Genomic DNA, 110,992 nt, shown 5'->3' with positions numbered 1-110,992 from the left:
TCGGCGAAGTGTCGCAGCGCCCCGGCACCACGCGCCATGTCGAGTCGGCCGACCTCGACGTGAACGGTGAGGCCGCCGTGCGCTTCTTCGACACGCCGGGCCTCGAAGACGCGGTGGCCCTGCGCGAGCACCTCGCGGCCTTCGATGCAGGGGCCACGCCGCCCGAGCGCATCCGCCAGTTCCTGCAGGGGCCCGAAGCCCACGGCGTGTTCGAGCAGGAGGCCAAGGTGCTGCGCACCATGCTCGACATCGATGCGGCCTTTCTGGTCATCGACGTGCGCGAGCCGGTGCTGCCGAAATTCCGCGACGAGATCGAGCTGCTCAACTCCTGCGCCCGCCCCGTGCTGCCGGTGCTGAACTTCGTGCGCGATGCGGCCAGCCGCGAACCGGCGTGGAAGGAGCTGCTCTCGGCCTACGGCCTGCACGTGCAGGTGCGCTTCGATGCGGCCGCACCTTTCGTCGGCGCCGAGCGCGACCTCTACGACGACCTCGCCACGCTGCTGCGCGAGCGCCGCGACCAGTTGCGCGGCGTGGCCGATTTTCTCGACACCGAAGCCGCCGAGCGCCGCCAGTCCGCCTGCACACGCATCGCCGGATTGCTGGTCGACGCGGCCGCGATCCGCCGTACCGTGTCGGCCACCGAATTCGCCGACACGGCGCGGCGCGAAGCCCTCGTCGCAGCCCTTCGCAAGACCGTGTTCGACAAAGCCCAGCGCTGCACCGACGACCTGCTCGCGCTCTACGGCTTTCGCCAGGGCGACGCCGACGAGGCGCCGCTGCAGGCGATCGAAGGCCGCTGGACGCTCGACTTCTTCAGCCCCGAAGCGATGAAGGACGCGGGCCTGCGCCTGGGCAAAGGCGCCGTCATCGGCGCCGCCGTGGGCGTGGTCGCCGACCTCGCCGTGGCGGGCATCTCGCTCGGCGCAGGCGCGGCATTGGGCGGCGCCATCGGCGGCGCCGTGTCGCAAGGCTGGGGCCCACTCGGCCGCAAGCTCGCCAACAAGCTGCGCGACGTGCACGAAGTCACCGTGGAAGACGGCGTGCTCTTCACGCTGGTCGCCTGGCAGCTCAAGCTCACGCAGGCGCTGGAGCAGCGCGGTCATGCCGCGACACAGCGCATCAGTGCCGAGACGCCCGAGAACGGCGATGCGCCCACGCGCGCTGCAGCCGCCGCGGTGCGCGGCGCGCAGCCCGCGCGCAACCACCCCGAGTGGGAATCGGCCGGCATCGCGACGCGCAGCTTCTGGCGCCCTTCCCCGCAGCGCGAAGCGCTGGTGGCCGGTCTGTCGCGCACTCTGCAACCCGCCTTCGAAGCCTGACGCCGGGCTTCGCTTGCAACCGGCGTTGGCCGGCTCCTACGCACGGACCGCTGCAAACGGCCGAGCTTTCCAACGATGTTCACCGGCACATCGAAAGGAACACCCCATGACCGTCGAATGCAAGCTCCTGGCCGCCCCGCTGATCGGGCGCATCTGGGAAGGCCGCACCCCCATCGCGCGGGCGGACGAATACCTGCGCTACAGCGTCGAGCACGGCATCGCGGAGATCGCGAAGAAGCCTGACTGCCTCGGCGTGCAGTACTTCCGCAAGCTGAACGGCAACGTGGCGGAATTCCGCACCGTGTCGTTCTGGCGCTCGATCGACGAGATGCAGGCGATGCACGCCACGCGCGGCGATCCGCTGCGCGTGGCACCGCTGGCGCGCGACCCGGAGTTCCTGCTGGAACTGCCCGAATTCGTGGACCTCGTCGAGGTGCATGTCAACGCGTTCGGCAACAACCGCTGAGGTTCAACCCTCCAGCAGGTCTTCGAGCATCAGCGGCAGCCTACGCAGCCGCTTGCCGGTCGCGTGGAACACCGCGTTCACGATGGCCGGCGCCACGCCCACCATCGCGACTTCGCCCAGGCCCTTCACGCCCAGCGCGTTGAGCCGCGTGTCGGGCTTGCCGACGAAATCGACCTCGATGCGGCCGATGTCCGCCGCCACTGGCATCACGTATTCGGCGAGGTCGGCGTTGAGAAAACCGCCGTAGCGCGGATCGACCTCGCTCACCTCGCGCAGCGCGGCGCCGATGCCCCAGACCACGCCGCCTTCGACCTGGCTGCGCGCGGTGCGCGGGCTTGCGACCGCGCCGCAGTCCGCCACGCTCACCACGCGCGGCACGCGGATGCGGCGCGTGGTTGGCTCGATGCGCACCTCGACGAAATGCGCGATGAAGCTGAAGCCGACGAAGTCCGGGTACACCGGCCCAGCGGCAGCCGGCAGCCCGCCGGTCAGGCGCCCGAACACCTGCTCGGGCTGGCCCGGCGCACGGCGTCGGCTTTCGGCTTCGGCAAAGGGCCGGCCCGAGGCGCGCAGCAAGGCGAGTGCGGTGACGCCGCTTTCGCCGGCCGCGCTGCCCGCGTTCTTGCGCAGGTCTTCCATCAGCCGCTGTGCTGCTTCCAGCACCGGCGGCAGCGCCGTGGCCGTGCCCCATGAGCCCGCGGTCAGGTGTTGCGGTGCGGCCGTCGTATCGCCGAGCGCGATCTCGATCGCCGCCACCGGCGCGCCGAGAGCGCGCGCCACCGTCACGGCAATCGCGGTGCGCATGCCCTGCCCCATCTCGTGCCCGCCGACCGCCACGCGCACTGTGCCATTGGTGTGGAGCCGCACGGTCGCGATGGCCGGCGCGACGGCCGCCTTGTAGGTGCCGATCGCCACGCCCCAGCCGATGAGGTTGCCGTCGGGCGCGCGCATCGAGCCCGGCGCCATCGTGCGACGCGCCCAGCCGAAGGTCTCGCTGCCCTTGACCAGGCACTCGGCCACATGACGCGACGAAAACGGCTTGCCGGTGAGCGGGTCGGCCGTGGCGTCGTTGGCGAGCCGGAAGGCCACCGGGTCGCGGCCGAGCGCATAGGCCATCTCGTCGATGGCGCTTTCGAAGGCGAAGGCGGCCGGATGCTCGAAAGGCGCGCGCATGTAGCCCGGCGTCTGCACGTCGGTGCGCACCAGCCGCTCGCGGCCCTGGTAGTTGCCGATGCCGTAGAGGCGCGAGGTGATCTCGGTGCCGAACGAGGGAAACAGGTCGTGCCTCGAGGTCTGCTGGTCGATTTCGTGGACCGCCGCGACGAGCCGGCCGTCGCGGTCCGCGCCGAGCCGCACGTGGTGCCGGCTCGCGGGGCGAAAGCTCGCGTTGTGAAAGAGCTGCGCGCGCGTCATCACCAGCTTCACCGGCCGCTGTAGCGCGCGTGCCGCGATGGCGACCAGCACGGTGTGCGACTGCAGCGAGTTCTTCTGCCCGAAGCCGCCGCCCAGCGTGGGCGACAACACGCGCACCTTCGCGGGCTCGATGCCCAACTGCTTGGCGAGGCCGTGGCGCACGCCCTCGGCGTTCTGCGTCGGTTCGCGGATGGTGAGCACGCCGTCGTTCCATTCGGCCACGGTCGCAATGATCTCCATCGGATTCTGGTGCTGGGCGGGCAGCGTGTAGTGCAGGTCCACCGTCACGGCCGCACCCGCGAGCGCGCCCTCCGCATCGCCCACGCGCCGGTCGGCGAACATGGGCTGCGGCAGCACCGCGGTCTGTGCGAGCGGTTCGGCATCGGGTGCGTCGAGGGTCGCGACGAACGGCGTTGCCTCGTAGGTCACCACCACCAGCCCGGCGGCCTCGCGCGCGGCTTCCAGCGTGTCGGCCACCACCATCGCGACGCTCTGGCCGCGGTAGGCGATCTGCGCCGAGCGCAGCGGATAGAAGCTCTGGAAGCCGAAGCCGCCGCCCATCAGGAAGCCGCCCGTGTCGAAGCTGCCGACGTTCTCGTGCGTGAGCACCGAGCGCACGCCGCGCACCCGCTCGGCCGCCGAGGTGTCGATGCGCGTGATGCTGCCGCGCGCGATGCGCGATGGCACCAGCGCGGCATGCAGCAGGCCGGGGCGTGCGTCGTCGGCCGCGTAGCGCGTGGCGCCGCGCACCTTGTCGTGCGCATCGACGCGCTCCGCGCCGGCGCGGGGGGTGTTCTGCGGGGTGTTCTTCTTCGTCGTGATCGTGGGGTTCGCCATCTTCAGCTCCTGTCCTTGGCCAGCATGAGCGCGTCGGTCACCGTCTCGATGCCCAGCGCCACCTTGAACGCGTTGTGTTCGAGCGGCTTCGCGCCCGTGAAGGCCAGCTCGGCCGCGCGCCGTGCGGCGGCGCGCGTGAGCGGCATGCCGACCAGGCTGCGCTCGGCCTCCGCCGCCCGCCACGGCCGGGTCGCGACGCCGCCGAGCGCGATGCGTGCATCGGCCACGCGGTTGCCACGGATGTGCACCGCCACCGCCGCCGAGGCGAGCGCGAAGGCATACGACTCGCGGTCGCGGATCTTGTGGTACGTCGATGCGCGGCCGACGGGTCCGCGCGGAATGCGGATGCGCACGATCAGTTCGTCGGCCGCGAGCACCGTCTCCAGGTGCGGCGTGGCGCCGGGTTCGCGGTGCAGCTCGCGCACCGCCACCGTGCGCTCGCCGCGCGGGCTCACGGTGTCGACCAGCGCATCGAACGCCGTGAGCGCGATCGCCATGTCACCGGGGTAGATCGCCACGCAGGCCTCGCTGCCGCCGAGCACCGCGTGCCCGCGGTTCGCGCCGCCGATGGCCGCGCAGCCGCTGCCGGGCACGCGCTTGTTGCAGGCGAACTCGGGGCTGCCGCGAAAGTACGCGCAGCGCGTGCGCTGCAGCAGGTTGCCGCCCACGGTCGCCATGTTGCGCAGTTGCTGCGAGGCGGCTTTCCAGAGCGATTCGGAGAGCGCCGGAAATTCGCGCAGCACCACCGCGTGCTCGGCCACGTCGCTCATCGCCGCGAGTGCGCCGATGCGCAGCTCAGTGCGGTCGCTCGCGTCGATGCGCCCGAGCCCTTCGATGCGCGTGACGTCGATCACCGTGCTTGGCGCTTCCACGCCGAGCTTCATCAAATCGAACAGCGTGGTGCCGCCCGCGAAGTAGCGCGCGCCGGGCTGGTGCTGCACGAGCAGTTGCACCGCCTCGCCGGTGCTGCGGGGGCGCAGGTAGGCGAAGTCATGCATGGCGGGCTCCTTGGCTGCGAAGCATTTGCGGCGCGGCTTCGCGGATCGCTTCGAGGATGCCGGCGTAGGCGCCGCATCGGCAGATGTTGCCGCTCATGTATTCGCGGATCTGCGCATCGCTGGTGGCGTGCCCTTCGCGCACGCAGGCGATCGCCGCCATCACCTGGCCGGGCGTGCAGTAGCCGCATTGCAGCGCGTCGTGGTCGATGAAGGACTGCTGCATCGGGTGCAGCGTGCCGTCGGGCGATTCGATGCCTTCGATGGTGGTGACGGCGCAGCCATCGGTCTTCACCGCGAGCGTGAGGCACGAGGCCACGCGGCGGCCATCGACATGCACCGTGCACGCGCCGCACTGGCCGTGGTCGCAGCCCTTCTTGGCGCCGGTGAGGCCCAGTTGTTCGCGCAGCACGTCGAGCAGAGAAGCGCGCGGCTCCAGTGCCAACTCGTACGGCTTGCCGTTGACGGTGACGCGCGTGGCCTGCGAGCCGGCGTGCGGGTTCGCGGGTGCGTCGAGCGTTGCCGCTGCGGAGCCGCCGGCAGCGGCAACACCGGCACTGGCCGCGGTGGTCATCATGAAAGTGCGCCGGCTGAGCGCGGGTTGGCCGCCCGCCGCACGCAATGTCGGTGTGTCGTTCATCGTGGACTTTCTTTTTTGGGGGAGAGAAGAAATCGGCTCGCGCGTCAGAGCTCGCGGCCGCGCCATGCATCGACCGAACCGGACCCGCTGCCGCGCGCGGTGATGAAGAGCGCCACGAACACCAGCATCAGCGGGTACTCGAAGCCGCGGTCGATCCAGGGGAAGGTCGGCGCCAGCAGCCAGCTGATGACCAGCATCTGCACCGTCACCATCGGCGCAACCAGGCGCGTGAGAAAACCCACCGCCAGCATCAGCCCGCCCACGCCTTCGAGCAGCGCGATGAACCAGCCGATGAGCGGCGCGGCCGGCAGGTGCAGCACGTTGGCGATCAGATTGACCGATCCCGCCATCGGGTCGGCCATGGAACCGTGGCTTCGGCCCAGCAGCTTGGGCACGCCGTGCGTCATGAGCATCAGCCCGAAGGCGATGCGCAGCAGCAGGTAGCTCAGCGGTTCGAGACGGTCGTAGACGCCTTTCAGGCGCGGAAAGATCAGTGGCATGAAGTCGCTCCTCTTGTGTTCGAGGGCGAGTCTCTCTATTCCCATCCATTGAATAAAGACTCGAATCCTGTCAATACAATCCAACAGAACTCAACAATCAAGACCGAGGACAGACGCCAGATGGACCGCTTCGATGCCATGCGGCTGTTCACCCGCATCGTCGAGCTGGGCAGCTTCACGCAGGCCGCCACCACGCTCGACATTCCGCGCGCCACCGCGACCCACGCCATCAAGGAGCTGGAGACGCGGCTGCAGGTGCGGCTGCTCGAGCGCACCACGCGGCAGGTGCGCACCACGGCCGACGGCCAGGCCTTCTACGAGCGTTGCAGGCTCCTGCTGCGCGACCTGGAAGACGCGGAGTCTTCTCTCGCGCAACTGGCCGTGAACCCGCGCGGGCGCTTGCGCATCGACATCCACGGCGCGCCCGCCAACGACCTGCTGCTGCCGCGCATCGGCGAGTTCCATGCGCGCTATCCGCACATCGAGCTTGCAATGGGCAGCGGCGACCGGCTGGTGGACCTCGTGCGGGAAGGCGTGGACTGCGTGGTGCGTGCGGGCGAGCCGCGCGATTCGTCGCTGGTCACTCGGCGGCTCGCGCTGGTGCCGCAGGTCACCTGTGCGAGCCCGGCCTACCTTGCGGCGCACGGCACGCCGCTCGCGCCGGCCGACCTCGCGCAGCACATCGGCGTCAATTTCTTCTCGGCGTCACGGCCCGATGTGTTCCCGTACCGCTTCGAGGTCAAGGGCAAGGTCGAGGAGCACACGCTCAAAGGCTGGATCAGCGTCAACAGCGCCGACAGCTACAAGATCTGCGCCGAGCAGGGCTGCGGAATCATCCAGGTGCCGCGCTACGGCATCGAGCGGCAGCTGCGCGAGGGCACGCTGGTGGAGATCCTTGCGCACACGCCCTGCCCACCGATGCCGCATTCGGTGCTGTACCCGCACCACCGGCAGCTTTCGCCGCGGGTGCGGGTGTTCATCGACTGGGTGACCGAGGTGTACGTGGACCGCTTCGGCGCGCTGCGGTAGCGGCTCGCTCAGTTCGCGCCGCTGCTCAATGCCTGCAGCTTCGCGTAGTCGCCCGGCCGCGCGCCGAACTGCTCGGGCGTCGAGCGCTTGGCGATGCGCTCCAGGAAGGGCAGCCGGTTGACCGGCGAGACCGTCATGCCCTTGCTGCGCAGGAACTGCTCGTCTTCCAGCTCGCCGGCGATCACGCCGACGTTGGTCCACTTGGCGGTTTCCACGAGCGTCTTCTCGACCATCGCCTGCTGCGCCGGCGTCAGCTTCCCCCATGCAGCCTTGCCAATGACGATGCCCAGCGTGTCGTAGATGTGCCCGGTCAGCTGCACGTATTTCTGCACCTCGTAGAGGCGCTTGTCCTTCACCGTGCCCAGCGGGTTTTCCTGCGCTTCCACTTCGCCCTTCTTGAGCGAGCCGTAGAGGCTCATGAAGGGCAGCGTGATGGGCTTGGCGTCCAGCGCGGTGGCGAAGAGCTGGTAGGCCGAGGCATCGGGCACGTACAGGCGCAGGTCGCGAAAGTCCTCGGGCTTCAGCAACGGCTTGTTCGACGTGACCTGCCGCGCGCCGTAGTACACCGGGGCGACCATGTGGTTGCCGCTCTTCTCGTCGTAGCCCTTCATCAGCTCCGCGAGCAGCGGGCTCGCGAGGTACTTGCGCATGTGGGCGAGGTCCTTGAAGGCGAAGGGGTAGCTGCCCAGCCGCAATGGCGGATAGCCCTCTGCCAGCGTGGCCTGCCCGACATAGGCGATCTGCATGGAATCGTTCGCAAGCATCAGGGCGAAGTCGCCCTCCTGCCCCAGCTTGGACGAGGGCACCACCTCGATCTTGATCTTGCCCTCGGACTGCTCGCCGATCTTGCGTGCCGCCAGCTCCGCCTGCTGGTGAAAGATGCTGCCGGGCTCGAAGACGTGGCCCCATTTCAATTGCAGCACCTGCGCCTGGGCGGCCGCGCTCGCGACAACGCCACCCAGTGCCATCAGCAGGACGCCCGCCCGGCGCCACGGCAAGAAGCATTTCATGAACTCTCCCTCGGGTTGAGAAGGTCAACACAGTGCAAATTGCGCGCCAGAGCACGGGTCGGCCACCGGAAGAAGCCCGGCGAACGGATCGTAAGGATTTGAAACAAAGGTGGTAATCGGGTTTGCCCGACTGCGGGCATCGAAGCGGCGTCCGTGCGCGAAATCATTTCCAGCGGCAGGCCCACACTGCGCCTCGCCGCACACACAAGAATCTTTATCTTGTGTCCTTGCTCCAGCCGCTCCAACGCGCACGCCCCACAGGCAACACTGCGCACCGAGAGCGAACTGGAGACAACACAAGATGAAAGCCCCTCGATTCCCGCGCCGCCGGGCGCTGCAGGCCTGCCTGGCCGCAGCCCTTGCGGCATGTGCCCCGCCCGCGCTGGCCGCCTACCCCGACAAGCCCGTCAAGCTAGTGATCCCCTACCCGCCCGGCGGCGCCACCGACGTGATCGGGCGCATCGTCGCGCTCAAGCTCGGCGAGCAACTGGGCCAGCAGGTGGTGGTGGACAACCGCGGCGGTGCGGGCGGCAACATCGGCGCCGAGGCCGTGGCACGTGCGCCGGCCGACGGCTACACGCTGCTGATGGGTGCGCTGACCTCGCACGCGACCATGGCGACGCTGGAGAAAGGGCGCCTGCGCTACGACCTCACGAAGGACTTCGCGCCGGTGATGGTCGTCGGCTCGGTGCCGCTGGTGATCGTGGTGAATCCGCAGGTGCCCGCGACGACGCTGAAGGAATTCATCGCCTACGCCAAGGCCAACCCCGACAAGCTCAACTACGCTTCGTCGGGCGCGGGCTCGCCGCAGCGCATGGCGGCCGAGCTCTTCCAGCGCGAGGCCGGCATCCGCATGACGCACATCGCCTACAAGGGCAGCGGCCCCGCGATGACCGACATGGTTGCCGGGCAGGTCAACACGATGGTCGAGACCGCGCCGGCCTCGCTGCCCTTCATCACTTCGAACAAGCTGCGCGCGCTGGCTGTTGCCACGCCGCAGCGCATCTCGATGCTGCCCGACGTGCCCTCGGCGGCCGAGGCCGGCGTGCCGAACCTGGAGGTGAGCTCGACCTTCGGCGTGCTCGCGCCGGCGGGCACGCCGGCAGCCATCGTCGCGCGGCTCAACGAAGCGCTGGCCAAGGTCGTGCAGTCGCCCGAGGCGAAGGAAATGCTGCTCAAGCAAGGCGTGTACGCAGCGCCGCCCACCACGCCCGCGCAATCGGCCGAACAGATCCAGGCCGAGGTGGCGCGCTGGAAAAAAGTGATCACCGAGTCCAATATCAAGTCCGACGAATAACAGACAACCCACGACAACACCCATGCCAGATTCACCCTTCGAGCCCGACGACAGCGCCCCCGACAACAACGCAGGCATGCGCAAGGGCCTGACCAGCTACGGCGACCGCGGCTTCTCGCTGTTCCTGCGCAAGGCCTTCATCAAGGGCGCCGGCTACACCGACGCGGCACTCGACCGCCCCGTGGTCGGCATCGCCAACACCGGGAGCGCCTACAACCCGTGCCACGGCAATGCGCCGCAACTCATCGAAGCGGTCAAGCGCGGTGTGATGCTCGCAGGCGGTTTGCCGATGGACTTTCCGACGATCTCGGTGCACGAAAGCTTCGCCGCGCCGACCAGCATGTACCTGCGCAACCTGATGTCGATGGACACCGAGGAAATGGTCCGCGCGCAGCCCATGGACGCGGTGGTGCTCATCGGCGGCTGCGACAAGACCGTGCCCGCGCAGCTGATGGGTGCAGCCTCGGCGGGGCTGCCGTCGATCCAGCTCATCACCGGCTCGATGCTCACCGGCAGCCACCGCGGCGAGCGCGTGGGCGCCTGCACCGACTGCCGCCGCTACTGGGGCAAGTACCGCGCGGGCGAGATCGACATCGAGGAAACCGCCGACGTCAACAACCAGCTCGTGGCCAGCGTGGGCACCTGCTCGGTGATGGGCACGGCCAGCACCATGGCCTGCATCGCCGAGGCGCTGGGCATGACGATGCCCGGCGGCGCATCGCCGCCGGCCGTGACCGCCGACCGCATCCGCATCGCCGAGCAGACCGGCGCTCAGGCGGTGCAGATCGCGCGCGACCGGCTCACCATCGACAAGGTGCTGACGCCCGCCGCATTCGAGAACGCGATGCGCGTGCTGCTGGCCATCGGCGGCTCGACCAACGGCATCGTGCATCTCGCGGCCATCGCGGGGCGCATGGGCCTGGACATCGACCTGCTCGCGCTCGACCGCATGGGCCGCGAGACGCCGGTGCTGCTCGACCTGAAGCCCTCGGGCCAGCACTACATGGAAGACTTCCACGCCGCGGGCGGCACGGCAACGCTGCTGCGCGAACTGAAGCCGCTGCTGCATCTGGACGCGCTCACGGTCACCGGCCGCACGCTCGGCGAGGAGATCGAACGCGCCGGTCCGGGCTTCAAACAGGACGTGGTGCGGCCCGCGAGCCAGCCGATCTATCCGCAGGGCGGCATCGCGGTGCTGTGGGGCAACCTCGCGCCGGGCGGCGCGATCATCAAGCAGTCGGCCGCCGATGCGAAGCTCATGGAACACGAAGGCCGCGCGGTGGTGTTCGAGAACGCCGAAGACCTGGTGACGCGCATCGACAGCGACGCGCTCGACGTGACGGCCGACGACATCCTGGTGCTCAAGAACATCGGCCCCAAGGGCGCGCCGGGCATGCCCGAAGCCGGCTACATCCCCATTCCGCGCAAGCTCGCGCGGGCCGGCGTAAAGGACATCGTGCGCATCTCCGACGGCCGCATGAGCGGCACGGCCTTCGGCACCATCGTGCTGCATGTCACGCCGGAATCGGCCATCGGCGGGCCGCTGGCTTATGTGCAGAGCGGCGACCGCATCCGGCTCAGCGTGGCGAAGCGCGAGATTTCGCTGCTGGTGTCCGACGACGAACTCGCGCGCCGCGCGAAGGAAACGGTGGTGATCGAGCCGACGGCCGACCGCGGCTACAAGAAGCTCTTCCTGCAGACGGTGACGCAGGCGGACAAGGGCGTGGACTTCGACTTCCTGCGCGCGCCGAATACGGTCGGCAAGGTGCCGCGCTAATTAACTGAAGACGGCTTTCGCCTCAGCCAGCAGCGCCTGCGCGAGCGCCGCGCGCGGCCCCTGCGCCGCCCAGATGAGCCCCACGCGCCGCACCGGCGCCCGCTCGGGCAACGGCACGCGCGCGATGCTCATGCCGGCGCGCCACATCGGCGCCCAGTCGGGCAGCAGCGCGACACCCAGGCCTCGCCCCACGAGCGCGGCGACGGCCATGAGGCTGTCGATCTCCAGCCGCTGCCGCACGCGGATGCCGTGGTCGCGCAGGTACCGGTCGGCGAGTTGTCCGCCCAGCACCGAGCGGTCGTAGCGGATGAAGGGTTCGGTGGCCAGCAGTTCGTGCGCCGCGCGGTGCGCCATGGCCTCGGGCGCCACTACCACCAGCGGCTCCTCGAGCAGCGTCTCGAAGCTGCAGCCCTTGCCGACGGCGAACTGCGGCTCGACCACGATGGCCGCATCGAGCGCGCCGCTCGCCACCTGCCGGCACAGCTCCACCGAACTGCCGGGCGCCACGAACACCGAGAGGTCGGGAAAGCGCGCGTAGAGGCGCTCGAGCACCGGCGGCAGCACGCCGGTGAGCGCCGAGATGAACACGCCCAGCCGCAGCTCGCCGAGCGAGACGCCGCCGCTGGTGGCGGCGCGCAGGTCGCGCACTTCGCGCAGCACGTTGCGCGCGCGGTCGAGCATCTGGAGGCCCGCCTCGGTGGGGCGCACCGAGCGGCCGGCGCGCTGCACCAGCGGCACGCCGATGTCGTCTTCGAGCGCCTTCACGCGCGCGGCAATCGCGGCGGGCGTCAGGTCGAGCCGGCGCGCGGCCTCGGCCATCGAACCCAGTTCGACCACGGCGACGAAGCTCTGCAGGTATCGCGTATCCATGCGCGCGAATGTACGCGCCGCGCTGCCCGCCTCCGGTCTCAGGCGGCGATGGGCGCTGGCGCCAGGAACGGCGTGATGTTTCGCATCGCGCGCTCGACGTAGTCTTCCTTCTCTCCCACGGGCGCCACGTAGTGCATCGCGCCACGCGCCGCCTCGACGCCTGCCAGTCGGGCGATGACCCACGCCGCCAGGTACTGCGATGCCAGGCAACCGCCCGCCGTCGCCACGTTGCCGTTCGCAACGAAGGGCTGGTTCAGCACATCGACGCCGGCGGCCTCGACCCACGGCTTGGTCGTCAGGTCCGTGCAGGCCGGAACACCATCGAGCAAACCGAGCTTGGCCAGCACCAGCGCACCGGAACACTGCGCGCCCAGAAGCTGCCGCGATGGGTCGAGCTGCAACTGCGCCATCAAGCCCGCATCGGCGACCACCTCGCGCGTCTGCACGCCGCTGCCGACGATGACCGCATCGGCCTCGCTGGCTTCGCGCAGGGATGCCTGTGCTTCGAGCACCACGCCGTTCATCGAACGCACGCGCGCGGTCGGGCTCGCGATCGACACGCGCCAGCCCGGCGTCTTGATGCGGTTGAGGATGCCGAGCGCGATGAGCGAGTCGAGCTCGTTGAAGCCTTCGAAAGTGAGGATGGCGATGTGCATGGGCCGCATCGTAGGCATGTCGATCAATACAATCAAAAAATTGTCATGGATACATTGCCGCATGCCTCAAGCCCGCTACAAGCAGTTGGTCGATGCGCTCGCCGCGCAGATTCGCGAAGGCAGTCTGCCTCCGGGCACGCGCCTGCCGACCGTTCGCAAACTCGCGGCCCAGAAAGGTCTGGCCCTCGTCACCGCAGGCCGCGTCTATGCGGAGCTGCAGGCGATGGGCCTTGTCAGCGGCGAGACCGGCCGCGGCACCTTCGTGCGGGAGAGCCTGCTGCCCCGGGGCCTGGGCATCGACCAGCATGCAGCGGCCTCGGGCATGGTCGACCTGAACTTCAACTACCCGTCGCTGCCGGGTCAGGCCGAAATGCTGCGCGCAGGATTGCGCCAGCTCGCCGCCTCGGGTGACCTGGAAGCGCTGCTGCGCTACCAGCCGCACGGCGGTCGCCCGCACGAACGCGCGATCGTGGCTGGGCACCTCGCATCGCGCGGCCTCGTCGTGAATGCGGACCAGGTGATGCTCGTGAGCGGCGCCCAGCACGGGCTTGCCACGACCGTCATGGCGCTGCTGCAACCGGGCGACGTGGTCGCGACCGACGCGCTGACCTATCCGGGTTTCAAAGTGCTGGCCGAAGCGCATCGCCTGGAGCTGGCGCCGATTCCCGCAGCCGGTTACGGCCCCGACCTCGACGCGCTGGAGCGGCTGTGCAAGAGCCGCCGGGTGCGCGCCATCTATGCGATGCCGACATTGCACAACCCGCTCGGCTGGGTGATGAGCGCGAGCCGACGGCGGCAACTGGTGGCGATTGCCCGCCGGCACGGGCTGCTCATCATCGAGGACGCGGCCTACGCCTTCCTCGCCGAGGACGCGCCCGCGCCGCTGGCCACGCTGGCCCCGGAATCGACGGTCTATGTCTCGGGAATTTCCAAGAGCATCGCGACCGGGCTGCGCGTCGGCTTCGTCGCCGCGCCCAGCGAATGGGTGCCCGCGATCGAGCGCGCGATCCGGGCTACCACCTGGAACACACCCAGCCTGATGACGGCCATCGCCTGCGGCTGGCTCGAGGACGGCACCGTCACCCGTCTCGAGGCGGAAAAACGCAGCGATGCGATGGCCCGGCAGGCGATTGCCGCCGATGTCTTCGCCGGCATGCGGTGCGTGCGCCACCCGTCGTCCTACTTCGTGTGGCTGCCGCTCGCCGAAGAGGTGCGCGCCGACCAGGTGGCTCAGGCGCTCATGCGCGACCGGATCTCGGTGTCGACGGCCGAGCCTTTCGCGACGTCCGCGCAGGTGCCGCATGCGATCCGCCTGGCGCTGGGGTCGGTCGGGCTGGACGTGCTGCGCGATGCGCTCGTTCAAGTCCGGCGCACGATCGACGCACAAGCCTTTTGAAGTTCGGGTGGCCGCAGGTGCGGCGCGCCTGCCACAGCGCTGCGCCGGTCACCATGCCGTCACGGGCCAAACCTAGCATCCGCCCGCCTTCATCCCATCAAAACACTCGAAAAACCAGATATGACAAAGAACGTTCCTGCGCCCGCTCCCCGTCCGCTGCGCGCGGCCCTCGTCGCCCTCGGCGGCAGCCTCGTCATTGCAGCCTGCGGCGGTGGCAACGACGGCCCGGTGTTCCCGATCATTCCGTCGGCACCCGCGCCGGCGCCGGCACCCCAACCTGCGCCGCTGGGCACGCTCGACGGCTCCGTGCCGCTGGTCATCGGCCACCGGGGCCTCCCGGGCCTGTTCCCCGAGGAAACGCAGAAGGCCTATGAAGCAGCTGCCGACGCCGGTGCCGACTCGCTCGAGACCGACCTGCACCTCACCAAGGACTGCGTGCTCGTCGCGCGCCACAACCCCTGGCTCAGCGACAACACCAACATCGCCGACGTCGCCAAGACCAACAGCACCGTGGCGGGACGCAAGCGCACCGTGCCCGGCGTGCTGGTCGACGTGAAGTACCCGCCCGTGGCCGATAACGGCCCGCCGCAGTACCTGAGCGACCTGACCGACCCGGCCGATCCGAAGTCGGTGCTCAAGTCGCTGATCGTCGACGGCGAGGATCACACCAACGACTGGTCGATCACCGACTTCACGATGGCCGAGCTCAAGCAGTGGATCGCCGGCACCACCTACGACGCGCGCGACCAGCGCCCGACCGACCTGAACGGCAAGCTGCCGATCCTGAGCTTCCAGGAAGTGATCGACATTGCCAAGGCGAAGGCCAAGTCCACTGGCCGCACGATCACCGTGTACCCGGAAACCAAGAACCCGATCTGGAACAACGCGCAGGCCATCGCCAACGGCTGCGGTGTCGCCGGCAGCCATCCGCTGGAAGACGCGCTCCTGAAGATCATGGCCGCCAACGACCTGAACAGGAAGGACGCGCCGATCTTCGTGCAGAGCTTCGAGCCCGAGAGCCTGAAGTACCTGCGCTCGGCCGGCATGAAGGCCCGCGCGGTGCAACTGGTTGACGGCAACACGATCGACTTCCAGACCGGCGCGATGGGCTACGTCACCAACGACGTCTACACCTTCGTGGACGGCCGCCCCTACAGCTGGACGCTGGCCGGCAATCCGAAGTGGTTCGGCGAAATGCTCACCCCCGCAGGCCTCGCCGAGGTCAAGACCTATGCCGACGGCATCGGCCCCTGGAAGCCGCAGGTGATGGCGCACACCATCGTTCCATTCAAGGCGGGCGGCAAACTGGCCGACGTGAACACCATCAAGCCAACCTCCCTGATCGCCGACGCGCACAAGGCCGGCCTGTTCGTGCACAGCTACACCTTCCGCAACGAGGCCGCGGCTTACCTTGCGGGCGTCTACAAGGGCGACCCGGTGGCCGAGTACCTCGCGTACTTCCGCGCGGGCATCGACGGCGTGTTTTCGGACTTCGCGAACACGGCGTTCGCGGCGCGCGCCACGTATCTGAAGGAAACCGGCCGCTGAGGCTGGACAGCAGGCGGCACGCATGTATCCGGGCGAACGACTCAACGGATACAGCCACCTGCTGGGCCTGGTGCTTGCACTGCCGGCGGCCGCGCTGCTGCTGGCCAAGACCGTGCCGACCGGCGACCCCGCGCGCATCGCGGGGGCGCTGGTTTTTTCGCTGTCGGCCGTGGCGCTGTATGCGGCCTCGACGCTGTTCCACAGCACGCGCGGGCGCCTGAAGCGCGTGTGGGAGCGGGCCGATCACTGCGCGATCTACCTGCTGATCGCGGGCACGTACACGCCGTTCGCGCTCGTCACGCTGCAAGGCTTCTGGGGATGGTTGCTGCTTGCGACGATCTGGGGGGCTGCGTTTTACGGCATCTGGCGTGAACTGCGGCCGCCTCGACACAGCAATGGCGATGCGCCGCAGAAGCCCCCGCTCGCGCTGTACATCGGCATGGGCTGGCTCGGCGTGCTGGCCGCCGTGCCGCTGGCGGCGCGGCTCGAAAGCGGCGGGCTCGCGTGGCTCCTGATCGGCGGCGTGCTCTACACCGCGGGCACGGTGTTCTACCGGAACCGCCAGGGCTTCCGGCATGCGCACGGGGCGTGGCACCTGTTCGTGCTGGCGGGGACGGCGAGCCACTATGTGGCTGTGGGCTGGTTCGTGCTGTAGCGGCTTGCGGTCAAGCCGCTTCTTCGAGAAACGCTTTCATTTCATTGCCCACGAGGTCGGTCGCTTCCAGCGGAAGCCAATGGCCGAAACCCTTGTAGTGCCTGACCTCCCGCGCGCCGAACGCGTCCGCGAATTCGGGTGCGATGTAGGGGTCGTCATCGCTCCATAGCACCAGCGACGGCATCGAAGACAGCAGGCGCCGGACCTCGTCTTCCCACCCCAGAAAGTCCCGCAGTTGCGTGGTCCTGAAGATGCGCAGCGCCATGCGCTTCGCCGAGGGCGTGATCCGGTCGAAGATCGCGTCGATCTGGGCGGTGGTGAGCTTGCTCTCGCCGCGCTTCATTTCGCGTGCGAACGCGCGACGGCTCGTCATTCGTTGGGTCAGTTCGCCGAGCACAGGCGTGCGCCAAATCCGATGCAGCGGCGTCCACCGGTAGCGCGACGAGAAAGCGGTGTTGAAGACAACGATCCGCGCGACCTTCTGCGGGTGCCTCGCGGCCCAGGCCAGGCCGTATTGGCCGCCGATGTCGTGAACGACGAGGCTCAATGGCGTCGGTAGGTTCATCGCGACGACAAGGCTGTCGATGAACGCTGCCATGTGATCGAGCGAGCAGTCGAAACCGGCCGGTGCCGTGGAACGGCCGAAGCCCGGCAGGTCGGGCGCGATGCACCGGTGGCCCGCACCGAGCTTTTTTATGAGCGGGCTCCATATCTCCGATGTGTCCGGATTGCCGTGCAGGAAGAGCACGGGCGAACCTTGGCCCCGATCGATCAAGTGCAGCTGGGTGTTTTCGATGGTGAGCATGGCGGGGCTTCTTCAGGCGACGTGGCCAGCCGCAGCACCGGCCAGGATCAGGCGCAGGGTGCTTTCGAGGACGGTCTCGAATGTCGGCTTGGCGTCGAGCTTGCCGGCCAGCTGCAGCGACACCGCACCATGGATCGCGCTCCAGAACACCCGCCCCAGGAGCCGCGGATCGCCCTTGACCACACCCTCTTCCGCCAGGCGTGCGAGCGGTTCGGCCATGATCCGGTCGGCTCGGCTGGAGGCTTCGGACAGTTCGGCGTAGTCCGCAAGGCTCGGATGCGGTGCGTCGAACATCAAGCGATAGGCCTTCGGATGCTTGAAGGCGAACTTGATGTAGGCCTTGCGCACGGCCACGGCCTTCTCGGCACTGCTGCCCTTGGCGGCAAAGGCTTTCTCGAGCGTGGCTGAAAAGCGGTTCAGCGCAGCGGCCGTGACGGCCGCGAGGATCTCGTCCTTGTTCCGAAAATAGCGGTACGGCGTCGTCGCGCTGCAGCCCAGTTGCTGCGCGAGCTGGCGCATCGAGACGCCATCGACGCCGTGGGTCGCGAATGCGGCTTCCGCGGTTTTCAGGAGCCGTTGGCGGAATTCAGCGACCTCATCTTCCGAAAGGATCTTGGGCATCGGGGTTCTTTCGATTTAAATTTACGGTGTAAATATACACCGTGAATTTAAAAAGAAGACATCGAGCACCGATGCCTTTGCCGCCCAACGCCTTCAGGTCGCCAACGCCCCCACCGCGATGCGCGTCGCTGACGCCACGACATCGTTGCGCCCCTTCGCCTCTTTCTCCGGAAACGTCAGGTACACCGCCAGCACCAGCGGCGCGCCGGCTGGCGGCCACAGCACGCCAACGTCGTTCGTCGTGCCGTAGGAGCCCGAGCCCGTCTTGTCGCCCACCTTCCAGCCCGCGGGCACGCCGGCCAGGAAGCGTTCGGTGCTGGTGGTGTTGCCCAGCAGCCAGGTCTTGAGTTGCTCGCGCTGCGCCGCACCGAGCGCGTTGCCCAGCACCAGCCGCTCGACGCTGGCCGCCATGGCTGCGGGCGTGGTGGTGTCGCGCAGGTCGCCGGGGATGGCGGTGTTGAGTTCGGTCTCCCAGCGCTCGAGCCTGAAGGCTTCGTCACCCAGGGAACGTGCAAAGGCCGTCACCGCGGGCGGACCGCCGAGGCCCTTCATGAGCAGGTTGGCCGCGGTGTTGTCGCTGTACTGGACGGCGGCGGCACACAACTCGGCGACCGTCATGCCGGTCGCGATGTTCTTCTCGGTGATCGGCGAGTAGGTGACCAGGTCGCCCTTGCTGTAGTTGACGCGCCGCGCGAGCAAGCCGCCCTCCTTCGCGCTGCGCTCGAGGACGGCCGCGGCCAGCATGAGCTTGAAGGTGCTGCAGAAGGGAAAGCGCTCATCCGCGCGGTGCTGCACGCGCGCCCCGGTGGCGGTGTTGAAGCCGACGACGCCGAGCCGCCCGCCCGATGCGTTTTCGAGCGCGGCGAATTGCGCCGACGCATCCTGCTGCGCCCCCTTGGCGGACCACGCGGTGCAGGCACTCGCGAGCGGGAGGACGGAAGCGGCGAGCAACAGGGTGCGGCGATGTACGAGAGGATTCATGGGTGGTGTGGCGGGTGAATGGAACGAGCCCTCATCGTAGGAGCGCCATCGCGCAGGCCCAAGGGCGCCGCGGCTCATTGGCGTCTCGCGTGTATCGGGTGTAACGGATCCGATCCATCATTCAACTCAGTGGTTGAATGATTTTCGAAATCCGTCTATATTCAACTTCATGGTTGAACTAGATGACGAACGGCTCGACGCCGTGTTCCACGCCCTCGCCGACGGCACGCGCCGCACCATGCTGCAACTGCTGGCCCAGGGCGACTGCAGCGTGGGCGAACTCGGTGCGCCGTTCCACATGTCCTTCGCGGGCGCCTCCAAGCACGTCAAGACACTGGAGCGTGCGGGCCTGGTCTCGCGCACCGTGCTCGGCCGGGCGCATGTCTGCCGGCTTGAACCGGCGGCGCTGGCCACGGCCGACGCCTGGCTGCGCCACTACGAAGGCTTCTGGAACACCCACCTCGACGCGCTGGCAGAGGAGCTGCGGCGCGACACATCCGGCAAGTAAGAAGTGAACGAACCCCTCAAGGAGCGCAGCCCCATGACCCTCAAGCACAGCCTCGGTACTCAGATAGCACCCGCCACCCTGCGCGTGGAGCGCACCCTGCCCGCGCCCGTCGAGCGCGTGTGGGCCTACCTCGTCGACCCTGAAAAGCGCAAGACCTGGCTGGCCGGCGGTTCCATGGCTCAAGCGGTAGGCGACGTGTTCGAGCTGCGCTTCCAGCACACCGAACTCTCCGGCGAAGAAGCGCCCGAGCACTACGCGGCCTATCGCAAGACGCACATCCAGAAGTCGCGCGTGCTGCGCATCGAGCCGCCGAAGCTCCTGACGATCAGTTGGGGCAGCGAAAGCGACACTGCCTCCGAAGTGACCTTCGAACTCACACCGAAGGGCGACGGCACGCAGCTCGTGCTCACGCACCGGCGCCTGCCGGACCGCAAGGAAACGGTGAGCGTTTCGAGCGGCTGGCATGCGCACCTGGACGTGCTCGACGATGTGCTGCACGGCCGCAAGCCGGACGGGTTCTGGACGAACCTGCAGGAAGCGGAGAAAGCCTACGAGGCGCACGTCGACTGAACCAGCCCGCCCCCGCGCTGAAGTTGTGCTTTCGGGCTGCGGCATGATCGCGGACATGGACCACAACGCATCGCCGCAATCCCCTCTCCCCCTGGTCATCGTCAAGGTCGGAGGCACCTTCGAAGCCCTTCGCGAACAGCATGGCGACTTCGAGCACTGGATTGCCGATGGCCTCGGCACCGAGGTGCTGCCGCTCTTGGTGATCGACCCGCGCCGGGGCGACACGCTGCCCGATCCGGCCGAGGTTTCCGGCGTGGTGGTGACGGGCTCGCATGCGATGGTGTCGCACCGCGAGCCGTGGAGCGAAACCACGGCCGCGTGGCTCGCGCGGCTGGTGGCGCGCGATACGCCGGTGCTCGGCATCTGCTACGGCCACCAGTTGCTGGCGCATGCGCTGGGCGGCGAGGCCGGCAACCATCCGCGGGGTGCGGAAGTAGGCACCGTCACCGTCACGCTCGACGCGGCGGCCGCCACCGACGCGCTGCTGGGCGGCCTGCCCGCGCAGTTTCCGGCGAACGCGGTGCACTGGCAGAGCGCGCTGCGCCTGCCCGAAGGCGCGGTGCGGCTGGCCGCCAGCGCGCACGAGCCGGTGCACGCCTTCCGCGTGGGCGACAACGCCTGGGGGCTGCAGTTTCATCCCGAATTCGATGCCGACGCCATGCGCGGCTACATCGACATGCTGGCCGACACCCTGCGCGCCGAAGGCGCCGACCCCGCCGCGCTGCGCGAGCGCGTGGCGCCGACCGAGGCGGCGGGCGGGCTGCTCGGGCGCTTCGCGCGCATCGTCGAGGCGCGCCAGGGCGTCTGAGCCCCGGGGCCGGGCGCCCCCCCTTTCGTCGGAGCGCGACTACAAGAAGCCTCGCGCGCTTCGGTTAAGGTGCGATCCATCCGTCGATTCCGAAGTCTCTTCTTCATGACCACCCCCTCCCCCGCTCCGGCCCGCAAGCATTTCTCGATGATCCGCGGCTTCCACCTGGCCGACGCGTTCACGCTCGGCAATGCGGCCTGCGGCGTCGGTGCGGTGTTCCTGGCGATGGCTTACATGGCGAGCCAGTCGCTCACACAGTTCTACTGGGCGGCCGCGCTCGCGCCGGCCGCCTTCATCTTCGACGTGTTCGACGGCCGCATCGCGCGCTGGCGCCAGACGCACTCCGCGCTCGGCCGCGAACTCGACTCGCTGGCCGACGTGATCTCGTTCGGCGTCGCGCCCGCCGCACTGGCCTTCGCCGCGGGCCTGGACGGCGGCTGGGACTGCATCCTCCTCATCTATTTCGTGTGCTGCGGCGTCAGCCGGCTCGCGCGCTACAACGTCACGGCCGAGGCGCTGTCCGAAGGCGCGGACAAGGTGAAGTATTTCGAAGGCACGCCGATTCCGACCAGCGTGGTGCTGGTGGGCGTGCTGGCCTATGCGGCATCGCAGGGCCACATCGGCAGTGCCGTCTGGGGTGGTTCCTGGGCCATCGGGCCATGGCTGCTGCATCCGCTCGCGATGCTGTTCGCGCTCTCGGGCACGCTGATGATCAGCAAGACCCTGCGCATTCCCAAGTTCTGATTCCGTCAATCAGAAGGAGACACGTCCATGACCATGAAGCGCCACATCGATCGCCTGCAGGCGCGCCCCAAGGGATGAAGTTCGGCTGAGCGGGCGCGGCGTGCCGCGCTCGTGACAGCGCGCGGCGGAGGCCCGTCCTCTAATCGGTCCCGTTTTCCGGCCTTTTCAAATCACACGCCCGCACCATGACTTCGAACACTCCGATCTCCCGGTTCTCGTTGACGGCCCTCTCGCTGGGCCTCATTGCGCTGCTCTCGGCCTGTGCGAGCGCACCGCCGCCCAGCGGACGCAGCGTGAGCATCGAGCGCACCACCTTCGGCATCGCGCACATCACGGCACCCGACTACGAAGGCCTGGCCTACGGCAGCGCCTACGCGCATGCACAGGACAACGTCTGCCAGACCGCCGAGCACCTGCTCACGCTGCGCGGCGAGCGCTCGCAGTTCCTCGGCGCGCAGAACACCGGCGAGGTCGGGCTGGGCCGCGCACCCAATGCGCAGATCGACCTGTTCATCCGCTATCACATGGACGACGTGGCCCTCGCGCGCGCCGCGGCCACCACCAGCCTGGACGTGAAGGCAGCGCTGCGCGGCTATGTCGCGGGCTACAACCGCTACCTGCAAGACGTGGGCCCCAATGGCCTGCCCGCGGCCTGCCGCGGCAAGCCCTGGGTGCGGCCGATGACCATGGCCGACCTGTCGCGCGCCACCGAGATGTCGATGATCCAGGGCGGCCTGGGCGCGCTGGCCGGTGCGGTGCTGGCGGCCGTCCCTCCACCGCCAGGGGTGAAGACCGGCGCGGCGCCCGTCGACCTGCAAGAAGCCGTCGCCGAGATCGGCCGCCACAGCTTCAACGCGAACCCCGAAGGCGGCGAGCTCGGCTCCAACGGCTGGGCCTTCGGCCGCAACGCCACGCCCGATGGCCGCGGCCTGCTGCTGGGCAATCCGCACTTTCCGTGGAACGGCACCAACCGCTTCTGGCAGATGCACCTGACCATCCCCGGCCAGCTCGACGTGATGGGCGCCACTGGCGGCCTGAGCCCGGTGGTGTCGATCGGCTTCAACAAGGACGTGGCCTGGACCCACACCGTGTCGACCGGCAAGCGCTTCACGCTGTACGAACTGAAGCTCGACCCGAACGATCCGACGGTGTACCTGGTCGACGGCCAGCCGAAGAAGATGGTCGCGCGCACCGTGGTGCTGCCGGCCGCGGCCACGGGTAGCGGCGCGCCGGTGCAGCACACCTTCTATGCGACCGACTGGGGCCCGGTCATCTCGCTGCCGCGCGCCGGCCTCGGCTGGACCGCGCAGAAGGCCTATGCGATCCGCGATGCCAACACGCTCAACGTGCGCTCGGCCGAAAGCTGGATGCGCATGGCGCTCGCGCGCAACGTGACCGAGCTGCGCGCCGCCATGGGCAACCAGGGCATGCCGTGGATCAACACGATCGCGGCCGACCGCGAAGGCAACGCGATGTATGCCGACCTCTCGGTGGTGCCCGATGTGTCGGCCGACATGCTCCAGGCCTGCGCGCCCTCGCCCGCCGCCGCGGCACTGCTCGTCGCGGCTGGCCTGCCGGTGCTCGACGGCTCGCGCAGCGCCTGCGCCTGGAACCGCGACATCACAGCGGCCGCGCCCGGCGTCATCGCACCGGCGCGCATGCCGGTCGTCGTCACGCCGGACTATGTGCAGAACAGCAACGACAGCTTCTGGCTCAGCAACCCGCGCATCGCACCGATGGCGGGTGTGTCTCCGCTGGTCGGCCCCATCGGCGTGCCGCAGCGGCTGCGCACGCGCAGCGGTCTCCTCGAGATCGAAGGACGCCTCGCGGGCACCGACGGCCTGCCCGGCAACCGCATGGGTGCGGCCGAACTGCGCAGCGTGATCTTCCGCGACAGGAACCTCGCCGGCATGCTGGTGATGGACGACCTGCAGGCCGCATGCGCCGCCGGTGGCGCCGCGCTGAATGCCGACCAGGTGCTCGGCTGCCGGGTGCTCTCCGCCTGGGACCGCACCAGCAATGCCGATTCGAAAGGCGCCGTGCTGTTCCGCGAGTTCTGGCGCAAGGCCAAGGACCTGCCGAAGGTCTGGCGCGTGCCCTTCGATCCGGCGCAGCCGGTGGCGACGCCGGCCGGCCTCGACATGGCCACGCCCGCCACGCGCGAGGCGGTGTTCAAGGCGCTGGGCGAGGCGGTCGGCATCGTGCGTACCGCGGGCTTTGCGGCCGACGTGCCGCTGGGCGTTCCGCAGTCGCGCGAGGTGCGCGGCCAGAAGATCGCGCTGCACGGCGGCGACGAGTTCGAGGGCGTGCTCAACAAGCTCGAATCGCAGGGGCAGTCGCTCATCGATCCGAAGGGCTACAACGTCAACTACGGCAGCAGCTACATACAGGTCGTGACCTTCGACGAGCGCGGGCCGGTCGCGCAAGGCCTGCTCACCTACGGCCAGAGCAGCGACCTCGCCTCGCCGCGCGCCTACGACCAGCTGCCGCTGTTCGCGGCGAAGCAGTGGCATGCGCTGCCGTTCCATCCGGCCGATGTGCAGGCGCAGCGCGAAGGCCAGCCGCTTCGGCTGGCCTACTGACCGATCGAGCGATCGACAGATACCGAACCCATCCATGTCACAGCACACGCCCACCCACACCGCCGCCGGCGGCCTCGACCAGCTGGTCCGGATCGCCGCCACGCAGCCGCTCTCGCCGGCCTGCGACCACTTCTACTTCCTGCGCCACGGCCAGACCGGGCGCAATGCGCTGCGCATCTTCCAGGCGGTCGATGAGCCCCTGAGCGAACTCGGCCTGCAGCAGGCGGCGCATGCGGCCGAGCTGCTGGCGGGCGAGCCCATTCGCACCATCGTCTGCAGCGACGCGCGACGCGCCTTCGACACCGCCCATACGGTGGCGGCGGCGCTGCGGCTCACGCCCACCGCGCAGGCCGAATTGCGCGAGCGCAACTTCGGCGCGCTGATCGGCACCTCGTCCGCGAACATCGACTGGGCCTGCGAGCCCGAAGGCGGCGAGACGCTGACGCAGTTCGTCGCCCGCAAGCGCGCCGCGCTCGACGCGGCGCTGAAGCAGCCCGCGCCCGTGCTGGTGGTGGCGCACGGCGGCACGCTGTACGCGCTGGCCGCGCTGCTGGGCGTGCCCATCGACACCACCGTGCTCGGCAACGCGCAGCCATTGCGTTTCTCGCGCAATGGCCCTGCTTGGGCCATAACGCCGCTGCTGCGGCATGTCGACGGCGACGCGGCACTGGCATAGCCAGACCCGCCCTGTACGCCGTCCATCGAAACGACCACCACCACCATGGAATTCAAGGACTACTACAGCGCACTGGGCATCGAGCGCACCGCGTCGGACGACGAGGTGCGCAAGGCCTACCGCAAGCTCGCCCGCAAGTACCACCCCGACGTCAGCAAGGAGCCCGACGCCGAGAAGCGCATGCGCGAGATCAACGAGGCCAAGGACGTGCTGGGCGACAAGGAAAAGCGTGCGTCCTACGACGCGCTGGCCGACCGCGTCGCGCGAGGCGGCAGCCCCGGGGGCGACTTCCAGCCGCCGCCGGGCTGGGACTCGGGCTTCGAGTTCCACCGCGGCCCGCGCCAGGGGCCGGCCGACCATGCGGACTTCAGCGAGTTCTTCTCGTCGATGTTCGGCGAGGCCGAGCGGCGTGGCGCCGCGCGCCAGAACTACCGCGCACGCGGCGAAGACCACCACGCGGCCATCGAGATCGCGGTGGAAGATGCGCTCAACGGCGCCGAGCGCGAGATCACGCTGCGCGCGCAGACCGTCGACGCGCAAGGCCACCCCCAGTGGGAGAACCGCACGCTCAGCGTGAAGATCCCGCCGGGCGTGCACCCGAGCCAGTTCATCCGCCTCGCGGGGCAAGGCATGCCCGGCCATGGCGGCGAGGCGGCCGGCGACCTGTACCTCGAGGTGCGCATCGCGCCGCACAAGCTCTACCGCGTGGAAGAGCGCGACATCTACATGACGCTGCCCGTCACGCCCACCGAGGCCGCGCTCGGCGCGCAGGTGCAGGTGCCGACACCGGGCGGCGGCGTGGTCGAGGTCACGGTGCCGCGCAATGCGCGCGGCGGCATGAAGCTGCGACTCAAGGGCCGCGGCCTGAAGGGCAAGACGCCCGGCGACCTGTACCTGCTGATCGAGATCGCGCTGCCGCCCGCCGACAGCGACGCCGCGCGCGCGGCCTACGAGCAGCTCGCAGAGGCGACCTCTTCGTTCAACCCGCGCCAGCATCTGGGAGTCTGAGCATGGCGACTGTTTCCATCACAACCGCAACCGCCATCAGCGCCTCGCAACCGCTCGCGCTGAACGAACTGGCCCATGCCGTGGGCGCCGACACCGCCTGGGTGGTGCAACTGGTCGAGGTCGGCATCGTGCAGGTCACCACGGCCGAGGACGCGCCGCCCGAGCGCTGGCAGTTCTCGAGCACCGACCTGCAGTGCGCGCTCGAGGCGCGCCGGCTCGAACGCGACTTCGGCGTGGGGCTCGATGCGGCCGCGCTGATCCTCGATCTGCAGCACGAGGTACGGCGGCTCAAAGCGGTGCTGCAGGCGCGTGGCATCGGCCAGGGCTGACGCACTGCCTTCAGGGGAATGTCCAATGGCTGAGATCGTCCATCCCTTCTACGCATCGCATCGCGCTGCCATGGAGGCCTCCATGCGCCATCGCCTCGACCTGGCCGAAGCGATGTTGGGCGAGCGCGCGCAACTGTCCAACATCAATGGGATCAGGCAGGAGGTGATGGACGAATTCGACATCGTGCTCACGCAGATGCCCTATGTCGGCGGTGCCGCAAGTCGCATGAGCGATTTCTTCATGCGTCTCATGGGCTTCATGGCCATCAGCCGTGTGCTGCGGCGACACGGCGTGCCGCTGTCCGTGATCGGCGACATCGAGCGGGAAACCTACAAGGCGCAATTGCTCACGGTGCCCGAATCGGAACGGCTCGCCGCGGGGCGTGAATTCCTGTCGCCAGAGAACCAGGCGTTGGTGCGCGAGCAGGCCGCAAAAAGCACCACGGACAGCCATCGGGAAGAGTTCCCGGGCGATTTCGCCTACGACTTCGTCGAGCCGGGTCCGGGCGACGACTTTGAATTTGGCATCGACTACAAAGCCTGCGGCTTCTGCAAATTCGCGGCTTGCCATGGCGACAAGGAAATCCTGCCGAACATTTGCGGGCTTGATTTCGATGCCTATGCAACGCGAGGCATCCACCTGGAAAGGACGCAAACCTTGGCTGGCGGCGCGAGCCACTGCAATTTCCGATTCTCGCGGCTCCCGGCGGACCAGGCCGGAGGTGCGGGACCTTCAACGACGGATTGATCAGAAGATGTTGACCTATTTCCATCCCGAGCAACTGAAACACCGCCCGCTCAGCTATCTGTCGCGCGGCAAGATGCGCACGCCGCAGGAGGTACCGGAGCGTGCGTTGCACCTGGTGCAGGCGGCCAGATCGTTGGCATTCGATGTGCGGGCACCCGACGACTTCGGTGCCGCACCGCTGGTGGCGGTACATGGCATGGACTACTTGCGCTTTCTCGAGGAAGCGCATGCCGAGTGGGTGCGCGTGGGGCCCGACTGGGGCGACGAGGTCATGTCGAACGTCTTCGTGCGCGAAGGCAACGCCCTGCGCGGCGTGCTGGCGAAAGCGGCGCGCTACCTCGCCGACGGCAGTTGCCCCGTCGGCGAGCACACGTACCGCTCCGCCTACTGGTCGGCGCAATCGGCGCTGGCGGCTGCCGATGCGATCGGCAATGGCGGCGCGCGCGAAGCCTATGCGCTGTGCCGCCCACCCGGCCACCATGCGCGCGCGGAGGGCGCGGGAGGCTTCTGCTATCTGAACAATGCCGCCATTGCAGCGCAGGCGCTTCGCGCGAAGTACGGGCGCGTTGCCGTGCTGGACACCGACATGCATCACGGGCAAGGCATTCAGGAAATCTTCTACGACCGTGCGGATGTGCTCTACGTCTCCATCCATGGCGACCCGACGAACTTCTATCCCGTCGTCGCGGGCCATGACGACGAGCAAGGTGTCGGTGCGGGCGTGGGCTTCAACGTCAATCTGCCGATGCCGCACGGGTCGAGCGAAGACGTGTTCTTCGATCGACTCGCTGCAGCCGTGCAAGTCCTGCAGCGCTATCAGCCCGATGCCCTGGTGCTGGCACTGGGGTTCGACATCTATCACGAAGATCCGCAGGCGCGCGTCGCGGTCACGACGCAGGGCTTCGGTCGGCTGGGAACGGCCATCGGCGGGCTCGGCCTGCCGACATTGATCGTGCAGGAGGGCGGCTATCACCTGGAGAGCCTGGAAGACAACGCACGCTCGTTCTTCACGGGCTTCGAGCGCGCGCGATAGCGGCGGGGCATTCACGCCCCGCCCTGCCCGTTACTGCATCTGCTGCAGGTTGCCGATGCGCACCAGCATCTCGGTGAACATCTGCAGGTCGGCGTCCAGGTCGGGCACTTCCTTGTATTCCTTGGCGTTGTGCCCCGTGTACTTCTTGCCGGGCATGCCGGGGCCGAAGCTGATCGCGTTGGGCATCTGCTTGGCCGTGGTCGCACCGGCCGCGGACACGGGCTTGGCTTCGAGCCCGGTGGTGTCGCCGTAGATGTCGAGCAGGGTCGCGAGCCAGCGGCCCGATGGATCGCGCGCCATCCAGTTGCCTTGGTCGTACTTGATCTCGACCTTGGCCTTGTTCGCCACAGCCCATTCGTTGATCTTGGCTTCCACCTGCGCCTTCAGCTCCTCAGGCGTGCGGCCGCGCGGCATGCGCGTGTTGACCGCCATGACCACGCGGCCATCGGCGCCGGTGCGGATCAGGTTGGGCGAAAAAGTCAGCGGACCCATGAAGTCGTCCTTGTAGCCCACGCCCATCTTCTCGCCCAGGTAGCCGGTGCCGTAGAGCGCGTCGATGTACTTGATCGCCTTCAGGAACTGGTTGTCGGCCAGCGTGACACCCGACTCCTGCAGGAACAGGCCCAGGCGCGGCAGCGGGTTCACGCCGTTCTGGGGTTCCGACCCGTGGGCCGAGGTGCCGGTGACCTTGATGTCGACGCTGTCGCCGTTGTCGCTCTTGCGCGTGACGGCGATCGCGAACTTGCCCTGCGGTTCGTACTTCTGCAGGAAGGCCGGCTTCGCGGCTTCGAGCTTGGCCTGAGCAGCGGCAAGATCGCCGCCCTTGAGCGTGGCGGTAGCAGTCTGCGAGATCGCATTGACCGCGGCGGCCGCGCCCATGTCGGTGATCGCGGTGACGGCGCCATCGGTTTTTTCGGCGGGGAAGAACACGCTCAGCGAGCCCGCGCCCTTCTCGGCCACGACCGCCGGGTAGCCGCTGTCGAGCACGATGTTGTATTCGGGCAGCTTGGTCTTGCCACGGTAGTACTCCATCGCATCGCCGCCGGTTTCCTCGGTGGTCTCGATCATCAGGCGCATGGTGCGCTGGATCGGGATGCCGCTTTCCTTCACCGTCTTCATGGCGTAGAGCACGGCTGCGATCGAGCCCTTGTCGTCGATGGTGCCGCGGCCATAGAGGCGGTCGCCCACGCGCTGCATCGTGAAGGGGTCGAGCTTCGTGCCGTCGTCGAGCACCCATTCAGAGAGCACCGCGGGCACCACGTCCGAATGCGTGAGGATGCCGAACTCTTCGGTGCCCTTGCCCTTCAGGCTGACTTCGAAAATGCGGTTGTCGACGTTGCGGTACGCGAGCCCGAAGCTCTTCGCCGTCTTCTCGACCAGCTTGCCGAAATCGATGATCGCCGGGTTCTCGTGCGGCGGGATCTGCACGTTGCGCGCGGTCGGCAGCGCCACCATGGCGCCGAGGCTCGCGATCACTGCCTTCTGGTTGTGCAGGCGGTTGTAGAGGCCGAGCAGGCGCCCGATGTTGGTGAGGTCGTCGCCGGCCAGCGGTGCCTTCTTGCGGTAGGCGGCCACGGCGGACTTCAGCGCGGGGTTGGCCTTCTCGGCCTGGGTGAGGAAAGCATTGAAACTGGATGCGGGCTTGCCGCCTTGCCAGGCCGCGGCCAACTGGTCGAGCGCGGGTTTCTTGAGCGTTTCTGCAAAGGCCGGTGCGGTGAGGCCTGCTGCCATCAAGCCCATGGTAAGGACCGACAACGAGACGCGAAATTGCTGCATGAGGGTGACTCCCTGTTCACAAAAAATGGAGCCTTCGACGATACCCGAGCCATGCAGGGCGACATGCCGCATCGCGCTACGAAGAAACGTAGCGGATGAGGTGGAAGTTGAAGCTTTAGGTTTGCAGACTGCGTGCCATCACTGCATCTGCCGCAGGTTGCCGATGCGCACCAGCATCTCGGTGAACATCTGCATGTCGGCATCGAGGTCCGGCACTTCCTTGTATTCCTTGGCGTTGTGCGCGGTGTATTTCTTGCCCGGCATCGCGGGGCCGAAGTTGATCGCGTTGGGCATCAGCTTGGCGGTCGTGCTGCCTGCGGTGGGCACGGGCTTGGCCTCGAGGCCGGTGGTGCTGCCGTAGATATCGAGCAGCGTCGAGAGCCATGCGCCCTTGGGGTCGCGCGCCATCCAGTTGCCCTGGTCGTAGTTGACGTCGAGCTTCACCTGGTTCGCTGCGGCCCATGCGTTGACCTTGGCCGCCACCTGCGACTTCAACTCGTCGGGCGTGCGGCCGCGCGGCATGCGCACGTTGGTCGTCATCTCGACCTTGCCGTCCGCGCCCAAGCGGACGAGATTGGGCGAGAAGGTCAGCGGGCCCATGAAATCGTCCTTGTAGCCAAGGCCCATCTTCTCGCCGAGGTAGCCGGTGCCGTAGAGCGCGTCGATGTACTTCACGGCCTTCAGGTAGTGGTTGGCGGCGAGCGGCGCACCCGATTCCTGCAGGAAGAGCGCGAGGCGCGGCAGCGGGTTCACGCCCTCTTCCGGTCGCGAGCCATGGGCCGAAGTACCGGTGACCTTGATGTCGATGCTGTCGGCACTGCGCGCGATGTCGATCGCGAACTTGCCGCCCTGCGGTTCGTACTTCTGCAGGAAGGCGGGCCTGGCGGCTTCGAGCTTCGCGGCCACCGCGGCGAGATCGCCGCCCTTCAACGTGGCGGTCGCGGTCTGCGAGATCGCGTTGGCGGAGGCCGCACCGCTCATCGCGGTGATCGCGGTCGATGCGGCGTCCGTGAGCTCTGCAGGGAAGAACACCTTGAGCGCGCCCGAGCCCTTCTCCGCGACGACCGCGGGGTACTTGCTGTCGAGCACGATGTTGTAGGCCGGCAGTTGGGTCTTGCTGCGGTAGTACACCATCGCATCGCCGCCCGTCTCCTCGGTCGTCTCGATCATCAGGCGGATGCTGCGATCGATGAGCAGGCCGCTGTCCTTCACCGCCTTCATCGCGTAGAGCACCGCCGCGATGGAGCCCTTGTCGTCGATGGTGCCGCGGCCGTAGAGGAAGTCGCCCACGCGGGTCATGGTGAAGGGGTCGAGCTTCGTGCCGTCGTCGAGCACCCACTCGGAGAGCACCGCGGGCACCACGTCGGCATGCGTGAGGATGCCGAACTCCTCGCTGCCCTGGCCCTTCAGGCTGACCTCGAAGATGCGGTTGTCGACGTTGCGAAAGGCCAGGCCGAAGTCCTTCGCCATCTTCTCCACCAGCTTGCCGAACTCGATGATCTGCGGGCTCTCGTGCGGCGGCACCTGCACGTTGCGCACCGTGGGAATCGCCACCATCGTGCCGATGCTTGCGATCACGGCCTCCTGGTTCTGCAGGCGGTTGTAGAGGCCGAGCAGGCGGGCGGTGTTGGTGAGGTCGTCGCCGGCCAGCGGTGCCTTGCTGCGGTATGCAGCAACAGCCGACTGCAGTGCCGGATTCGATTCGGACGCTTGCGACAGGAAGGCATTGAAATCGGCAGGCGCCTTGCCGCCGCTTTTCCATGCCGCGGCCAGCTGGTCGAGCGCCGGTTTCTGGAGCGTGTCGGCGAAGGCCGGTGCACCGAGACCGAGCACGATGCCCAGCGAAAGGGCCGACAATGAAAATCGAAACTGCTGCATCAGGGTGACTCCCTCATTCTGAAAACATCTCCCGACGATAGCCGAGCGACACATCGAACAATGAACAGCACCACGACCATCAAGCCCCGCTGCGCCTGGGCCCAGACCGACCCGCTGCTGGCCGACTACCACGACGCCGAATGGGGCGTGCCCGAATACGACAGCCGTACGCTGTGGGAAAAGCTGATGCTCGACGGCTTCCAGGCCGGCCTCGCGTGGATAACCATCCTGCGCAAGCGCGATGCGTTCCGCAAGGCCTTCAAGGACTTCGTGCCCGAGAAGGTCGCCACATTCACCGCCGAGGATGTCGACCGGCTGATGCAGGACGCCGGCATCGTGCGCGCGCGGGCCAAGATCGAAGCCACCATCGGCAACGCGCGCGCCTACCTCGCGATGCAGGCAGCGGGCGAGGATTTCTCGGCGTTCATCTGGGGCATGGCGGGCGGCAAGCCGATCGTCAACAAGACCGGCAAGGTGCCGACGCAGACGCCGCTGTCGGAAGAGATTTCAAAGGCGCTCAAGAAACGCGGCTTCAAGTTCGTCGGGCCGGTGATCGTCTATGCGTGGATGCAGGCCACGGGCATCGTGGACGACCACGCGCCGGATTGCCACCGGCACGGATCATCCAAGAAGCTCAAATGAAAAAACCGGACCGCGCTTTCGCACGGTCCGGTTTTCTTTTTGGCTAGTGATCTGGAGCGGCTTGCGCCGCAACGAATTACAGGCCGGCTTGACGCGTGAAGGTCAGGCTCTTCGCTTGCGCGGGGATCACGCTGCCAGCGAAGGTTTCGGGGCGCAGGTTCTGGCCCGGTGCGTGCGCTGCGGCAACAGCCTGGGCGCGAACGGTGGCGCGGTCGGTGGTCGAAGCGGTCAGCGTGGGAGCGACGGTGGACGAAGCAGCATCGCTGTATTCGTTGCCGGCGCGGGCGGCGGCGGCAGCCTGGGGCGCCACTTCGGCGCGGCTGTAGCCGGAGGTCAGGGGTTGCACGCCCTCGTAGGTTTCTGCATGGGCGCCAGCGGCGGCGAGCAGGGAGAGAGCGGCGGCGGCGAGGATGTTCGAGGTCTTCATTTCAATTTCCTTCTTGATTGGGCTTTGGGTGCCCTGAAGTTTGCACCACGATTCCAAGGGAAAACCCTACTCAATCGAATCGCAGTGTTCATGAAACTGAAACAATGACCGGGAACTTTGTGACGAGGCTAAGTCATCCGCTCATTCCGTCGCCAAAAACCCGGCTAGTTTGCGTACTTTTCCTCTAGTTCGTCAAGCAAAGGCTTGCCAGCAAGGCCTTGTGCCGTACAAGTCGACGCACGTTGCATGCCAGCCACCGCCCAGTGTGCCTAGTCTTCCTTCATGCCCGTGGCCTTCACCACGCCGCCGAGCCGGGCGCGCTCTTCGTCGACGAACTTGGTGAACGACGCGCGCGTGCCGCCGATGGGCTCGATGCCCATGCCCTTGAGATGTTCGGCCGTGGCCGGCGTCTTCATCGCAGCGTCGATGGCCGCGGCCATCTTGTCGAGGATGGCATCGGGCGTGCCGCGCGGCGCGTGCACGCCGGCCCAATGCGCAATGCGGATCTCGGGGAAGCCTTCTTCCGCTGCCGTCGGCAGTTGCGGATAGGCCGAGATGCACTGCGTCCACGTGCCGGCGAGCGCCTTCAACTTGCCGCTCTTGATGTACGGCAGCACCACGATGCTGGCCTCCGACGTTGCTTCCACCTGGTTGCCGAGCACCGCAGTGATCGATTCCGAGCCGCTCTTGTAGGGCACCACGTCGAGCTTGCCGCCGTACTTCGTCTCCAGGATGCCTTCGACGAAATGCGGCGTGCTGCCGGTGCCTGCCGTCGCCCAGTGGAAGCCGTTGGCCGACTTCTTCGATGCGGCGACGAACTCCTTCAGGTCCTTGTAGGGCGCGTTGGCCGGCACCACCACCACCGAGGGCGCGAGCGCGATCATGGCCACCGGCACCAGCGCGTCGTCCTTGTACGGCATGTTCTTCTTGATCATGCTGTTCGACACCACGCCGGCCGCGCTCACGAGGAAGGTGTAGCCATCGGGCGCGCTCTTGGCGACCACGTCGGCGCCGAGGATGGCGCTCGCACCGGGCTTGTTGTCGATGACGACGGGTTGGCCAAGTTGTTTCGATGCCCCCTCGGCCGCGGCACGCGCCATCAGGTCATTGGCGCCGCCGGCCGAGAACGGAACGACGAGGCGGATCGGCTTGGTCGGCCAGGCCTGTGCAGAAGCGCCCGAGGCAAGCATCGACGCTGCAAGCCCGATGACAAGCGAGGCAAGGCGGAATGGAATCATGTTGTTCTTCTGTGTTGTAGTGAGTGTGAAGAGGCCCGGCGGACGGGCTTTTTCATGATGCCACGCCCCTCTTTCCGGGACCTCCCGCAGGGCAATCGCGTTCGTTTCGCAGGATTCGCAATTCACGTGGGATCGTGCCCATAATGAAGGCCTTGATTGGCGAATGATTGCGAACACGACGCTCTTGATTTGCAAATCTTGCGAACATCGAAGAACGGATCGAACGATGAAGAAGACCTTCATGGGCGTGCGACTGCGGAGCCTGCGCGAAGAGCGCGGCCTGAGCCAGCTCGCGCTCGCGCAGCAGCTGGGCCTGTCGCCCAGCTACCTCAACCAGATCGAGCAGAACCAGCGGCCGCTCACCGTGCCGGTGCTGCTGCGCCTGCACGCCACGCTGGGCGTCGACATCCAGGCCTTCTCGGAAGACGAAGAAGCGCGTCTCGTTGCGAGCCTGCGCGAGGCGCTGGCCGACAACCCGGGCGGCGATGCGGTCGCGCTCGCCGAGCTGCGCGAGGTCGCCACGCAGATGCCCGCGGTGGGCCATGCACTGGTCGCGCTGCACCAGCGGCACCGCGATGCGATGGAGCGCCTCGAAGCACTGGCCGGCGAACTCGGCGATGGCCGCGGCGACCTCGCACGCATGCCGCAGGCGCGGCCGATGCCCTTCGAGGAAGTGCGCGATTTCTTCTTCGCGCACCAGAACCACATCGCCCCGCTCGACAACGCCGCCGAAGCCTTCTCCACCGAGTGGCGCCTGCGCGAGGGCAACCCCGGCGACCGGCTCGCGCACCGTCTGCTCGAATCGCACGGCGTGCAGGTGATCCCGGCCGAAGACGACGAAGGTGGCGCGCAACGCTGCTTCGATCAGGCCACACGCGTGCTCAGGCTCTCGCGCTACCTGGAGCCGGGCCAGCACGCCTTCCAGCTCGCGACACAACTCGCTTTTCTCGAGGTGGGCGACATGATCGACAAGCTGGTCGCCGAGGCACCGCTGTCGAGCGACACCGCGCGTTCGCTCGCGCGCATCGGCCTCGCAAATTACTTCGCCGCCGCATTGCTGCTGCCCTATGGCGTGTTCCTCGAAGCAGCCGAGCAGTTGCGCTACGACATCGACCAGCTTGCGCGCCGCTTCGGCGTCGGCTTCGAGACGATCTGCCACCGGCTGAGTTCGCTGCAGCGGCCCGAGGCGCGCGGTGTGCCCTTCTTCCTCATTCGCGTCGACCGCGCCGGCAACATCTCCAAGCGTCAGTCGGCCACGCACTTCCACTTCTCGAAAACCGGCGGCACCTGCCCGCTGTGGAACGTGTACGAGGCCTTCGCGCAACCGGGCCGCGTGCTGACGCAACTCGCGCGCATGCCCGACGGCCGCGCCTACCTCTGGATCGCGCGCACCGTGTCGCACGGCTTTCGCGGCTACGGCTCGCCCAACAAGACCTTTTCGATTGGCCTCGGCTGCGACATCAGCCACGCCACGCGGCTCGTCTACTCCAAGGGCATGGACCTGCGCGACCCCGAGGTGCCGACACCCATCGGCGCGGGCTGCAAGGTGTGCGAGCGCGAGGCCTGCCCGCAGCGCGCCTTTCCGTTCGTGGGGCGGCCGCTCGATGTGGACGAGAACCAGAGCCGCTTCATGCCCTATGCGGCGGCGCCCGACAAATACGGCGCCGCGCGGGCTGCCCTCAAGAGCGGGGCCAGCCGCGCACCAGCGTCCGGATCGCCACGGCGCCGCTCCCCTTGACCTCGGCGCGGTAGGCGCCCACCAGCGCCTCGCGCTCGGCCGCGGCCTGCGCATCGTTGCGCCAGGCGAGCAAGGCCGCCACGTCCGCATCGGGCAATGCCGCGAGCAGCGCCTGCGTGACCTGTTTCTCGAACTCGCGCGCCACCGTCAGCAGGTTGCGCGGACGCGGCGAAGTGATGCCACGCGACCACAGCGTGTCGACGGCCATGTCGAGCGTGCGATCGGGCAGCGAGGTGAACTGGCCGGCATTGCCGCGGGCCAATTGCTTGACGACGGAACTCAGCAGCAGCTGGCTGGAGAAATCGACTTCGCGCGTGTCAGCCACGGCCATGCGCTCGAGCAGCTCGGTGCGCACCGGGTCGGCCGGCTTCGCGCGCTCGCGGTTGAAGAACTCGACCTTGGCCGCGTCGTCCATCGCGGCGTAGTCGGCGCGCAGCTTCACGAGCCGGGCCACCGCCTCCAGCACCTGAGGGCTCGGCGCGGCGCCGCCCTTGCCGGCAGTGGCGACCTCCTGCTGGATCGCGGCCACGGAAGCCTTGACGTCGAACGACCGCGATGCGGCCGTGTCCAGCGCTGCGAGCGCCTTGTCGGCGATGGCCTGGTCCGGCGGGTCCAGCAACTGCCGCGCATCGCGCGACACGGCACCGGGCGCATACGCGGCCTGGTAGCGCGCCTGCACACCTTCGAACTGCATCAGGGCCTGGGCGCGGTCCTGCGCCCAGGCCATGGCCGGCACGAGCAGCAGCGAAAGGGCGAAGGTAAAACGTTTGGCTACGAGGGAAGAGACAGTCATGACGCCATTATTGGCGCGCGTCACGACCTCCCCTGCTTCAGGCCGCCGCCAGTTCCTTGCGCAACAGCTTCGCAGCCGTGACCATGTTCGACAACGCCGCCTCGGTCTCCGGCCAGCCGCGGGTCTTCAGGCCGCAATCGGGGTTGATCCAGAGGTTCTCGTGCGGCACCACGACGGCCGCCTTGCGCATCAGGCGCACGATCTCGTCCACCGAGGGCACGCGCGGCGAGTGGATGTCGTACACGCCCGGGCCGATCTCATTCGGATAGCGGAAGCCGCCGGAATTGTTCTCGCCGCCGAAGCCGCGCAGCAGTTCCATGTCGGAGCGGCTGGTCTCGATGGTGATCACGTCGGCATCCATCGCCGCGATCTCCGGCAGGATGTCGTTGAATTCCGAGTAGCACATGTGGGTGTGGATCTGCGTCTCGTCGCGTACGCCCGAGGCGCTGATGCGGAAGGCGCGCGTGGCCGACTTCAGGTACGCGGGCCAGCCCGCGCGGCGCAGCGGCAGGCCTTCGCGGATCGCGGGCTCGTCGATCTGGATGATGCCGATGCCGGCGCCTTCGAGATCGACCACCTCGTCGCGGATCGCCCAGGCGATCTGCTCGCAGGTGGTCGCGCGCGGCTGGTCGTCGCGCACGAAGGACCACTGCAGGATCGTGACCGGGCCGGTCAGCATGCCCTTCATCGGCAGCTTGGTGAGGCTCTGCGCGTAGGCAGTCCATTCGACCGTCATCGGGGCAGGGCGCGCCACGTCGCCGAAGATCACCGGCGGCTTCACGCAACGCGAACCGTACGACTGCACCCAGCCGTTGGCGGTGAAGGCGAAGCCGTCAAGCTGTTCGCCGAAGTACTCGACCATGTCGTTGCGCTCGGCCTCGCCATGCACCAGCACGTCGATGCCCAGCTCTTCCTGCTTGCGAACGGCCAGTGCGATCTCGGCGCGCATCTTCTCGCGGTAGCCGGCCGCATCGAGCTCGCCGCGCTTGAAGGCGGCGCGCGCGGCGCGGATGTCGGAGGTCTGCGGGAACGAACCGATGGTGGTGGTCGGCAGCGCGGGCAAGGCGAAACGCGTGCGCTGCACCGACTGGCGCTGCGGGAAGACCGAGGTGCGGGCGTCGTCGCCGGCCACGCTGCGCGCAAGGCGCAGCGCCACGTCGGCGCGGTGCACGCGCGGGCTGCTGCGGCGAGCGGCGACGGCAGCACGGGCGATCTTGAGTTCGTTCGCGACCGACGCCTCACCGCCATCGAGCGCGGCACGCAGCACGCGCAGTTCATCGAGCTTTTCGACGGCGAAGGCGAGCCACGACTTGAGCTCGGCATCGAGCTTCGTCTCTGCCGCGAGGCTGAACGGCACATGCAGCAGCGAGCACGACGGCGCGATCCACAGCTCGCCGCGGTTCTTGTCGACCACCGGGCGCAGCACGGCGAGCGCGGCATCGGGGTCGGTGCGCCAGATGTTGCGGCCATCGACGATGCCCACCGAGAGCACCTTGTGTGCCGGCAGCCAGTCGGCCACGCCCGTCAGCTCCTGCGGCGAACGCACCGCATCCACATGCAGGCCTGCAACCGGCAACTGGCAAGCCAGGCGCAGGTTGTCGGAGAGCGGCGAGAAGTAGGTGGCCAGCAGCAGCTTGGGTGCGCTGCGCGCCAGTTGCCAGTACGCACGCTCGAAGGCATTGCGCCAGGCATCGGGCAGGTCTAGGCCGAGGATGGGCTCGTCGATCTGCACCCACTCCACGCCTTGCTGCTTCAGGCGCGTGAGCACCTGCTCGTACACCGGCAGCAGCGCATCGAGCAGCGAGAAGCGGTCGAAGCCGGCCTCCTTCTCCTTGCCCAGGTACAGGAAGCTCAGCGGCCCGAGCAGCACGGCCTTGACTGCATGCCCGGCCTGCTGCGCCTGCGCCACTTCGTCGAAGAGCCGCGTGGAGGCCAGCTTGAACTGCGTGGCCGCGTTGAACTCGGGCACGAGGTAGTGGTAATTGGTGTCGAACCACTTGGTCATTTCCAGCGCGAAGGTGCCTTCGGTGCCGTGGTTGCAGCTTTCGTCGTGCACATGCCCCACTTCGTGAACTTCATCCTCCACGCCGCGCGCCATCTTGAAGTAGCGCGAAAGCTCGGGCTCGTCGCCGAAGAAATTGAAGCGTGCCGGCTCGCAGCCGAGCAGCTGGATGTGGTTGGCCACCTGGTCGTAGTAGGCGAAGTCGCCGACGGTCACGTAGTCGAGCCCCGCATCGCGCTGCGCCTGCCAGTGACGGGCACGCAGTTCTTCGCCGACGGCTTCGAGCGCGGTGCGGTCGATCTCGCCGCGCCAGTGCTTTTCGAGTGCGAACTTCAGTTCGCGGTTGGCGCCCATGCGCGGAAAGCCGAGGGTGTGGGTACGGGTGGTCATTGCAGGTAATCCGGTCGCTTGAATCTTGACAATCCGCAATGGTCGGCGTTTGGGGCCTATGATTCAAACGAAACCTTTTGCCCATTCGCTTGAATCCAATTCATGTTGCAGTCGATCCTCGAAATACGCCATTTGCGCACGCTCATCGCGTTGCGCGACACCGGCAGCCTGGTGCGCGCGGCACAGTTGCTCAACCTCACGCAGTCGGCGTTGTCGCACCAGATCAAGCTGCTCGAAGACCGCTATGGCGCGCAGCTCTTCGAGCGCAAGTCGGTGCCGCCGCAGTTCAGCACCACCGGCCTGCGGCTGCTGCAACTGGCAGACACCGCATTGCCCATGATCGAAGAAGCGGAGCGCGACGTGGCGCGCCTTGCGCTCGGGCGCAGCGGACAGTTGCGCATCGTGGTCGAGTGCCACACCTGCTTCGACTGGCTGATGCCCGCGATGGATGCCTTCCGCCAGCGCTGGCCCGAGATCGAGCTGGACATCGTCTCGGGCTTCCACCCCGACCCGATCGCGCTGGTGATGCAGAACCGCGCCGAGGTGGCCATCGTCTCCGAAGAAGACCCCGCCGAGACGGTCGACTACCACGCGCTCTTCCGCTTCGAGATCGTCGCGCTGCTCGCCAACGACCATACGCTCACGGCCAAGGCGCACCTCACGGCCAGGCACTTCGCCGACCAGACGCTGATCACCTACCCCGTGCCCGACGAGATGCTCGACATCGTTCGGCAGGTGCTCGCGCCGGCCGGCGTGGAGCCCGCGCACCGGCGCACGACCGAACTCACGGTGGCGATGCTGCAGCTGGTGGCAAGCGGCCGCGGCGTCGCGACCCTTCCGCTCTGGGCGGTACAGAACTACCTCGATCGCGGCTATGTCACGGCACGCCGCGTCGGCAGCAAGGGACTGACGGGGCGGCTCTACATGGCCTGCACGCAAGGCACCTCCGATCAGCCATGGCTCGCCGATTTCGTGCGCATCACGCGCGAGAGCTGCTTCAAGAGTCTGCCCGGGATCGAGTTGCTCTAGCGGGCGCCTTCTTGCGCGGACGAGCGGCCTTCTTGCTCGCCTCGCCCAGGATCCATTCGCGAAAGGCCGTGACCTTCGGACGGTCGTGGCTGTTCTCCGGGTACACGAGGTAGTAGGCGAAGTCTTCGAGCCAGGTCACATCCGACAGCTGCACGAGCCGGCCTTGTGCCAGGTCGTCGGCCACCACCGCAGCGGGCAACAAGGCCGCGCCCTGCCCTGCGAGCACGGCCTTCAGCAACAGGCCTGAATCGTCGAAGGACGGACCGCGCGCGGCTCCCGTGCTCTCGATGCCCTGCGCCTCGAACCACAGCGCCCACGCCTTGCGTTCGGCATCGTTCACGCGCGGCCAGCGGGTGAGATCGGCCGGCATTGCCGGCATGCCGAGGCGCCTGACCAATGCAGGCGCCGCGACCGGAACGATCTCCACCGTCAACACGCGCTGGCTGCTCAAGCCCGGGTAGCGGCCCAGCCCGTGGCGAATTGCGACATCGACGCCATCGCGCGAAAAATCGGCCAGCGCGCTGCTGCTCGCCACCTGCAGGTCGATGTCGGGATGCGCGTCCTGGAAGCTCTTGAGCCGCGGCACCAGCCAAGCGGAAGCGAAGAACGGCGTGGCGCTCACGGTGAGGATGCCCGTGTCCTCAGGCACCGCGACACGGCGCGTGGCATCGCTGATCTGCCGGAAGGCATTGCGCACCGGCGGCAGGTAGGCCTGACCGACATCGGTGAGGAAGATGCCGCGGTTCACGCGGCGAAAGAGCGGAACGCCCAGGTGCACCTCCAGCGTCTTGATCAACTGGCTCACCGCGCCGGGCGTCACGCACAGCTCGTCCGCCGCGTTCTTGACCGAGAGATGGCGGGCGGTGGCCTCGAAGGCACGCAGCGCGTTGAGCGGTGGGAGTTGGTGCTCTGTCATTTAGTTAATCTGATCTGAAATCTTCAGAAAATCTGGTTTGCGAGGCGGCGTTCCAAGAAGGAATATTGGCACAACGAAGCTGAAACGAGAAACCACCTTGCTGCACACACCCGATCTCCTTGACCTTAGATATTCTGATCACTCAAGCGATGCCCTCCATTACCTGGAACTCACCGAACTGGCCGCGCGCATCCGCACGCGCCAGGTCTCGCCGGTCGCAGTGCTCCGCGCCCAGCTTGATCGGATCGCGGCGCTGGACGGCGCGCTCCACAGCTACGCGCTGGTGATGACCGACGCCGCGATGGCCCAGGCCGAAGCGGCGCAAGCGGAGATCGCCGCGGGCCGATACCGCGGTCCGCTGCACGGCGTTCCCATCGCGGTGAAGGACCTGTGCTTCACCGCAGGCTTCGCCACCGCGGGCGGCATGGCGATCCACAAGCACCACATTCCCACCGAAGACGCGACAGTGGTGCGCCGCCTGAAGGAAGCCGGTGCGGTGCTGCTCGGCAAGCTGCAGCTCACCGAGGGCGCGTATTCCGACCACCATCCGTCCATCACGCCGCCGCGCAATCCGTGGCATGCGGACCATTGGCCCGGTATGTCGTCCAGCGGCTCGGGCGTGGCGACGGCGGCGGGCCTTTGCTATGGCTCGCTGGGCTCCGACACGGGCGGATCGATCCGCTTTCCTTGCGCCGCCAACGGTCTCACCGGGATCAAGCCGAGCTGGGGCCGCGTGAGCCGGCACGGCGTGTTCGAGCTCGCGGCCTCGCTGGACCACATCGGCCCGATGGCGCGCAGCGCGGTCGATGCCGGCGTGCTGCTCGGCGCGATCGCAGGCAGCGACGAGAACGACCCCACCGCCGCACTCGACGCGGTGCCCGACTACCTCGCGACGGCGGACCACGGCGTGCGGGGCCTGCGCATCGGCATCGATGCCGCATGGAACAGCGACGGCGTGGACCCCGAGACGCAGGCCATGCTGAAAGACGCCGCCGAGACCTTGCGCGCCCTCGGCGCCCGCCTCGTCGACCTGCGCTTTCCCGATGTGACGCAGGCGGTGACGGACTGGTTTCCGCTCTGCGCGGTGGAAGCCGCCGTGGCGCACGAAGCGACCTACCCGTCGCGCAAGGAAGCGTACGGCCCCGTGCTCGCTTCGGTCATCGAAGCCGGCCATGCCGTGAGCGGAACCGGGTTCCAGAAAATCCACCTGCGCCGCATGGCGCTGCGCGGCCGCGTCTCGGCCCTGTTCGCCGACATCGACCTGCTGCTGATCCCGGTGCATCCCTTCGCATCGCCCACCGTTGCAGCGATGCAGACCCTAGGCGAAACGCCGACACTGGTGTCCGCGCTGCTGCGCTACACCGCGCCCTTCGACATGACCGGCCACCCCACGATCACCCTGCCCGGCGGGTTCACCGATGGCGGCATGCCGCTCGGCTTCCAGCTGGTCGCGGCGCACATGGACGAGGCCACGCTGGTCCGCGCCGGTGCCGCGTTCCAGGGCGTGACCGCATGGCATCGCCGCCATCCGCTGGACTGAAGAAGAACATGGAGACCTCCCCCTTGACCCCTTCATCCACCTCGCCGCGCACACGCATCTTCCGCGGCTGGCTCGTGGTCGCGGGCGCCTTCGCCGTGACCCTCGTGGGCTTCGGCAGCGCCTACACCTTCAGCGCTTTTCTCGAATCGCTGCAGCGCGACTTCGGCGCCTCGCGCGGTTCGGTGTCGCTGGTGTTCTCGCTCGCGGGCTTTCTCTACTTCGGGCTCGGCGTCATCAGCGGCCCGCTGGCCGACCGATGGGGTTCGCGGCGGCTCGCGGTCGCGGGCATGGTGCTGGTCGGGCTGGGCCTCGCCCTCGCGGGGCAGGCGCAGAGCCTGACGCAGATCTACCTTGCGTACGGGCTCGGCGTGGGCCTGGGCGTAGGCGCGTCGTATGTGCCGGTGCTCGGCGCGGTGCAGCGCTGGTTTGTCAAGCGGCGCGGGTTCGCGTCGGGGCTTGCGGTCAGCGGCATCGGCGTGGGCACGCTGGTCATGCCGCCGCTGGCGTCGTTCCTCATCGAAGGCATCGGATGGCGCCACGCGTACCTGGCGCTCGGCGTGCTCGCCGTGGTGGTGGGCGTGGGCATGGCGCTCCTGATCGAGAACGACCCGCGCGACCGCGGCCTCGGACCCGACGGCGATCCGCCGCAGCCGCAAACGTCGTCGGCCAAGCCTACAGGCGCGACGGTGCGGGAGGCGGTCACGTCGCGGCGCTTCGCCGGCCTCTTTGCGGCCTGCCTGATCAGCTCGTTCGGATTGTTCGTGCCCTTCGTCCACCTCGTGCCTTATGCACTCGACCATGGCGTGCCGTCGACTTCCGCAGTGCTGCTGCTGGGCGCCATCGGCGTCGGCAGCACGGCCGGCCGCTTCTTCCTCGGCGGGCTGGCCGACCGCATCGGCCGCCAGTTGGCACTGCCGCTGATGTCGGCGGGCATGGCGCTGTCACTCGTCGTGTGGGCGGTGTCCGGCGGGTTCTGGGGGCTGGCCGTGTTCGCGTTCGCCTACGGCGTGTTCTACGGCGGCTTCGTCGCGCTGTTGCCCGCGCTGGTGATGGACTACTTCGGCGGACGCAACATCAGCGCGATCATCGGCGTGCTCTACACCAGCGTGGCCGTGGGCACCCTGGTGGGGCCGAGCGCGGCGGGCTTTGCCTTCGACATCAGCCGCAGCTACCTGCTGCCGATCGTCGCCAGCATCGGTGCGAACCTCGTCGCGGCCGGCATCCTGCTGGCGATGGCCCGGCGGGATGCTTCGGTAAAACCGGCCGCGGCGGGACCCGCGCGGGGTACAGTCGGAAATGAACCCACAACCGCCCGCCGCCCCTAGCCCGCCGCCAGTGACAGCCCCCGCATCCATCACCGAGGCCCAGGCCTTCACCCGCGCCTGGATGCTCTTCGTCGCGCTGGTCGCTGTCGTGCTGGGCGTGCTATGGGCCGTCAAGGCCTACTTCATCTGAACAACTGCAGGCCCTGGCTCTAGCGGGCGCTCAGGTCCCACACGTCGTCGGCGGCGTGTGCAGCCTCCCAGGCACGCACCTTCTTCTTCGCACCGTCGAACAGCTTCACGTAGTTGCCCACGCGCACCTTCTGGCTGATCTGCGGTCCCACCTTCTCGAACAGCGGCGACGTGATCTTCGGCACGGCCATGTACTGGTCGAAGGTCATGCGCTTGCCCATCGAGACCGGCACGCCCTTGGCATCGACCACGTTGCGGCTGTAGATCACGGTGTCCGAACCCCACAGCACGCGGTCCTGGTAGCGGGTGACGAACTGCGCCCACTCGTCGGTGGTCGGCATGCCGGGCTCGGGCTTGATGAAGCGCTCCTGCACGATGTCCCATGAAATGTCCACGCTCCACCCGGGGCAGGCATCGAGCACGCGCGACACCATCTGCAGGTGGTCGCGCGTCGGCTTCACGAAGCGGCCCAGGCCCGTGTGCGCCCAGATCACGCTGGCACCCGGCGCCTGCACGCACAGCTGCTTGAGGCCCGCCTCGTAGTTGTTCTCTGGTCGCAGCGCCTCCACCGTGCCGTCGTAGGTCACGTCGGCCGGGTAGATGTCGTTGTGCAGCGTGGCGACCAGGCCGGTCTCGGCGACCGTCTTCAAGATATCCACCAGCGCGGGGCTGTAGAGCGAGAGCTTGCCGTCCTTGTCCGATGTATCTGGAGGCTGCTTTCCAGCGGCTGCGGTGTAGCTGATCGGGTCGCCTGCGATCTTGCGCGACACCAACTCCTTGTGCACCGTGAACTCGCCGATGCCGGCAAAGGCGCCCGGAAAGGTCAGCAGCGCGCGCTTGATGTGCTGCGCCGCGTAGCGGTCCATCGGGTTGAAGCCGGTGATCATCAGGTCGAGGCGGCTCTGCTCGGCCGGCGTCAGCGTGAGGTATTCCTTCGCGTACATGGCGTCAGCAAAGGCGTAGTAGTAGAGCTCTGCCTTCGGCCCCAGGTAGTAGGTGGGCGCGACCCTGTCGCCCGCGTACTGCTCGAAGCCGTCCCACTTCTGCTGCAGCGGCAGGGGCATGACGGTGGAGCGCACCATGTCGTCCTTCATGTAGTCGCGCAAGAGCTGCTTGAGCGACGCGCCCTGGTAGGCGTAGTTGGCGATGTGGAAGTGCGCGTCGGCGAACTTCGCGGTGCCTTCAGTGGCTGGTGGTGGCAGCGTCGAACAGCCTGCGACGAACGCGGTGCACACGGCGGCCACGATGGAAACACGGCGAAATGAGGGAGTCGACATGGTTGAAGTCCTTGTTGTGTTGTCGGGGAATGTCTTCACGCGGATGCCAGCACGACCAGCACCTGCTCGTCGGTCACCATGTCGCCCTCGGCGGCCAGGATGCGCAGCACCGTGCCCGCGGCCGGCGCTTCGACCGGGATTTCCATCTTCATGGACTCCACGATCAGCAGCGTGTCGCCCTCCTCGACCTGCTGGCCTTCGGCGACCTCGAGTTTCCAGATGCGGCCGCTGACATCGGCCACTATGTTGTGTTCAGGCATGGGGATTTCCTCCGGTTGAATGCGGGCGGGTCGTTGAGGGGAATTCGGGCGCGGCCACGTGCACGCCGATGGCATCGAGCGCGCTGCGGATGCGCCGCACGAACGCGAGCGCGCCGGGCTGGTCGCCGTGGATGCACAGCGTGTCGGCGCGCAGCGCAACTTCCTTGCCGCTCGCCGCGTACACCGATCCGTGCTGCACCATCTGCAGCACCTGGGCGGCGGCCACGTCGGCGTCTTCGATCAAGGCGCCGGGCTGGCCGCGCGGCGACAGCGAGCCGTCGTCCTGGTAGCTGCGATCGGCAAACACCTCGGCCGCAACCGGCAGGCCCAGGGCCTCGGCAGCGCGGATCATCTCGCTGCCCGCTAGGCCGAACAGCACCAGCCGTGGATCGACCTCGTGCACCGCACGCGCAATGGCATCGGCCAGTGTGCGGTCCTTCGCCGCCATGTTGTAGAGCGCGCCGTGCGCCTTCACATGGCTCAGCGTGCCGCCGGCCGCCTTCGCGAAGGCCCAGAGCGCGCCGACCTGGTAGACCACCATCGCGTAGACCTCGGCCGGCGACACCTGCATCACGCGCCGCCCGAAACCCTGCAGGTCGGGCAGGCCGGGATGCGCGCCGACGCGCACGCCACGATGCAATGCCGCTGCGACCACGCGGCGCATGGTCGATGGGTCGCCCGCATGGAAGCCGCATGCGATGTTGGCCGAGCTCACATGGTCGAGCAGCTCGATGTCGTTGCCCATGGCCCAGGCGCCGAAGCCCTCGCCCATGTCGCAGTTGATGTCGATGCGCAGCGCCTGTTGTGTCATTGCGCCTCCCCGGCCGCGCGCACCAGGCTGCGCAGCCGCCCGAGGGCGCGCTCGCGCTCCAGGTAGAGCGCCTGCGCCGCCTCGAGCGAAATCGGCTCGAAACGCAGCGCCTCTTGCGGCGCCAGTTGCGCAACGAGCGGCAGGTCGACGCTGGCCACGCAGGCGATCTTCGGATAGCCGCCGGTGGTCTGCCGGTCGGCCATCAGCACGATCGGCTGGCCGTCGGGCGGCACTTGCACCGTGCCGAAGGCCACGCCCTCGGAGATCATTTCCATCGCCTGCCGGCGCTCGAGCACCGGCCCTTCGAGCCGGAAGCCCATGCGGTCGGACTGCGGGCTGATGCGGAACTCGGCCTGCATGAAGGCCTGCTGCGCCTCGTCGGTGAACAGCGCCCATTGCTGGCCCGCGATCACGCGCACCGGCGCCGGGCCTTCGGTTCGCAGCGCAATGGCGGGGGCATGCACTTCGGGCTGGTGAATCTCGATGAAATCTGCGTCGCCCAGGCGGGCGGCCGATGCGGCGGAAACCGGCGGCACGCCACCCACCTCCAGCACGTCGCCCTTCTTCAGCGCCCGTCCCTGCAGGCCGCCGAAGGCGCCGCGCACATAGGTGCTGCGGCTGTCCATCACGCCAGGCACCGCGAAGCCGCCGCGCACCGCGAGGTAGCTGCGCATGCCGTCGATGCGCTTGCCGAAATCGAGCCGCGCACCGGCGCGCACAAGCACAGCACGGTTCATCGGCAGTTCGGCCTCGCCGATGCGTGCCGACAAGTTCGCACCGCACAGCGCAATCGCCTGCGCTTCGTGGAACAGCAGGCTGGGCCCCATCAGCGTGATCTCGAGTGTGGCTTCGTCTTCCTCGTTGCCGAGCAGCGCGTTGGCGCAGCGGTGCGACCACTCATCCATCGCGCCGCCGACCACCACGCCCAGGTGCTGGTAGCCATGGCGCCCCCGGTCCTGCAGCAGCGACAGCGCGCCGGGCTTGATGACTTCGATGCGGCTCATCGCGCGACCTCCGCATTGCCGAAGATGTCGGCCGACGCCGGCACGAAGCGGATGCGGTCGCCCGGGCGCAGCAGGCACGGCGATTCGGCGGCGGCGTCGAACAGCTTCAGCGGCGTGCGGCCGATCACGTTCCACCCGCCCGGTGTTTCCAGCGAATAGATCGAGGTCTGGTCGCGCGCAATGGCCACGCTGCCCGCGGGAATACGGGTGCGCGGCGTGCCGCGGCGCGGCACGGCGAGCGACGGATCGAGTCCGCCGATGTAGGGGAAGCCCGGTGCGAAGCCGAGCATGTAGACGAGGTGCTGCGATGCGACATGGCGCGCAATCACCTCTTCTGTCTGCAAGCCACAGGCGGCGGCGACCTCTTCGAGATCAGGGCCGAACTCGCCGCCGTAGCAGACCGGAATCTCGACCGTGCGCGCATCCTCGTCGTGATGGCGGATGCCGCGCGCCAGCAAGGCGTCGAGCCGCCGGCGCAGCACCTCGTAAGGCGAGGCGCCCTCCGCGAAGAACTCGGGGCGGTAGTGCACCGCCACGGTGGTGAAGGCCGGCACCACGTCGACGATGCCCGCGATGGGTTCGTCGAGCAGTTCGCGCGCAAAGCTGCGCACGGTGGCATTGACGGCCGGCTCCACGGCCTGGCCGAACTCCACGACCAGGCTGCGGTCGCCCACCGGGGCGATGTGCCAGGGGGAAATACTGGAAGAAGTCATCGGTCGCACCCTGGCGCTCAACCCGCTGCCGGCGCAGCACCCGCCATCGCTTCTAGCAGCCGCGCGCGGTCGCGCTCGACCAGCCCGGTGTCGAGGCGCCCGGCCGCGAAGTCCTCGTGGCGGATCACCGCCTTGAGGAATGCGAGGTTGTTCTTCACGCCCTCGATGCGGCTTCCTTCCAGCGCGGCCAGCATGGCGGCGAGCGCCGCGTCGCGGTTCTCGCCCCAGACGATCATCTTGGCGATCATCGGGTCGTAGAAAGGCGTGATCACGTCGCCCTGGCGCACGCCGGTGTCCACGCGCAGGTGCGGCGCGGCCGGCGGCAGCGCGAACACGTCGAGCGGGCCCGGCGAGGGGAAGAAGTTCTTGGCCGGGTTTTCCGCATAGAGGCGGCATTCGATGGCCGCGCCATGCATCGCGATGTCCTCTTGCGCGATCTTCTCGAAGCCGGCGAGCGACGGGCCTGCGGCGGCCAGCTTGATCTGCTGCTGCACCAGGTCCCAGCCCGTCACCATCTCGGTGACCGGGTGCTCGACCTGGATGCGCGTGTTCATCTCGAGGAAGAAGAACTCCAGCGAGTCCGCATCCACGATGAATTCGACCGTGCCCGGGCCGCGATAGCGCTGGTGCGCGGCCAGCGCCGCCGCTGCCTTGGCCATGCGCGCGCGCAGTTCGGCCGGCAAGCCCGGCGCCGGGCTCTCCTCGATGATCTTCTGGAAGCGCCGCTGGATCGAGCACTCGCGCTCGAACAGGTGCACCGCGCTGCCGTCGCCGTAGCCGAAGACCTGGATCTCCACATGGCGCGCCCTCGGCACATAGCGCTCCAGGTAGATCGTGCCGTCCTTGAACGACTTGGCAGCGAGTTGCTGCGTGGCCGACACCGAGGCCAGCAGCTTCTCGGGTGCATCCACGAGCCGCATGCCGATGCCGCCGCCACCGCCCGTGGCCTTGACCAGCAGCGGATAGCCGACGGCCACGGCCGCTTCTTCGATGCCTGCCAGGTCGTCGAGCGCGAAGCGCCGGCTGCCCGGCAGGGTCGGCACCCCGGCCGCCTTGGCGATTTCGCGGGCGCGCTCCTTGTCGCCCATCTCTTCGATGCTCTGTGGCGTGGGGCCGATCCACACCACGCCCGCTGCTTCGGCGGCGCGTGCGAAGGCCGTGTTCTCCGACAGGAAGCCGTAGCCCGGATGCACGCCTTCTGCGCCCTGCGCAACGGCAGCGGCCAGGATGCGCTCGTGGTTCAGGTAGCTCTCGGCCGGAGATGCGGGGCCGATGGCGACGGCATGGTCGGCCATCTCCACGTGCAACGCCTTCGCGTCGGCCTCGGAATAAACGGCCACCGTCTCGATGCCGAGCGCCTTGCAGGCCCGGATGACGCGGCAGGCGATCTCGCCTCGATTTGCAATGAGGATGCGCTTCATCGCTCAGTCCTCCGAGGAGAGCTCAAGCCCGCTCGTCTCCGGCAAAAGCAGCGACGCAATGATCACCAGCAGATAGCCGCCCGCAGCCATGTAGCCGATGGCAATGCCGAGCGGCATCGTCGTGCTCATGTAGCCGATGAGCGCCGGGCAGATCGAGCCGACGGCCCGGCCGAAGTTGTAGCAAAAGCCCTGGCCCGAACCGCGCACGCGGCTGGGGAACAGTTCGCTCAAATACGCCCCCATGCCCGAGAAGATGCCCGAGAGAAAGAAGCCGAGCGGAAAGCCGAGCACCAGCATCATCGCGTCGGTGATCGGGATCTGCGTGTACGCGATCACCAGCAGGCCGGCGCACAGCGCGAACAGCATGAAGCAGCGGCGGCGGCCCAGCTTGTCCGACAGCCATGCGCTCGTGAGGTAGCCCACGAACGACCCGAGGATCAGCACCAGCAGGTAGCCGCTGGTGCCGAACACCGACAGGTTGCGCTCCATCTTCAGGTACGTCGGCAGCCAGGTGGTCACCGCGTAGTAGGCGCCCTGCATGCCGGTGGCCAACAGGCTCGCAAGGATCGTGGTCCTGAGCAGCTTGGGCGAGAAGATCTCCAGGAAGTTGCCCTTGTCGCCCTCCGCCTTCATGCGCGCACGGGTCTGGTGATAGACCTCGGGGTCGCTGATGTTGCGGCGGATGTAGAGGATCAACAGCGCCGGCAGCACGCCGATCCAGAACAGCACGCGCCAAGCGAGCGCTGGTTCCAGCATGGCATACACCGCCCAGAACGCGATGGCCGACACACCCCAGCCCACTGCCCAGCTGCTCTGCACCAGACCCACGGCCTTGCCGCGGTGGCGCGCCTGGATCATCTCGGCGATCAGCACCGAGCCCACCGACCATTCGCCGCCGAAGCCCAGGCCCTGCAGCGCGCGCGTGACGAAGAGCTGCTCGGGCGACTGCGTGAAGCCGCTCAGGAAGGTGAAGAAGCTGAACCACAGCACCGTGAGCTGCAGGATGCGCACACGGCCATATTTGTCGGCCAGGATGCCCGCGAGCCAGCCGCCGATGGCCGAGGTGACCAGCGCGCCGGTCGCGATGTAGCCGGCCTCGGTCTTCGTCATGCCCCACACCAGGATCAGCGTGGGGATCATGAAGGTGTAGATCATGTAGTCGAACGCATCGACGCCGTAGCCTGCGAAGGCGGCGACCAGCGTCCGGCGCTCCTGGGGTTTGGTTTCCTGCAGCCACATGGTGGAAATCCTCTTGGTGATGAAAAACAGGTGTCGAGAAAGCGGGCGGCGCTCAGGCGAACGGAAGGTCGCGGTTGAGCATGTCGGTGACCAGCATGTACCCCGGCGAGTGCGTGATGCACAGCGTGGGCTTGGCAGCCATCACCACCGCCTGCGGCGTCACGCCGCAGGCCCAGAACACGGGCAGTTCGTCCGGCGCGATATGCACCGCATCGCCGAAGTCGGGCTTCGCGATGTCGGCGATGCCGATGAGCGAGGGGTCACCGATGTGCACCGGCGCGCCGTGCACCTTGGGCACGCGCGCGGTGATCTGCACCGCGCGAATGGCGTCGGCCGCCTTCATCGGACGCATCGACACCACCATCGGCCCATGGAAGGGGCCGGCCGGCACGGTCTGGATGTTCGTCCTGTACATGGCCACGTTCTTGCCCTCGTCCACATGGCGCAGCGGAATGCCCGCATCGATGAGGCCGTGCTCGAACGAGAACGAGCAGCCCAGCACGAACGCCACGTAATCGTCGCGCCACAAGGCCTTCAGGTCGTCCACCTCGCCCACCAGCACGCCCTCGCGATAGACGCGGTAGGCGGGCACGTCGGTGCGGATGTCGATGTCGCGCCCCAGCGTGGGCAGTTGCGGGTTGCCGGGCTGGCCGACCGCGAGCAGCGGGCACGGTTTCGGGTTGCTCTGGCAGAAGCGCATGAAATCCGAGGCCAGGTCCACCGGCAGGATCGCCAGGTTGCCCTGCACGTGCGCCGGCGTCAGCCCGCTCGTGTGACGGCGCCAGCGGCCGCCGCGGATGGCCTGCCGCGCCTCCCAGGCGCTTGCGAACGTTGCGTCGGGCGCCTGCACGGCACTGCCCGTATCCACCAATTCCATTGCGTACCTCTTGATGTCATGCTTTTGTGCTGGTGCAGGACTTGCATGCCGGCACACCGTCAATGGGGGGCGATGAAATCACGGCACGCCGATGACGTCGACTCAGAAATTGTTCGAGCCCTCGATAAGATTTTTTTAAGAACCGCCTTGCACCGAACACCGACGGACCGATGAACACACGCTTTCTGGAGACGCTGGTCGTCCTTTCCCGCCTGAAGAGCTTTCGCGAGACGGCCCAGGTGCTGCACACCACGCAGGCGGCCGCATCGCAGCGCATCGCGGCCCTGGAAGACGAACTAGGGGTTTTCCTTGTTGACCGCTCCAATCGCACCCTGACCCTCACCCCCGTGGGCGAACAGGTGGTGCGGCAGGCCGAGCGCATGCTGGCGCTGGAGCGCGAGCTCAAGCTCTCGACGCAGCCCGATGCGCCACCCGCCGGGCGCGTGCGCATCGGCGTGATCGAGACCGTGGTCCATACCTGGCTCACGCCGCTGATCCACGGGCTCACGCGGCGCTTTCCCGCGGTAGACCCGGACATCACCGTCGAGCCGGCGCGCAACCTGCGGGAGCAGTTCCGCCAGCACAAGCTCGACCTGCTGATCCAGAACGATCCCGTCGAGGAAGCGGCCGGCAACATGGAGCTCGACGTCACGCCGCTGTCGCGCTTTCCGATCCGCTGGATCGCGCGGCCGGACGTGTGGCCCACGCAGAACGTGCTGACGCTGGAAGACCTGGAGCGCATTCCGGTGCTGACCTACGTGCGCACCTCCAGCCCGCATGCGCATGTGCGCGCGCTGTTCGCGGGCCGCGAGGCGGAGCCGCGCATCTGCAGCTTTCCGTCGGTGCAGTCGATCGTGCAGCTCGTGAAGGAAGGCTTCGGCGTGGCGGCGATCCCGCCGATCTTCGTGCAGCGCGAGATCGAGGCCGGAGACCTGAAGCTCTGCGAGGGGCCGGCCCTGCCGCCGCTGGTCGTCACGGTGACGCGGCCCAGGGAATCGTCGGCCGCCGTGGCGGCGGTCGAAACGATCATCCGGGAGGTGGTAACGAGCTACTGCAAGGCGGCCGGCCAGCCCTGGGCCGTCAACCTGCAGGAAGAGCCCGACGACGCGGCGTGAGCGATCAGCCGGCCTTCTGCACCAGCTTCAGCACGCTGGAGAAGTCCAGCGCGCCGTGGCCCGCGAGGCTGTGGGCCGCATACAGGCTGCGCGCCAGGCCGCCCAGGGGCGTGGCGGCGCGCACGGCCGTCGCGTTCTCCTGCGCCAGCCCCAGGTCCTTGAGCATCAGGTCGGTGCCGAAGCCGCCCGCGTAGTTCTTCGAGGCGGGCGACGTCTCCATCACACCCGGCATCGGGTTGTACTTTTCGAGCGCCCAGTTGCCGCCCGAGCTGCGACGCATGATTTCGGAGAGCACCTTCGGATCGAGCCCGTTCGCCACGCCGAGCGCCAGCGCCTCGGAGGTGCCGATCATCAGGATGCCGAGCAGCATGTTGTTGCAGATCTTCGCGGTCTGGCCCGCGCCCGCAGCGCCGGCGTGGAAGATGTTGGCGCCCATCTTCTCGAGCACCGGGCGCGCGCGCTCCAGGTCGCCGGTCTCGCCGCCGACCATGAAGGTCAGCGTGCCGGCAATCGCGCCGCCGGTGCCGCCCGACACGGGCGCATCGATCATCGCCACGCCCTTGGCAGCGGCCGCTTCGGCCACCTTGCGCGACGTGGCCGCGGCGATGGTGCTGCTGTCGATCACGAGCGTGCCGGGCTTGATGCTTTCCAGCAGGCCGGGCTTGCCCGCGCCGCCGAGGAACAGGCCCTCGACGTGCGCGCTGGCCGGCAGCATGCTGATCACGACCTCGGCGTCAGCGACGGTCTCGGCCGCCGACTTGGCAATGGGCAGCCCCTCGGCGCCGAACTTCTTGCAGGCGTCGGCCGAGAGGTCGAACGCGCTGAGCGTGTGGCCGACCTTGAGCAGGTTCAGGGCCATCGGGCCGCCCATGTTGCCGAGGCCGATGAATGCGATCTTCATGTGTGTTGTCTCCGTTGTCTTTTATGAATGCGGTGTCAGACCAGCGATGCGAGTTCGGCCGGCATCTCGCCGCGCGGGCGCAGGTGGTCGTCGATGAAGGCGGGCGTGATCTCCTCGATCGTCGCGGGGTTCCAGCGCGGGTTGCGGTCCTTGTCGATCAGCACCGCGCGGATGCCCTCGGCAAAGTCCTTGTGTGCGCAAAAGCCGAGCGACGCCCAGTACTCCAGCCGGAACACCTCGGCGAGTGACATGCGGTGCACACGCTGCCAGAGCTCGAAGCTCAGCGCGGCCGAACTCGGCGCGCCCTTCATGAAAGTCTTGGAGGCGGACTGCAGCCAGGGATCGTCGCTCTGCAGATCGCGCAGGCGATTGGCGATGTCGAGTAGGTCGTCGCCGGCCATCAGCGCGTTGATGGCGTCGTAGTGCTCGCGCACCTTCGAAGCCGGCAGCTCGGCGCCCTCGCCGGCCTTCGCGAGGACGCGCGACAGCGTGGCGCGGTCGGCCTTGCTCTCGCCCGCCCATGCGGCGGTGGCGATGGCCTCGAGCACCTGGCCCTTGCGCTCCTGTGGCACCAGCACATCGGCCAGTCCGCAGAAGATCGCATCGGCTGCGTTGACGTTGGCGGCCGTGAGCGCCAGGAACAACCCGGTGCGGCCCGGCGTGCGGCGCAGGAACCAGCTGCCGCCCACATCGGGGTACAGGCCGATGGCGATCTCGGGCATGGCGATGCGGCTCTGCGTCGTCACCACGCGGTGCGAGCAGCCCGACATCAGGCCCACGCCGCCACCCATCACGATGCCGTGGCCCCAGCACAGAAAGGGCTTGGGGAAGGTGTGGATCAGGTAGTCGAGCTCGTACTCTTCGCGGAAGAAGTCTTCGGCGTAGGTGTTGCGCGCGGGGCCGCATTCGAGCAGCGTCTGGTAGAGCTGGCGCAGGTCGCCGCCTGCGCAGAAGGCCTTCTCGCCAGCGGCCTGCAACAGCACGCCGACGATGCCGTCGTCTTTCGCCCATTCGCGCAGCTTGGGCGTGAGCAGGCGCACCATGTCCACCGAGAGCGCGTTGAGCGAGGCCGGTGCGTTGAGCGTGGCAGTAGCGAAGCGCTTGCCGCCGGCGGTCTTGATTTCGTCGAAGAGAACTACGGAGTCGGTCATTGTCTTGAGGGGTTCTGGATGCGGGGCGTCAGCGGATATCGCTGTCCCCTTCCAGCAATTTTCGCGCAACGATCACTCGCATGATTTCGTTGGTGCCTTCCAGGATCTGGTGCACGCGGGTATCGCGCACCAGGCGCTCCAGCGGGAACTCGCTGAGGTAGCCGTAGCCGCCGTGCAGTTGCAGCGCGTCGTTGCAGACGTTGAAGCCAGCATCGGTCGCGAAGCGCTTGGCCATCGCGCAATAGGTGCTGGCGTCGGCATGGCCCGCATCGAGCTTCGATGCGGCAAGCCGCACCATCTGGCGCGCCGCGACCAGTTCGGTCGCCATGTCGGCCAGCTTGAACTGCAGGGCCTGGAAGCTCGCGATCGGCTTGCCGAACTGCTGGCGCTCGTGCAGGTAGCGGCGCGCCGCATCGAGCGCGCCCTGCGCCGCGCCCACCGAGCAGGTCGCGATGTTGATGCGCCCACCGTCGAGCCCCTTCATCGCGATGCGAAAGCCCTCGCCTTCCTTGCCCAGCAGGTTCTCGGCCGGGATGCGCACGTTGTCGAAGTTGATGGTGCGCGTGGGCTGGCTGTTCCAGCCCATCTTGTGCTCCTTCTTGCCGTAGCTCACGCCCGGCGCATCGGCCGGCACCGCGAAGGCCGAGATGCCACTGGCACCCGCACCGCCGGTGCGCGCCATCAGCACCAGCACGTCGGTGGAGCCCGCGCCGGAGATGAAGGCCTTGCCGCCGTTGATGACGTACTCGTTGCCTTGCAGTTCCGCGCGTGTCTTGAGCGAGCCCGCATCCGATCCGGCGCCCGGCTCGGTAAGGCAGTACGACGCGAGCTTGCGCCCGCTCGTGAGGTCTTCACCCCACTGCGCGGCCACCGCATCGGTCGCCCAGGTGCCCAGCATCCACGTCGCCATGTTGTGGATCGTGATGAAGGCCGTGGTCGAAGGGTCGACCGCGGCCATCTCCTCGAACACCAGCGCCGCATCGAGCCGCGGCAGGCCGAGACCACCGACGCGCTCGGGCGCATAGAGCCCGCAGAAGCCCAGCTCGCCAGCCTTGGCGATGGCCTCCTTCGGGAAGATGGCCTCGGCGTCCCACTGCGCCGCATGCGGCGCGAATTCGGCCTGCGCAAAGTCGCGCGCGCTCTGTGCGAAGGCGCGCTGTTCTTCGGAAAGTTCGAAGTCCATCCGGCGGACTTCTTACTTGAGGCTGATGGTCGTGTTGACGCCGTGCGAGACGGTGCTGTCGTCGAACCAGCGTGCCGTCACGGTCTTTGTCTGCGTGTAGAACATGATGACCTGCTTGCCGTACGGGCCCAGGTCGCCGAGCTTCGAAGCGCGCGAGCCGGTGAACGAGAACATGGGCACCGGCACAGGAATCGGCACGTTGATGCCGACCTGGCCCACGTCGATGTCTTCCTGGAAGCGGCGCGCCGCGGCGCCCGACTGCGTGAAGATCGCCGTGCCGTTGCCGTTCGGGTTGCTGTTGATCAGTTCGATGGCTTCGTCGATGGTCTCGGCATCGGCCACGCACAGCACCGGGCCGAAGATTTCCTGGTCATAGATCGTCATGCCGGGCTTCACGCCGGTGAAGATCGTCGGGCCGACGAAGTTGCCCTTCTCGTAACCGGGAACGGTCGGCTTGCGGCCGTCGAGCTCGAGCTTTGCGCCATCGGCCAGGCCGCGTTCGATGAGGCTGTTGACGCGGTCGTAGGCAGCGCAGGAAACCAGCGGACCGACGTCCACGCCCTTCTCGGTGCCGGCGCCGATCTTCAGCGTCTTCGCCTTGGCGATCAGCTCGGGTACCCACTTGCGCGCATCGCCCACCAGCACCGCGACCGACACGGCCATGCAGCGTTGGCCGGCTGCGCCGAAGCTCGCACCGGCGAGTGCGTTGAGCGTCTGCTCCTTGTTCGCGTCGGGCATCACGATGGCGTGGTTCTTCGCGCCCATCATGCATTGCACGCGCTTGCCGGCCAGCGTGGCGCGGTTGTAGACATGCGTGCCGACCTTGGTCGAGCCGACGAAGCTGATCGCCTTGATGTCCTTGTGATCGCAGATGCCGTTGACGATGGCTTCGCCGCCATGAATGACGTTCAGCACGCCGGGCGGAATGCCGGCTTCGAGCGCCAGTTCGCACAGGCGCATGGTGACCATCGGGTCTTGCTCGGAGGGCTTCAGCACGAAGGTGTTGCCGGTGACGATAGCCATCGGGAACATCCACAGCGGAATCATGGCGGGGAAGTTGAACGGCGTGATGCCGGCGCACACGCCCAGCGGCTGCAGCAGCGTGTAGGTGTCGACGCCATTGGCCACGTTGTTGGCCAGCTCGCCCAGTTGCAGGTTGCCGATGTTCGATGCGTGCTCGACCACTTCGAGGCCGCGGAACACGTCGCCCTCGGCGTCCGGCAGCGTCTTGCCCTGTTCGGCCGTGAGGATGGCAGCCAGCTCGCCCATGTTCTCGCGGATGAGCTGCTGCAGCTTCAGGAAGATGCGGGCGCGCGTGCCGATGGGGGTCTTGCGCCAGGTCTTGAAGGCTTCCTTGGCGGAGGCCACGGCCGCATCGAGTTCGGCCTGTGTTGCGAAGGGCACGCGAGCCAGCACCTGCTGGGTGGCCGGGTTGACGATGTCGCGCCATTCGGTGGTCTTGGATTCGACGAGCTTGCCGCCGATCAATAGCTTGACGGTGGCGACTTGGGTCGAAGGCGTGGTGGTGGCGTCCATGAGGGTTGTCTCCTGTGAATCTTGGGAAAGCGATGCCGGTCGAGGCCGGTGCAGCCCTCATCCTAGCTTTGCAGATTTGCCATGACAATAGACAAATATGCGCCACGGCTTTGCAAAAATGCAGAGTCTTCACAGCGCAACCAACGGAAGGCACGCAAGCAGATGGACTGGGACAACCTGCGCTACTTTCTCGAGCTGGCCCGCTCCGGCACGCTGATGAGCGCGGCGCGCCGGCTCGAGGTGGACCACACCACGGTCGCGCGGCGCATCCAGGCGCTCGAAAAGGAAGTCGGCGCTCCGCTCTTCTCGCGTGAATCGGGCGGACACCGGCTCACCGAGGCGGGCCGCCGGCTGCAGCCGCAGGTCGAGGCGATGGAGAGCGCCTTCCAGGCCGTGGAGAGCACCGCGCCGGCCTCGCAGGAGGGCTTGTCGGGGCTGGTGCGCATTGGCGCGACCGAAGGCTTCGGCACGGTGGTGCTGGCGCCGCAGCTCGCGCTCTTCGCGGCGCAGCACCCCAAGCTCACCATCGACCTGCTTGCGATGCCGCGGCTGGTGCACCTGTCGCGTCGCGAGGCCGACATCGTGATTTCGCTCGAACGCCCGGCGCGCGGACCGGTGGTGGTGACCAAGCTCACCGACTACACGCTGCGGCTCTATGCGTCCAAGCAATACCTCGCGGCGCACAAGCCGATCAAGACGCGTGAGGACTTGCGCGGCCACACCTTCATCAGCTACGTGGACGACCTGCTGTTCAGCAAGGAACTGCAGTACCTGGACGAACTGCACCGGCCCGACACCTTTGCGCTGCGCAGCACCAGCGTGCTGGCGCAGCACAGCGCGGTGGCCGCGGGTGAGGGGATTGCGGTGCTGCCGGCCTTCATTGCAGAGAAAGACAGTGCGCTGAAGCCGGTGCTGCGGGGCCAGGCGAATTTCACGCGCACCTTCTGGATGTCGATGCCGGCGGAGACCAAGCACCTCGGGCGCATGCAGGCCGTGTGGAACTTCCTGCGCGAGGCGGCAGAGGCGCAGCAATCGTTGTTGCTGCCGCAGAATGCGGAAAAATCGGACGGTCCAGGAGGCGCGCCGCAACGGCCGCCGCGTCCGCGCAAGCAGGTTCTGTAGTCCCCAAGGAGACATGCATGCCACGTCATCGCCCCGCACGGCTAGAACACATCGCAGGCATCGGCGTCGACCGCATGGGTGCCATCGCGGACGATGCCGACGGTTCGCCCTTTCTCCGGCTCGAAAACCTGGACGTCGACATTCCGCCCGACCCCGAAGCGATCGCGCGAACCGTGCGCGCTGCCTCGGAAGATTCGGACAACAGCTACCTGCCCTTCGTCGGCCAGTCGCGGTTGCGCGAGGTCGCGGCGCGGCATGTATCGGCGCTCTCGGGCGTGGACTACGGACCGCGCAACTGCGTGATCTCCGCAGGCGGGCTCTCGGGCATCCTCAACGCGCTGCTCGCGACGGTCGAGGTGGGCGACGAAGTGCTGGTGACCGATCCGACCTATGCGGGCCTGCTCAACCGCATCCGCCTCGCCGGCGGCACGCCGAAGTACGCGCCCTTCCAGTTCACGCCCGGCGGCGAATGGAAGCTCGACCGCGCGGCACTGCAGGCCGCCATCGGGCCGCGCGTGCGCGTGATGCTGCTGATGTCGCCGTCGATGCCGAGCGGTGGTTACTTCGATGAGGACGACTGGCGCGCCATCGCCGCGCTGTGCGTACGGCATGACCTGACGCTCATCCTCGACACCGCCATGGAGCGCCTGGTCTACGACGGCCGCAAGGTGATCCACCCGGCCGGCCTCCCCGGCATGGCCGAGCGCACGATCACCGTCGGCTCGTCGGCCAAGGAACTGCGCATGATCGGCTGGCGCGTAGGCTGGACCGTGGCGCCGGAAAGCTACATGCCCGATCTCATCGCCGTTTCGCTCGCCAATGTGGTCGTGCCCGTGGGCATCGCGCAGGACGCGGTGGCCACGGCGCTGGAACAGTCCGCTCGCACGCTCGCGCCCTATGTGGCCGAGCTGGAGCGGCGGCGCGACACGGTGCTAAATGAACTCAAGGGCTTGCCGGTTGGCATTCCGGCTGGTGGCTGGTCGCTGCTGCTGCGTGCGAGCGATTTCGGCATCGACGGGCAGACGCTGTCGGAACGTCTCCTGAAGGCCCGCGTCTGCGCGACGGCAATGAAAGGCTGGGGCGAAACGCACGATGCGCAGTACCTGCGCTTCGTGTTTTCCAACGAGCCCGTCGAGCGGCTGCGCGGGCTCGGCGACAAGGTTCGCGCCGCGCTGGGTGCCTGAGGCACGCTGAAAAGCAAAAAGGCGGGGCCCGCTCTCACGGGTCCCGCCCTTCCCAGCCGATGCCTCTCCGCCGCCTTACTGGATCAGCTTCGCCCCCGTCTTCGCCTGCAGCGCATCGAAGCTCACGCCGGGCGCCAGCTCGATCACCTTCAGGCCTTCGGGCACGACGTCCATCACCGCGAGGTCGGTGATGATGCGATCGACCACGCCCACGCCGGTCAGCGGCAGCGTGCACTTCTCGAGGATCTTGAAGTCCTCGGTGCCGTCCTTCTTCTTGGCGACGTGTTCCATCAGCACGATCACGCGCTTCACGCCGGCCACGAGGTCCATCGCGCCGCCCATGCCCTTGACCATCTTGCCGGGGATCATCCAGTTGGCGAGGTCGCCCTCGGTGCTCACCTGCATGGCGCCGAGGATCGACAGGTTGATCTTGCCGCCGCGGATCATCGCGAAGCTGTCGTGGCTGCCGAAGATGGCCGAGCCGGGGATGGTGGTCACGGTCTGCTTGCCGGCGTTGATGAGGTCGGCGTCGACGTTGTCTTCGGTCGGAAAGGCGCCGATGCCGAGCATGCCGTTCTCGCTCTGCAGCCAGACTTCCTTGGTGCCGGTGTGGTTGGCCACCAGCGTCGGGATGCCGATGCCGAGGTTCACGTAGAAGCCGTCTTCGAGTTCTTGCGCGGCACGGGCCGCCATCTGGTCTTGAGTCCAGGGCATCTCAGGCTCCTTTGGTGTCGTTCTTGATGGGCGCGGGCACTTCGCTGCCGGCAGCGGCCTGGGCGATCGCGGCCTGGGCCTCGACCTTGGCGGCGGCCGCATCGACCGGCGCCGCGGCGCTCACGGTGCGCTTCTCGATGCGCTTCTCGGGCGTGGCGTTGAGCACGATGCGGTGCACGTAGATGCCCGGCAGGTGGATGTCGTCGGGGGCCAGCTCGCCCACTTCGACGATCTTCTCGACTTCGACGATGCAGATCTTGCCGGCCATCGCGGCGGCCGGGTTGAAGTTGCGCGCCGTGAGACGGAAGCGCAGGTTGCCCGACTTGTCGGCCACGTCGGCCTTGACCAGCGCCACGTCGGGCACCAGCGAGCGTTCCATGACGTAGGTCTCGCCGTCGAACTCGCGCAGCTCCTTGCCTTCGGCCACTTGCGTGCCCACGCCGGTCTTGGTGAAGAAGGCCGGGATGCCGGCGCCGCCCGCGCGCAGCTTTTCGGCCAGCGTGCCCTGCGGCGTGAATTCGAGGGCCAGTTCGCCTGCGAGGTACTGGCGCTCGAACTCCTTGTTCTCGCCCACGTACGACGCGATCATCTTCTTGATCTGGCGGGTCTCGAGCAGCTTGCCGAGGCCGAAGCCATCGACGCCCGCGTTGTTCGAGATGACGGTGAGGTTCTGCGCGCCGGAGTCCTTCAGCGCCTCGATCAGCGCTTCGGGAATGCCGCACAGGCCGAAGCCGCCGACCGCGAGCATCTGCCCGTCGGCCACGACCCCCTTGAGTGCCGCGTCTGCGGAGGGATAAATCTTGTTCACTCGGGCTCCTTGATGGAATGGTGAAGAGTGGGTGGGTGGGTGATTGGGTGGGAAGCCGTCAACGATACTACGTACCCGCATACGTAGTATTTCGTAATGGTGACCCCCGATGCCCGAGATCGATTACCGGTTGGCTTTTGAACATGCCCCCGTCGGCATGGTGGTTTCGAGCAACCGCACCATCGTGGCCTGCAACCAGCGGGTGTGCGAGATCTTCGGCGCAACGCCCTCCGCGCTGGTCGGGCATTCGTTCAGCATCCTGTACCCGAGCGTGGCGGAGTTCGAGCGCATCGGCAAGCGCATGGAGCCCTTTCTCAACGCCAACGGCAACTACGCCGACAACCGCATGATGAAGCGATTGGGCGGCCTGCACGGCGCAATCGCCGGCGAGACCTTCTGGTGCCATGTCACCGGCCATGCGATGAATCGCGCGGCGCCGCACGAGGCCGGCATCTGGACCTTCGAGGACCTGGGCTCGCGCCGCGCGGTGAAGGCCGAGCTCACGCCGCGCGAGCGCGAGGTGGCGGCGCAGGTGATGCAGGGGCTGACCTCCAAGGAGATCGGCAAGGCGCTGGGCATCAGCCACCGCACGGTCGAGCTGCACCGGGCGCGGCTGATGCGCAAGTACGCGGCGGCGACCACCGCGGAGCTGGTCCAGAAGCTCATCGCGGGCTAGGTCCGGTTCCGGGCCGCAAGCCGGACCTGGGGGCCGGCCTTCATGTTTCGTCTGTAATCCGCGCCCGCTTCATCTGCATCGAAGCCCGGCCTGACGCAATTCGCGCGGAACGCGCGGCGCCGAGAGTACGGGACATACGGGACATCGACTCCCCTTCACCCCTCTCCGCACAAGGACCCAGACCCATGAACCGCCGCTCCTTCTCCGCCGCCATCGTCGCAGGCGTCGCCGCCTCCACCCTCTCCATGCGAGGCCTTGCACAGACGCTGGCCCCGGACGTGCGCAACGTGGTGCTGGTGCACGGCGCCTACGCCGACGGCTCGTGCTGGTCCGACGTGATCGGGCGGCTGCAGCAGGCGGGCCTGAAGGCCACCGCGGTGCAGAACCCGCTGACCTCGCTGGCCGACGACGTCGAAGCCACGCGCCGCATTCTGGCCTTGCAGGACGGCCCGACCGTGCTGGTCGGCCATTCGTGGGCCGGCACGGTGATCAGCGAAGCCGGTGTCGACCCCAAGGTGTCGGCGCTGGTCTACGTGGCCGCACGTGCGCCCGATGCCGGCGAGGACTACGGCGCGCTCGCCGCGAAGTTCCCCACGCCGCCCGCCACAGCCGGCTTGGTCAAGGCGAACGGCTTTGCGCAGTTGGGCGAGGAGGCCTTTCTGCGCGACTTTGCGGGCGACCTCGATCCGGCCAAGGCACGCGTGCTGTATGCCGTGCAGGGCCGCATCTCCGACACGCTTTTTGCTTCGCGCACCACACAGGCCGCATGGCGCACCAAGCCGTCTTGGTACGCCGTATCGACCCAGGACCGCACCACCTCGCCCGAGCTGGAACGCTTCCTCGCCCAGCGCATGAAGGCCAGGACGATCGAGATCGAATCCAGCCATCTTTCACTGATTTCGCACCCGGACCGGATCGCCAACCTGATCCTGGAGGCGGCGGGAAGTTCCACGACCTGAACGCCCGATCGTTGCGAAAACGGAAACGCCGCGTCGACAAAAGCCCCATGCCGCACCCCATTCAGAGGTCTATCTTTGAACCCATGCGAACAAGCCGTTCGCAGCCACTCAGGAGTATTTGATATGTCCACAGCTCTTCATTCCGAAAAGAACCTCCTTCAGCAAACCAGGCTGTCGGTCGCCCAGGTCCACGCCATCGCCACGCACCGCCTGCCGGTGACCCTGACGCTGGCGGCGATCATCCTGTCGGTGCTCGGCGTCAAGGCGTAGCCGCGGCACGGTTCCATCGGGTGCGGATTTCAGGGCGCGAGCTCTGAAATCTCGATGAGATTGAGGTCGGGGTCGCGCACATAGACAGAGCGGATGCGCGACGTCGCACCTGTGCGCATGACCGGGCCTTCGATGATCGGCACGCCCTTCTCGCCCAGGCGCTCGATGACCGCCTCGAGCGGCACGCTGGCGATGAAGCACAGGTCCAGCGAACCGGGCGTAGGCACGTCGGCCTTCGGCTCGAACTCGTGCCCCTTCACGTGCAGGTTGATCTTCTGGTTGCCGAAGCGGAAAGCCTTGCGGCCGGCGCCGAAGGTCTCCAGCGTCATGCCCAGCGCGTCGACGTAGAAGCGCACGCAGGCCTCTTCGTTCGCGGTCGTGAGCACCAGGTGATCCAGGTGGTCGATCATGGGAGTCTTTCTCCTTGTGCGGACGCAGGCGACTCTAGAAGCAGATCGCGATGAAGAGAAGTGCCGATTCGGCAGCGAGACCTCGCGAATCACGAAGGCCAGATCGCCCTGCTCGCCCTGTTCGCCCTACTTCTTCTTCAGCGTGGACGCAGGCCTTGCAACGACCGGCGACGCCACGGGCGCCTTGACCCAGCCGCGCAGCATCACGCCCAGGCAGATGCCGGCCGCGAAGATCACCCAGTACACCCAGGCCGGCAGGTTCTCCGCGCCGCTGTGCAGGTTCATGCCGAGGGCCGCGCCGATGGCCATGAGCGGAAAGGTCAGCGCGGCAATGGTGTTGAGCTTGTGCTGCGCGCGGCTCATCTCTATGGCCGAACGCGCCTGCGCCTCCGCGGCATGCGCGAGCCGGTAGTCGAGCGACATGCGCGTGTCCGCCAGCAGCAGCTCGAAGCCGCGCGATATTTCGACAGCGAGGTCACGCAGGTCGACGAGCATCAGGTCGTCCTTGACGGCCTCGCGGGCCGCCTGCAGGGTGTCCTGCATGTTCCGCGCGGCGCGGGTCAGCGGAATCAGCGGGCCGAGGATCTGGAACAGGTCTTCCGAGGTCTCCGCCGACTGGTGCCGTATCTCGAAGGTACTGAACGCCGCGCGATAGCTCTCCAGCAGCTTGGCGAGCGCCCGTTCGCCGGGGTTGTTGCCCTTGTGCAGCCACGCCCCATCGGGCTTGCGCAGGAACACCGCGGGCTTGCGCTCGGCGCCGGAGCCGGCGGGCGGCTCGTGCAGGATCACCATCAGGTGGCCCTGCTCGTGAATGATGCGCTGCGCGCCGTAGGTGGTGCCGCCCAGGCGCTGCTGCATTTCGGGAGGCAGCTCCCAGTCGTAGTCGATTCGTCTCGCCATCAGTCGGCCTGCAGTTCTTTCCACAAGGTGTCGAATTCGTCCGCGAAGCGGCGAACGAGCGAAGGGTCGTTGCTGAGGATCACGTTCTCCTCGTTGTATTCGCAGGCGCTGCGCGTCCAGTTGTAGCTGCCGTTGACGAGCCGCGCGCCGTCGAAGATGGCGAACTTGTGGTGCATGTGGGCCTCGGTACGGTCCACCGCGACCGGGATGCCGGCCGCGCGAAGTTGCCCGACGTCGCTGCCGCGGTCGAACTCCTTGTCGTTGTCGGTGATGAACCGCACCGCCACGCCGCGCCGCTGCGCGGCCAGCACTTCGGCGGTGATGCGGTCGTCCGACAGCGTGAAGACGCACAGGTCGATCGAGCGCTTCGCGGCCTTCAGTTGCTGGTTGATCGCCTGCAGGCAGGCCGTGCCCGGGCTGAAGAAGGCTTGCGAACTCACGGTGACGGAATCGGGCGAGCGGCCGGTGTCGATCGCACGCACCACACCTTCGAGCCACTTGAGCAGCGACAGCTGCTCGGGGTCGGCGGTGCGCGCGCGCACCAGGTCGAAGGCGCGGTTGCGCAGTTGGCGCAGCCCGTCCTCGGGCGGCGAGGCTTCGCGCAGGGTATGGACCAGCACGCGGCGCTCGTCGTCGCTCAGGCGCGCATCGGCCATGGTGGCGTCGAGCTGGGCGAGCAGTTCGGGCAATGCGGACATCAGTGCTCCTTGTCGGGTTTGGGCGGGGGCATGCGCTTCGGTGTCGCGCGGGTCGCCTGCACTTCGGCCGCGAGCCGCTCCATGTCCTGCTTGATCGACCGGTCGAGTTCCAGCCGGCGCTCGGTGGCGGTCACCAGCGGCAGGATCAGTTCGCGATAGGTCACCGCGATCTGGAGCATGGCGTCTGCGAGGCGCTGGCCTTCGCTCGGCCCTTCGGCCACCGGCTGGGGCACAGGCTTGAGCGCATCGACCGCGCGCGCCACGTCGAGCATGCTGCTCGCGATGCGCTGGCTGCCGTCCACATCGGCGCCGCCGAGCTTGCGCTGGCGCACGAACTCCTCGCAGATGGCCTTCCAGCGCGCGCTTTCTTCCGGCGTCGGGCTGCCCAGCAGTTGCGCGAGGCGCAGCAGGTTTTCTTCCGCGCCGGTGGTCAGCGTCTGGGCCTCGCCGCGGTAGTGATCGCGCAGCAGCGCATCGAGTTCGTCGTCGCGCATCAGCGGCGTGATCTTGCCCGCGAGCTTGGTCATGTTGCGATAGCTGCCCTGCAGCTTGAACGGCGGCGCGACGCGGTAGCTCTCCTGCTGCGCGGCCGATTCGATGTACGCGAGATTGACCTTGAGCAGCAGATCGCGCGCACGGAACAACCGCTGCAGCAACGCCTTGATTTCCTCCAGCTCCACCGCGCTGTAAGCATGCGAGAGCGCGCTGCTCGGCACGTCGTGGCCCTGCGCCATCTTCACCAGCAACTGCACGTCCTTCGGGTCGCGCGAGGCCAGCGGCATCAGCGTGGGGTTGGAGGTCAGGCTGTTCTCGATGTACGAGAGCGCGAACGCCGCCTCGCGGCCCGAGAGCACGTCGCCCAGGTTGTAGATGTCGGCGCGGTTGGCCAGCATGTCCGGGATCTTGAACACGTCGCCCGACTCGGTGTACGGATTGCCCGCCATCACGATGGCGAAGCGCTTGCCACGCATGTCGTAGCTGCGCGGCTCGCCGTTCCACACACCCTCGATGCGGCGCGTGCCGTCGGCCAGTGCAATGAACTTCTGCAGGAACTCGGGGCTGGTGTGCTGGATGTCGTCCAGGTACAGCATCACGTTGCTGCCCATCGCAAGGCCGAGGTTGAGCTTCTCCAGTTCCTGCCGCGCCGCGCTGTTGGGCGCGTTGGCCGGGTCGATGGCGGTCACGCCGTGGCCGAGCGCCGGGCAGTTGATGCGCACGAAGATGAGGCCGAGCCGGTCCGCCACGTACTCCATCAGCGTCGTCTTGCCGTAGCCGGGCGGCGAGATCAGCAGCAGCAAACCCATGCGGTCGGTGCGGCTGCCCTCCCCCGCCGAACCGATCTGCTTGGCGAGGTTGTCGCCGATGATGGGCAGGTAGAGCTCGTCGATCAGCTGGTTGCGAACGAAGGTCGAGAGCGGCTTGGCCTGGAACTGGCCGAGCTTGAGCCGCGCCTTCTCGCGTTCGAGCAGTTCGTGGCGCAGGCTGTGCAGCGCCTCGTAGCCCGGCACCGCGTGCATGGTGTGGAACAGGAAGCGGCGCCAAAAGTCGTTGAGGTTCAGCGTGATGCGGCCTTCTGGCACGCGCGAATGCTCGCTGCGCAGGCCTTCGACCGTGCGGTCGAGCGCCGCGTTGACGCGGGTGCGCGACAACGGAATGGCCAGGACGCTGGCCGCGTCGTCCACCCAGTCAATCGACTGTGGCGCCTGATGCACCGCATAGGCGCGCACCCAGTCGCGCGCAAGACGCCAGCGTTCCGCGGGCGGTGCGGCATCGAGGTCGTGCTGCCAGGCATCGCGTCGGCCGCCGCGTTCCAGCTCGCGCAGCAACGCAGCCGCCAAGTCTTCGCCCGCGCCCGCGACGGCCCAGGCTTCGCCGCCGCGCTCGCCGGCCAGCTCGCGCACGAGGTACGCGGCGGCCTGTTCGCACAGCGTGGACACGCGGCCTTGGTGCGCATCGCGCTCCTCTTCGCTCGCGGTCTCGGCCAGCGGCAGCATGTCGGGCACCACGTCGTGCGCGAAGTGCTTCAGCGCACGCGCCGTATCGGCTTCGAGCTGCTCCAGCGCATCGCGCCGGCCGAACAGGGTCTGCATCTGCATCGCGGCGCGCGCGCGGCGCAGCAGCGATTCGCGATGGGCGATCAGGTGGCCGTGCTGCCAGTAGAGCAAGGCCAGCGCGCGCTCGGTCGGGCCCCAGGCCAGCAAGCCGGCCTGGTCCTGCATCGCGACGAGCGCACCCAGGAGGCGCAGTGCATCGTCGTCGTGGATGCCCTTTTGGTAGCCCTCTTGATACCGTGCGGCGGCGAATCGGCGGACCATGTCGAGCAGTTGCGGATGCAGCGGGTCTTCGGCCAACAGCGTGAGCACCTCGGCCCAGCTGCGCTCGGCCTTGCCGTCTAGCAGCGCCTCCAGCAGGCGGCCTGCGAGGTACTCCGCGCGCGACAGCTCGGCCGTCTCCGACACCAGCGACTGGTTCCAGTAGCGCTGCAGCGGCAGCAGCCGGGGCTCGTCCACGGGGCTCTGGTAGTCGGTGCCCGTCACCTGGTAGGCCATGCCTTCGTCGCGGGCCACCAGCGTCAGGTCGACCGGCTGGCGGTGCACGGTGAAGGCGTGACGGCCCAGGCGCAGCGTGTCACCGCCCTCGCTCACCAGTTCGCGCTTGTCGCGGATGGAGCGCAGGGCCTGGTCGCGCGCTGTCTTCAGGCGCGTGTCGAGCTCGTCGGCCGGCACCGCGGCGCCCAGCGTACGCAGGTCGGCGATCAGCGTGCGGAGCTTGCCGATCATCGGGTCGGCCGCGAAGTAGCTGTGAACCTGCGTCAGGTCGGCCAGCTGCGCGATGCGGCGCGGAATGCCGTCGAGGATGCGGCCCGCAGCATCGACCACGCCTTGCGCGCGGCGCTGGCGGGCTTCCACCAGGCTCTGACGGCGTGCGGACAGCGCTTCGTACACGGTCTCGCGCTTCTCGGCGATGTCGGCGAGGAAGTCTTCCTGCTCGGCGAAGCGGCCCTCGATTTCTTCGAGCTGGGCCAGCAGGCGCGTGAGCGCGTCGTCGCACTTTTCGGGCGTGTCGGCGAACTCCAGCGCGTTTTCGACTGCCTGGCTGAAAAGCTTGAATTGCGCGCCGAACTCGGCACGCGCCTCGGTCGCGCCCAGTGACTTGCGCCGCACACGCGCATCGGCGCGCATGCGGTTGATGTCGGCGTAGATCAGCGAAATGCGGTCGAGGATGGAGGTGCGGATCACCGCATCTCCACCCGGCAGGCTCCCCAATTGCTCGGTCAGCAGATCGAGGCCCGCGGCCTGTTCGTCGAGCGTGGCAAGCATCTGCCCGAGCGCAGGCGATGTCGCCAGGTTGGGCAGGTCGAGCGCGAGCTTGTCGAGCGCCTGACGCTGGCCGTTGAAGGCGGTGTCGGCCGCCAGGAACTGCATCGCGCGTTCGCCGATGCGCTGCTGTTCGACCTCGAGCGCGGCGTCCATCGCGGCGATGCGCGGCAGATCGGCGTAGCGCAGCTCCTTGAGCATCTGCAGCGCGCCGCGCCGTTCGCGCAGGCGCCCGAGCGCCTTCACGAAATCGTCGGGCGCGCGCCAGATGGTGCTGGCGATGTCGACCAGCAGCGCATGCTGCGCGTCTTCCGCCCGGGCCAATGCACGTGCGGTTTCACGCCGGATCGTGTCGACCTTCTCGAACTCGGCCAGCGTGCTGCGCGCCACGTCGGCAATGCTGCGCAGCTCGGCCATGAGGCCGGTGGCTTCGGGCGCGTCGAGCCAGAAGTAGGCGTCGCTCACGCGGGTGCACTGGCGGATCAGGTCTTCGTAGGCGGCGCGCGTGGGCGCCTGCTCGCGCACCGCGCGGGCGATGCCCATGAGGTCGCTCACGCCGCGCACCAGCTCGGCGTTGCCGATCTTGCCGAAGAAGCCGGTGGCGGGCGGCTGCGCGCTCACATGTTCTTCGCTGGCGAACGGCGTCTGCCACAGCTGCATCGGGTGCACGCGCGTCGGCTCGCCGTCGTTGTCGTGGAACACCAGGATGCGGCCGTCCGCAAAGCGCGCGTAGCCATTCGCAATGATCGGCGTGGCGAGCTTCTTTTCGATCAGGTTGTAGTTGAAGAGCGCATAGCGCCCGGGCTTCGGGTCGTAGAAGACGTAAGCCACGTCTTCGCCATTGGGCGAGCGCAGCATGCGCTTGAAACGCAGGTGCTCGACCACCTCGGCCGGCAGGTCGAAGCGCTTGTATTCGCCCGACTGCAGGTAGTAGCCGCCCGGAAAGATGATCCCGTGGTCTTCAGGCAGCTGCACGCAGGAGCCGCCGATGGCGTCGATGCGCTCGACCTGCTGCGTGCGGATGTTGAACACCAGGTAGCGCGTGACCTGCTCGCGGTAGGGCTTCACGCGCAGCAGGATCAGCATGCCGAGCTTGGCCCAGGCGATCTCGGCATCGGTGAGCGACTGGCTCTTGTCCTCCACCGGTTCGCTGTAGATGCCCAGGCCCGTCTCGGTGTTGTTCTCGATCTTGATCGTGAGGTCGCCGCCCAGCGTTTCGACGAACACCGTGTCCAGCACGTTCACATGCGGATGCTTGCCGCCCACATGGTCTTCGCGCGTGGCGATGGTCCACTCGAAATCGTGGCTCGCGGGCAAGGCGATGTCGCGCTCGCCGCGGTTGTCGATGTAGTGGATGCTGCCGTCGCGCTCGATGGCCCAGCGGAACACGCGCACGTCGTGCAGCTGCTGGCCGATCTGAAACGAGGCGAGCAGCTTGTCTTGCGTCACGCGAAGCTGCAGCAGCGTGGCCTGCTTGTAGTAGGCGTAGAGCTCGCGGAAGTCGGAGGTGAAGCGCGTGTCTTCCAGGAAGGTGCCGGCCAGCGGCACGGGTTGCAGTTCGTCGTTCTCGGTGGCCGCTTCACCCGGCGTTGCGAGCCGGTAGAGGCCGAACACGTCGCCCACGGCCGTTTCCTTGCGCAGACCGATGAAGACGTTGTAGCCGAACAGCAGCAGGTCGCCGATGCGCACGATGTCGCGCGCCACGGCGTTGTTCTCGGTGCGCGCGCGGGTGCGCAGGATCAGCGTCTGGTCGGAGCGGCCGAACTCGGCCAGCCGCTGCTCGTTGAGCGCCTGCGTCTTCTTGAGCAGGCCTTCGCCCTGGGTTTCGAGCCGCTTCTTCAGCAGGTCGTAGCTGCCGCTGCCGGAGACCAGGGCTTCGGTCTGGTCGGTCGGCGCCTGGGCGCCGGGCGGCGCTCCCGTTTCGTCGGTGGGTTGCATGGATCGGCGCGGTCAGTCCGCGCGCAGCAGTGCGAGCAATTCGTCGCGGTGAGGCTGGGTGTCGAGCCAGGCGCGGATGCGGTCCAGCTCGTCGATGCATTCATTGCCGTAGCGGCGGCGCAGCGAGGCCAGGCGGGCTTCGCGCACCTCCTCGGTCTGCAGCCGGCGCTGGTAGCCGTCGGAGAGCAGTTCGTCGAGCCGGCCCGCGAGCCCGCGGCTCACGATGGCGCGCCATTCGCCCGCATCGAACCACAGGTTCTGGCAGGCCACGCAGCGGTCGATGCGGAAGTCGGGCCCGGCGCTCACGCGCAGGCGCTGCATCAGCCGGTCGCACTCGGGGCAGTGGCGCACGGCGGCGAGGTCGAACACCTCGATGACTTCGTCGTCGACCTCATGCGGCACACGGTTCGGGTCTGCCGCCTTCCAGGCGCGCCAGTCGTCCATGCCCATCACCATGCCTTGGCACTCGGCGCATTGCACGCCCAGCAGCGCTTCGGCCAGCGCCACGGGTTGCATGGCCGCGCGTCCGGCGCAACTGCACTTCAGGTTCGGGTTCATCGTGCGCCCCCGGTTCAGTGGCGGAAGGTGGAAATCAGGTTCTGCAGCGCCGACTTCTGGCTCTCGGTGCCGTCGGCGGCGATCTTGCTCATCAGCGAGGCGACGCTGAGGTTCTGGATCTCGCCCGACGAATTGCCCAGGGCGCCGACGATGTCGCGCAGGTCCTTCACCACGTCGCGTTCGCCCGAGAGCTGCTCCTTGAAGGCGACTTGCACCGCCTGGCTCTTGGAGATGACGCCGTCGATGCCCTTGCCCACGGAGAGCGAGCGCACGAAGCTGTCGAAGTAGTCGCCCGAGCCGCCCACGATGTCGATCTTGGCGTTGGCGAGCGCGGTGCCCAGCACATCGGCCTGCTCCTTGGCGATGGAGGTCTGCGCGTCGATGCCCTTCATCGTCTCGATGTGCGACTTCTCCAGGCGCATGCGGAACTCTTCGTGGTCGCGGGTCTCGGGGCTCATGGACTTCATGGCCTCGAACTTCTCGTGCAGGCCCTTGGCCTCGGCGTTGAAGCGCGCTTCGATCACCTGTGCATCGGCCTGGCCGGACTTGAGCGTGGCTTCGGCATCGGCCGTGCGCACGTTCACGTCGGCGAGGCCGAGCTTTTCCTTGCCCGAGGCTTCGGCATCGAACTTGGCGCGCATGCCGGCGGCTTCGGCCTGCGAGCGCGCCTCGATGACCTGCGCGTCGGCCTGGCCGGCCTTGAGGATGGCGTCGGCATCGGCCTGGCGCACGTGCACGTCGGCCAGGCCCAGTTTTTCCTTGCCCGAGGCTTCGGCCTCGAAGGTGGCCAGGCGCGCCTGCGCGGTGGCGATCTCGACCTTGGCAGCCGCCAGCCCCGGCGCTGCGGAGATGGCTTCCATGCCCTCGGCTTCGCGCTTCTTCGATTCGGCGTCGCGCTCGGCCACCTTGAGCTTGGCATCGGCCAGCGTCAGTTCTTCGGCCGCCTTGTGGCGTGCGCGCTTTTCCTGCGTCTCGGCGGCCTTCACGTCGATCACCATCTTCTCGTCGGCCTGGCCCTCGGCCATGATGACGACCGACTTCTTGGTGCGCTCGGCCTCGGCCACCACGCGCAGTTCCTTGATCGCTTCTTCCTGCTCGGCCACGGTGCGCTCGACCACGATGCGCTCGCGGATCACGTCGGCAATGGCCTTCTTCTGCACTTCGACGGCCTTGTCCTTCTCGATGCGCTGCAGCGTCACTTCTTTCTCGCGGTCAACGATTTCCAGGTCGCGGGCACGCGTGACCTTTTCTTCCTCGACGGCCACCGCGCGCTTGCGGTTGTTTTCGGCGACTTCCTTTTCGCGCTGCACGTTCTCCTGCTGAACGGCCACGGTCTGCTCCGAGAGCAGGCGCGCGGTTTCGGACTTGGTGCGCTCTTCGGACTGGATCTTGGAAGTTTCGGCTTCCTCGCGGGCACGCACGCTGGCGATTTCGCGGTGCTGGCGCGAGGTGGCATCGGCCTGCTGGCGCTCGAGTTCGAGCAGGGCTTCCTGCGTCTCGACGTTTTTCTTCTTGATCTGCATTTCCTCGTTGCGGCGCAGCTCGTTGGTGCGCACATGCTCGACCGCCGTGAGCTCGGTGATCTTCTTGATGCCCTGCGCATCGAGGATGTTGTTGGCATCGAGCTCCGACAGTGGCGTCTGCTCAAGGTAGTCGATGGCCGCGTCTTCGAGCACGTAGCCCGAGAGGTCGTTGCCGATCTGGCTGATGATCTGGTCGCGGAAACCGTCGCGCGCCTGATAGAGATCGACGAAGTCCATCGACTTGCCCACGGTCTTGAGCGCTTCGGAGAACTTGGCGGAGAACAACTCTTCCAGCGTCTCGTGGTTGGAGGCCCGCGCGCAGCCGATGCCCTGCGCCACCTTCAGCACGTCGTCGGCGGTCTTGTTGACGCGCACGAAGAACTTCACCTTGATGTCCGCGCGGATGTTGTCGCGGCAGATGAGGCCTTCGTTGCCGGAGCGGTCGATCTCGATGGTCTTGACCGAGATGTCCATCAGCTCGGCCTTGTGGATGATCGGGTAGACCATCCGCCCGGTGAAGGTCACCTCGGGCTCGGCGCGCAGCGTGTTCACGATGAGTGCGTGGCCCTGTTCGATCTTTCGATAGAACTTGGCGAACATCGCGAACAGGCCGAGGATGACCACGGCCAGAATGACCACGGCAAAGATGATGGGCTCCATTTTTTCTCCAGATTTGCTTTGAGAGCGGACGAACAGTAAGGGGTGCGCGCGATCAGACGATGTCTTCGTGCGCCGCGATGAGGTAGCGCCCGGCCACCTCGTCGTATTCGAGGATCAGCGCGTGCGAGCCGCGCTTGAAGGTGTTGGGCACGGGCGCCCAGACGCGGATGTTCAGGCTGGCGCCGCGGCGCGTGACTTCGGCGCGGCCGTCTTTCTCGTTGACCACGCCGGTGATGACACGGCAGGCCTGGCCGACCAGCGCGGCGTTGCTCACGGCCGTGTGGCTCACGAACAGGCCGCGCAGCGGCCGGATGGCGACGGCCGTGACGGGAATGGCGATGGCCGCGCTGGCCACCAGCAGCACCGTGCCGGCCACGAGCTGGAGCAGCATCGTTGGCACCAGCGGCATGAGCCACTCGCCACCGAGGCAGGAAACGGTCCATGCCGCCAGCACCAGCAGGCTCACCGCCACCGAGAACGGCACGCCGTTCAGGCCGAAGGCGACGACGTAGCTCGCGAGCTGGCCCACGTCGCTGGTGTCGCCGTCGGCATGCGTGTGCAGGTCGACGTCGAAGCCGCTGTGTTCGATGTCGACCATGCCGAGCACCGCGAGCACCCAATAGATCACCACGACGCCCAGCAGCACCGTGTAGATCGCGGTGGGGTACGCCACCACCGCATCCATGAAATTGCCCATTGATCCTCCCGCTTGCGAGTTGTGTTGTTGTTCTACTTGCGGCCCGGCTTCCCTGCGCCGGTGCCCTTCTTTCCACCACTGCTGGCAAATGCAATCAGGTCGCGCGTGGCCCTCTCCTTGATGGCCAGGCGGTCGTCGGCGGCGAGCCCGTAGCGCTTCGCCAGGAATTCGTAGTCCGCCCCGCTGAGCGACACCGTCAGGCGCGGTCGCTTGGGCTTCGACGTGGTCGCAAGACCCAGCACCTGCCGGATCTGGTCGGAGGTGGACACGTGCTGCTCGAAAGCCGCCGTGCGCACCGCCTCCAGCACGGCCTCCTCCACGTCGAACGCCACCTGGACGGCGCGTATCGCCTCGTCCGAGCCCTGCCAGCGAACCGGCTTGACCCGCACGTTCATTCGGAGGCGGTCCCGCTCGGGTTGGCTTGGCGGGCGCGGATGCGCTCCATCACCTTGCCGGTGCGGTCGGCGTCGCTGCCGATGCCCGCGGCGGCCAGCTTCTTCTCGAGCGCCTGGTGGCCCAGTTCGTTCTCGAGCGCCTGGCTGGCCGTCATGCGGTCGGCCAGGTCTTCGTGGCGCGCGCGGATGCGTTCGAGCGATTCGCGTGCATTGGCCAGGCGCGAACCGCCGCTGCCGATGTTCTCGGAGATCGACTGCGTGGCGCGGTAGACGCTCTCGGTGGTCTTGGCGATGCCGATCTCGCGCTCGTGCTCGCGGATGCGCGCCTCGGCCGACTTGATCAGCTCCTTGAGCTTGGAGACCTGCAGCGCGTAGGAGGCGTGGGCCTTGGCCTGCTCCTCGAGCTCCTGCTCGATGGTGCCGACCTTGGCGGCCACGTCGAGCGCGAGGCCTTCCTGCGTCTTGTTGAGCGCTTCGATCGCAAGGCCTTCGTAGCGCGTGATCTCGTTCTTCAGGCGCTCGATCTCGCGGGCCGACTGCATCTCCTTGGCCATCACGCCGGTGAGGTCGCCCTTGGCCTTCTCGATGCTGTGCTTGGCGTCGATGATTTCCTGCTCGTAGATGCGTGTGGCATTGCTGTCGACCACGCTCTCGCCGATTTCGCGCGCGCTGCCGCGCAGCAGGGTGACAAGCTTCTTGATGACGGTCATGTGGATCTCCGCTTAATTCAGGAATTCGGACAGGGCATCGAGCGCATCGAGCGCGTTGTCGCTGAGCACGGCCACTTCGCGTGCGACGTCTTCCACGCTCGCATTGCGCCCGAGCGCACCGGTGAGCACGTAGCGGCCATCGACGCGGCCGAAGGACGACAGGGGCACGGACGGGTTGAGGTCGAGCAGCGATTCGAGCAGCTCGGTGCGGCGCTCGGGCTTCACTTCGTCTTCGGTCCAGAGGTAGCAGATGCAGATGATCTGCATGTCGGAACTGGTAATAAAGATAGGCAGTTCATCGCGCCCCTCGATGCTCACCTGGACGACGGGCGTGCTGCCCGGAATGGGTTGCAGCTGCACCGGCAGCCCGCCCATTGCGGCGCCCGCCAGCGCATCGAGGCCCTTGAGTTGATCGAGCAGTGATTGCATACCTCTCCTTGTGGTTGAGACCGTTGGAAGCGAGCGGTGCTTCGATGGGTTCACTATAGGTGTGCCGACATAACATGTCAAAAATTTTCTTTTCTCCGGCCCATGACTTTCGGCACTGGCGTGCTTCATAGAATCCGCCGATGAACAGCCCAACGCCCCCAGTCATCTCGACCGCTACGCAAGAAGAAGTCCGCAGCGGCGTGCTCGGCCGGCATCTGCGGCAGTTCAACTACGGCTTCGTCGGCGAGTACCCCGAGTCGCAGCCGGTATGGCTCAACGCCAAGGATGCGAATGGCGAATTGGTTGGTGGATTGCGCGCCTACGTCTTCCTGTATTGGCTGCGCATCGATGTCCTCTGGGTGGCGGAGGCCGCACGTGGCCAGGGACTGGGCGCGCGCCTGCTCGCCGAAGCCGAAGCGCGTGCCAGGAATCTGGGTGCGCACAGCGCCGCGCTCGAAACATTCGAATGGCAGGCACGGGGCTTCTACATCAAGCAGGGCTACGAGGAATACGGGCGCATCGACGACTACGTCAAAGGCTTCTACCTCGCCTCGATGAAGAAGAGGTTCGGGAGCTGAGCCCCGGTCAAGCCATCCGCTTCACCGCCCCGATCCACTTCTCGAACGCCTTCATCTGGTCGCCCACGAACTTGCGCGTCGTCTCGTCGGTGCAGTTCCCATCGGCATCGAACTTGCCGCCCGCCCCGCCGATGAACACCTCGGGCTTCACCAGCACCATCGCGTTCACGAACAGCATCACGCGGCGCATGTCGTACTGAACCCGTGCGCCGCCCAGCGGGCCGGGCGATGCCGACAGCAGCGCCACCGGCTTGTGCGCGAAGGGCTGGTCTTCGCCGCGGCTGAGCCAGTCGATCACGTTCTTGAAGGCGCCCGGAATCGAGAAGTTGTATTCGGGCGTGGCGATGACGATGCCATCGGCGCGGGCGATGCGCTCGCGCAATGCCTGCACCGGCGCCGGGTAGCCCTTGGCGAAGACGTCCGCATCGAACGAGGGCACCTCGCGCCATTCGACAACGTCCAGTTGCATGGATGCCGGCATCAGTGAGCCGGCGAGGTTCAGGGCGGCGCGATTGACGGATGCGTTGCGGAGGCTGCCGCAGAGGCCGACGATGTCCAGAGTGCTCACGGTGTTTTCCTTTGCGCGATGTGCGGAAGTTGGTTGTCCGCCACTGTGGCGCAGAGCCGCGACGCGAGGAAGCGATTTCTCGGAAACCACATTTCCTTTGCGCGAAAGAACAAAGCCGGCGCGACCGGACCAGCGTCAGTGCCCGTCCCCGGAGCGCTCGGCATCCGGCCCCCGGTTCAACTCCAGGCGGTAGGCCAGGGCGATGAAGAGACTCTGCGCCAGGCCGATCGTGCTGGTGAGCGAGCGAAAACCGAAGGTGGTGCTCTCCTGCACGAACAGCGCGGCCTGGGCCAGTTCCGACAGCGGGCTCAACCGGCTGTCGGTGATCGCGATGATGCGGGCCCCGCGCGCCTTTGCGCTGCGCAAAACGTCCAGCGTCTCCGGCGCATAAGGCGGAAACGACACCGCCAGCAGCACATCGCCCTGGCGCAGGGACCGCAACTGACCTTCCTGCATGCCGCCGAGGCCATCGACCAGCAGGATGCGCTTGTCCGTGTGCTGCAGCGCGTAGTCCAGGTAGGCGGCCACCGGAAACGAGCGGCGCATGCCGAGGAGCCAGATCGATTCCGCCTCGGCCAGCAGCTCGACCGCCTTGTCCAGATCGCTTTGCGCCAGGGTGTCGATGAGTTCCTGGATGCCGCCGATGCTGCCCTTCAGGAACTCCTGCGCCATGTCGACGCTGATCAGCGGCGCGCCGGTCTGGATCACGTCGCGGATGCGCGCCTGGTAGTTGCGGTCCGGTGCCAGTTGCTGGGCAATGGCTTCGCGAAACAGCTTCTGCATCTCGGTGAACCCCGAGAAGCCGAAATGCTTGGCAAAGCGCACGACGGCCGAAGGCTGCACGCCGCAGGCGGCGGCCACGTCCTGGATGCCTTCGAGGCCGAGGCGGCCATGGTGCGCCTCGATGTACTTTCCGATCAGCTTCAGCTGCTTGCTCAAACCCTTGTATTCGCTTTCCAGGGCCTTGAGAAACTGCTCGACGGAAGTCGCGGAAGGGGCTGCGGTGGTCATGAGGTCAGGATACCAAGACGCATCCGCCTCCCGCCCTTCGCATGTCCCCCGCTCACAGCATCTCGACCTGGCCGCTGCGCAGCGACCGGGTGATGGCCAGGCCGATGCGCGTGGCCTCGGTGGCGTCCGACAGCGTGAGGTCGAGCGCCGCTTCGCCGCGGCAGGCGGCGACGAAGGCATTCATCTCGTGCACGAAGGCATCGCCGAAACGCTCGAAGAAATCGGCCGTCGAAGCATGCCGCACGCCGTGGCTGTCGCTGGTGACCACGCGGTCGCGCTCGGCGCCGTGGCCGATCAGCAATTTGCCGCCGGTGCCGATGACTTCGGTCTGCGTCTCGTGGCCGTGCGCGAAGGTGCGCGAGGCGTAGAACACCGCGCGCCCGCCGCCTTCGAAGTCCACCATGGCCAGGCCGTTGTCCACGTCCGCATGCTCGGCGAGGCCGGGATGCATGGCGATGGTGCCGGTGGCGAAGGCGCGCACCGCGCGCGGATTGCCGAGCATCCAGCGCGCCAGGTCGATGTCGTGGACGCTGCAGTCCATGAAGATGCCGCCGGACTGCGCCGCGTACCCCACGAAGAAGCCCGAGGGGTCGTTCATGTCGCAGGTCTGCGAGCGCACGAGAAAGGGCCGGCCGATCGCGCCCTGGCGCATGTCGTCGTGGGCGCGGCGGTAGCTGGCGTCGAAGCGGCGCACGAAGCCGACCATCGCCACGCGGTCCGGATGGCGCGCGGCAACGGCTTCGACGCGTTCGCAGTCGGCCACGTCCAGCGCCAGCGGCTTCTCGACGAAGACGTGCTTGCCCGCCTCGAGCGCCGCGATGGTCTGCTGCGCATGCAGGGCGGTGGGCGTGACCAGCACGATCGCGTCGACATCGGGCGCGTGGATCATGCGGTCGAAGTCGCTCGTGGTCTGCTCGATGCCCAGCTCGGTGCGGGCTTCTTCAAGCTCCGAAGGAACGGGGCTGCAGGCCCAAACCAGCCGTGCGTTGCGGATGCGGTAGGCAAGGTTCTCGGCATGGCGGCGTCCGAGCCGGCCCAGGCCGGCGATGCCGATGCGAAGCGGGGGTGTGCGGGAAGTGGTGTTGCTCATCGAAATGCCCCGGTCACGCTTCAAAAGTCACGGGCTGGCCGCGCTCGAAAGACAGCGCGGCCGCATCGGCCAGTTTCTGCGCGGCCACGCCGTCATGCACCGAAGTGCGGAACGCGCCGCCGCTTTGCAGCCGTTCGAAGAAGTGCGCCAGCTCGAGCCGGTACGCGGCGCGATAACGCTCCAGGAAGAAGGCCTCGGGGTTGTCGGCCTTCACGCCGGTGGCATCCATGCACACGACTTCTGTCGGCCGATGATTGCCGGCCGCCAGCAGCCCCTTGGAGCCCAGCACCTCGAAGCGCTGGTCGTAGCCGTACGCCGCGCGGCGCGAGGTGTTGATCTGGCACAGCCGGCCGGAGCGCGTGCGGATGCTCACGATGGCCGTGTCGATGTCTCCTGCCCCGGCGATGGCCGGGTCGGTGAGACACGCGCCGGTGGCGCTCAGCCACACGGCTTCGTCGCGGCCCTCGTCGGCAAGGATCCAGCGGAACACGTCGAAGTCGTGGATCAGCATGTCGCGAAAGATGCCGCCCGACTGCTGGAGGTATTCGACAGGCGGAGCGCCGGGGTCGCGGCTGGTGACGACCAGCACCTCGGGCACGCCGATCTCGCCATCGTCCAGGCGCGACTTGAGCGCATTGAAAGTGGGATCGAAACGGCGCTGGAACCCGATCATGCAAGCCACGCCGGTCTGCCGCACCGCCGCCGCGCAGGCCTCGGCGCGCGCCACCGACAGGTCCACCGGCTTCTCGCAAAAGATGTGCTTTCCGGCCTGCGCCGCGCGAACGATCAGGTCGCTGTGCGTAGTGGTCGGCGAGGCGATGACGACGGCATCGACGGCCGGATCGGCCAGCGCTTGCTCGATGGATGCCACCTGCGCATCGAGCGCCTGCGCAAGAGACGCCGCACTCTGCGGCGCCGGATCGCTGATGTAGCGCAGTTGCACGCCCGGCAGCGCGGCAAGGTTGGAGGCGTGGATCTGGCCGATGCGGCCTGCGCCGAAGACGGCAACTTGTTTCATGGTCACGGAGGTAGAGAGAACGAGTGATGCGGAACTTCATTGTCCGGAAGCTCCATCCAAAATAGAACAGGGTTTCTACTCACGAAATTAATAGAAAAACATTTGCAATTCGGGTTTTGCTTTTCTAAGATTGCCTCCAACAAACAAGGAGACATCGCATGACCCGCATATTCCGAACATCACGAACGCATCTGCGCAAGGCCATCTACGCCGCAGCCACGCTGGCCACCGCATCGCTCGCATTGCACGCTTCGCCCGCAATGGCGGACAACGAGCGCATCGCCGCGCTCTTCCACAACATGGCCGAACCGTTCTTCGTGTTCATGAACCGCGAACTGCAGGACGAGGCGAAGAAGCTCAAGGTCAAGCTCAGCGTAGTGGATGGCCAGGCAAGTTCGCCCAAGCAGAGCTCCGATGTTTCGGTGGCCATCACGCAGGGCGTGGACGGCATCATCATCGCGCCGACCGACGCCAGGGCGATGACGCCCGCGCTCAATGAAGTGCTCGGCGACAAGATCCCGGTCGTGACGGTGGACCGCCGCGTCGACGGCGCGAAGAGCCCCATTCCCCACGTCGGCGCCGACAACGTGGCGGGCGGCCGCATGATGGCCGAGTGGGTCGTGAAGAACTTCCCCGACGGCGCCAGCATCGTCTTCCTGACCGGCCAGCCCGGCAGCAGCTCGGGCATCGACCGCGCCAAGGGCGTGCACGACGCCTTCACCAAGGCAGGCCCCAAGTACAAGATCGTCGCGGAGCAAACCGCCAACTGGGCGCGCGACCAAGGGCTCACGGTCACGCAGAACATCCTCACCTCGCTCGCGGGCAAGCCGCCGCAGGTGATCCTGTCCGCCAACGACGACATGGCGCTCGGCGCCGTGGAAGCGATCCAGTCGGCGGGCCTCGCGAAAGAGGGCATCAAGGTGCTGGGCTACGACGCATCGCCCGATGCGCTGAAGAAGGTGCGCGACGGCGAGATGGCCGTCACCGTCGAGCAAAGCCCCGGCAGGCAGATCCGCACGGCCCTGCAGCTCCTGGTGGGCAACATCCGCAACAAGACCGAGATCAAGTCGGTCGGCATCGAGCCGATCCTCATCACCAAGAGCAACATCTCCGACGCGGCGCGGGCCGGCGAACTCAAGTGACCACCGCCCCCCTGCTCAGGGTCCGGGGCATCCGCAAGTCCTTTCCCGGCGTCAAGGCGCTGGACGGGGTGCAGCTCGACGTGGTCGCGGGCGAGGTGCATGCGCTGCTCGGCGAGAACGGCGCGGGCAAGTCGACGCTGTTGAAGATCCTGGCGGGTGCGCAGCCGGCCGACGAAGGCACGATCGAATTCGAGGGCCGCACGCTCTCGCCCGCCGACACGCCGATGTTGCGCCAGCGCACCGGCATCGTCACGATCTACCAGGAGTTCAACCTGCTGCCGGCGCTGTCGGTGGCCGAGAACATGTACATCGGCCGGGAGCCCCTGCGCCACGGGCTGATCCACTGGTCGCGGCTGTACGACGATGCGGGCAAGGTGATTCGCGACCTGGGCATCGACCTCGATCCGCGCGACGAGGTGCGCTCCTTGAGCGTCGCGAAGCAGCAGATGGTGGAGATCGCCAAGGCCATGACCGTCAAGGCGCGGCTGATCGTCATGGACGAGCCGACCGCCGCACTGAGCGGGCGCGAGGTCGACCAGCTGCTGGACATCATTCGCGACCTGAAATCGCGGGGCCTGGGCATCATCTACGTCTCGCACAAGCTCAACGAGGTCAAGGCCATCTGCGACCGCTTCACGGTATTCCGCGACGGCCGCTATGTGACGACCGGCGCCGTGGCCGACGCCACCGTGAACGACCTGGTGCGCCACATGGTCGGGCGCGAAGTGGTGGGCGTGAAACGGCAGTCGTCCAGCGTGCTTGGCGAGGTGGTGCTCAAGGTCGAAGGCGTGAGCCGGCTGAAGGCCGTCTCGGGCACCAGCGCGACGTCGCTGTCGGACATGTCGGTGCATGTGCGTGCGGGCGAGATCGTCGGCTTCGCCGGGCTGGTCGGCGCGGGCCGCACCGAGATGGCTCGCGTCATCTTCGGCGCCGACCCCTGCGACAGCGGCACGGTGCGCGTGCTCAACAAGCAGGTGGTGCTGCGCTCGCCCCGGGACGGCATCGACGCCGGCATCGTGCTGGTGCCCGAAGACCGCAAGCAGCAGGGCTGCTTTCTCTCGCACTCGATCCGCCACAACATGACGCTGCCCAGCCTCGGGCGCCTCAGCAAGATGCGCTGGTTCGTCGACGAGGCGGCCGAGACCCGGATGATCGAGGAGTACCGCCGCAAGCTCTCGATCAAGATGTCCAGCGACAAGGTGAGCATCGGCACCCTGTCGGGCGGCAACCAGCAGAAGGTGCTGCTCGCGCGCTGCATGGCACTCAACCCCAAGGTGCTGATCGTGGACGAGCCCACGCGCGGCATCGACGTCGGCGCCAAGGCCGAGGTGCATCAGGTGCTGTTCGACATGGCCGCGCAGGGCGTGGCGGTGATCGTCATCTCGTCCGAGCTTCCCGAAGTCATGGCGGTCAGCGACCGCATCGTGACCTTCATGAACGGCGTCATCACCGGTTCCACGCCGGGCAGCGAAGCCACCGAGGAACAGCTGATGAACCTCATGGCCCTGGGCGCCCGCCGGCCCGAGGCCGAGTTGGCCCTGGCGGCATGAGCTCCCGGCGAGCCCCGCAGTGAACCCGATCAAGGAGAGAAAAAAATGACATCCACCGCCGCCACAGCGCCCGTCCCCAAAGAACGCAAGTACGACCTCGTCGGCTTCCTCGAGAAGTACGGCGTGCTGCTGTTCCTCGTGCTGCTGATCGTGCTCTTCGCATCGCAGAACCCGCGCTTCATCTCGATGCGCAACATCTCCAACATCCTCACCGAGGTGTCGATCTACGGAATCATCGCGGTCGGCATGACCTGCGTGATCCTCACGGGCGGCGTCGACCTGGCCGTCGGTTCGCTGCTGGCCTTCTCTGCCATGTGCGCGGCCTCGGTCGTGGTGATGCTGGGCGACACCTTCCCGGTGAGCTGGCTCGCGGCGCTGGTCATCGCCTGCGCGGTCGGCACGGCGGCGGGCTACCTGCACGGCAAGACCATCACCAAGCTCAACGTGCCGCCCTTCATCGTCACGCTGGGCGGCATGACGATCTGGCGCGGCGCCACGCTGATCCTGAACGACGGCGGCCCGATCAGCGGCTTCGACGAAGGCTTTCGCTGGTGGGGGCGCGGCGACGTGCTGGGCATTCCGGTGCCGGTGATCGCGTTCGCACTGGTCTCCGCGGCCGGCTACATCACGCTGCGCTATTCGCGCTACGGGCGCGCCATCTACGCCGTGGGCGGCAACCCCGAAGCCGCCCGGCTCTCGGGCCTGGACGTCAAGCGCATCGTCGTCAGCGTGTACGTGGTGGTGGGCCTCCTGGCCGGCCTCAGCGGCTTCCTGCTGGCGGCGCGGCTTGGCTCCGCCGAGGCGGTGGCCGGCATCTCCTACGAGCTGCGGGTGATCGCGGCCGTGGTCATCGGCGGCACCAGCCTCTTCGGCGGGCTGGGCGGCGTGGGCGGCACGATCATCGGATCGATCCTCCTGGGCGTGCTGCTCAACGGGCTGGTGATGCTGAACGTGTCGGCCTATTACCAGCAGGTGGTAATCGGCGTGATCATCGTCATCGCGGTTGCCTTCGACACCTACGCCAAATCCCGCCGCAGCGGCAAGCACTGAACGGCAGCAGACAAACAAGTCAGACAGACAACCACAGAAAAAAACGCATGCAAACACTGAAGATTCCCGAAGGACGCCGCCACGACCTCGCGTGCCTCGGCCGGCTCGCGGTCGACCTGTACGCACAGCAGATCGGCAGCCGGCTCGAGGACGCCACCAGCTTCTCGCGCTACCTGGGCGGCTCGTCCGCCAACATCGCCTTCGGCGCGGCTCGCCTGGGCCTGCGCGCCGCCATGGTCTCGCGCGTGGGCGACGAGCAGATGGGCCGCTTCCTGGTCGAGGCGCTGCAGCGCGAGGGCTGCGATGTGTCGCAAATCCAGGTCGATCCGCAGCGGCTCACCGCGCTGGTGCTGCTCGGCATCAAGGACCGCGACACCTTTCCCCTGCTCTTCTACCGCGAGAACTGCGCCGACATGGCGCTGGACGCCGCACAGATCGACGGCGACTTCATCGCGCAATGCCGCGCCCTGCTGATCACCGGCACGCACCTGAGCACGCCGACGGTGCAGGCCGCGTCCGTCGCCGCGCTCGACCATGCGGCCAAACACGGCGTACTGCGCGTGCTCGACATCGACTACCGCCCCGTACTGTGGGGCCTCACCAAGCGCGGCGAAGGCGCCAACCGCTTCGTGCCCGATGCCGCGGTGACCGGGCGGCTGCAGGCCATGCTGCCGCGCTTCGACCTCCTGATCGGCACGGAGGAAGAGTTCTTCATCGCCGGCGGCGTGCCCGGCGACCTGATGGCCTCGCTGCGCGCGGTGCGCGGCGTGACGGCCGCGGCGATGGTGGTCAAGCTCGGCGCGGCCGGCTGCTGCTTCATTCCGGGCGCCGTGCCCGAACGCATCGAAGACGCGCCCACCGTCGTCGGTGAACGCGTCGAGGTGCTCAACGTGCTCGGCGCGGGCGATGCCTTCGCCGCCGGGCTGCTCACCGGCCTGCTGCGAGGCCAAAGCTTCGAAGAAGCCGCACGGCTGGCGAATGCCTGCGGCGCGATCGTCGTCTCGCGCCACGCCTGCTCGGCCGCGATGCCGACGCCGGCCGAACTGGACCACTGGTTCGGCGGCAGCCGCAACCCGAAGGTCGATGCCGATGCGCAACTGGCCCACCTGCACCGGACCACGCCCGCGCGCAAGCAGTGGCCGTCGCCGGCCGTGCTGGCCTTCGACCACCGCGCCCAGTTCGCCGAGCTCGCACGCGAGGCCGGCACCGACGAGTCACGCCTGCCGCGGCTCAAGCAGTTGCTGGTCGAGGCCACGGCCCGCGTGGAGCAAAGCCATGCGCTGCAGGGCCGCGTCGGCGTGCTGATCGACGGCAGCTACGGCAGCGATGCGCTCGCCGCCGCCACCGGACGCGGCTGGTGGGTCGGGCGGCCGGTGGAACTGCCGCTGTCGCGCCCGCTGCGCTTCGACGGCACGCTGTCCATCGGCTCGCAGCTGGCGCAGTGGCCCATCGAGCAGACGGTCAAGTGCCTCGTCTACTACCACCCCGACGATCCGGCCCCGCTGCGGCTGGAGCAAGAAACCCGAATCGGCGAGCTGTGGGAAGCCACCCGCGCGAGCGGCCACGAGCTGCTGCTCGAACTGATTCCGCCCGCGGACAAGCTGCCCGCCGAAAACACCGACAACGCCCGCGACGCGGTGGTGCTGCGCTCCATCGAACGCCTCTACAACCTGGGCTTCCGGCCCGAATGGTGGAAGCTCTCGCCGATGGCCCCGGCCGCCTGGGACCGGCTCGCGCAACTGGTCGCCGAGCGCGATCCGCAATGCCGCGGCGTGGTGATCCTCGGGCTGAACCAGCCGCTCGCCCAGTTGGTGCGCGGTTTTGCCGAGGCCTCCAATCCGATCGTCAAGGGCTTCATGATCGGCCGCACGCTGTGGGTCGCACCGGGCCTGCGGTGGCTGCGGCAGGAGATCGACGACGACGCGCTGGTGAAGGAAGTGGCGGGCAACTTTGCCGAGCTGGTCGAAGCCTGGGACGGATCGCATTCATGACGAACAAGACCCTTCGCATCACGATGGCGCAGGCGCTGGTGCGGCACCTGTCCGCACTGCGCGTCGAGATGGCCGACGGCACGCTTGCGCCCTATGTCGCCGGCGTGTTCTCGATCTTCGGACACGGCAACGTGGCCGGACTGGGCGAAGCCCTCGCGGCCGAGCGCCATGCGCTGCCGACCCTGCGCGCACACAACGAGCAGGGCATGGCCAACGCCGCGGTGGCCTATGCCAAGGCGCAGTTCCGCCAGCGGATCATGGCGGTCACCACCTCCATCGGCCCGGGTGCGACCAACCTCGTCACGGCTGCCGCGCTCGCTCACGTCAACCGCCTGCCGGTGCTGCTGCTGCCCGGCGATGTTTTCGCTTCGCGCGCACCGGACCCGGTGCTGCAGCAGCTCGAAGACTTTTCGCACGGAGACCTGAGCGTCAACGACTGCCTGCGGCCGGTCACGCGTTACTTCGACCGGATCATGCGGCCCGAGCAGATCCTCGCGGCCCTGCCCCGCGCGATCCAGACCATGATCGATCCGGCCAGCTGCGGTCCCGTGTGCCTGGCGCTGCCGCAGGATGTGCAGACCGAGGCCTTCGACTGCCCCGAGCACTTCCTGCACCCCGAGACCCTCCGCTTCAGGCGCATGCCGCCCGATCGCGGCGAACTGGCGCGCGCCACCCACCTGCTGCGCGCGGCACAGCGGCCGCTGATCGTCGTCGGCGGCGGCGTGCTCTACAGCCAGGCCTGGGACGCGCTGCGCGCCTTCGCCGAAGCCCATGGCGTGCCCGTGGCCGAGACGCAGGCCGGCAAGGGCAGCATGCCCTGGGACCATCCGCTCAACCTTGGTGCCATCGGCGTGACCGGATCGCCGGCGGCCAATGCCCTGGCGCGCGAAGCCGACCTGGTGTTCGCCGTCGGCACGCGGCTGCAGGACTTCACCACCGGCTCGAACAGCCTGCTGGGCCATGTGCCGATGCTGGGCCTGAATGTCCAGGCCTTCGACGCCACCAAGCGCGGCTGCACCTCGCTCGTGGCCGATGCACGCGTGGGCCTCGAGCAGCTGCAGGACGTGCTGGCCGGCTGGCAGGCCGCGCCGCGATGGACGGCGCGCGCCCGCGACCTCGCGGCCGGCTGGGTGGCGCGCGTGACCGAGCTGACCACCACGTCGCCGCAGGGCGAGCTGCCCTATGACGCCGAGGTGATCGGCACGGTACGCGATTCGGCAAGCGACTCGCCGGCCAACGACATCGTCGTGTGCGCCGCGGGCACCCTGCCCGCCGAGCTGCACAAGCTCTGGCGCGCGGGCGCGCCCGGCGGCTATCACATGGAGTACGGCTACTCCACCATGGGCTACGAGATCGCCGGCGGCCTGGGCGTGAAGCTCGCGCGGCCGGAGAAGGAGGTGATCGTCATGGTGGGCGACGGCTCCTACATGATGATGAATTCGGAGATCGCCACCTCGGTGCTGCTGAGCCGCAAGCTCGTCGTGGTGGTGCTCGACAACCGCGGCTACGGCTGCATCCACCGCCTGCAGCGCGCGAGCGGATCGCCGCAGTTCAACAACATGCTGGACGACTGCATTCCCGAAGGCGGCAATGCCTCGGCCATCGACTTCGCGGGGCATGCACGCAGCATGGGCGCGCAAGCAGTGCATGTGGAAAACATCGCCGCCCTTCGCGAGGCTCTTTCAGCGGCCCGCGCCGCCAGCGGCACGCAGGTGATCGTGATCGACACCACCGCCGAACGCACCACCGCCGACGGCGGCTGCTGGTGGGAGGTGGCGATTCCCGAAGTCTCGGCGCGCGCCGAAGTCAACGAAGCCCGCGCGCGCTACGAAGCTGCCAAGCACGATCAGAAACTTTGAATCCCACGGGAGAAAACCACGCCATGAACACCTGGAACGTCCGCATCGGCATCAACCCCCTGTCGTGGATGAACGACGACCTGCCCGCGCTCGGCGGTGCCACCCCGCTGTCCACCGCGCTGCGCGAAGGCGCCGAGATCGGCTACGCCGGCTTCGAGCTGGGCAACAAGTTTCCGAGCGAACCCGCGGCGCTGAAGGCCACGCTGGCCGAGTACGGCCTGGCCTGCGTCTCGGGCTGGTACTCGGGCCATCTGGCCGAAGACACGGTCGATGCGGAAATCGACCGCTGCACCGCCCACATGGAAAAGCTGCGCTTCAACGGCTGCAAGGTCGTGGTCTACGGCGAGGTCGCCGGCTCCATCCAGGGCCGCATGGACACGCCCCTCTCGAAGCGTCCGCGCTTTGCGGGCGAAGCGCAGTGGGCCGCCTACGCCGCGCGCCTGAACGCATTCGGCGAGCACCTGAAGGCGAAGTACGGCATCACCCTGGCCTATCACCACCACATGGGCGCGTACGTCGAATCGCCGCAGGACGTCGACAGGCTGATGGCCCTGACCGATCCGGCCTGCGTGTCGCTGCTGTTCGACACCGGCCATGCCTACTACGGCGGCGCGGGCGATCCGGCGGCGCTGCTGCGCAAGCATGTCGGCCGCGTGGCGCATGTGCACTGCAAGGACGTGCGCGCCGGCGTGATCCGCCAGACGCGCAACGAGAGCCTGTCGTTCCTCGATGGCGTGCTCAACGGCACCTTCACCGTGCCGGGCGACGGCGACCTCGATTTCGAGGCGGTGCTCGCGGTGCTGCACGAAGCCGGCTACGAAGGCTGGCTCGTGGTCGAGGCCGAGCAGGACCCCGCCGTCGCGCCGAGCTATGCGTACGCGAAGAAGGGCTACGAAACCCTGCGCGGCATCGTCGACAAGATCGGCACCGCGCAACCGGAGGTGCTCTGACATGGCACTCAGTCCGCTCCTCGTGAAGGCCGCGGCCGAAGGTCGCACCGTGGTCGAAGTGACGCCCGAGCGCGCCGGCTGGGCGCACGTCGGCTTCAAGGTGCTGCGCCTGAAAAAGGGCGAGACCGAATTCCTTGCCACCGGAGACCGCGAACTCTGCCTGGTGGTGCTGACCGGCACGGTCGACATCGAAGTGGACGGCCGGCGCTACACGCAACTGGGCACGCGCGACAGCGTGTTCGACCCCGTCTCGCCCGCCGCGGTGTATGTGCCGGGCCACGCCGCCGTCGGCATCGACGCCAGCCGCGATGCCGAGGTGGCGCTGTGCACGGCGCCGGCCGGCAGCCAGGAGCAGAAGCGCGAAGCCTTCGTGCTCGACTCCGGCACGATGAAGCGCTCGGTGCGCGGCAAAGGCAGCAACACGCGCCACGTCTGCGACATCCTGCCGCACGACGATCCGCGCGCGGCGCACCTGCTGGTGGTGGAGGTGATCACGCCGGCAGGCAATGCCTCCAGCTATCCGCCGCACAAGCACGACCGCGATGCGCTGCCCGAGGAAACGCTGCTCGAGGAAACCTACTACCACCGGCTGAACCCGCCGCAGGGCTTTGCCTTCCAGCGCGTCTACACCGACGACCGCAGCCTCGATGAATCCATGGCCGTCGAGAACCACGACACGGTGATGGTGCCGCGCGGCTACCACCCGGTGGTCGCGCCGCACGGCTACGACCTTTACTACCTCAACGTGATGGCCGGCCCCGGCCGTTACTGGGTGTTCAAGAACGATCCGGCGCACGAGTGGATGCTGCAGCCGGACATGCAGGACCGGCTGGCCGCCAAGCGCAGCTAGCGTCCGCCCCTCCCTCTTCTGCAATTGCATCGATCGACATCGGCCCAACGGCCGGTGGGGGGATGCCTTTGCCTGAAGACATCGCGCGACTTCCCTTCCACCCACCACCGAAGAACCGAGGAGACTTTCATGAGAACAAAACCGAACCGCCTGTCTGCCGCCATCCTGATGCTGTCGGCCAGCCTCTGTATCCAGGCGCAAGCCCAGCAAACCGACGAGCCCCCGCAGGCCGAAGCCAAGGACCCCACCAAGGAGTTCGTCAAGAAGATCAACGACGCCACCGGCCTGGAGTTCTGGGGCTACGGCCGCGGCGGCTTCTTCAGCGCCGGCAAGGGCAAGCTCAAGGGCGGCTATTCGCTCGGCGGCGACCTGCAGAAGTACCGCCTGGGCAACGAAGGCGACAACTACCTGGAGTTCGGCATCGGCAAGAAGTTCGACCTGGGCGACGGCATCAAGTGGGGCGTGTTCTACATGCCCACCATCTACAACGGCAAGAGCGGCACCGCGCAGGCCTACTTTTCCCTCACAGGCGTCTTCGGCAACGCCGCCACCCTCTGGGCCGGCCAGCGCTACCACCGCATCCAGGACGTGCACATCGTGGACAAGTGGGTGGTGGAGGACGGCGACAACTACGGCGCCGGTATCGACGACATCCCGCTGTGGGGCATCGGCCGCCTGAACGTGGCCTTGCACACCGCCGACTCGGTGGACAACAAGAACGGCAATCCCAACAACGCCAAGCGCATCAATGTGCAATGGCGCGACATCCCCACCAACCCGGGCGGCAAGCTCACGGTGACCGGTGGGTTGATCTCGGGCGACTTCGCCAAGGGCCGTGATGGCGGGGCATTGGGGCTCATGCACATCCAGAAGGACCTCTTTCCGGGCCTGAACAACACCTTCATCGTGCAGGCATCGACGGGTCACGCTTCGCTCAGCGGCAAGTTCTACAACATGGACAACAGCACGACGACCACGGGGTTGCTGCTGCCCCCGGGCTTCGGGCTGGAGAACACACTGCTGTTCGCGCCGCTGGTGGAGCGCACGGTGATCACGCCGCAGGCGGGTGCCAAGCAGCGGCGCATCCTGGACTCGGTGGACTTCCAGTTCGGGCGTTTCGGCGGCCAGGGCCTGATCGGCTACCAGACCACGCGCCCGGACGATGGCCCGGAGACCAAGGACTTCTCGCTGGGCGGGCGCGTCTCCTACGGCATCGCCAAGTACACGAAGCTCCTGGCCGAGGTCTCGACCACGCGCCGCAGCACCGATGACCAGCCCCGCCAGACGCTGAACAAGGGCACGATCGCGGTGGCGTTCTCGCCGAACACCGATTTCTGGACCCGTCCGGAGTTCCGCATCTACGCCACGCGTGCCAACTGGAACAAGGCAGCCGGCGATGCCAACGTCACCAGCTTCGGGGCCAATGGCCGCAGGAACTCCACAACCTTCGGCATCCAGATGGAAGCATGGTGGGAGTAGTGATGGCGGGAGCGAGGCCACGCGCCAGCCCGGCAGGCTGAACGAAAGACTGACTTGCCCGGGCGTGCGGGAGCCGCCAGACTTTGCGCATGATCTCGCTCCCGCATCCATGACGACCAGCAAGCTCGCACGGCGCCTGTCGGCTGTTCCTTCCACCTTGCGGATTCCCCTGGCCGCGCGCGCATCCGGCGATGCCATCTTTCCGCAGGTGGCCGTGCGGGACGCCTACGCCGCGTCCATCCTCGAGAAGATCCGCGACGACGGGCAGGCCCTGCCGGAAGACCGGGCGACCATCTACGGCATCCTCGCGCGCACGCGGCGCTTTCGCAGCCTCGCGCAGGATTTCCTGAAACGGCATCCCGGCGCCCGCGTGGTGAACATGGGCTGCGGTCTGAGCCACTACTTCCAGTGGCTGGACGACGACAAGTCGCACATGACCGATGCCGACCTGCCCGAGGTGCTCGCGCTGCGCCGCGAGCTGCTTCCCGAGACCCATCCGCGCCACGACGTGCGCGAACTCGACCTGACCTCGCCCGACTGGTGGGACCAGCTCGGCCTGCCCAAAAAGCGCAACGCGCCGCCGGTCTTCCTCTTCACCGAAGGCGTGCTCATGTACCTGAAGCCCGAGACGGTGCAGGCGGTGCTCGCCGCCTTCGGCGAGCGGGCGCCCCCGGGCTCGGTGCTGGCCTTCGATGCCATGTGCTGGATCGCCACCGGCCGCGCCCGCAACCATCCCTCGGTGCGGCCGACGGGCGCCGAATTTCTCTGGGGCCTTCGCCGCCCCGCGGGCCTGACCGAACCGCACCCACGCCTGCGCCTGGACGGCACCTACCGCGTGATGGAGGGCCTGGGCCTCGCCTACACGCTGCTCGGCCCGGTGTTCCGGATGGTCTTCGGCGTGCCGCTCTATGCGGTGTATGCGCTGAGCGCCGTGGACATGGCGAAGCCGGTCGATACATAAACGCACAATTTTCCGAATCGGCGGCTTTGTCCGGCCTGCATTGCGCGGAATGGCTGACGCGAGGTGTCCTGCAAAGTGCGGCAAGCTAACGGCTGTCCCATCGCGGAAAATCATTCCGCACCTCGCCTCGTTCCCCCTTCCCCCAAAGACTAGAAACCCTCAAGAAACACATGCTTGATCGCCGATCCTTCCTTGCCGCAGGTGGTGCCGCCGCCGCACTCGCCGCCCTTGGACTGCCCGAAGAGGCGCTGGCCGCCAACGGCCTGCAACTGAGCCAGCCTTCGCCCTTCTCGTTCGACCGGCTCGTTGCGCAGGCCAAGCGCCTCGCCGCGCAACCGTACGCCGCCGCCGCGCCGCTGGCCCCCGACGTGCTCGAGAAGATCGACTACGACGCCCACGGCAAGATCAAGTTCGACCCCGCCAACGCCCTCTTTCGCGAAGGCCCCGGCGCATTCCCCGTCACCTTCTTCCACCTCGGCCGCTTCTTCCAGACGCCGGTGCGCATGCACGTGCTGGAGAACTCCGACGGCGATGCGTTCGCCCGCGAAGTGCTCTACAGCCCCGACTACTTCTCGATGCCCCCCGACAGCCCCGCGCGCACGCTGCCACCCGGCGCGGGCTTCGCGGGCTTTCGCCTGCAGGAAAGCCGCCTGGGCGACCAGGGCAAGCTCGACTGGCAGAAGAACGACTGGGTCGCCTTTCTCGGCGCCTCGTACTTCCGCGCGATCGGCGAGCTGTACCAGTACGGCCTGTCGGCCCGCGGCCTCGCGCTCGACGTGGCCGTGCCCGACAAACCCGAGGAATTCCCCACCTTCACCCGCTTCTATTTCGAGACTCCGGCTGCGAACAACACCACCTCGATGACGGTCTACGCCCTCCTCGAAGGGCCGAGCGTCACCGGCGTCTTCAAGTTCGTGATGCAGCGCGGCAAGGCGGTGATCATGGACATCGACTCGCGCCTCTTCCTGCGCCGCGACGTGGCGCGCCTGGGCCTCGTGCCGCTCACCTCGATGTACTGGTACTCCGAGACCATCAAGCCCACCGCCATCGACTGGCGCCCCGAGGTGCACGACTCCGACGGCCTCGCGATCTGGAACGGCGCGGGCGAGCGCATCTGGCGCCCGCTCAACAACCCCACGCAAACGCGCGCCTCCGCCTTCGCTGACACGAAGCCGCGCGGCTTTGGCCTCTTGCAGCGCGACCGCTTGTTCGACCACTACCAGGACGGCGTCGGCTACGAGAAGCGCCCGAGCCTCTGGATCGAACCGCTGGGCGATTGGGGCGAAGGCTCGGTGCAGCTCATCGAGATTCCGACCGACGACGAGATCCACGACAACGTCGTCGCCTTCTGGGTGCCCAAGGTCGAGGCCAAGGCCGGCGCGAGCTACAGCCTGCAATACCGGCTGCACTGGACCGACCAGGAGCCCTTTCCTTCGCCGCTCGCGCGCTGCGTGGCCACGCGCATCGGCCGCGGCGGCCAGCCGGGCCAGCCGCGGCCGCAGGGCGTGCGCAAGTTCATGGTCGAGTTCATCGGCCAGCCGCTCACCACCGTGCCCTTCGGCGTGAAACCCGAGCTGGTGCTCACGGCGCCGCGCGGCAAGTTCTCGTATGTGTTCGCCGAAGCCGTGCCCAACGGCGTGCCCGGCCACTGGCGCGCGCAGTTCGACTTCACGCCCGAAGGCAACGAGCCGATCGACATGCGGCTCTACCTGAAGAACGGCGACCAGACGTTGACGGAGACCTGGCTGTACCAGTACCAGCCGGGTTGAGTTTCTTCAACGCACTGGGTGTGCGTTGTGGGGCGCGAAGAGCTCCACCGCCCAGTCGACGAACACGCGCAGCTTGGCGCTCAGGTGCCGGTTGGTCGGGTACACCACGTGCAGCGGATACGGCTCGGGCGCCCAGCCCTGCAGTATTTCGACCAGCGCGCCGCTTGCCAGATAAGGCGCGGCCATCACACCGAAGGTCTGCGCCACGCCCATGCCGGCGAGCATCGCCGTCAGGTGCGCGGTGCTCTCGTTCACACCGACCACGGTGTGGCCGTGGATCTCGATGCGCTCCTCGCCGCGCTCATAGCGCAGCGGAAATGGCCGGTTGCTCAGCGATGAGAAGTAGCCGACCACACGGTGCGTGCCATCGCCCAGGTCCGCCGGCGTCTTCGGGACGCCATGGCGCTTCAGATAGGCCGGCGTCGCACAGGTCACGATAGGCAAGGTCGCAATGCGGCGCGCCACGAGCGTCTGGTCGTTCAATTCGCCGGTACGGATCACGCAGTCGACCGCATCGCCGACCAGGTTCACCGGCCGGTCGCTCACGCCGATCTCGAGTTCGATCTCCGGATAGCGCGCATGAAACGCCGGCAGCTGCGGAATCAGGATCATGTTCGCCAGCGAGGAGCCGACGTCCACCCGCAGCCGACCGCGCGGATTGGTCTGCGCGTTGGTGAGGTCCGATTCGATGTCTTCCAGCTCGGCGAGCACGCGCGCGGTGCGCTCGTAGTAGGCCGCACCTTCGGGCGTGACGGTCACGCGCCGCGTCGTGCGCTGCAGCAGCTTCACGCGCAGATGCGTCTCCAGTTGCTGCACCAGCTTCGTCACGCTGGGCTTGGGCATCTGCAGCGAATCGGCCGCGCGGGTGAAGGTGCCGGCCTCGACCACCCGGGCGAAGACGCGCATGGCGGTGATCTGGTCCATCGCTGGATTATTAGTGATTCGGAAATAAACAAGTCCCGCGCGGCATCTTGGTCCGAGAGGGGGTGACGCCCAAACTGCCTTCCATCGTCAACGCTGCGTCGCAGCAATTTCCAAGGAAGAAAGAAGTCATGTCCCAACTCAAGCTCAACGACAAGATCGCCCTCGTCACCGGCGGCACCAGCGGCATCGGCCTGGCCACCGCGCAACGCTTCGTGGCCGAAGGCGCCCACGTGTTCATCACGGGCCGCCGCCAGGCGGAACTCGATGCGGCAGTGAAGACCATCGGCCGCAACGTGACCGGCGTGCTCGGCGACGTGTCGAAGCTCGCCGACCTCGACCGCCTCTACGCCACCATCAAGGAACAGAAAGGCCGGCTCGATGTGCTGTTCGCCAACGCGGGCGGCGGCAGCCTGTTGCCGCTGGGCCAGATCACCGAAGAGCACTTCGACAAGACCTTCGGCACCAATGTGCGCGGCCTTCTCTTCACCGTGCAGAAGGCGCTGCCGCTGATGCCCAAGGGTTCAGCGATTGTTCTCAACGCATCGATCACCAGCATCAAGGGCAACCCGGCCTTCAGCGTCTACAGCGCCACCAAGGCGGCGGTGCGCAGCTTCGCGCGCGGCTGGTCGGTGGACCTGAAGGATGCCGGCATCCGCGTCAATGCGGTCAGCCCCGGCGTGGTGCCGACCCCGGCCTATGAGCGGCTGGGCCTCACGCCGGAACAAGTGAAAGGCTTCATCGAGATGCAGGCGCAGACGATCCCGTTGGGCCGGGTCGGCACGCCCGATGAAATCGCCAAGGCCGTTGTATTTCTTGCCTCCGACGACAGCAGCTTCGTGAACGGCACGGAACTGTTTGTCGACGGCGGCATGGCGCAGATCTGATCGATCAGCGCTTGGTGACCGACACCAGCTCGACTTCGAAATTCAGTGTGGCGTTCGGCGGAATCACGCCGCCCGCACCGCGCGAACCGTAGGCGATCGACGGCGGGCAGGTCAGCTTGGCCTTGCCGCCCGGCTTCATCTTCTGCACGCCTTCGGTCCAGCACGGGATCACGCCGTTGAGCGGGAACTCGGTGGGTTCGCCGCGCTTGTAGGAGCTGTCGAATTCCTTGCCGGTGTCGGGGAAGGTGCCACGGTAGTGGACCTTGACCGTGTCGGTGGCTGCGGGCGATGCGCCGGTGCCTTCCTTGAGCGATTGGTAGATGAGGCCGCTGGGCGTGGTCACAGGCGCGGATTGCGCGAACGCTGCGGGAATGGCAAAGACGGACACGAGAGCGGCACAGAGATAAGACTTCACGAAACACCTCGGGGATTGAAAGGCCCCGATTATGGCGAGCGCATATATCCCGTCGATGTAGCGCGATGTACGTAGTGGAACGACCCTTGCTTTGCTGAATGCGCACTGTCAACATTCACGAAGAGAGGAAGCCTCCATGCACTCCACCGAAGCCACGCCGGCCGCATCGACTGCCCAGGGCACGGGTCATCTGAAGAAGGTACTCGGCCCCATCCAGCTCTGGGGCATCGCGGTGGGCCTCGTCATCTCCGGTGAGTACTTTGGTTGGAGCTACGGCTGGAACACCGCCGGCACGCTCGGTTTCCTGGTCGCCACGGTGCTGGTGGCCACGATGTACACCACCTTCATCTTCAGCTTCACCGAGCTCTCCACAGCCATCCCGCATGCGGGCGGTCCCTTCGCGTATGCGCGGCGCGCCTTCGGTCCCAACGGCGGCTTCGTGGCAGGCTTTGCCACGCTGATCGAATTCGTCTTCGCACCGCCGGCCATCGCGCTGGCCATCGGCGCGTACCTCAACGTGCAGTTCCCGGGCATCAACCCCAAGTGGTTCGCGCTCGGGGCGTATGTGATCTTCATCGCGCTCAACTGGATCGGTGTCGGCATCGCGGCGGCCTTCGAACTCTTCGTGACCGTGCTCGCCATCTTCGAGCTGCTGGTGTTCATGGGCGTGGTCACGCCGGGCTGGACGCTGGCCAACTTCGTTGCCAACGGCTGGGCCGGCGGCAGCGTGCTCAATGGCGCGGCGATCTCGGGCATCTTCGCGTCGATTCCGTTTGCGATCTGGTTCTTTCTCGCCATCGAGGGCGCGGCCATGGCGGCCGAGGAGGCGCGCGATCCGCACCGCACCATTCCCATCGCCTACACCACGGGCATCGTCACACTGGTGGTGCTGGCCTTCGGCGTGATGATCTTCGCGGGCGGGGTGGGCGACTGGCGCAAGCTCGCCAACATCAACGACCCGCTGCCGCAGGCCATGAAGGCGGTGGTGGGCGACAACAGCGGCTGGCTGCACATGCTGGTGTGGATCGGGCTCTTCGGGCTGATCGCGTCCTTCCACGGAATCATCATGGGCTACTCGCGGCAGATCTTCGCGCTGGCACGCGCCGGGTATCTGCCGGCCTACTTCGCGGGCCTGAGCCCGCGCTTCGACACGCCGCATCGCGCCCTGCTGGCCGGCGGCGTCGTGGGCGTGATCGCGATCTTCAGCGACGAGTGGGTGCAGTTCGGCGGGCAAACGCTCACCGCCAACATCGTGACCATGGCGGTGCTCGGCGCGATCGTGATGTACCTCATCTCCATGGCCGCGCTCTTCAAGCTGCGCAGGAGCGAGCCCGACCTGCTGCGCACCTACCGCGCGCCCTTCTATCCCGTGTTCCCGGCAATAGCGCTCGGCCTCGGCGTCGTGTGCCTCGGTGCGATGGTGTGGTTCAACTTCATGCTCACGGTGCTGTTCCTGGTGCTGATGGCGGCCGCCTACGGCTACTTCCTCCTGACCTCTTCGCAGCGCAAGGCGGCCGCGCCCGACGAGATGCTGTCTTCCTCGGCCACCAACGCCTGACGATGCGCTATCGCACCACCATCGCAGAACAGGTCTTCACCTTCGACGACCTGAAGCAGGTCATGGCCTTCGCCAGCCCCGCGCGCTCGGGCGACTACCTCGCCGGCGTCGGCGCCGCCACCGCGCAGCAGCGCATGGCCGCACGCCATGTGCTGGCCGACACGCCGCTCAAGCAGTTCCTGACCGAAGCACTCATCCCCTACGAGAGCGACAACATCACGCGGCTCATCATCGACGGCCACGATGCAGCGGCCTTCGCGCCGGTGTCGCATCTCACGGTCGGCGACTTCCGCAACTGGCTGCTGTCGGACGAAGCCACGACCGCCACGCTCACCGCGCTCGCGCCGGGCCTCACGCCCGAGATGGTCGCGGCCGTGTCCAAACTCATGCGCAACCAGGACCTGGTGTCGGTCGCCAAGAAGTGCAGCGTGGTCACGCGCTTTCGCAACACCATCGGCCTGCCTGGCCACCTGTCGGTGCGCCTGCAGCCCAACCACCCCACCGACGACCTGCGCGGCGTGGCCGCGTCCACGCTCGATGGCCTGCTCTACGGTGCGGGCGATGCGGTGATCGGCCTCAACCCCGCCTCCGACAGCATGCCGGTGCTCGGCCAATTGCTGCACATGCTCGACGAGGTGATCCAGCGCTTCGAGATTCCCACGCAGAGCTGCGTGCTCACCCACGTGACCAACACGCTCAAGCTCGCGGAGGCCGGCGCGCCGGTGGACCTGGTGTTCCAGTCGATCGCGGGCACCGAGAAGGCAAACCTCTCGTTCGGCGTGACACCCGAACTGCTCGACGAGGCCTATGCCGCGGCGCTCGCGCTCAAGCGCGGCACCGTCGGCGACAACGTCATGTACTTCGAGACCGGCCAGGGCAGCGCGCTCTCGGCCAACGCCAACTTCGGCGTCGACCAGCAGACCTGCGAGGTGCGCGCCTATGCGCTGGCGCGGCGCTACAAGCCCTTTCTCATCAACACGGTCGTCGGATTCATCGGGCCCGAGTACCTGTACGACGGCAAGCAGATCATCCGCGCCGGCCTCGAAGACCACTTCTGCGGCAAGCTGCTGGGCCTGCCCATTGGCTGCGACATCTGCTACACGAACCATGCCGAGGCCGACCAGGACGACATGGACACGCTGCTGGTGCTGCTGGGCACCGCGGGCATCAACTTCATCATGGGCATTCCGGGCGCGGACGACGTGATGCTCAACTACCAAAGCACCTCGTTCCACGACGCCCTGTTTCTGCGCCAGACGCTGGGCCTGAAGCGTGCCCCCGAGTTCGAGGCGTGGCTGCAGCGCATGCAGATCACCGATGCGGCCGGGCAGCTTGCGCCGCCCTCTTCCAACCGCCTGCTGGCCGACATGAGCGGGCTCAAGGCGCTCACGCCATGAGCGATGCCGTCACACCCAACCCCTGGGCACAATGGCGCTCGGCCACACCGGCACGCCTCGCACTCGGCCGCGCCGGCGCCGGCATGCCCACCGACGAGACGCTGCGCTTCGGCTGGGCGCACGCGATGGCGCGCGATGCGATCCATGCGGCGCTCGATGTCGACGCGCTCGAAGCCACGTTGCATGCACAACATTGGGAAGTCGCCCGCGCCCGCAGCCGTGCGGCGGACCGCACCACCTACCTGCGCCGCCCCGATCTCGGACGCCAGCTCGACGACGAAGATGACGGACGCCTGCGCGGCATCGGGCGCTACGGCTGCGATGTCTGCGTCGTCATTGGGGATGGGCTTTCATCGCTCGCCGTCGCGCGCCATGCGGCACCGCTGCTCGCCGCCCTGCGCTCGCAGTTGCCGGCCGACACGCGCTTCTCGCCTGTGGTCATCGCCACGCAGGCGCGCGTGGCGCTGGCCGACGAGGTGGGCGAGCTGTTCGGCGCGATGCTCTCGGTGATGCTGATCGGCGAGCGGCCGGGCCTGAGTTCGCCCGACAGCCTCGGCATCTACCTGACCCATTCACCCAAGCGCGGGCTGAACGATGCGGCGCGCAACTGCATCTCCAACGTGCGGCCCGAAGGCCTGCCCTACGAAGCCGCCGCGTTCAAGCTGGCGTGGCTGATGCGCGAATCCTTGCGACGGGGGCTGACCGGCGTGGCGCTCAAGGACGAGAGCGATCTTGCGGTGCTGGCGCAGCATGACGCGCGAAGGCCGGGTCTGCCCGGATAAAGCAGGCGATCAGGCGCTCGTGCGGCGCATGGCGGCCTTCATCGAGCAGTAGACCGGGCGCATTGGCGCCTAGGCACCTGCGCTCAACCGCGCCGGGGCCGCCCACATAGACTTTGATTCCCCTGCCCCGGACAGGTCGAACACAAGCGCCGAAGATCCGGTCCGCGGATCGTTTTCAGCGACGCGAATTACTCATTCATTCAGCAACAAGACAGAAAGAGATCGCCATGGCAAAAGCCTATTGGGTCAGTGCATACCGAGCCGTCAAGGACGCCGACAAACTCGCGGCCTACGCGAAACTGGCCGGCCCGGCGATCGCGGCCGGCGGCGGGCGCTTTCTGGCGCGAGGCCTGCCCGCCAAGGTCTACGAGTACGGTTTGGCCGAACGCACCGTGTTGATCGAGTTCGACAGCGTCGAGCAAGCGACAGCCGTGCACGACAGCCCCGACTACCAGGCCGCGCTTGCCGCGCTGGGCGACGGCGCCGAACGGGACCTGCGCGTCATCGAAGGGGTTTGAGCAACCCGGGGCGCGCATGCGCCCGCAGGGCCACAGGACACTCGCGATGACCATCACCATCACCGCCTTTGAACGGTCGCCGGACGGCGGCAAAGGTCTGGCGCGCGACACGCGCGTGCGCTGGGCGCTGGAGGAAGCCGGCCTGCCCTACGAAGTGCGCCTCGTGTCCATGCGCGAAATGAAGGAGGCAGCACATCTGGCGCTGCATCCCTTCGGCCAGATTCCCACCTACGAGGAAGGCGAGCTCGCACTGTTCGAGACCGGCGCCATCGTGCTGCACATCGCCGAGCGCCGCCCCGGCCTGCTTCCCACCGATGCCAACGCAAGGGCGCGCGCCATCACGTGGATGTTCGCGGCGCTCAACACGGTCGAGCCTCCCATCCTCGATCACCGTCAAGTTCGTGGAGGGCGACAAGCCTTGGAAAGACGAGCGCATGCCCCTCGTGCACGACCGCGTGCGCGTCCGGCTGGCCCAGCTTGCCGCTCGCCTGGGCAACAACGACTGGCTCGACGGCGACTTCTTCAGCGCGGGCGACCTGCTGATGGTGTCGGTGCTGCTGCGGGCGAGACCATCCGGACTGCTGGACGAGTTTTCCAGCCTGGCCGCCTATGTCGCTCGCGGCGAAGCGCGGCCGGCCTACCAGCGGGCGTTTGCTGCGCAGCTGGCGATCAACGCGGCGCCCTCGCCGGCGGATCGGGAGTCAGGCGGCCATTAAGCGGCATGTCGGAGCTTCGAGCCCAAAGCGCCCACCGAATGCTCTGCCGGCCAGCTAGGTCCGCGGCAACTCCCTAATCTCCACGGTGCCGCCAGCCTCATAAACAGGATTGCCCGCGAGAAACTGCTTTGCGCTTTCGAGGCTGATCGCGCGTATTCGGATGAAGCCTCCGAGATCATTGCCGGCGGGTTGGCTCGGTTGATCTTTCCTGAAGAGCTCTCCACGTCCCATCGAACTACCGCCATCGAAATGCCCGGTACTGCGAAGCTGAGCCAGGTACTGTTCCCACCGCTTCGGATCGTCGGCGGCGTCCCTGTCGGTAGCGTCCTGATGCATCAGCAGTATGTATTCGTTCACTCGGATCCCCTTCTGCCGCGCTAAGCATGCTCGATGTCCTGGCGCTGCTGTAAATGCCGGCTCACGGCCGACTGTAGCCGACGCACTTCCTGCAGCGTGGGGCCCACAGGCAACCTCGGCCGAGGGCACTACAGTGCTCCCATGACCAGCACAACCCTGCTCCCTCCCGACCTTCAAGCCGCCATGCGTGCAAGAGACGAAGCCTTCTATGCCGTCGATTCGGCGCAGTGGGGCAAGTACACCGCGAGCGGCTTCACGACTGTCCAGCAGAACGGCCAGTTCATGTCTCGGGCCGAACGAATCGGCAATCTTCAAACGCAGAATCAACGGCCTTATGCGCCGCGCGAACGCGAGCAACACGAACAGCAAGGCGACCTTGTAGTCACTCGCTTTTTCAGCGGCGGGCTATGGGTAGTGGAAGTTTGGAAACGCATCGACGGTGCATGGGCCACCGTCATGACGCAAGCCACCATGGCGACTTCCACCACACCCTGACTAGGCGTTCATGGCGTGTACGCTTCTGGCCCCAATCAGTCTGAGAGCGCAAGCGTCATGTGCTGACCGTCATGGTAATTCCCTCCAAGACAGACAGCCTCCGGCTCCAGTCCATAGGGCCGGAACCCCAGAGATGCGTACAGATTCACGGCCGCTTGGTTAGGTAGGAACACGGTCAAATTGACACGTCGAACCGAGTTTTGGCGCGCGTGATCAAGAGCCCTGCTGACAACCTGCCTGCCCAGCCCTCGCCCACGAAAGCCAGGTTCAACGAAGCATCCCCAGAGCAGCGCCTTGTGCATCGATGATGAGAATCTGCTTGTCCAGGCGAGAGCGGCGCACGCTCGCAGCTGTCCATCCAAGAAGACACCGAATGCAGCGTTTGGTATAGGAGCTGAAAGTTGATCCCGAAATCCTTGTATGGGGCGATTCAACTCTTCCTCGAGGGTCAACCCCATCGGCACTGGGTCGTCGGCGGTGACGAGACGACGTAGGGCGGAGAACGCCTCTGCATCTGGCCCTCCCAATTGACGCAATTCGACACCTGTCATTGATTTCCCTTCTCACGAGTCATTGCTCCCGAGCGAATTCGGCACCGACAGCGAACGTCCGTTCTTGGCCGAGGCCGTGTGTCGCCATGCAGCATGGTGATCATGCTTGCCGCTCAGCCAACGTAGTGGGCCGTGATGCCGCCATATGCAAGCACCAGGCCCAGCAGCATGGCAAGGCCAATATCAAGAATCAGCGAGGCCTTGGGCGGTCTTCGCCGGAGGAGTATCTGCGCCACCGTACCAATGATGAAATAGACAAACGCGGCGCACATGCCGATCAGATAGAAGACCAGGAGCATTCCGAAAGCCTTCTGGCCCTCGCCCGGGTACGACTCTCCCCATTCGACATGAGCCAAGGGCAAGGCAACGGCTACGCAAAGGGCCAGAACCGATCGAAAACCGATCTGCAGTGCGTGGCGAAGCGCGGGGTTCATCTGTTCAACGAAAGGGGCGGCAGTGTTCGTGTCATGTTCGTTCACACCTTCTCAGTCCTCAGACCACCAGAGCTCCAATGCGAAGTACCGATTGTCAGACGCGCGCGACATGTAGATGTTGGCGTGCATGTCCGAGCCGGCGTCCTCGACCGACCAAAGTACTTCGTCCGGAAAAAGGTCCTCGCCAAGAAGTGCAACCAGCCTCTTCGCCATGCCGATGGACACATCGGTAGCAGTGGCCGCTCTGTCGCCTTGCGCCCACTGAAGCCATTTTGCAAGCTGCTCGACGCTCAGCGGTCCGGCAGCAAGACTTCGCCGCGGATCGCGAAACTTGAAGTGAGCCTGGTTGGCGCCCTCGACATAGGTCCACAACGCGCCCCCTCGGGGTATGCCTCGTGCGAGGCTTGGCAGAGCGCATCGAGAAAATTGAGCGTCTGGTTGGACAGCATCCATGAATGATACGAAGTCGGCATCCTGGCACGGCTGATGCGTAGGTCGATGCGGAAGTGTCACGGGCGCTGCATAGGCTCCGTCCTTCTCTCATCCACAACGCACAACAACAGGGAACGCATGCAACGCCGCCTCGTCCTCCTCACCCCGCTCGCCACCGCGCTCGTCGCCACCGGCTGCGCCAGCCTCTCGCCCGCCAAGGGCCTCTCCCCTGCCCACTGGGACGCTTTCAATCGCGCCCAGATCGAAGGCCTGATCGCCAGCCTCGGCAAGGGCAGCCCCGGCTACAACGCCGCCAAGCCACCGTACGTGGTGTTCGACTGGGACAACACCAGCGTCTTCCTCGACATCGAGGAAGCCTCGCTCATCTACCAGCTCGAGAACCTCGCCTTCGGTGCCACACCCGCACAGCTCGAGGTGGCGCTGCGCAAGAACATCCCGAAGAAAGACTTCCTGCCCGCATACAACAATGCCGCGGGCAAGCCGGTCAACATCGACCTCGTGGTGCCCGACATCGTGGCCAGCTACACCTGGCTCTACCAGAACAGCAGCACCCTCGAGGGCAAGCAGCCGCTGGCGGCGGTGAAGCTCGACCCGAACTACATCGCCTTCACCACCAAGGTGCGCTATCTCTACGAAGCCATCGGCGACACCTTCGACCACGACACGGCCTACCCCTGGGTCACGTATCTCTTCGCCGGCATGACCGAGGCGCAGGTGCGCAAGCTCACGGCCGACACCGTGGCATGGCAGCTGAAGGAGCCGGTCGCCAAGGTGAAGTGGACCTCGCCGGCGGCCCTTCCGGGCCAGGCGGGCGTGGTCTCGGTGAGCTGGAAGAACGGCCTCAGGCTGCAACCCGAGATGCAGGAGCTGTACGCCGCGTTCCGCAACGCGGGCTTCGATGTGTGGGTGTGTTCGGCCTCGTTCGTCGACGTGATCAAGGAGATCTCGTCGAACCCCGCCTTCGGCTACAACAACCCGCCCGAGCGCGTGCTCGCGATGGAGCTGGAGCGAGACGCCAACGGCGTGATCCAGCCCGAGTTCCGCCGCGGCTACGACCAGACGCAGGGCCCCGGCAAGACGAAGAACATCCAGCGCTTCCTGGTCAGCAAATACGGCTACGGACCCAGCTTCATTGCCGGCGACAGCGAGGGCGACCAGAACATGATGGCCGACTTCGCCGACACGAAGAAAGTGCTGATCGTCAACCGCCTGCGCGATCCGAAGACCGACATCGGCAAGTTCTCGGCGCTGGCGGTGCAGAACTACGGCAAGCCCGACACGCGCTACCTGCTGCAGGGTCGCGACGACAACACCGGCCAGTGGGTGGCCTCGCAACTGCACACGCCGCTGGGTGCCACGCAGGGCAAGGCGCTCAAGTAGGTACGCAGGCGGCGGGCACCTGCCTATGATCCTGGCATCGAACACCAGGAGACAAACCATGGCTGCCCGCTACCCCCTCGCCGAGCTCAAAGACCTGCCTGAAGACATCCGCACCGCGATCCTCGCCGTGCAGGAAAAGGCCGGTTTCGTGCCCAACGTGTTCGGCCTTGCGCGACGCCCGGCCGAGTGGCGCGCTTTCTTCGCGTACCACGACGCGCTGATGCTCAAGGAAGAAGGCTCGCTCACAAAGGGCGACCGCGAGATGATCGTCACCACCACCAGCGCGGCCAACCAGTGCCTCTACTGCGTGGTGGCGCATGGCGCACTCTTGCGCATCTACGAGAAGAAACCGCTGGTGGCCGACCAGGTGGCGGTGAACTACCGCAAGGCCGACATCACGCCGCGCCAGCGCGCGATGCTCGACTTCGCGATGAAGGTCTGCGACCGCTCGCACGAAATCGACGACAGCGACTTTCCGCCGCTGCACGCCCACGGCTTCGATGACGAGGACATCTGGGACATCGCGGCCATCACCGCCTTCTTTGGCCTCAGCAACCGGCTCGCGAGCTTCAGCGGCATGCAGCCGAACAACGAGTTCTTCCTGATGGGCCGGCTGCCCCGCGAGAAGAAGCAGTAAAGGCCTTCAGGCCTCCGCGCGGCAGGACGCCAGCGCATCCAGCGCAGGCTTGTAGGTGGGCGTGTTCACGTCCATCACGCCCAGCACCGTGTGATAGAGGTTGTCGTGCGTGAGCGGCGCATCGAGCCCCGCCTCCATGCACGAGCGCGAGAGCTTGCGGCGCTCGCTCATGCCTTCGCTGAACCAGGTGACCATCGGCACGTGCTTCTGCGCCTCGGGCGCGAAGCTGTACGGCACGCCATGCAGGAACAGGCCGTACTCGCCGAGCGATTCGCCGTGGTCGCTCACGTACAGCATTCCCGGGTCGTACTGCTTCGATTGGGTCTGGAGCCAGTCGATCGTGCGGGCGAGAAAACGGTCGGTCTCGGCGATGGAGTTGTCGTAGACGTTCATCAGCTCGTTGTGGCCGCACTCGGCCAGCGCGTTGGTCTTGCACTCGGGCAGGAAGCGCTTCACGTCGGGCGACGAGCGCTTGTAGTAAGCCGGGCCGTGGCTGCCCATCTGGTGCATCACCAGCACCACGCCCTTGGCGCGGCGCTCGGCCGGCAGTGCGGCGATGCGTGCGTCGAGGTTCTTGAGCATCACGTCGTCCAGGCACTCGTCGCCGTCGCACAAGGCTTTCTTCGTGGCGGCATCGAGCCCGTCGAAGGCCGATGCATTGGGGATGCGTGTGCACACGTCCTTGCAGCCGGCCTGGTTGTCGAGCCAGAGCACGGCCAGGCCCGAGGCCTGCAGCACGTCGACGAGGTTCTCGTAGTCGTCCTTGCGCGATTCGTAGCCTTGCTTGCCCAGCGGCGAGAACATGCACGGCACCGAGGCCAGCGTATTGGTGCCGCAGGAATGCACGTCGCGGTAGCTCAGCACGTCGCGCTTGGCCAACTCGGGCGTGGTGTCGCGTGCGTAGCCGTTCAGCGCGAAGTGGTCGGCACGCGCGGTTTCGCCCACCACCACCACGAACATCGGCGGGCGCACCTGCGCGGCATAGCTCGCGCCGAGCGAGGTGCCGGCAGTGATCGGAATCAGCTTGCCGCTGCGCTTGAACATCGGCTTGATGAACACGGCACCCGTCGAGTAGAGGCTCGCGATCGGGTTCATCATGTAGCGCAGGTGGATGTTGTTGCGCATCAGCGGCGCGAGCTGCCGGTTCATGGCCACTGCCGTGCCCAATGCCATCACCACAGCCAGCAGCAGCAGCGCCGCGTTGCGCCAGAGCTTCGAGAAAAAGCGCATCGGCGCGATGCGCACGCGCCAGAGCAGCAACCCAGCGGGCAATGCAACGATCAGCACGTTGAAGGCCATGCGCCAGCTCAGCAGGTCGCGCGCTTCGTTCGGATCGGTCTGCAGCGCGTTGGCCATCATGGTCGGGTCCATGACGACGCGGTACTCCAGCATGTAGTGCTGCGCCACCGCGGCCAGCACGACCACCGCGAACCACAGCGGCTTCAGCCAGCGCGACCAGGCGGTGAGCGACAGCATCGCCACCGTGCCGCACAGCGTGAGCAGGCTCATGGCCGCGATCGTGGGCAGGTAGGTGCTCGGCGCCCCGCCGATGCGGGCCAACTCGTTCCACAGCGGCCAGTTGGTGGCGAGCACCAGGTAGAGGCCGAGCCAGAGCACGACCAGCCCGGCGGAACGCGGCCGCGCGAGCCACTGGTCGAGACGTTTCCACAGCGCACCCGCCGAGGAAAAGTGTGGCGCCGACACCTCGGAAGCCGAGGAAAAAGAGGCGCGATGCGTGGGTGCGGGCTCGATACGCGAAAAAGACATGCAGCGACTGTAGGGACGCTGCCTGAAAGGAGCCTGAACTCGGTGTTCAGGCCGTGTTCAGGCTCGCCATGCTCAGGCGCGCCGTGCGCGTGCGCGCCTGCGGCGGGCCGGCATTCTCGCGAGGGTGAGGCTCAGCGGACGGCTCACGCCGCGCTCGACGATGATCGACACCAGCGCCCCCAGGAGCACGGCCGCAGCAATGTCCGAGGGAAAGTGCAGCCCCAGGTAGAGGCGGCTCCAGGCCACCACCGCCGCCACCACGAGCGCCGCCAGAATGGGTGCGCGGTGCGGCAGGCACCACAGCGAGAAGGCGGCGGCGAAGGTGCCGGCCGCATGCAGGCTCGGAAAGCCCGGCCGCATGCCCTGCGGCTCCCACTGGATGCCCAGGCCGTAGAACGCGGGCCTCGGAAACGGCAGGGCCGAGCGGAACACGTTCACCACGACCCAGGTCAGCAGCACGCTCACCAGCGCTGTGAAAAGCGCATAGCGCCAGCGCTTGTCGAACATCGCGCCCGCAATGATCGTCAGGGCCAGCAGGGTCGGTAGCACTTCCGAGGCGAAACGGGCGAACTCGATGAGCCACAGCGACGCCGAAGCGCCCGCGTTGAGCCATCCGAACAGGGCGAAATCAAGTGCTTGCATGGTGAAGAGGTGCGGCCGCGTCGGAGAGCTCGGACGGATCGGACAGATGAGGATCGCGGCGCGTCACCGCCACGTCGATGGCAAACCCGACCGCCCAGCAGACCCAGGCAGTCCAGAGCGTGTGGCTCATGTAATGGGCACCGCGCAGCTGCTGCGACAACCCCAGCGCCAGGCCGGCGACCGCCGCCGTGCCCAACCAGATGAACGCCGCGCGGGTGGACACCCGGCGCAGCACAAAGTAACCGCCGACGTAGGCGAATGCGGCCGATGCGTGGCCGGCCGGGAAGCACCCGCCCGCCCCACCATCGCTCACGCCCCACGACCAGTGCGACACGTAGCGTGCGACGCCGCCGAACTCCTTCAGGTCCCAGGGGCAGCTGGTGTCGCTGAAATGCTTGATGAGGCTGATGGCCAGCACCGAGGCCAGCACGGTCGACGCCAGTTGCACCCGCTCCCGCGTGGCGAGCTTGCGCAGGATGCCCATCGGCCAGCGAATGGCCGCGAACAGGCCGATCACCAGCAGCCAGCTCAGGTTTCTGGCGCCTTCGTGCATCACATGGACCAGGAAGGGGTTCTCGCGCCACGGAAAGCCCATCGGCGTGCCGGCCATGCGTGCCAGCCAGAGATCGCCGCCGGAGGCGTCCCACGTCATCAACAAGGCCAGTGCGAGCAAGGTCAGGACTCCGGGACGGAGATTCGCGGTACGTGTCATTGAAAAAAACCAGACCTCGACAAAAACTGGCGCGAGCCTACGTTCGCGAAATGAACCCAGTCTGAAGCGACCTGAACGAATCCTGACGCGGCCTCCCGCCGCTCTGCGGGCGCTAGACTTCGTGTTTTTTCAGAGACACACCGCGTGCGCATATTGCTTGTCGAAGATGACACTTCCTTGGCAGATGCCGTTTGCAGCTATCTGCTCGCCAAGGCTTTTGTCGTCGATGTGGCGCCCAGCCTCGCCGATGCACGCGGCGCCCTGCTCTCGGTGCAGTACGCGGCGGTGCTGCTCGACCTGCACCTGGGCGACGGCGACGGCCTCTCGCTGCTGCCGCAAGTGCGCGCGCTGCGGGAGCCCCCCATCGTCATCGTGCTCACGGCCCGCGACCAGGTCACCGACCGCATCCGCGGGCTGGACGCGGGTGCCGACGACTACCTCATCAAGCCCTATGACCCCGCGGAACTGCTGGCCCGCCTGCGCGCGGTCGAGCGGCGGCGCAGCGCCAACACCTCGCCCGTGCTGCAGTTCGGCACGCTGGAGATCGATCTGGCCCACGACCGCGTGCGCAAGGACGGCAGCCCCGTCGTGCTCACCCAGAAGGAATGGGCCCTGCTGCGCGTGATGGCCACGCGCCCCGAGCGCATCCACACGCGCGAGAACCTGGCCGATGCGCTCTACGGCTTCGGCGACGAGGCCGACAGCAACACGCTCGAAGTCTTCATCAGCCGCCTGCGCCGCAAGCTCGGCAAGAGCCACATCCAGACGCTGCGCGGCCTCGGCTACCGGCTGTCGTTCTCGGCGGACGACGAAGAATGAGCAAAGCGCCAAGGGTGCACCCATGAGCACCGCCCTGCCCTTGAACGGTCGCGACTCGCTGGCCGGACGCCTCACGCGCACCCTCATCCTGTGGGTCGGCGGCGTGTGGCTGCTGTGCGTGTTCGCTGTCGTCTGGTATGTGGACCGCGAGATCAACCACAACTTCGACAACGAACTGGTCGAGGTATCGCACCGCATGTTCGACATGGCCGTGCAGGAGCTCGACAAGCTGCAGCACAAGGGCGATGCACGTCCTGCCATGCCGCTGGTCGCGCCCAAGCAGCTGTTCGCCGAAGACGCGGTGATGTACCAGGTGGTCGACATGCACGAGCACGTGCTGCTGCGTTCGGCCGAGACGCCCGCCGATACCTTCGATGTTCCGCTCGCCGCCGGCTTCGCCAACAACCCGACCTGGCGCATCTACACCGTGCGGCATCCGACGCTCGGTCTCTACTTCCAGGTGGCCGACCCGCTCAACGAGCGCCGCCGCGCGCTGAACCGCACGCTGTTCGGCCTGATCATTCCGCTCGGCGCGGTGCTGCCCTTGCTCGCGCTGGTGCTGCGCAACGTGGCGCGCACCGAGTTGCGGGTGCTGCAGCAGCTCGCGGGCGAAATCGAGAAGCGCAGCGGCGCCGACCTGCGGCCGATCACGCTGCCGGGGTTACCGCAGGAGCTGCGTTCGGTGGGCGACCATGTCAACAGTCTGCTGGAGCGGTTGTCGCAGTCGCTCGACGTGGAGCGTGCGCTCGCCGCCAATGCGGCCCACGAGTTGCGCACGCCGCTGGCCGCCGCGCGCCTTCGCTTGCAGACCGCGCTCGACCATGACCTCAAGCGCGACGATGTGCAGGGCGCGCTCCAGGCGCTGCAGATGCTGAGCCATCGCACCGAGAAGCTGCTGCAACTGTCGCGCGCCGAATCGGGCGCGTCGCTCACGCGCGCGCGGGTCGACCTGGTCCAGCTCGCGGGCACCGTGGCGCAGGAATTCTGGCAAGACCCGTTGAACAACGAACGCCTGAAGCTCAAGGTGCCCGACAGCGCGGCGCCGGTGGCCTTCGGCGATGTCGACGCGCTGGCGATCGCGCTGCGCAACCTTGTCGAGAACGCGCTGCGCTACAGCGGTGGCGGGCGCGTGGTGATCGAAGTGGCGGCGCCGTGCACGCTGGTGGTGAGGGACTTCGGCGCCGGCGTGAATGCGGCGCAATTGAAGACGCTGCAACAACGCCATGTGCGGCACGGCTCGGACCGTGCGGGTTATGGACTGGGGCTGTCGATCGTGGGCACGATCGTCGAGAAGCACAACGCGAAGCTGGAGTTGGCGTCACCGCCGACAGGTGCGACCCAAGGGTTCGAGGCGCGGATTGTGTTGCGGCCAGCCTGAGGCGGTCTGCCCCCCGTTTTTTCGTCCCTGCATGCGAATGACACAACGGTAATCGCCGCGTTAGCTCGCGAGCAACTTGCCTTTCTAGAGTCTGGTTCGCGGTGTGATCGTCGTTCGACGGCGAACCACCGCTTCACCCGCCATCACAACAGAAAGGACCTTCTCGTGAAACGAACCCTGCTTGCCCTGGGCACCATCGCATTTTTCTCCACCGCCTTCGCGCAGCCGCACAGCCACAGCGCCGAGGCCGAAGCCGATTTCGACAGCAAGCCGCAAGCCGCTGCGGAAGCCAGGAAAAAGAACAAGCAGGCCGGCGCCGTGCGCATCAAGGACGGCAGCACCGCACGCGGCGAAGGCTCGGCCGTGCCGGCGGCCAGCAAGACGGAAACCGCAGGGCAGCGCCGGGCCGATGCGCGCGAAGCGAAGCCCCACGATCTTCCTCAACCCGGAGGCACGCCGAAATAACGTGTTGCACGGGCCTCGGCCAGCGCGATGCGCCGGCGCGGCCCTATTCGCTCACCAGCGTACGCAGCCACTCCGGCAACGCCAACGCCTTCTGCTTCGGAAAATCCACCCAGATCGTCGTCGCCCCGCCCGCCGCGCAGATCACATCGGGCGCCTCCTCCCTTGCCATCGTGCCCCAGCTCTCGAAGGTCGTGCGCCCTGGGTCGCTCACGTACATCTTCAGCAGCACGTTGCCCGGGTATTCGATCTGCCGGTAGAAGTTGCAGAAGGCATTGACGATCACCATGCCCTCGCCGCCCGGCTCGGGTTCGAAGCCGATGGAGCGCATCCAGTCGATGCGCGCGGTTTCGAGGTAGCGGAAGTAGGTGGCGTTGTTCAGGTGGCCCATGGCGTCCATGTCGCCCCAGCGGATGGGGATCGACATCTCGTACACGAGCTTCTTCTTTTCGGGGATTTCGATTCTCATCGGTGGGCCTTGATGGATGCGAGGATGCCCAGCACGAACAGCAGCGCAGCCACCCATTCGGAGGCCTCTGGCCACCGGCCGTCCCAGACGAAGGAATAGAGCAAGGCGAACAGTGTCTCGCTCACGATCAACTGGCCGCAGAGGCTCGCCGAGAGGCGCTGGCTGGCAACGTTCCAGAGAATGGTCGCGAGCCACGACGAGCCGAAGCCACCGGCCAGCGCGACCCATACGAAGAGCATGCCGTCGGGCTGCGACTGCAGCGTGGCCATGTCGCTG

General features: G+C 67.2%; 107 protein-coding genes and 1 pseudogene (2 of these 108 cut by a window edge). 52 read left to right on the top strand and 56 right to left on the bottom strand.

What is annotated here, in order from left to right; genetic code table 11:
• Both NU688_RS04075 and NU688_RS04070 read left to right on the top strand, forming a co-directional pair.
• A protein-coding gene (locus tag NU688_RS04075; RefSeq protein ID WP_257859255.1) for a GTPase/DUF3482 domain-containing protein crosses the window boundary here: on the top strand, nucleotides 1-1,319 show its 3' portion. It extends 94 nt beyond the left edge of the window; only the last 1,319 of its 1,413 coding nucleotides appear in the window; its start codon lies beyond the left edge, outside the window; it ends in the stop codon at nucleotides 1,317-1,319.
• Between the two features lie 106 nt (nucleotides 1,320-1,425).
• Nucleotides 1,426-1,785, top strand: a complete 360-nt coding sequence (locus NU688_RS04070) for a hypothetical protein (protein WP_257859254.1) — start codon at nucleotides 1,426-1,428, stop codon at nucleotides 1,783-1,785.
• Nucleotides 1,786-1,788: 3 nt separating this feature from the next.
• Here the strand turns inward: NU688_RS04070 and NU688_RS04065 are convergent, their stop codons facing one another.
• The 4 genes from NU688_RS04065 to NU688_RS04050 are packed head-to-tail and all read right to left on the bottom strand — an operon-like array spanning nucleotide 1,789 to nucleotide 6,170.
• Entirely contained in the window at nucleotides 1,789-4,035 is a 2,247-nt protein-coding gene (locus NU688_RS04065) for a xanthine dehydrogenase family protein molybdopterin-binding subunit (protein ID WP_257859253.1), read from the bottom strand.
• 2 nt (nucleotides 4,036-4,037) lie between these two features.
• Complete coding sequence (locus NU688_RS04060; RefSeq protein ID WP_257859252.1) at nucleotides 4,038-5,033, bottom strand: xanthine dehydrogenase family protein subunit M; 996 nt, start codon at nucleotides 5,031-5,033, stop codon at nucleotides 4,038-4,040.
• Entirely contained in the window at nucleotides 5,026-5,670 is a 645-nt protein-coding gene (locus NU688_RS04055) for a (2Fe-2S)-binding protein (protein ID WP_257859251.1), read from the bottom strand. Before NU688_RS04055 ends, NU688_RS04060 begins: the two co-directional genes overlap by 8 nt.
• A gap of 44 nt (nucleotides 5,671-5,714) precedes the next feature.
• On the bottom strand, nucleotides 5,715-6,170 hold the full coding sequence (locus tag NU688_RS04050) for a DoxX family protein (RefSeq protein WP_257859250.1): 456 nt from the start codon (nucleotides 6,168-6,170) through the stop codon (nucleotides 5,715-5,717).
• A 120-nt stretch (nucleotides 6,171-6,290) separates the two neighbouring features.
• Between NU688_RS04050 and NU688_RS04045 the strand changes: the two genes are divergently transcribed.
• Nucleotides 6,291-7,199, top strand: a complete 909-nt coding sequence (locus NU688_RS04045) for a LysR family transcriptional regulator (protein WP_257859249.1) — start codon at nucleotides 6,291-6,293, stop codon at nucleotides 7,197-7,199.
• Between the two features lie 8 nt (nucleotides 7,200-7,207).
• Here NU688_RS04045 and NU688_RS04040 read toward each other — a convergent pair whose 3' ends face one another.
• Nucleotides 7,208-8,209, bottom strand: a complete 1,002-nt coding sequence (locus tag NU688_RS04040) for a sialic acid TRAP transporter substrate-binding protein SiaP (protein ID WP_257859248.1) — start codon at nucleotides 8,207-8,209, stop codon at nucleotides 7,208-7,210.
• A 301-nt stretch (nucleotides 8,210-8,510) separates the two neighbouring features.
• On the opposite strand from NU688_RS04040, the gene NU688_RS04035 reads away from it, so the two are divergent.
• Entirely contained in the window at nucleotides 8,511-9,506 is a 996-nt protein-coding gene (locus NU688_RS04035; RefSeq protein ID WP_257859247.1) for a tripartite tricarboxylate transporter substrate binding protein, read from the top strand.
• A gap of 22 nt (nucleotides 9,507-9,528) precedes the next feature.
• Entirely contained in the window at nucleotides 9,529-11,283 is a 1,755-nt protein-coding gene (locus NU688_RS04030; protein ID WP_257859246.1) for an IlvD/Edd family dehydratase, read from the top strand.
• Here NU688_RS04030 and NU688_RS04025 read toward each other — a convergent pair whose 3' ends face one another.
• Together NU688_RS04025 and NU688_RS04020 are read right to left on the bottom strand one after the other, a co-directional pair.
• Nucleotides 11,284-12,153 carry a LysR family transcriptional regulator gene (locus NU688_RS04025; protein WP_257859245.1) on the bottom strand — a complete coding sequence of 290 codons (870 nt, stop codon included), beginning with the start codon at nucleotides 12,151-12,153 and terminating at the stop codon, nucleotides 11,284-11,286.
• A gap of 38 nt (nucleotides 12,154-12,191) precedes the next feature.
• Complete coding sequence (locus tag NU688_RS04020) at nucleotides 12,192-12,809, bottom strand: DJ-1/PfpI family protein (protein WP_257859244.1); 618 nt, start codon at nucleotides 12,807-12,809, stop codon at nucleotides 12,192-12,194.
• 61 nt (nucleotides 12,810-12,870) lie between these two features.
• On the opposite strand from NU688_RS04020, the gene NU688_RS04015 reads away from it, so the two are divergent.
• The 3 genes from NU688_RS04015 (at nucleotide 12,871) to NU688_RS04005 (ending at nucleotide 16,408) form a co-directional block, all read left to right on the top strand.
• Nucleotides 12,871-14,205, top strand: coding sequence for a PLP-dependent aminotransferase family protein (locus NU688_RS04015; protein WP_257860503.1), 1,335 nt, complete (start codon nucleotides 12,871-12,873; stop codon nucleotides 14,203-14,205).
• Nucleotides 14,206-14,325: 120 nt separating this feature from the next.
• Nucleotides 14,326-15,753 carry a glycerophosphodiester phosphodiesterase family protein gene (locus NU688_RS04010; RefSeq protein ID WP_257859243.1) on the top strand — a complete coding sequence of 476 codons (1,428 nt, stop codon included), beginning with the start codon at nucleotides 14,326-14,328 and terminating at the stop codon, nucleotides 15,751-15,753.
• Between the two features lie 22 nt (nucleotides 15,754-15,775).
• A complete protein-coding gene (locus NU688_RS04005; RefSeq protein ID WP_257859242.1) occupies nucleotides 15,776-16,408 on the top strand; it encodes a hemolysin III family protein in 633 nt (210 codons plus the stop codon).
• A gap of 10 nt (nucleotides 16,409-16,418) precedes the next feature.
• Here NU688_RS04005 and NU688_RS04000 read toward each other — a convergent pair whose 3' ends face one another.
• From NU688_RS04000 to bla, 3 genes are all read right to left on the bottom strand, one after another.
• On the bottom strand, nucleotides 16,419-17,213 hold the full coding sequence (locus tag NU688_RS04000) for an alpha/beta fold hydrolase (RefSeq protein WP_257859241.1): 795 nt from the start codon (nucleotides 17,211-17,213) through the stop codon (nucleotides 16,419-16,421).
• 12 nt (nucleotides 17,214-17,225) lie between these two features.
• Entirely contained in the window at nucleotides 17,226-17,834 is a 609-nt protein-coding gene (locus NU688_RS03995; protein WP_257859240.1) for a TetR/AcrR family transcriptional regulator, read from the bottom strand.
• A 93-nt stretch (nucleotides 17,835-17,927) separates the two neighbouring features.
• Nucleotides 17,928-18,815 (bottom strand): class A beta-lactamase, encoded by an 888-nt coding sequence (gene bla / locus NU688_RS03990; protein ID WP_257859239.1) that lies wholly within the window; start codon nucleotides 18,813-18,815, stop codon nucleotides 17,928-17,930.
• Nucleotides 18,816-18,984: 169 nt separating this feature from the next.
• On the opposite strand from bla, the gene NU688_RS03985 reads away from it, so the two are divergent.
• From NU688_RS03985 to NU688_RS03940, 10 genes are all read left to right on the top strand, one after another.
• Entirely contained in the window at nucleotides 18,985-19,323 is a 339-nt protein-coding gene (locus NU688_RS03985) for a helix-turn-helix transcriptional regulator (RefSeq protein WP_013540849.1), read from the top strand.
• 33 nt (nucleotides 19,324-19,356) lie between these two features.
• Nucleotides 19,357-19,893, top strand: a complete 537-nt coding sequence (locus NU688_RS03980) for an SRPBCC family protein (RefSeq protein ID WP_257859238.1) — start codon at nucleotides 19,357-19,359, stop codon at nucleotides 19,891-19,893.
• A 55-nt stretch (nucleotides 19,894-19,948) separates the two neighbouring features.
• On the top strand, nucleotides 19,949-20,701 hold the full coding sequence (locus NU688_RS03975) for a glutamine amidotransferase (protein ID WP_257859237.1): 753 nt from the start codon (nucleotides 19,949-19,951) through the stop codon (nucleotides 20,699-20,701).
• Nucleotides 20,702-20,806: 105 nt separating this feature from the next.
• The gene (locus tag NU688_RS03970) at nucleotides 20,807-21,445 is read left to right on the top strand and encodes a phosphatidylcholine/phosphatidylserine synthase (RefSeq protein ID WP_257859236.1); all 639 of its coding nucleotides are present in this window, start codon (nucleotides 20,807-20,809) and stop codon (nucleotides 21,443-21,445) included.
• A 185-nt stretch (nucleotides 21,446-21,630) separates the two neighbouring features.
• On the top strand, nucleotides 21,631-24,027 hold the full coding sequence (locus tag NU688_RS03965) for a penicillin acylase family protein (protein ID WP_257859235.1): 2,397 nt from the start codon (nucleotides 21,631-21,633) through the stop codon (nucleotides 24,025-24,027).
• A 34-nt stretch (nucleotides 24,028-24,061) separates the two neighbouring features.
• On the top strand, nucleotides 24,062-24,703 hold the full coding sequence (locus tag NU688_RS03960) for a histidine phosphatase family protein (RefSeq protein ID WP_257859234.1): 642 nt from the start codon (nucleotides 24,062-24,064) through the stop codon (nucleotides 24,701-24,703).
• A gap of 45 nt (nucleotides 24,704-24,748) precedes the next feature.
• Entirely contained in the window at nucleotides 24,749-25,711 is a 963-nt protein-coding gene (locus NU688_RS03955; protein ID WP_257859233.1) for a DnaJ C-terminal domain-containing protein, read from the top strand.
• A 2-nt stretch (nucleotides 25,712-25,713) separates the two neighbouring features.
• Complete coding sequence (locus NU688_RS03950) at nucleotides 25,714-26,040, top strand: chaperone modulator CbpM (RefSeq protein ID WP_257859232.1); 327 nt, start codon at nucleotides 25,714-25,716, stop codon at nucleotides 26,038-26,040.
• Between the two features lie 25 nt (nucleotides 26,041-26,065).
• Nucleotides 26,066-26,788, top strand: a complete 723-nt coding sequence (locus NU688_RS03945) for an L-2-amino-thiazoline-4-carboxylic acid hydrolase (RefSeq protein WP_257859231.1) — start codon at nucleotides 26,066-26,068, stop codon at nucleotides 26,786-26,788.
• A gap of 7 nt (nucleotides 26,789-26,795) precedes the next feature.
• Nucleotides 26,796-27,821, top strand: coding sequence for a histone deacetylase family protein (locus NU688_RS03940; protein ID WP_257859230.1), 1,026 nt, complete (start codon nucleotides 26,796-26,798; stop codon nucleotides 27,819-27,821).
• Nucleotides 27,822-27,851: 30 nt separating this feature from the next.
• Here NU688_RS03940 and NU688_RS03935 read toward each other — a convergent pair whose 3' ends face one another.
• Nucleotides 27,852-29,597 carry a dipeptidase gene (locus tag NU688_RS03935; RefSeq protein ID WP_257859229.1) on the bottom strand — a complete coding sequence of 582 codons (1,746 nt, stop codon included), beginning with the start codon at nucleotides 29,595-29,597 and terminating at the stop codon, nucleotides 27,852-27,854.
• A 138-nt stretch (nucleotides 29,598-29,735) separates the two neighbouring features.
• Nucleotides 29,736-31,475: a dipeptidase gene (locus tag NU688_RS03930; protein ID WP_257859228.1), complete on the bottom strand. Its 1,740-nt coding sequence runs from the start codon at nucleotides 31,473-31,475 to the stop codon at nucleotides 29,736-29,738.
• 60 nt (nucleotides 31,476-31,535) lie between these two features.
• Here NU688_RS03930 and NU688_RS03925 point away from each other — a divergent pair, with 60 nt between their 5' ends.
• A complete protein-coding gene (locus NU688_RS03925) occupies nucleotides 31,536-32,117 on the top strand; it encodes a DNA-3-methyladenine glycosylase I (RefSeq protein ID WP_257859227.1) in 582 nt (193 codons plus the stop codon).
• Nucleotides 32,118-32,193: 76 nt separating this feature from the next.
• On the opposite strand, the gene NU688_RS03920 is transcribed toward NU688_RS03925, so the two are convergent.
• A complete protein-coding gene (locus tag NU688_RS03920; protein WP_206178585.1) occupies nucleotides 32,194-32,544 on the bottom strand; it encodes an alpha/beta hydrolase in 351 nt (116 codons plus the stop codon).
• 269 nt (nucleotides 32,545-32,813) lie between these two features.
• Nucleotides 32,814-33,734 (bottom strand): tripartite tricarboxylate transporter substrate binding protein, encoded by a 921-nt coding sequence (locus NU688_RS03915; protein WP_257860502.1) that lies wholly within the window; start codon nucleotides 33,732-33,734, stop codon nucleotides 32,814-32,816.
• Nucleotides 33,735-34,008: 274 nt separating this feature from the next.
• Between NU688_RS03915 and NU688_RS03910 the strand changes: the two genes are divergently transcribed.
• Nucleotides 34,009-35,520: a short-chain fatty acyl-CoA regulator family protein gene (locus tag NU688_RS03910; RefSeq protein ID WP_257859226.1), complete on the top strand. Its 1,512-nt coding sequence runs from the start codon at nucleotides 34,009-34,011 to the stop codon at nucleotides 35,518-35,520.
• On the opposite strand, the gene NU688_RS03905 is transcribed toward NU688_RS03910, so the two are convergent.
• Complete coding sequence (locus tag NU688_RS03905) at nucleotides 35,462-36,313, bottom strand: hypothetical protein (protein ID WP_257859225.1); 852 nt, start codon at nucleotides 36,311-36,313, stop codon at nucleotides 35,462-35,464. The genes NU688_RS03910 and NU688_RS03905 overlap by 59 nt on opposite strands.
• 37 nt (nucleotides 36,314-36,350) lie before the next feature.
• Complete coding sequence (metE, locus tag NU688_RS03900; protein ID WP_257859224.1) at nucleotides 36,351-38,705, bottom strand: 5-methyltetrahydropteroyltriglutamate--homocysteine S-methyltransferase; 2,355 nt, start codon at nucleotides 38,703-38,705, stop codon at nucleotides 36,351-36,353.
• A gap of 102 nt (nucleotides 38,706-38,807) precedes the next feature.
• Here metE and NU688_RS03895 point away from each other — a divergent pair, with 102 nt between their 5' ends.
• Complete coding sequence (locus NU688_RS03895; protein WP_257859223.1) at nucleotides 38,808-39,734, top strand: LysR family transcriptional regulator; 927 nt, start codon at nucleotides 38,808-38,810, stop codon at nucleotides 39,732-39,734.
• Here the strand turns inward: NU688_RS03895 and gcvA are convergent.
• Nucleotides 39,703-40,650, bottom strand: coding sequence for a transcriptional regulator GcvA (gene gcvA / locus NU688_RS03890; RefSeq protein WP_257859222.1), 948 nt, complete (start codon nucleotides 40,648-40,650; stop codon nucleotides 39,703-39,705). The two genes, NU688_RS03895 and gcvA, sit on opposite strands and share 32 nt — an antisense overlap.
• Nucleotides 40,651-40,747: 97 nt before the next feature.
• Between gcvA and NU688_RS03885 the strand changes: the two genes are divergently transcribed.
• Both NU688_RS03885 and NU688_RS03880 read left to right on the top strand, forming a co-directional pair.
• Nucleotides 40,748-42,190, top strand: a complete 1,443-nt coding sequence (locus NU688_RS03885) for an amidase (protein ID WP_257859221.1) — start codon at nucleotides 40,748-40,750, stop codon at nucleotides 42,188-42,190.
• A gap of 8 nt (nucleotides 42,191-42,198) precedes the next feature.
• A complete protein-coding gene (locus NU688_RS03880) occupies nucleotides 42,199-43,515 on the top strand; it encodes an MFS transporter (RefSeq protein WP_257859220.1) in 1,317 nt (438 codons plus the stop codon).
• Nucleotides 43,516-43,664: 149 nt separating this feature from the next.
• On the opposite strand, the gene NU688_RS03875 is transcribed toward NU688_RS03880, so the two are convergent.
• From NU688_RS03875 to NU688_RS03840, 8 genes are read right to left on the bottom strand one after another with little or no spacing between them, the layout of a single operon-like run.
• A complete protein-coding gene (locus NU688_RS03875) occupies nucleotides 43,665-44,921 on the bottom strand; it encodes a hypothetical protein (protein WP_257859219.1) in 1,257 nt (418 codons plus the stop codon).
• Between the two features lie 35 nt (nucleotides 44,922-44,956).
• Nucleotides 44,957-45,181 carry an acetyl-CoA carboxylase biotin carboxyl carrier protein subunit gene (locus NU688_RS03870; protein ID WP_257859218.1) on the bottom strand — a complete coding sequence of 75 codons (225 nt, stop codon included), beginning with the start codon at nucleotides 45,179-45,181 and terminating at the stop codon, nucleotides 44,957-44,959.
• Nucleotides 45,174-45,992, bottom strand: a complete 819-nt coding sequence (locus NU688_RS03865) for a LamB/YcsF family protein (RefSeq protein ID WP_257859217.1) — start codon at nucleotides 45,990-45,992, stop codon at nucleotides 45,174-45,176. Before NU688_RS03865 ends, NU688_RS03870 begins: the two co-directional genes overlap by 8 nt.
• Entirely contained in the window at nucleotides 45,989-46,996 is a 1,008-nt protein-coding gene (locus tag NU688_RS03860) for a biotin-dependent carboxyltransferase family protein (protein ID WP_257859216.1), read from the bottom strand. The genes NU688_RS03865 and NU688_RS03860 overlap by 4 nt, the downstream gene beginning before the upstream one ends.
• Nucleotides 46,993-47,709, bottom strand: a complete 717-nt coding sequence (pxpB, locus tag NU688_RS03855; protein WP_257859215.1) for a 5-oxoprolinase subunit PxpB — start codon at nucleotides 47,707-47,709, stop codon at nucleotides 46,993-46,995. Before pxpB ends, NU688_RS03860 begins: the two co-directional genes overlap by 4 nt.
• Before the next feature lie 17 nt (nucleotides 47,710-47,726).
• Nucleotides 47,727-49,130, bottom strand: a complete 1,404-nt coding sequence (locus tag NU688_RS03850; protein ID WP_257859214.1) for an acetyl/propionyl/methylcrotonyl-CoA carboxylase subunit alpha — start codon at nucleotides 49,128-49,130, stop codon at nucleotides 47,727-47,729.
• A gap of 3 nt (nucleotides 49,131-49,133) precedes the next feature.
• Entirely contained in the window at nucleotides 49,134-50,369 is a 1,236-nt protein-coding gene (locus tag NU688_RS03845; RefSeq protein WP_257859213.1) for an MFS transporter, read from the bottom strand.
• A 52-nt stretch (nucleotides 50,370-50,421) separates the two neighbouring features.
• Nucleotides 50,422-51,246 (bottom strand): putative hydro-lyase, encoded by an 825-nt coding sequence (locus NU688_RS03840; protein ID WP_257859212.1) that lies wholly within the window; start codon nucleotides 51,244-51,246, stop codon nucleotides 50,422-50,424.
• A gap of 170 nt (nucleotides 51,247-51,416) precedes the next feature.
• Between NU688_RS03840 and NU688_RS03835 the strand changes: the two genes are divergently transcribed.
• On the top strand, nucleotides 51,417-52,361 hold the full coding sequence (locus NU688_RS03835; RefSeq protein WP_257859211.1) for a LysR family transcriptional regulator: 945 nt from the start codon (nucleotides 51,417-51,419) through the stop codon (nucleotides 52,359-52,361).
• Nucleotides 52,362-52,365: 4 nt separating this feature from the next.
• Here NU688_RS03835 and mmsB read toward each other — a convergent pair whose 3' ends face one another.
• From mmsB to NU688_RS03815, 4 genes are read right to left on the bottom strand one after another with little or no spacing between them, the layout of a single operon-like run.
• Entirely contained in the window at nucleotides 52,366-53,262 is an 897-nt protein-coding gene (mmsB, locus tag NU688_RS03830; RefSeq protein WP_257859210.1) for a 3-hydroxyisobutyrate dehydrogenase, read from the bottom strand.
• A gap of 35 nt (nucleotides 53,263-53,297) precedes the next feature.
• Nucleotides 53,298-54,413, bottom strand: a complete 1,116-nt coding sequence (locus NU688_RS03825) for an enoyl-CoA hydratase/isomerase family protein (protein WP_257859209.1) — start codon at nucleotides 54,411-54,413, stop codon at nucleotides 53,298-53,300.
• Between the two features lie 28 nt (nucleotides 54,414-54,441).
• The gene (locus tag NU688_RS03820; RefSeq protein ID WP_257859208.1) at nucleotides 54,442-55,596 is read right to left on the bottom strand and encodes an acyl-CoA dehydrogenase family protein; all 1,155 of its coding nucleotides are present in this window, start codon (nucleotides 55,594-55,596) and stop codon (nucleotides 54,442-54,444) included.
• A gap of 12 nt (nucleotides 55,597-55,608) precedes the next feature.
• A complete protein-coding gene (locus NU688_RS03815; protein ID WP_257859207.1) occupies nucleotides 55,609-57,132 on the bottom strand; it encodes a CoA-acylating methylmalonate-semialdehyde dehydrogenase in 1,524 nt (507 codons plus the stop codon).
• 162 nt (nucleotides 57,133-57,294) lie between these two features.
• Here NU688_RS03815 and NU688_RS03810 point away from each other — a divergent pair, with 162 nt between their 5' ends.
• A complete protein-coding gene (locus NU688_RS03810; protein ID WP_257859206.1) occupies nucleotides 57,295-58,254 on the top strand; it encodes a LysR family transcriptional regulator in 960 nt (319 codons plus the stop codon).
• Nucleotides 58,255-58,271: 17 nt separating this feature from the next.
• A complete protein-coding gene (locus NU688_RS03805; protein WP_257859205.1) occupies nucleotides 58,272-59,438 on the top strand; it encodes a pyridoxal phosphate-dependent aminotransferase in 1,167 nt (388 codons plus the stop codon).
• Between the two features lie 75 nt (nucleotides 59,439-59,513).
• Here NU688_RS03805 and NU688_RS03800 read toward each other — a convergent pair whose 3' ends face one another.
• Nucleotides 59,514-60,152: a 3-oxoacid CoA-transferase subunit B gene (locus NU688_RS03800; RefSeq protein WP_042579296.1), complete on the bottom strand. Its 639-nt coding sequence runs from the start codon at nucleotides 60,150-60,152 to the stop codon at nucleotides 59,514-59,516.
• A gap of 1 nt (nucleotide 60,153) precedes the next feature.
• Nucleotides 60,154-60,960 carry a CoA transferase subunit A gene (locus NU688_RS03795; RefSeq protein ID WP_257859204.1) on the bottom strand — a complete coding sequence of 269 codons (807 nt, stop codon included), beginning with the start codon at nucleotides 60,958-60,960 and terminating at the stop codon, nucleotides 60,154-60,156.
• Between the two features lie 109 nt (nucleotides 60,961-61,069).
• Here NU688_RS03795 and NU688_RS03790 point away from each other — a divergent pair, with 109 nt between their 5' ends.
• The 3 genes from NU688_RS03790 to NU688_RS03780 all read left to right on the top strand — a co-directional run bounded on the left by NU688_RS03790 (nucleotide 61,070) and on the right by NU688_RS03780 (nucleotide 62,865).
• Nucleotides 61,070-61,636, top strand: a complete 567-nt coding sequence (locus tag NU688_RS03790; protein WP_257859203.1) for a LuxR C-terminal-related transcriptional regulator — start codon at nucleotides 61,070-61,072, stop codon at nucleotides 61,634-61,636.
• Between the two features lie 185 nt (nucleotides 61,637-61,821).
• On the top strand, nucleotides 61,822-62,595 hold the full coding sequence (locus tag NU688_RS03785; RefSeq protein WP_257859202.1) for an alpha/beta fold hydrolase: 774 nt from the start codon (nucleotides 61,822-61,824) through the stop codon (nucleotides 62,593-62,595).
• Nucleotides 62,596-62,718: 123 nt separating this feature from the next.
• Nucleotides 62,719-62,865, top strand: a complete 147-nt coding sequence (locus NU688_RS03780) for a hypothetical protein (protein WP_177224783.1) — start codon at nucleotides 62,719-62,721, stop codon at nucleotides 62,863-62,865.
• A gap of 29 nt (nucleotides 62,866-62,894) precedes the next feature.
• Here the strand turns inward: NU688_RS03780 and NU688_RS03775 are convergent, their stop codons facing one another.
• The 10 genes from NU688_RS03775 to NU688_RS03730 all read right to left on the bottom strand — a co-directional run bounded on the left by NU688_RS03775 (nucleotide 62,895) and on the right by NU688_RS03730 (nucleotide 75,100).
• Entirely contained in the window at nucleotides 62,895-63,275 is a 381-nt protein-coding gene (locus tag NU688_RS03775; RefSeq protein WP_176658198.1) for a VOC family protein, read from the bottom strand.
• Between the two features lie 126 nt (nucleotides 63,276-63,401).
• The gene (locus NU688_RS03770; protein WP_257859201.1) at nucleotides 63,402-64,175 is read right to left on the bottom strand and encodes a hypothetical protein; all 774 of its coding nucleotides are present in this window, start codon (nucleotides 64,173-64,175) and stop codon (nucleotides 63,402-63,404) included.
• Nucleotides 64,175-64,873: a phospholipase D-like domain-containing protein gene (locus NU688_RS03765; protein ID WP_257859200.1), complete on the bottom strand. Its 699-nt coding sequence runs from the start codon at nucleotides 64,871-64,873 to the stop codon at nucleotides 64,175-64,177. Before NU688_RS03765 ends, NU688_RS03770 begins: the two co-directional genes overlap by 1 nt.
• Nucleotides 64,873-70,128: a DNA repair ATPase gene (locus NU688_RS03760; protein WP_257859199.1), complete on the bottom strand. Its 5,256-nt coding sequence runs from the start codon at nucleotides 70,126-70,128 to the stop codon at nucleotides 64,873-64,875. The genes NU688_RS03765 and NU688_RS03760 overlap by 1 nt, the downstream gene beginning before the upstream one ends.
• Before the next feature lie 12 nt (nucleotides 70,129-70,140).
• Complete coding sequence (locus NU688_RS03755) at nucleotides 70,141-70,686, bottom strand: zf-TFIIB domain-containing protein (protein ID WP_257859198.1); 546 nt, start codon at nucleotides 70,684-70,686, stop codon at nucleotides 70,141-70,143.
• A gap of 14 nt (nucleotides 70,687-70,700) precedes the next feature.
• Nucleotides 70,701-72,869 carry a hypothetical protein gene (locus tag NU688_RS03750; protein WP_257859197.1) on the bottom strand — a complete coding sequence of 723 codons (2,169 nt, stop codon included), beginning with the start codon at nucleotides 72,867-72,869 and terminating at the stop codon, nucleotides 70,701-70,703.
• 52 nt (nucleotides 72,870-72,921) lie between these two features.
• Nucleotides 72,922-73,566 carry a ubiquinone biosynthesis protein gene (locus NU688_RS03745; protein ID WP_257859196.1) on the bottom strand — a complete coding sequence of 215 codons (645 nt, stop codon included), beginning with the start codon at nucleotides 73,564-73,566 and terminating at the stop codon, nucleotides 72,922-72,924.
• Between the two features lie 32 nt (nucleotides 73,567-73,598).
• Nucleotides 73,599-73,961 carry a hypothetical protein gene (locus tag NU688_RS03740; RefSeq protein ID WP_257859195.1) on the bottom strand — a complete coding sequence of 121 codons (363 nt, stop codon included), beginning with the start codon at nucleotides 73,959-73,961 and terminating at the stop codon, nucleotides 73,599-73,601.
• Nucleotides 73,958-74,671 (bottom strand): PspA/IM30 family protein, encoded by a 714-nt coding sequence (locus NU688_RS03735; protein ID WP_257859194.1) that lies wholly within the window; start codon nucleotides 74,669-74,671, stop codon nucleotides 73,958-73,960. Before NU688_RS03735 ends, NU688_RS03740 begins: the two co-directional genes overlap by 4 nt.
• Nucleotides 74,672-74,683: 12 nt before the next feature.
• A complete protein-coding gene (locus tag NU688_RS03730; protein WP_052810649.1) occupies nucleotides 74,684-75,100 on the bottom strand; it encodes a YjfI family protein in 417 nt (138 codons plus the stop codon).
• A gap of 140 nt (nucleotides 75,101-75,240) precedes the next feature.
• Between NU688_RS03730 and NU688_RS03725 the strand changes: the two genes are divergently transcribed.
• The gene (locus tag NU688_RS03725; RefSeq protein ID WP_257859193.1) at nucleotides 75,241-75,678 is read left to right on the top strand and encodes a GNAT family N-acetyltransferase; all 438 of its coding nucleotides are present in this window, start codon (nucleotides 75,241-75,243) and stop codon (nucleotides 75,676-75,678) included.
• 7 nt (nucleotides 75,679-75,685) lie between these two features.
• Here NU688_RS03725 and NU688_RS03720 read toward each other — a convergent pair whose 3' ends face one another.
• The 4 genes from NU688_RS03720 to iolG all read right to left on the bottom strand — a co-directional run bounded on the left by NU688_RS03720 (nucleotide 75,686) and on the right by iolG (nucleotide 79,365).
• Nucleotides 75,686-76,246 carry an NADPH-dependent FMN reductase gene (locus NU688_RS03720; RefSeq protein WP_257859192.1) on the bottom strand — a complete coding sequence of 187 codons (561 nt, stop codon included), beginning with the start codon at nucleotides 76,244-76,246 and terminating at the stop codon, nucleotides 75,686-75,688.
• 135 nt (nucleotides 76,247-76,381) lie between these two features.
• Nucleotides 76,382-77,257: a MurR/RpiR family transcriptional regulator gene (locus tag NU688_RS03715; protein ID WP_257859191.1), complete on the bottom strand. Its 876-nt coding sequence runs from the start codon at nucleotides 77,255-77,257 to the stop codon at nucleotides 76,382-76,384.
• A 52-nt stretch (nucleotides 77,258-77,309) separates the two neighbouring features.
• Nucleotides 77,310-78,347, bottom strand: a complete 1,038-nt coding sequence (locus NU688_RS03710) for a Gfo/Idh/MocA family oxidoreductase (protein WP_257859190.1) — start codon at nucleotides 78,345-78,347, stop codon at nucleotides 77,310-77,312.
• 13 nt (nucleotides 78,348-78,360) lie between these two features.
• Nucleotides 78,361-79,365, bottom strand: a complete 1,005-nt coding sequence (iolG, locus tag NU688_RS03705) for an inositol 2-dehydrogenase (protein WP_257859189.1) — start codon at nucleotides 79,363-79,365, stop codon at nucleotides 78,361-78,363.
• Nucleotides 79,366-79,523: 158 nt separating this feature from the next.
• Between iolG and NU688_RS03700 the strand changes: the two genes are divergently transcribed.
• From NU688_RS03700 to NU688_RS03655, 10 genes are all read left to right on the top strand, one after another.
• A complete protein-coding gene (locus NU688_RS03700; protein ID WP_257859188.1) occupies nucleotides 79,524-80,507 on the top strand; it encodes a sugar ABC transporter substrate-binding protein in 984 nt (327 codons plus the stop codon).
• The gene (locus NU688_RS03695) at nucleotides 80,504-82,057 is read left to right on the top strand and encodes a sugar ABC transporter ATP-binding protein (RefSeq protein WP_257859187.1); all 1,554 of its coding nucleotides are present in this window, start codon (nucleotides 80,504-80,506) and stop codon (nucleotides 82,055-82,057) included. The genes NU688_RS03700 and NU688_RS03695 overlap by 4 nt, the downstream gene beginning before the upstream one ends.
• Before the next feature lie 45 nt (nucleotides 82,058-82,102).
• Entirely contained in the window at nucleotides 82,103-83,107 is a 1,005-nt protein-coding gene (locus tag NU688_RS03690) for an ABC transporter permease (protein ID WP_257859186.1), read from the top strand.
• 47 nt (nucleotides 83,108-83,154) lie between these two features.
• Nucleotides 83,155-85,098: a 5-dehydro-2-deoxygluconokinase gene (gene iolC, locus NU688_RS03685; RefSeq protein WP_257859185.1), complete on the top strand. Its 1,944-nt coding sequence runs from the start codon at nucleotides 83,155-83,157 to the stop codon at nucleotides 85,096-85,098.
• Nucleotides 85,095-86,957 (top strand): 3D-(3,5/4)-trihydroxycyclohexane-1,2-dione acylhydrolase (decyclizing), encoded by a 1,863-nt coding sequence (iolD, locus tag NU688_RS03680; RefSeq protein ID WP_257859184.1) that lies wholly within the window; start codon nucleotides 85,095-85,097, stop codon nucleotides 86,955-86,957. Before iolC ends, iolD begins: the two co-directional genes overlap by 4 nt.
• Nucleotides 86,958-86,980: 23 nt before the next feature.
• Nucleotides 86,981-87,907, top strand: a complete 927-nt coding sequence (gene iolE, locus NU688_RS03675) for a myo-inosose-2 dehydratase (protein WP_257859183.1) — start codon at nucleotides 86,981-86,983, stop codon at nucleotides 87,905-87,907.
• A 1-nt stretch (nucleotide 87,908) separates the two neighbouring features.
• Entirely contained in the window at nucleotides 87,909-88,757 is an 849-nt protein-coding gene (gene iolB / locus NU688_RS03670; RefSeq protein WP_257859182.1) for a 5-deoxy-glucuronate isomerase, read from the top strand.
• 129 nt (nucleotides 88,758-88,886) lie between these two features.
• Entirely contained in the window at nucleotides 88,887-90,236 is a 1,350-nt protein-coding gene (locus tag NU688_RS03665) for a carbohydrate porin (protein WP_257859181.1), read from the top strand.
• Between the two features lie 109 nt (nucleotides 90,237-90,345).
• Nucleotides 90,346-91,197, top strand: a complete 852-nt coding sequence (locus tag NU688_RS03660; protein ID WP_257859180.1) for a class I SAM-dependent methyltransferase — start codon at nucleotides 90,346-90,348, stop codon at nucleotides 91,195-91,197.
• Between the two features lie 170 nt (nucleotides 91,198-91,367).
• Nucleotides 91,368-92,966 carry a glucan biosynthesis protein gene (locus tag NU688_RS03655; protein ID WP_257859179.1) on the top strand — a complete coding sequence of 533 codons (1,599 nt, stop codon included), beginning with the start codon at nucleotides 91,368-91,370 and terminating at the stop codon, nucleotides 92,964-92,966.
• Nucleotides 92,967-92,972: 6 nt separating this feature from the next.
• On the opposite strand, the gene NU688_RS03650 is transcribed toward NU688_RS03655, so the two are convergent.
• The gene (locus NU688_RS03650; protein WP_257859178.1) at nucleotides 92,973-93,890 is read right to left on the bottom strand and encodes a LysR family transcriptional regulator; all 918 of its coding nucleotides are present in this window, start codon (nucleotides 93,888-93,890) and stop codon (nucleotides 92,973-92,975) included.
• A gap of 128 nt (nucleotides 93,891-94,018) precedes the next feature.
• On the opposite strand from NU688_RS03650, the gene NU688_RS03645 reads away from it, so the two are divergent.
• Nucleotides 94,019-94,774, top strand: coding sequence for a glucose 1-dehydrogenase (locus tag NU688_RS03645; RefSeq protein ID WP_257859177.1), 756 nt, complete (start codon nucleotides 94,019-94,021; stop codon nucleotides 94,772-94,774).
• A gap of 4 nt (nucleotides 94,775-94,778) precedes the next feature.
• Here NU688_RS03645 and NU688_RS03640 read toward each other — a convergent pair whose 3' ends face one another.
• Nucleotides 94,779-95,189 carry an FKBP-type peptidyl-prolyl cis-trans isomerase gene (locus NU688_RS03640; RefSeq protein ID WP_257859175.1) on the bottom strand — a complete coding sequence of 137 codons (411 nt, stop codon included), beginning with the start codon at nucleotides 95,187-95,189 and terminating at the stop codon, nucleotides 94,779-94,781.
• Between the two features lie 136 nt (nucleotides 95,190-95,325).
• Here NU688_RS03640 and eat point away from each other — a divergent pair, with 136 nt between their 5' ends.
• From eat to NU688_RS03615, 5 genes and pseudogenes are all read left to right on the top strand, one after another.
• Nucleotides 95,326-96,747 carry an ethanolamine permease gene (gene eat / locus NU688_RS03635; protein WP_257859173.1) on the top strand — a complete coding sequence of 474 codons (1,422 nt, stop codon included), beginning with the start codon at nucleotides 95,326-95,328 and terminating at the stop codon, nucleotides 96,745-96,747.
• Between the two features lie 2 nt (nucleotides 96,748-96,749).
• Nucleotides 96,750-98,144: an ethanolamine ammonia-lyase subunit EutB gene (locus NU688_RS03630; protein ID WP_257859172.1), complete on the top strand. Its 1,395-nt coding sequence runs from the start codon at nucleotides 96,750-96,752 to the stop codon at nucleotides 98,142-98,144.
• Nucleotides 98,141-98,926 carry an ethanolamine ammonia-lyase subunit EutC gene (gene eutC / locus NU688_RS03625; RefSeq protein ID WP_257859171.1) on the top strand — a complete coding sequence of 262 codons (786 nt, stop codon included), beginning with the start codon at nucleotides 98,141-98,143 and terminating at the stop codon, nucleotides 98,924-98,926. Before NU688_RS03630 ends, eutC begins: the two co-directional genes overlap by 4 nt.
• Before the next feature lie 227 nt (nucleotides 98,927-99,153).
• Nucleotides 99,154-99,444 (top strand): DUF1330 domain-containing protein, encoded by a 291-nt coding sequence (locus tag NU688_RS03620; protein ID WP_257859169.1) that lies wholly within the window; start codon nucleotides 99,154-99,156, stop codon nucleotides 99,442-99,444.
• Nucleotides 99,445-99,490: 46 nt separating this feature from the next.
• Nucleotides 99,491-100,160, top strand: a pseudogene (locus NU688_RS03615) (glutathione S-transferase family protein).
• A gap of 54 nt (nucleotides 100,161-100,214) precedes the next feature.
• Here NU688_RS03615 and NU688_RS03610 read toward each other — a convergent pair.
• Nucleotides 100,215-100,517: a YciI family protein gene (locus tag NU688_RS03610; protein WP_257859168.1), complete on the bottom strand. Its 303-nt coding sequence runs from the start codon at nucleotides 100,515-100,517 to the stop codon at nucleotides 100,215-100,217.
• A 141-nt stretch (nucleotides 100,518-100,658) separates the two neighbouring features.
• On the opposite strand from NU688_RS03610, the gene NU688_RS03605 reads away from it, so the two are divergent.
• Nucleotides 100,659-101,012: a nuclear transport factor 2 family protein gene (locus NU688_RS03605; protein WP_257859167.1), complete on the top strand. Its 354-nt coding sequence runs from the start codon at nucleotides 100,659-100,661 to the stop codon at nucleotides 101,010-101,012.
• A 35-nt stretch (nucleotides 101,013-101,047) separates the two neighbouring features.
• Here the strand turns inward: NU688_RS03605 and NU688_RS34025 are convergent, their stop codons facing one another.
• The 3 genes from NU688_RS34025 to NU688_RS03595 all read right to left on the bottom strand — a co-directional run bounded on the left by NU688_RS34025 (nucleotide 101,048) and on the right by NU688_RS03595 (nucleotide 102,369).
• Nucleotides 101,048-101,470, bottom strand: coding sequence for an N-acetyltransferase family protein (locus tag NU688_RS34025; RefSeq protein ID WP_374684630.1), 423 nt, complete (start codon nucleotides 101,468-101,470; stop codon nucleotides 101,048-101,050).
• A gap of 206 nt (nucleotides 101,471-101,676) precedes the next feature.
• Complete coding sequence (locus tag NU688_RS03600; RefSeq protein WP_257859166.1) at nucleotides 101,677-102,042, bottom strand: hypothetical protein; 366 nt, start codon at nucleotides 102,040-102,042, stop codon at nucleotides 101,677-101,679.
• A 6-nt stretch (nucleotides 102,043-102,048) separates the two neighbouring features.
• Nucleotides 102,049-102,369, bottom strand: a complete 321-nt coding sequence (locus tag NU688_RS03595; protein ID WP_257859165.1) for a hypothetical protein — start codon at nucleotides 102,367-102,369, stop codon at nucleotides 102,049-102,051.
• 198 nt (nucleotides 102,370-102,567) lie between these two features.
• Between NU688_RS03595 and NU688_RS03590 the strand changes: the two genes are divergently transcribed.
• Entirely contained in the window at nucleotides 102,568-103,830 is a 1,263-nt protein-coding gene (locus tag NU688_RS03590; RefSeq protein ID WP_257859164.1) for an HAD family hydrolase, read from the top strand.
• 58 nt (nucleotides 103,831-103,888) lie between these two features.
• Nucleotides 103,889-104,467 carry a peroxidase-related enzyme gene (locus tag NU688_RS03585; protein ID WP_257859163.1) on the top strand — a complete coding sequence of 193 codons (579 nt, stop codon included), beginning with the start codon at nucleotides 103,889-103,891 and terminating at the stop codon, nucleotides 104,465-104,467.
• Nucleotides 104,468-104,473: 6 nt separating this feature from the next.
• Here NU688_RS03585 and NU688_RS03580 read toward each other — a convergent pair whose 3' ends face one another.
• The 3 genes from NU688_RS03580 to NU688_RS03570 form a co-directional block, all read right to left on the bottom strand.
• On the bottom strand, nucleotides 104,474-106,234 hold the full coding sequence (locus tag NU688_RS03580) for a phosphoethanolamine transferase (protein WP_257859162.1): 1,761 nt from the start codon (nucleotides 106,232-106,234) through the stop codon (nucleotides 104,474-104,476).
• 72 nt (nucleotides 106,235-106,306) lie between these two features.
• On the bottom strand, nucleotides 106,307-106,876 hold the full coding sequence (locus NU688_RS03575; protein ID WP_257859161.1) for a phosphatase PAP2 family protein: 570 nt from the start codon (nucleotides 106,874-106,876) through the stop codon (nucleotides 106,307-106,309).
• Nucleotides 106,863-107,549 (bottom strand): phosphatase PAP2 family protein, encoded by a 687-nt coding sequence (locus NU688_RS03570; protein ID WP_257859160.1) that lies wholly within the window; start codon nucleotides 107,547-107,549, stop codon nucleotides 106,863-106,865. Before NU688_RS03570 ends, NU688_RS03575 begins: the two co-directional genes overlap by 14 nt.
• 183 nt (nucleotides 107,550-107,732) lie before the next feature.
• Here NU688_RS03570 and NU688_RS03565 point away from each other — a divergent pair, with 183 nt between their 5' ends.
• The 3 genes from NU688_RS03565 to NU688_RS03555 all read left to right on the top strand — a co-directional run bounded on the left by NU688_RS03565 (nucleotide 107,733) and on the right by NU688_RS03555 (nucleotide 110,250).
• A complete protein-coding gene (locus tag NU688_RS03565; protein WP_257859159.1) occupies nucleotides 107,733-108,407 on the top strand; it encodes a response regulator transcription factor in 675 nt (224 codons plus the stop codon).
• 22 nt (nucleotides 108,408-108,429) lie between these two features.
• Entirely contained in the window at nucleotides 108,430-109,785 is a 1,356-nt protein-coding gene (locus tag NU688_RS03560; RefSeq protein WP_257859158.1) for a HAMP domain-containing sensor histidine kinase, read from the top strand.
• Between the two features lie 165 nt (nucleotides 109,786-109,950).
• Complete coding sequence (locus NU688_RS03555; protein ID WP_257859157.1) at nucleotides 109,951-110,250, top strand: hypothetical protein; 300 nt, start codon at nucleotides 109,951-109,953, stop codon at nucleotides 110,248-110,250.
• 43 nt (nucleotides 110,251-110,293) lie between these two features.
• On the opposite strand, the gene NU688_RS03550 is transcribed toward NU688_RS03555, so the two are convergent.
• Nucleotides 110,294-110,716, bottom strand: a complete 423-nt coding sequence (locus NU688_RS03550) for a thioesterase family protein (RefSeq protein WP_257859156.1) — start codon at nucleotides 110,714-110,716, stop codon at nucleotides 110,294-110,296.
• On the bottom strand, nucleotides 110,713-110,992 hold the final stretch of the coding sequence (locus tag NU688_RS03545; protein ID WP_257860501.1) for a DMT family transporter. The gene runs 605 nt beyond the window's last position; 280 of the gene's 885 nt are visible here — the last part of the coding sequence; its start codon lies beyond the right edge, outside the window; its stop codon occupies nucleotides 110,713-110,715. The genes NU688_RS03550 and NU688_RS03545 overlap by 4 nt, the downstream gene beginning before the upstream one ends.

It is taken from the genome of Variovorax sp. ZS18.2.2, assembly GCF_024701975.1.
Taxonomy (GTDB): domain Bacteria; phylum Pseudomonadota; class Gammaproteobacteria; order Burkholderiales; family Burkholderiaceae_C; genus Variovorax.
The sequence above is the reverse complement of the archived record's forward strand: the minus strand, read 5'-3'. Positions and strand labels throughout refer to the sequence as shown.

Excerpts from the sequence above, each read along its gene's own strand:
- NU688_RS04070 (WP_257859254.1), top strand. The coding sequence starts at position 1,426 with ATGACCGTCGAATGCAAGCTCCTGGCCGCCCCGCTGATCGGGCGCATC.
- NU688_RS04065 (WP_257859253.1), bottom strand. The coding sequence starts at position 4,035 with ATGGCGAACCCCACGATCACGACGAAGAAGAACACCCCGCAGAACACC.
- NU688_RS04060 (WP_257859252.1), bottom strand. The coding sequence starts at position 5,033 with ATGCATGACTTCGCCTACCTGCGCCCCCGCAGCACCGGCGAGGCGGTG.
- NU688_RS04055 (WP_257859251.1), bottom strand. The coding sequence starts at position 5,670 with ATGAACGACACACCGACATTGCGTGCGGCGGGCGGCCAACCCGCGCTC.
- NU688_RS04050 (WP_257859250.1), bottom strand. The coding sequence starts at position 6,170 with ATGCCACTGATCTTTCCGCGCCTGAAAGGCGTCTACGACCGTCTCGAA.
- NU688_RS04045 (WP_257859249.1), top strand. The coding sequence starts at position 6,291 with ATGGACCGCTTCGATGCCATGCGGCTGTTCACCCGCATCGTCGAGCTG.
- NU688_RS04040 (WP_257859248.1), bottom strand. The coding sequence starts at position 8,209 with ATGAAATGCTTCTTGCCGTGGCGCCGGGCGGGCGTCCTGCTGATGGCA.
- NU688_RS04035 (WP_257859247.1), top strand. The coding sequence starts at position 8,511 with ATGAAAGCCCCTCGATTCCCGCGCCGCCGGGCGCTGCAGGCCTGCCTG.
- NU688_RS04030 (WP_257859246.1), top strand. The coding sequence starts at position 9,529 with ATGCCAGATTCACCCTTCGAGCCCGACGACAGCGCCCCCGACAACAAC.
- NU688_RS04025 (WP_257859245.1), bottom strand. The coding sequence starts at position 12,153 with ATGGATACGCGATACCTGCAGAGCTTCGTCGCCGTGGTCGAACTGGGT.
- NU688_RS04020 (WP_257859244.1), bottom strand. The coding sequence starts at position 12,809 with ATGCACATCGCCATCCTCACTTTCGAAGGCTTCAACGAGCTCGACTCG.
- NU688_RS04015 (WP_257860503.1), top strand. The coding sequence starts at position 12,871 with ATGCCTCAAGCCCGCTACAAGCAGTTGGTCGATGCGCTCGCCGCGCAG.
- NU688_RS04010 (WP_257859243.1), top strand. The coding sequence starts at position 14,326 with ATGACAAAGAACGTTCCTGCGCCCGCTCCCCGTCCGCTGCGCGCGGCC.
- NU688_RS04005 (WP_257859242.1), top strand. The coding sequence starts at position 15,776 with ATGTATCCGGGCGAACGACTCAACGGATACAGCCACCTGCTGGGCCTG.
- NU688_RS04000 (WP_257859241.1), bottom strand. The coding sequence starts at position 17,213 with ATGCTCACCATCGAAAACACCCAGCTGCACTTGATCGATCGGGGCCAA.
- NU688_RS03995 (WP_257859240.1), bottom strand. The coding sequence starts at position 17,834 with ATGCCCAAGATCCTTTCGGAAGATGAGGTCGCTGAATTCCGCCAACGG.
- bla (WP_257859239.1), bottom strand. The coding sequence starts at position 18,815 with ATGAATCCTCTCGTACATCGCCGCACCCTGTTGCTCGCCGCTTCCGTC.
- NU688_RS03985 (WP_013540849.1), top strand. The coding sequence starts at position 18,985 with ATGGTTGAACTAGATGACGAACGGCTCGACGCCGTGTTCCACGCCCTC.
- NU688_RS03980 (WP_257859238.1), top strand. The coding sequence starts at position 19,357 with ATGACCCTCAAGCACAGCCTCGGTACTCAGATAGCACCCGCCACCCTG.
- NU688_RS03975 (WP_257859237.1), top strand. The coding sequence starts at position 19,949 with ATGGACCACAACGCATCGCCGCAATCCCCTCTCCCCCTGGTCATCGTC.
- NU688_RS03970 (WP_257859236.1), top strand. The coding sequence starts at position 20,807 with ATGACCACCCCCTCCCCCGCTCCGGCCCGCAAGCATTTCTCGATGATC.
- NU688_RS03965 (WP_257859235.1), top strand. The coding sequence starts at position 21,631 with ATGACTTCGAACACTCCGATCTCCCGGTTCTCGTTGACGGCCCTCTCG.
- NU688_RS03960 (WP_257859234.1), top strand. The coding sequence starts at position 24,062 with ATGTCACAGCACACGCCCACCCACACCGCCGCCGGCGGCCTCGACCAG.
- NU688_RS03955 (WP_257859233.1), top strand. The coding sequence starts at position 24,749 with ATGGAATTCAAGGACTACTACAGCGCACTGGGCATCGAGCGCACCGCG.
- NU688_RS03950 (WP_257859232.1), top strand. The coding sequence starts at position 25,714 with ATGGCGACTGTTTCCATCACAACCGCAACCGCCATCAGCGCCTCGCAA.
- NU688_RS03945 (WP_257859231.1), top strand. The coding sequence starts at position 26,066 with ATGGCTGAGATCGTCCATCCCTTCTACGCATCGCATCGCGCTGCCATG.
- NU688_RS03940 (WP_257859230.1), top strand. The coding sequence starts at position 26,796 with ATGTTGACCTATTTCCATCCCGAGCAACTGAAACACCGCCCGCTCAGC.
- NU688_RS03935 (WP_257859229.1), bottom strand. The coding sequence starts at position 29,597 with ATGCAGCAATTTCGCGTCTCGTTGTCGGTCCTTACCATGGGCTTGATG.
- NU688_RS03930 (WP_257859228.1), bottom strand. The coding sequence starts at position 31,475 with ATGCAGCAGTTTCGATTTTCATTGTCGGCCCTTTCGCTGGGCATCGTG.
- NU688_RS03925 (WP_257859227.1), top strand. The coding sequence starts at position 31,536 with ATGAACAGCACCACGACCATCAAGCCCCGCTGCGCCTGGGCCCAGACC.
- NU688_RS03920 (WP_206178585.1), bottom strand. The coding sequence starts at position 32,544 with ATGAAGACCTCGAACATCCTCGCCGCCGCCGCTCTCTCCCTGCTCGCC.
- NU688_RS03915 (WP_257860502.1), bottom strand. The coding sequence starts at position 33,734 with ATGCTTGCCTCGGGCGCTTCTGCACAGGCCTGGCCGACCAAGCCGATC.
- NU688_RS03910 (WP_257859226.1), top strand. The coding sequence starts at position 34,009 with ATGAAGAAGACCTTCATGGGCGTGCGACTGCGGAGCCTGCGCGAAGAG.
- NU688_RS03905 (WP_257859225.1), bottom strand. The coding sequence starts at position 36,313 with ATGACTGTCTCTTCCCTCGTAGCCAAACGTTTTACCTTCGCCCTTTCG.
- metE (WP_257859224.1), bottom strand. The coding sequence starts at position 38,705 with ATGACCACCCGTACCCACACCCTCGGCTTTCCGCGCATGGGCGCCAAC.
- NU688_RS03895 (WP_257859223.1), top strand. The coding sequence starts at position 38,808 with ATGTTGCAGTCGATCCTCGAAATACGCCATTTGCGCACGCTCATCGCG.
- gcvA (WP_257859222.1), bottom strand. The coding sequence starts at position 40,650 with ATGACAGAGCACCAACTCCCACCGCTCAACGCGCTGCGTGCCTTCGAG.
- NU688_RS03880 (WP_257859220.1), top strand. The coding sequence starts at position 42,199 with ATGGAGACCTCCCCCTTGACCCCTTCATCCACCTCGCCGCGCACACGC.
- NU688_RS03875 (WP_257859219.1), bottom strand. The coding sequence starts at position 44,921 with ATGTCGACTCCCTCATTTCGCCGTGTTTCCATCGTGGCCGCCGTGTGC.
- NU688_RS03870 (WP_257859218.1), bottom strand. The coding sequence starts at position 45,181 with ATGCCTGAACACAACATAGTGGCCGATGTCAGCGGCCGCATCTGGAAA.
- NU688_RS03865 (WP_257859217.1), bottom strand. The coding sequence starts at position 45,992 with ATGACACAACAGGCGCTGCGCATCGACATCAACTGCGACATGGGCGAG.
- NU688_RS03860 (WP_257859216.1), bottom strand. The coding sequence starts at position 46,996 with ATGAGCCGCATCGAAGTCATCAAGCCCGGCGCGCTGTCGCTGCTGCAG.
- pxpB (WP_257859215.1), bottom strand. The coding sequence starts at position 47,709 with ATGACTTCTTCCAGTATTTCCCCCTGGCACATCGCCCCGGTGGGCGAC.
- NU688_RS03850 (WP_257859214.1), bottom strand. The coding sequence starts at position 49,130 with ATGAAGCGCATCCTCATTGCAAATCGAGGCGAGATCGCCTGCCGCGTC.
- NU688_RS03845 (WP_257859213.1), bottom strand. The coding sequence starts at position 50,369 with ATGTGGCTGCAGGAAACCAAACCCCAGGAGCGCCGGACGCTGGTCGCC.
- NU688_RS03840 (WP_257859212.1), bottom strand. The coding sequence starts at position 51,246 with ATGGAATTGGTGGATACGGGCAGTGCCGTGCAGGCGCCCGACGCAACG.
- NU688_RS03835 (WP_257859211.1), top strand. The coding sequence starts at position 51,417 with ATGAACACACGCTTTCTGGAGACGCTGGTCGTCCTTTCCCGCCTGAAG.
- mmsB (WP_257859210.1), bottom strand. The coding sequence starts at position 53,262 with ATGAAGATCGCATTCATCGGCCTCGGCAACATGGGCGGCCCGATGGCC.
- NU688_RS03825 (WP_257859209.1), bottom strand. The coding sequence starts at position 54,413 with ATGACCGACTCCGTAGTTCTCTTCGACGAAATCAAGACCGCCGGCGGC.
- NU688_RS03820 (WP_257859208.1), bottom strand. The coding sequence starts at position 55,596 with ATGGACTTCGAACTTTCCGAAGAACAGCGCGCCTTCGCACAGAGCGCG.
- NU688_RS03815 (WP_257859207.1), bottom strand. The coding sequence starts at position 57,132 with ATGGACGCCACCACCACGCCTTCGACCCAAGTCGCCACCGTCAAGCTA.
- NU688_RS03810 (WP_257859206.1), top strand. The coding sequence starts at position 57,295 with ATGGACTGGGACAACCTGCGCTACTTTCTCGAGCTGGCCCGCTCCGGC.
- NU688_RS03805 (WP_257859205.1), top strand. The coding sequence starts at position 58,272 with ATGCCACGTCATCGCCCCGCACGGCTAGAACACATCGCAGGCATCGGC.
- NU688_RS03800 (WP_042579296.1), bottom strand. The coding sequence starts at position 60,152 with ATGCCCTGGACTCAAGACCAGATGGCGGCCCGTGCCGCGCAAGAACTC.
- NU688_RS03790 (WP_257859203.1), top strand. The coding sequence starts at position 61,070 with ATGCCCGAGATCGATTACCGGTTGGCTTTTGAACATGCCCCCGTCGGC.
- NU688_RS03785 (WP_257859202.1), top strand. The coding sequence starts at position 61,822 with ATGAACCGCCGCTCCTTCTCCGCCGCCATCGTCGCAGGCGTCGCCGCC.
- NU688_RS03780 (WP_177224783.1), top strand. The coding sequence starts at position 62,719 with ATGTCCACAGCTCTTCATTCCGAAAAGAACCTCCTTCAGCAAACCAGG.
- NU688_RS03775 (WP_176658198.1), bottom strand. The coding sequence starts at position 63,275 with ATGATCGACCACCTGGATCACCTGGTGCTCACGACCGCGAACGAAGAG.
- NU688_RS03770 (WP_257859201.1), bottom strand. The coding sequence starts at position 64,175 with ATGGCGAGACGAATCGACTACGACTGGGAGCTGCCTCCCGAAATGCAG.
- NU688_RS03765 (WP_257859200.1), bottom strand. The coding sequence starts at position 64,873 with ATGTCCGCATTGCCCGAACTGCTCGCCCAGCTCGACGCCACCATGGCC.
- NU688_RS03760 (WP_257859199.1), bottom strand. The coding sequence starts at position 70,128 with ATGCAACCCACCGACGAAACGGGAGCGCCGCCCGGCGCCCAGGCGCCG.
- NU688_RS03755 (WP_257859198.1), bottom strand. The coding sequence starts at position 70,686 with ATGAACCCGAACCTGAAGTGCAGTTGCGCCGGACGCGCGGCCATGCAA.
- NU688_RS03750 (WP_257859197.1), bottom strand. The coding sequence starts at position 72,869 with ATGGAGCCCATCATCTTTGCCGTGGTCATTCTGGCCGTGGTCATCCTC.
- NU688_RS03745 (WP_257859196.1), bottom strand. The coding sequence starts at position 73,566 with ATGGGCAATTTCATGGATGCGGTGGTGGCGTACCCCACCGCGATCTAC.
- NU688_RS03740 (WP_257859195.1), bottom strand. The coding sequence starts at position 73,961 with ATGAACGTGCGGGTCAAGCCGGTTCGCTGGCAGGGCTCGGACGAGGCG.
- NU688_RS03735 (WP_257859194.1), bottom strand. The coding sequence starts at position 74,671 with ATGACCGTCATCAAGAAGCTTGTCACCCTGCTGCGCGGCAGCGCGCGC.
- NU688_RS03730 (WP_052810649.1), bottom strand. The coding sequence starts at position 75,100 with ATGCAATCACTGCTCGATCAACTCAAGGGCCTCGATGCGCTGGCGGGC.
- NU688_RS03725 (WP_257859193.1), top strand. The coding sequence starts at position 75,241 with ATGAACAGCCCAACGCCCCCAGTCATCTCGACCGCTACGCAAGAAGAA.
- NU688_RS03715 (WP_257859191.1), bottom strand. The coding sequence starts at position 77,257 with ATGACCACCGCAGCCCCTTCCGCGACTTCCGTCGAGCAGTTTCTCAAG.
- NU688_RS03710 (WP_257859190.1), bottom strand. The coding sequence starts at position 78,347 with ATGAGCAACACCACTTCCCGCACACCCCCGCTTCGCATCGGCATCGCC.
- iolG (WP_257859189.1), bottom strand. The coding sequence starts at position 79,365 with ATGAAACAAGTTGCCGTCTTCGGCGCAGGCCGCATCGGCCAGATCCAC.
- NU688_RS03700 (WP_257859188.1), top strand. The coding sequence starts at position 79,524 with ATGACCCGCATATTCCGAACATCACGAACGCATCTGCGCAAGGCCATC.
- NU688_RS03690 (WP_257859186.1), top strand. The coding sequence starts at position 82,103 with ATGACATCCACCGCCGCCACAGCGCCCGTCCCCAAAGAACGCAAGTAC.
- iolC (WP_257859185.1), top strand. The coding sequence starts at position 83,155 with ATGCAAACACTGAAGATTCCCGAAGGACGCCGCCACGACCTCGCGTGC.
- iolD (WP_257859184.1), top strand. The coding sequence starts at position 85,095 with ATGACGAACAAGACCCTTCGCATCACGATGGCGCAGGCGCTGGTGCGG.
- iolE (WP_257859183.1), top strand. The coding sequence starts at position 86,981 with ATGAACACCTGGAACGTCCGCATCGGCATCAACCCCCTGTCGTGGATG.
- iolB (WP_257859182.1), top strand. The coding sequence starts at position 87,909 with ATGGCACTCAGTCCGCTCCTCGTGAAGGCCGCGGCCGAAGGTCGCACC.
- NU688_RS03665 (WP_257859181.1), top strand. The coding sequence starts at position 88,887 with ATGAGAACAAAACCGAACCGCCTGTCTGCCGCCATCCTGATGCTGTCG.
- NU688_RS03660 (WP_257859180.1), top strand. The coding sequence starts at position 90,346 with ATGACGACCAGCAAGCTCGCACGGCGCCTGTCGGCTGTTCCTTCCACC.
- NU688_RS03655 (WP_257859179.1), top strand. The coding sequence starts at position 91,368 with ATGCTTGATCGCCGATCCTTCCTTGCCGCAGGTGGTGCCGCCGCCGCA.
- NU688_RS03650 (WP_257859178.1), bottom strand. The coding sequence starts at position 93,890 with ATGGACCAGATCACCGCCATGCGCGTCTTCGCCCGGGTGGTCGAGGCC.
- NU688_RS03645 (WP_257859177.1), top strand. The coding sequence starts at position 94,019 with ATGTCCCAACTCAAGCTCAACGACAAGATCGCCCTCGTCACCGGCGGC.
- eat (WP_257859173.1), top strand. The coding sequence starts at position 95,326 with ATGCACTCCACCGAAGCCACGCCGGCCGCATCGACTGCCCAGGGCACG.
- NU688_RS03630 (WP_257859172.1), top strand. The coding sequence starts at position 96,750 with ATGCGCTATCGCACCACCATCGCAGAACAGGTCTTCACCTTCGACGAC.
- eutC (WP_257859171.1), top strand. The coding sequence starts at position 98,141 with ATGAGCGATGCCGTCACACCCAACCCCTGGGCACAATGGCGCTCGGCC.
- NU688_RS03620 (WP_257859169.1), top strand. The coding sequence starts at position 99,154 with ATGGCAAAAGCCTATTGGGTCAGTGCATACCGAGCCGTCAAGGACGCC.
- NU688_RS03605 (WP_257859167.1), top strand. The coding sequence starts at position 100,659 with ATGACCAGCACAACCCTGCTCCCTCCCGACCTTCAAGCCGCCATGCGT.
- NU688_RS34025 (WP_374684630.1), bottom strand. The coding sequence starts at position 101,470 with ATGGGGTTGACCCTCGAGGAAGAGTTGAATCGCCCCATACAAGGATTT.
- NU688_RS03590 (WP_257859164.1), top strand. The coding sequence starts at position 102,568 with ATGCAACGCCGCCTCGTCCTCCTCACCCCGCTCGCCACCGCGCTCGTC.
- NU688_RS03585 (WP_257859163.1), top strand. The coding sequence starts at position 103,889 with ATGGCTGCCCGCTACCCCCTCGCCGAGCTCAAAGACCTGCCTGAAGAC.
- NU688_RS03580 (WP_257859162.1), bottom strand. The coding sequence starts at position 106,234 with ATGTCTTTTTCGCGTATCGAGCCCGCACCCACGCATCGCGCCTCTTTT.
- NU688_RS03575 (WP_257859161.1), bottom strand. The coding sequence starts at position 106,876 with ATGCAAGCACTTGATTTCGCCCTGTTCGGATGGCTCAACGCGGGCGCT.
- NU688_RS03560 (WP_257859158.1), top strand. The coding sequence starts at position 108,430 with ATGAGCACCGCCCTGCCCTTGAACGGTCGCGACTCGCTGGCCGGACGC.
- NU688_RS03550 (WP_257859156.1), bottom strand. The coding sequence starts at position 110,716 with ATGAGAATCGAAATCCCCGAAAAGAAGAAGCTCGTGTACGAGATGTCG.